Raw genomic sequence first — 112,177 nt, forward strand, 5'->3', positions numbered from 1 at the left:
CCGTACTGGTCGTAGCCGCGCACCGAAAAGCCCCACTGGTTCAGCCGGTCGGCCACGTGCATGTAGCGGCCCACGTGTTCGCCCAGGCCGTGCACCAGCAGCACCACGCCGCGCGTGGGCCAGCCGGCCGACAGCGGCCAGTCGTGCAGCGCCAGCGCATCGCCGTGCGCGCTGGCGAAGTGCGACAGCGTGGAATCGCTCGTCATCAGGGCATGCGCGCGATCACCTCGGCCACGGCCGCGGTGAGCTTCTTGGCATAGGGCACGTGCAGGAATTCGTTGGGGCCGTGCGCGTTGCTGCGCGGCCCCAGCACGCCGCAGACCATCATCTGCGAGGTCGGGAAGCCCTCGCTGAGCTGGTTCATCAGCGGGATCGTGCCGCCCTGGCCGATGTAGCCGCAGGGCGCGCCGAAGTGGGTGCTGGAAGCGGCGTTCAGCGCCTGCTCGAACCACGGCGCCGATGCCGGCGCGTTCCAGCCCGAGGCGCCACCCTGGCTCTCGAAGGTGACCCTGGCCTGGCAGGGCGCGTTGTCTTCCAGCAGGCGCTTGACCTGCTGCACCGCCTGCGCCGCGTCCACCAGCGGCGGCAGGCGCAGGCTGAGCTTGAACGCCGTGTACGGCCGCAGCACGTTGCCGGCGTCCTGCGGCGCCGGAAAGCCCTCGGCCCCGGTGACGCTGAGCGTGGGCCGCCAGGTGCGCGCCAGCAGCGCATCGACCGGGTCGCCCGTCATCGGCAGCACGCTGCGCGATTCGCCTCCGCAGTCGTAGTGCACCCAGGGGTAGCGCTTGAACAGGTCGTCGCCCAGGATGGCGGCAGTCTGCTTGGCCTGCTCGACACGCTCGGCCGGGATGTCGCAATGAAAGCTGGCCGGCAGCAGGCGGCCGGTGGCGGAATCCTCCAGCCGGTCGAGCACGTGGCGCAGGATGCGGAACGATGAAGGCACCAGGCCCGACGCATCGCCCGAATGCACGCCTTCGGTCAGCACCTCGACCTTCAAGGTGCCCGCCGCCATGCCGCGCAGGCTGGTGGTCAGCCACAGCTGGTCGTAGTTGCCGGCGCCCGAATCCAGACAGACGACCAGCCCGACGTCGCCCAGGCGCGGGCGCAGCGCGTCGACGTAGGGCAGCAGATCGGGCGAGCCGCTTTCCTCGCTGGTCTCGATCAGGCCGACGATGCGCGGGTGCGGCACGTTCTGGCTTTTCAGCGCCTGCACGGCGGCGATGGCGGCGTACACGGCGTAGCCGTCGTCGGCGCCGCCGCGGCCGTAGAGCTTGCCGTCCTCGTACTTCGGCGTCCACGGCCCGAGGTCGCTGCGCCAGCCGGTGAACTCGGGCTGCTTGTCGAGGTGGCCGTACATCAGCACCGTCTGCGCAGCGCCGGCTTTCGTCCCTTCGATCTCGAAGAAGATCACCGGCGTGCGCCCGTCGATGCGCACCACTTCCAGCTTGAGGCCCGGCACCTTCTGCGACTCGACCCATTGCGCCGCATCGCGCACCACGCGGTCGATGAAGCCGTGCGCCGCCCAGTCGGGGTCGAACGCCAGCGACTTGGCCGGGATGGCGATGTAGTCGGACAGGCGCCGCACGATGTCGCCGTCCCATTGGCGGCCGATCTGGTCCAGCGCGGCGGCGGCGTCCCAGGCCGGGGCGCCGGGCATTTCACGGTGCAGCGGAGCGTTCATGGCGGTGACCCTGTGAACATCAGAAAGAGCAGGCACTTTACGCCCTTGCGCACGTCCACGCCAGCACGAAGGCCAAGCTGCCGGGCGTATATTGGCCCGCATGACACACGCACTCCAGCACTTCGCCATCACCCGCAAATGGCCCGCGCGCCACCCCGACCGCCTGCAGCTGTATTCGCTGCCCACGCCCAACGGCGTGAAGGCCTCGATCATGCTGGAGGAGACCGGCCTGCCCTACGAGGCGCACCGCGTCGGCTTCGACACGCAGGACCAGCTGTCGCCCGAGTTCCTGAGCCTGAACCCCAACAACAAGATCCCCGCCATCATCGACCCGCACGGCCCTGGCGGCCAGCCGCTGGCGCTGTTCGAATCGGGCGCCATCCTGATCTACCTGGCCGACAAGACCGGCCAGCTGCTGCCCCCAGACCCGGCCGCGCGCTACCACGCGCTGCAGTGGCTGATGTGGCAGATGGGCGGCCTGGGCCCCATGTTCGGCCAGCTCGGCTTCTTCCACAAGTTCGCCGGCAAGGACTACGAGGACAAGCGCCCGCGCGACCGCTACGTGGCCGAAAGCGTGCGCCTGCTGCGCGTGCTGGACGGCCACCTGCAAGGGCGCGACTGGATGATGGGCGGCGACTACAGCATCGCCGACATCGCCATCTTTCCCTGGGTGCGCAACCTTGTCGGCTTTTACGAGGCGCGCGAGCTGGTGCAGTTCGACCGCTTCCCGCAGGTGCAGCGCGTGCTCGACGCCTTCGTGGCGCGGCCGGCAGTGCAGCGCGGGCTGGCGGTGCCAGCGGCGGGTTGATTTACATGAAATCAGCCCCCAGCGCCGATCCAGCAAGCGCAAGCAGCTATTTTTAAGATAGCGACCTTGGCCGCCCATACGCCCCGTATTCGCGTCGGCATCGGCGGCTGGAACTACGCCGAATGGCGCGGCGGTGTGTTCTACCCCGCCGGGCTGCCGCAGGCACAGGAACTGCATTACGCCAGCCGCGCGCTGACGGGCCTCGAAGTCAACGCCACCTTCTACAGCACACAGCAGCCCGCCACCTACGCCCGCTGGCGCGACGAGACGCCCGAGGGTTTCGTGTTCGCCGTCAAGGCGCACCGGCTGGCCACGCAGCGCAAGACGCTGGCCGAGGGCGCCGAGGCCGTGGTCCACTTTCTGGAGAGCGGCGTCACCGAACTGCGCGACAGGCTCGGTCCCATCGTCTGGCAGCTGCCGCCGTTCCGGCGCTTCGACGCCGACGACGTCGAGTGCTTCCTCGCCCTGCTGCCCGACGCCGTGGATGGCCTGCCGCTGCGCCATGTGCTGGAGCCGCGCCACGCCAGCTTTGCCTGCGCCGACTACGTGCGCCTGGCGCGCAGCTACGGCGTCGCCACCGTCTACACCGACTCGCCCGATTACCCGAACATCGCCGACCCGACGGCCGACTTCGTCTACGCTCGGCTCATGCGTTCGCAACCCGGCGAAGCCACGGGCTACCCGCCGCGTGCACTCGACCAGTGGGCAGCACGCGTGCGCCGCTGGCAACAGGGCGCCCTGCCCGCCGGCCTGCCGCTGGTCGACCCCGCCACGGCGCCCGCGCACACCGCGCCGCGCGAAGTGTTCGTGCAGTTCATCGCCGCCGCCAAGGCGCGCAACCCGGCGGCGGCAACGGGGTTGATCGAGCGGCTGGCCAGCGCATGACACGCGCTGCTATCGATCGCTGAAGAGCAGGATATTCCGGCCGATCAGCCCTTAAAAAAAACTCCAGACCGGCGGCACCCGGGTGTCGCCTTGGCTGCACGACCGGCACGTGCGCCCCGTATCATCGTTGTGCGATCGCGCAGCAGCGCGGTCGCACAAGCGTTCTCAGGGCGGGGTGAAAGTCCCCACCGGCGGTATCCGTCCTTGCGGCGGGAGCCCGCGAGCGCTTCGGCCCGCCACCCGGCAGGCCGAAGGTCAGCAGACCGGGTGCGATGCCAGGGCCGACGGTCACAGTCCGGATGAAAGAGAGCGTGCGAAGCCGCGCTGGCGCGGCGTTGCGGCAGCGTGCCGGCCCTGGCCGTCGGCATGCGCCCGCGCGCCGCCCTGCGCTGTCGCATGCGCCCTGATTCACTGAACCTTCGTCCCCTTCAGGAGACTTTCATGAATCAGCCCCTTGCACCCACCGCACCCATCGCCTTCATCGAGGCCGGCTGGCACGCCGACATCGTGGCGCGCGCCCACGATGGCTTTGCCGACGAGCTGGCGCGCCTCGGCGGCAGCGCGCCGCCGCCAGCCGTGCAGCGCTTCGCCGTGCCCGGCGCTTTTGAAATCCCGCTGCTGGCCCAGCGCCTGGCGCGCGCCAGTCGGCACGCCGCCATCGTGTGCTGCGCGCTGGTGGTCGACGGCGGCATCTACCGGCACGAGTTCGTCGCCGGCGCCGTCATCGACGGCCTGATGCGCGTGCAGCTCGACAGCGGCGTGCCGGTGTTCTCGGTCGTGCTCACGCCCAAGGACTTCCACGAACACGACACCCACCGCGACTTCTTCCGCCAGCACTTCGTCGCCAAGGGCGCCGAGGCCGCGCGCGCCTGCGTGCAGACGCTGGCGGCGCATGCGGCGCTGGGGGTCTGAACCTTGTCGCGCAGCGCCGAAGCAGGCTACGCCGGCACGCCGGCCAGGAACTTCTCGATCACCGTGGCCAGGTAGATCGGCGTCTCGTCCATCGGGTAGTGACCGGCGTTGCCGATCACGTGCAGCTCGGCGTGGGGGTAGTGCTTCATCCAGGTGTCGCGGCAGGCCTGCTCGCCCAGTGCCAGGTCGTGCTCGCCGGGCAGCACCAGCACCGGCAGCTTCTGGTCGCTGATCTTGTCGACAAAGCTGGCCTTGGCCCACGAAGGCATGTAGCCGGCCACGGCTTCGTCGTCGGAGTGTGCCTTGGTGCTGGCGACCATGGCGTCGAGCCAGGTGCCCGTGAGGCGGTTGCCGGAGGTGAAGTCGAGGATGGTGCGGCGCGCGCCGCCATCAGTGCCGGCGGCCGAGAACAGCTGCCAGCCCTGGTCGTCAAAGCCCGCGCCGGCGGCCGACACGGGCGTGATGGCGACCAGCGACCGCACGCGCTCGGGCGCGGCGACCAGCACCTGCTGGATGCCGACGCCGCCCATCGAATGGCCCATGATGGAAAAGCGCTGCCAGCCGAGCGAATCGGCCAGCGCCGGCGCGTCCTGCGCGATCTGCTCGACGGTGTAGGGCCCGCCGCTGCCCTTCATGCCGCCGTAGCCGCGCTGGTCCATGAAGGCGTAGCTGAAATCCTGGCCGTTGAGGTGCTGGGTGAAAGGCCCCCAGCCGTGGGCGTGGCCGAACCAGCCGTGCAGGCCGATGACCTTGTGCGGGCCGTTGCCGATGGCCAGATGGGTGTTGGGCATGTCGCTTGTCTCCTGTGTTGTCGTGGGGCATGGTGCCGCCGCGCGGCACGCCCCATGATACGAAGCCCGCCGCCGGCTGCGTTTGATGCAGCGCAGCCGCAGCGGCCTTGCAGGCGCCAGAAAACTATGAATTCAGGAGCTGTCAGCGCAATACTGGCAAGCGCTGACGGCCTATTTGGCCTGGAACATGGCGCGACCGCTCAGCGCAAACCCGCCGGCCCCATGTCGATGCGCAGGCCCTGCGGCAGCACGCGCAGGGCGGCGTTGCCCCAGCCCAGGTTGCGCGCCAGCGCCATCTGCTCGGCGGGCAGGCGGTACAGCACCATGTTGTGCAGCAGCTGTTCGGCAATGCCGGGCGCGTATTGCGACACCAGCAGCCGCTGCGCCGTCGGCAGCTGGTCGATCATGAGGCGGTTGACCTTCACGTCGGTCATGCGCACGGCGCCTTCCTGCATGTCGAAGCGCAGGCCGTAGTCCAGGTCCATGCCGCCGCTGTAGCGGGTGTGGGCGATGCGCTCGGACAGCACCAGGTCGAACGCCGTGGCGATGCGGTTGGCCGCTGGCAGCAGGCCCAGCCGGGGCGACTGCAGCGTCAGATCGGCCAGGCCGGCAAACGTGCGCGTGACCGGAAAGCTGGCCGCCAGCAGCTGGTTGAGCCGCTGCTGCGACACGGTGTAGCCGGCCAGGTCGCCCACGCCGCTGGCGCAGGCGCCCAGGCCGGGCAGCAGCGTGGTCAGCGCGGCGGCGGCGCCCAGCTGGTGCCAGCGGCGGCGGGTGAGCGCGGGGGTGGCGTGGTTCATGGCGTTCGGTGCCTTCAGCGATGCGGGGCACGCGCCCCGGGGTTGCGACCGCTCAGAGGATACGCCCCAGATCGGTGATGGCATCGACCACCATGCGCGTGCCGATGGCCATCAGCAGGATGTCGTTGGCCACGCGCACATAGCGGTAGCCGGCCGGCGGCAGGCCCAGTTGCACCACCACGGGCTGCGGCACCGGGTAATAGACGACGCCAGCCGGCAGGCGCTGGCCGACGCGCCACTTCTTGGCCTGGCCGGGCGGCATGCAGCCGTTGTTCTTCTTGGCCAGGCCGGGCGGGCAGTGGCCGGCGCGGTATTGCTCGCCATACCACTGGTGGGCATGGCGGCGCTGGCCGTCGTTGAAGAAGCCGCCGGGCTGGATGACCACGACGGGGCCGCGATCACGGGCCTCGCGGCGATCACGGCGGTCATCCCGGTCGGCCCGATTGCCCCGGTCACCCCGCTCGGCCCGTGGCCCCCGGCGGTCGTCGCTGCGGTCCCAGCGGCCGTCGTCGTTGTCGCGGCGGACACGGCGCTCGCCACGGTCGTCGCGGTCCTGCTTCTTCATCTGGCCGGGCGGGCCGTCGCGGTCCTTGCCGCCGCCGGCCCACTCGGGCTTCTCGGCCCAGGCACCGCTGGCGCCCAGGGCTGCGGCCAGCAGCAGGGCCAGGGTGCGGTGCGACGACCGGAAGGTGAGGTGTGAAGTCATGTCATGAATCCTTCTTCTGCATCAAGTGCGTGCTGAATGCGGGCGACCGCGCAGACCACCCGTGCCACCCTCGTTCAACGCCCCAGCCCCGGCCACCGCGCACCCGGCCTGGGTGAAGCTCTGCATCGAAATGCAACGCGCGCACGTGGGTGTAGCCTTTGGTATCAAGATGCCGGTGCGTGCACCGTGCGCCATTGGCGCAGCCAGGCCAGCCCGCGCGTGGTGCCGCCGGGCTGGGCGCCTTCGCGCGGCCGGTACTCGCAGCCGACCCAGCCCTGCCAGCCGCATTGCGCCGCCACCTCGTCGATGACGCTGAACAGGTAAGGGTAATTCAGCTCGCCCGTGTCGGGCTCGTGCCGCTCGGGCACGCCGGCGATCTGGAAGTGGCCGACGCGGCCGGTGGGCAGGTACTGGCGGATCTTCGTCGCCACGTCGCCTTCGACGATCTGGCAGTGGTACAGGTCGAACTGCACCTTGAGGCTGGGCGCGCCCACTTCCTGCACGATGGCGTGCGCCTCGTCCTGGCGCTTGAGGAAGAAGCGCGGAATGTCGCGCGGGTTGATCGGCTCGATCAGGATGTCGCGCCCTTCGCGCGCCGCCTCGGCCGCGGCCCAGCGCAGGTTGCTCACGTACACCGCACGCGCGACCTCGCGGTCGGCGCCCTCGTCCAGCAGGCCGGCCATGCAGTGGATGCGCGGGCAATCCAGCGCGGCGGCGTAGCGCAGCGCCAGTTGCACACCGGCGCGGAATTCGTCCTCCCGGCCTGGCAGGCTGGCCGTGCCGCGCAGGCCGGCGGCCCAGGCGGCGTCGATGCTGGCGGCGTCGGTGCCGGCCGGTGGCGCGTTGAACAGCACCTGCCGCAGGCCATGGGCCTTGAGCCGCGCCACCAGTTCTTCGGCGGGATAGGCGTAAGGAAACAGGTACTCCACCGCCTCGAACCCGTCCTTGGCCGCTGCTTCGAAGCGGTCGAGGAACGGCAGTTCGGGGTACAGCATGCTCAGGTTGGCGGCGAATCGGGGCATGGCGGTTTATGAGTGAAAAACGGCTCCAGCGCTTATGTAGCAAGCGATGACAGCTCTTGTTTATATAGCATCACGGCGCTGTCGACACAGCCTGCCGGCCGATCGACTGGTAGCCCAGCCCGTGCCGTGCCAGCACCGCCGGGTCGTACAGGTTGCGGCCGTCGAACACCATGCGGTCCCTCAGCAGGCGCGCCATCTGCGCGAAGTCGGGCACGCGGAAGGCCTTCCATTCGGTGACGATGGCCAGCGCATCGGCGCCTTCCAGCGCCTGCGTGGGCGTGTCGCACAGCAGCAGATCATCGCGCTCGCCGAAGATGCGGCGCGCCTCCTGCATCGCCACCGGGTCGTGCGCGCGCACCGTGGCTCCGGCGGCCCACAAGCCTTGCAGCAGGTTGCGGCTGGGCGCCTCGCGCATGTCGTCGGTCTCGGGCTTGAAGGCCAGGCCCCAGACGGCGATGGTTTTGCCTTTCAGGCTGCCACCGTAGTGCGCGACGATGCGCTCGGGCAGCACGCGGCGCTGTGACTCGTTGCGGCGCTCCACGGCCAGCAGCACCTCGGGCGTGAAGCCGATGGACTGCGCGGTGTGGATCAACGCCTTCACGTCCTTGGGAAAGCAGCTGCCGCCGTAGCCCACGCCGGGGTAGATGAAGTGGTAGCCGATGCGCGGATCGCTGCCGATGCCGCGGCGCACGGCCTCGATGTCAGCACCCAGGCGCTCGGCCAGGTTGGCCACCTCGTTGATGAAGCTGATCTTGGTGGCCAGCATGGCGTTGGCGGCGTACTTGGTCAGCTCGGCGCTGCGCACGTCCATCACCACCATGCGGTCGTGGTTGCGGTTGAAGGGGGCGTACAGCTCGCGCAGCTGGGCCTCGACCGCGGCGCTGCCGGTGCCGATGATGATGCGGTCGGGCCGCTGGCAGTCGGCCACGGCGTTGCCTTCCTTCAGGAATTCGGGGTTGCTGACGACCTCGAACGCGATGTCGGCGCCGCGCGCCTGCAGGCCCGCGCGCACGGCCTCGGCCACCTTGTCGGCGGTGCCCACGGGCACCGTGGATTTGTTGACGATGGTCTTGGGCGCGGTCATGTGCGCCGCGATGGTGCGCGCCACCGTCAGCACGTGCTGCAGGTCGGCGCTGCCGTCCTCGTCGGGGGGCGTGCCCACAGCCAGGAAGATCAGCTCGCCATGCGCCACGCCCTCGGCCGCGTCGGTGGTGAAGTGCAGCCGGCCCGCGGCGTGGTTGGCCTGCACGATGGGCTCCAGCCCTGGCTCGTGGATGGGGATGCGGCCGGCCTTGAGTGCGGCCACCTTGGCGGCGTCGACATCGACGCAGACCACGTCGTGCCCCACATCGGCCAGCACGGCCCCTTGCACCAGACCAACGTAGCCGGTGCCGAAAACGGTGACTTTCATGTCAATTCAAACTCGCAGAAATCGGGAACTGCCGGACGCAGAGGACGCAAAGGATTCGCAGAGAACGCAAAAAAAACCCAAGGATTCTGGCTGTTCTTCAGCGTCCTCTGCGTCATCTTTGCGTCCTCTGCGTATGGAGGTTGGGCTGTTGGGGCCTTGCACTGGTCACTGCCCTTCATAAAACCCCCGATACCAGTTCACGAAGCGTGCCACACCGGTTTGAACCGGTGTTGACGGTGCAAAACCCACCCACGCCGCCAGCGCCGAGGTGTCGGCCGCCGTGCTGTGCATGTCGCCGGGCTGAATGGGCAGCATGCGCTTGTGCGCGGTGATGCCCAGCGCGGATTCGAGCGCGGTGATGTAGTCCATCAGCACCGTGGGCGCGCTGTTGCCGATGTTGAAGATGCGGTAGGGCGCGTTGCTGGTGCCGGGGTTGGGCGCAGCGGGGTCGTAGGTCGGGTCGGGCGTGGCGGGTTTGTCGAGCACGCGCAGCACGCCTTCCACGATGTCGTCGATGTAGGTGAAGTCGCGCACCAATTGGCCTTCGCCGTACACGTCGATCGGCTCGCCCGCCAGCATGGCGCGGGTGAACTTGAACAGCGCCATGTCGGGCCGGCCCCAGGGGCCGTAGACGGTGAAAAAGCGCAGGCCGGTGACGGAGATGCCGTACAGATGCGCGTAGGTGTGCGCCATCACCTCGTTGGCTTTCTTGGTGGCGGCGTAGTAGCTTATGGGGTGATCGACCGCGTCGCGCTCGCTGTAAGGCAGCCTGGCGTTGCCGCCGTACACGCTGGAGCTGCTGGCGAACACCAGGTGCTCAACACTCGCCGCGCGGCAGCCCTGCAGGATGTGACCGAAGCCGAGCAGGTTGCTGTCGGTGTAGTCGTCGGGCTGGTCGATGGAGTAGCGCACGCCCGCCTGCGCGGCCAGGTGCAGCACGCGGGCGGGCTGCACGCGCGCGAACAGGTCGGCCATGGCGGCGCGGTCGGCCAGGTCGATGCGCTCGAAACGGAAACGGGGGTGGCCCGTGAGCCGCGCCAGGCGCGCTTCTTTCAGCGCCGGGTCGTAATAGGCGTTCAGGTTGTCGATGCCGACCACCTGCGCGCCGCGCGCCAGCAGCCGCTCGGCGCAGTGCATGCCGATGAAGCCGGCGCAGCCGGTGACGAGGATGGTGCTCATGGCCTGGCCCCCGCGGCGTGCCAGCGGTAGGGATACTGCGCCGGCGCCATGCCGTCGCGCACCATGTGGAAGGGCAGCTCAATGGTTTGCAGCGGCGCGGGTGCCTGCAGCGCGCTGTCGGCCTTGTCCCACCAGCCGGGTTCGATGCGGTCGGCGCGCGAGATCAGCAGCCACCCTTGGCCGGCGGCCTGGGCGCGCGCGACGTTGGTGGCCACGCAGCGCGGCACGTCCTCTTCTTCCGAGGTGCAGGCATCCACCGTGGCCTGCGGAAAGCGCGTGCGCAGCATGCCGGCCATCATGTGGTCGGACGCGATGATGGGGCTCACCCCGTCGTAGCCGGCCGCGCGCAGCGCCACGCCCAGTTCGGCCGCGGGATGGTTGAGTTCATCCGCCTCGCCGCGCAGGCCGCTGAACCACGGGCGTATCCCTGCGGCAGCGAGGATGACGATGGCCATGACGACGATGGCGCCGGTATAGCGCCCGCCGCGCGGATGTTGCTGCAACTCGGGCCGCGCCGCGAAGGCCGCCAACGGCACGGCGCACAGCAGCGGCAGCACCCAGCGGCCCTTGAAGTTGGTGACCCCGGCGAACAGCACCATGCCCAGCAGCGCCAGCAGCACCAGCACGTGGTAGCGCACGAACACGCGGTGCGCCCAGGGCATGGCCGGCGCCAGCGGCCGGCGCCACCAGGCGCCGCGAAACGCCCACACTGCCACGATGGCCCACAGCGCCAGCGTGCCGGCGATGCCGTCGGCAAAGCTCAGCAGCCCCTTGCCCAGGCGCCGCTCGGGATGGATCTGCATCTTGCCGATGGTGCCGGTGGTGGCCTCCTGCAGGTGCGCCATCAGCCAGGCCGCGTGCGGCGCCACCACGATCAGGCCCACCAGCGGCGCCCACCACCAGCCGCGCGACAGCAGCGCGCGGCGCGATTCGGGCACCGACAGCGCCGCCAGCAGCATGGCGGCGATGACCAGCGCAAAGCTGTACTTGGCCAGCAGGCCCAGCGCGCATACCAGGCCCAGCGCGGCAAAGTCCAGCGGCCGCGGCTGCCGCACGATGCGCAGCAGCAGCCACCAGGCGCCGCAGGTCATGGCGGTGACGAGGATGGTGTGGGTCTGGTCGCGGATCGAGTACCAGCCCAGCGCCGGCAGCAGCAGCATGCTGGCCGAGGCCCACCAGGCCCCGCGCGGGCCCAGCAGCTCGCGCCCGGCCAAGTACATCAGGGCGTAGGTCAGTGCCAGCAAGGCGTGCTTGAGCAGCGACAGCGCCAGCACGCTGGGGCCGAACACCAGGTTCAGCGCCCATTGCAGCCAGGTGTAGAGCGGCGGCTGCGCGCCGTAGCCCCACGCCAGCTGCTGCGACCACAGCATCTGCTCGGCCTCGTCCCATTTCAGCGCCGGCGACACCGACACGCGCACCGCCACATGCGCCAGCGCGATGGCCAGCAGCCACGCCAGCGGGTGGGCGATGGGCGAACGGGGCGAGATCGGGGCAAGGGCGCCAGGCGCCGCAGAAGCATTCATGGGAGCAAAGGAGGGCAGCGCCCGCACGCACGGCCTGCAGGCGGGGCCACGGCGCAAGGCACAATCGACGGCCATTATCCCGCCTCCCATCCGACGCCCCATGACCCAGCCCCGCACCCCGGCACCCGATGTTTCCATCGTGGTGCCGATCTACAACGAGGTGGACAACCTGCCCGACCTGGTGGCGCGCATCGGCCAGGCCATGGCCGGGCAGCCGCTGACCTGGGAGCTGCTGGCGGTGGACGATGGCTCCAGCGACGGCAGCCGCGCCAGGCTGCGCGAGCTGGCCGCCGCCACGCCCTGGCTGCGCCCGGTGATGCTGGCGCGCAACTACGGCCAGTCGAGCGCGCTGCAGGCCGGCTTCGACCGCGTGCGCGGGCGCTACGTGGTGACGTTGGATGCCGACCTGCAGAACGAGCCGGGCGACATCCCGCTGCTGCTGCAGCGGCTGGAGACCGACCCCGAAGTCGACATGGTGAGCGGCTGGCGCAAGGACCGGCAGGACGCCGAGCTGTCGCGCAAGCTGCCCTCGCGCATCGCCAACAAGCTCATCTCCAACGCCACCGGCGTGCACCTGCACGACTACGGCTGCGCGCTGAAGGCCTACCGCCGCCCCATCATCGACCGCATCCGCCTGTACGGCGAGCTGCACCGCTTCATCCCCTCGCTGGCCAAGGAGGCCGGCGCGCGCATCGCCGAGGTGCCGGTGCGCCACCACGCGCGCACGCGCGGCGTCAGCAAGTACGGCATCGACCGCACCTTCCGCGTCATCCTCGATCTGATCCTGATCGTCTTCTTCATGCGCTACCGCCAGCGCCCGCTGCACGCCTTCGGCGGGCTGGGGCTGTGGCTGGCGGCGCCGGGCGCGCTGATCCTGCTGTGGCTGCTCGTCGTCAAGCTGTTCGGGCACGACATCGGCGGCCGGCCGCTGCTGCTGGTGGGCGTGATGCTGGTGCTGATGGGCGCGCAGATGATCGCCGCCGGCCTGATCGGCGAGCTGCTCACGCGCATCTATCACGAGGCCGGCGGCGCGCCGCAGTTCCATGCCGAGGAAGTCGTGGTTGATTCAGAGCCGAATCAGCCTTCAGCGCCCGCCCCATCAGCGCAGTCAGCTCCTCAAAACATAGCGTGAAGCGCGCCCACAAGGCCTTGCTGCGCGGCCTGCTGGGCGGGGCGCTGCTGGTGGCCGTCATCGCGCTGGCCGATCCGGCGCGGGTGCTGGCGCAGCTGCGGCAGGCCCACGTCGGCTGGCTGCTGGCCGGGTTGGCGGCGGCCGTGGCGTCGAACGTCGTCTCGGCCCTGCGCTGGCGTGCGCTGGCGCGCTGGCTGGGGGCCGACGTCAGCGTGCGCGATGCCAGCCGCTGGTACTTCCAGGCCATCGGCCTGAACGCGCTGCTGCCCGGCGCCGTGCTGGGCGGCGACCTGTACCGCGCTGTGGTGCTGCGGCGCGCGGGCCAGGCCACGCTGGCCTCGAGCTGGTCGGTGGTGCTCGACCGCGTGAGCGGCCTGTGGATGCTGTGCGCCATCGGCGGCCTGGGGGCCGCGCTGTGCGCCGACGTGCTGGCGCCCTGGCTGCGCCTGCCGGCCGGCGCGTTCACCGCGCTGATGCTGGCCGGCACGGCGCTGTGGCTGGCCACGCCCTGGACGCTGCCGGCGCTGCTGCGGCGCTGGGGCGTGCGCTGGCTGGGGCCGCTGCGCGCGGCCGCGCAGCGGCCCGACTTCAATCGGCAGATGGGCTGGCAGGCGCTGGCGTCGGCCGCGGTTCAGGTGCTGTCGGCCGCTGCGCTGGCGGGTGGCGGCCTGGCGCTGGGCGTGCAGTTGCCGCTGGCGGCGTGGGCGTTCGCCATTGCGCCGGTGTTCCTGATGGCCGCGCTGCCCGTCAGCGTCGGCGGCTGGGGCACGCGCGAAGCGGCGACGGTGGCCGCGCTCGCGCCCTTCGGTGTAGCGGCGGCGGCGGCCGTGGGCGTGGGGGTGATTTACGGGCTGTATGCGCTGGTGCAGGGGGCGATGGGGGCGCTGGCGTTTGGGTTGCCGGGGCAGAGTGCGCGGGAAGGCGCTTCTGAATAAATAGCTGCTTGCGCTTGATTGGTGGGGGTTTCAGGTCAAAATGGCTTGAAATCGTTTCGGGGTAAGCGCGAGCCGCTATGTTTTTTAAGTTGGGCTGCCCTCACCCCTGCCCTCTCCCAGAGGGAGAGGGAGAAAAGCCCGTGCCGCGCGAAGCAGCGGCCTGACTCACTCAAGGCCGAGCGCAGCGATGGCCCGTGTGGGGCTCCAAACCCCCTCTGGCCGTGCCGAGAAGCGCAGGGCGTGGGGCGGGCGCGCAGCGAAGCATGCGCGCTTCGTGAACTGACTCGCTGCGGTTGTCTGAGCGAAGTGAACGCAGTGAACGAAGCGAGTTCCGCAGCGCCGCCCCGCGACCGAGCATCGCAGGCTGCCCGAAGCGAAGCGCAGGGACACGGCCAGTGGGGCGCACTTCTTTTGCCTACTTTTCTTGTGCGAGCAAGAAAAGTAGGTCGCCCGCCGGGGCGAACTCCCGGCCAGCCGCGCATCCAACCTCAAGTCGCCTTCAACACCCCCCGCCGCATCTGATCCAGCTCCATCGTCTCGAACAGCGCCTTGAAGTTGCCCTCGCCAAACCCTTCGTTCCCCTTGCGCTGAATGAACTCGAAGAAGATCGGCCCCAGCTGGTTCTCGCTGAAAATCTGCAGCAACAATTCATCGGGCGTGCCGTCCACCAGAATGTTGCGCGCCTGCAGCTCCCCAATCGGCTCCTGCAAGCCGGGGATGCGCTTCGGCAAAAGCTCGTAATACGTCTCGCTGGTGTTCAGCAGCTTCACCCCCGCCATCTGCAGCGCATCCACCGTGCCGTAGATGTCGGTCGTCGCCAGCGCGATGTGCTGCACGCCCTCGCCGTGGTAGCTGTCCAGGTACTCCTGGATCTGGCCCTTCTGGTCGTTGCCCTCCTCGTTGATCGGGATGCGGATCTTGCCGCAGGGGCTGGTCATCGCCTTCGACTTCACGCCCGTCGCCTGCCCCTCGATGTCGAAGTAGCGCACCTCGCGGAAGTTGAACAGCCGCTCGTAGAAACCCGACCATTCGGCCATGCGGCCCTTGTGCACGTTGTGCGTCAGGTGATCGATCACCGTCATGCCGTAGCCGACCGGGTTGATGCCGGCGCCCTGAACGCCCGGCAGCGGCTCGAAATCGACGTCGTAGAAGCCGATGTTGCCGATGTCGCCTGCTTGAGCGCCGTCCTTGCCGCGCCAGCGGTCGATCAGGTAGATGATCGAGTCGCCAATGCCCTTGATGGCCGGGATGTTCAGTTCGCCCGCGCCGGCCTGGCCCGCGTAGGCCCAGGCGCCCAGCGACAGGGCGCGCTCGTAGGCCGCCTTGGCGTCCTGCACGCGGAAGGCGATGGCGCAGATGCTGGGGCCGTGCAGCTTGGCAAAGCGCTGGGCAAAGCTGTCAGGCTCGGCGTTGATGATGAAGTTGATCTCGCCCTGGCGGTACAGCGTCACGTTCTTGCGCCGGTGCCGGGCCACGGCGGTGAAGCCCATGCGCTCGAACAGCGCGCCCATGGCCTGCGGGTCGGGCGCGGCGTATTCGATGAACTCGAAGCCATCGGTGCCCATGGGGTTGTCCCAGGGGGTGCCGGGGCGGGCGGTGGGGGAAGCGGTCATGTCTTGTCTCCTGCGACGTCGTTGTGGACGAAACCCAGCACTGTAGGGTGGCACGGCCTGCGTTTCTCGTCTTCCGGACGGCGCACACTGGACCTTGACGCCTTATTCTTGCTTTTTTGCCGTGTATCACGCTGAAATAATGCATTCAATCATCAAACCGCGCCCCCACTGCCGCGCCCGACCCTTTCGATGACCATGACACCGCCCCCGCTCGACCGCCTCGACCGCCTCGACCGCGCCATCCTCGCCCACCTGCAGACTGACGGCCGCGCGGCGCACGATGCAATCGGCGCTGAAATCGGCCTGTCGGCCAGCGCCGTGCTGCGGCGCATCCGCAAGCTGGAGGAGGCGGGTGTCATCGACCGCTATGTCGCCCTGCTCAAGCCCGAGGCGCTGGGCCTGGGGCTGATGGCCTACGTGAACGTGCGGCTGGAAAAGCGCGCCGAGCATGCCAAGCGCAACCCCATGGACGAGTTCCGCGCCAGCGTGCAGGCCTGGCCCGAGGTGGTGGAATGCGTGGCGCTGACCGGCGAGATGGACTTTCTGTTGCGGCTGGTGCTTCAGGACATGAGTGCGTACTCACGTTTCATGATGGACACGCTGCTGCGCCACCCCTCGGTGCAGGACTGCAAGACCAGCTTCGTGATGGACCGGGTCAAGGCGACCACGGCACTGCCGATTCAGGCATGATTTTGGCCTCCAGCCCTTGTACAGAAAGCGCTGACAGCTATTGATTTGATAGAAAACCGCTACTGAATCCCTGTGGCGGATGGCGCACCGATGCGCCCAAAAGTTCACATCTCGTCACCAACTTCTGCCCCACGGCTGTCGATTGGAGTGTGGACTCTAGGGGTGAACCCTAATATGAATGGCATGGACACGCCAACCACCCCCCGTCCGGTGAGCGATGCGCAGGCCACAAGCCCGCGCGTGGCCGCCAAGCCCCATTCGGCCATCGTGCCGATCCGCGAAATCGGCGCGCGCTACCGCGAGCAGATCGCCCGGCACCTGCTGGCGCTGGGCGAGCACGACCGCTACCTGCGCTTCGGCTACGCTGCCAACGACCGGCAGATCCGCCACTACGTCGACCAGCTCGACTTCGAGCGCGACCAGATCTTCGGCATCTTCAACCGCAAGCTCGAACTCATCGCCATGGCGCACCTGGCCTACCCGGCCGACATGGTGCAGGCCGGCTTTGCCGAGTTCGGCGTGTCGGTGGCCCACCATGCGCGCGGCCGCGGCTATGGCTCGCGCCTGTTCGAGCGCGCCGCCATCCATGCCGTGAACGACGGCGTGAAGACGCTCTACATCCACGCGCTGAGCGAGAACACCGCCATGCTGCGCATCGCCCGCCAGGCCGGCGCCACCGTGGAACGCCAGGGCAGCGAGAGCGAGGCGCACCTGACGCTGCCCGCGGCCACCTTCGCCAGCCACATGGGCGAGCTGTTCGCCGACCAGGTGGGCCAGGTCGACTACTGGCTGAAGACCGAGGCCGTGCGCGCCCGCGACGTGCTGGCCACCGTGCAGGAAGTGCGCGAGGCGGTGCGCGAAGGGCGCCACAAGTCGAACAGCTGACCGCGTGCGGCGCCGCCCCGCGGGGGGCCGCACCCCGACGCCGGCGCGCCATGCGATTGGGCTATCCTTGCCCACTTCGCAACTACCGCACGTCCTGCACCACCCACCGTGGCTGACCCCCACCCTGCTCGCCCCGGCGAGCGCCCCGAGCGCGAAGACAAGCGCAGCCTGTTCCAGAAACTGGTCGAATTCATCCGGCCGGGGCCTGATTCCACGGACGAACTGATCGGCACCCTGGCCGAGGCCGAAGACAACGAGGTCATCGACGCCGAAAGCCGCGTGATGCTGGAAGGCGTGCTGCGCATGGCCGACATGACTGCCGGCGACGCCATGGTGGCCGCGCCGCGCATGGACCTGCTGGACATCGACGCGCCCTACGAGGACATGCTGCTGGAGGTGATCCGCACGGCGCATTCGCGCTTTCCGGTGTACCAGGGCGAGCGCGAGAACATCATCGGCATCCTGATGTCGAAAGATCTGCTGAAGCTGCAGCGCGCGCCCGAGCTGAACGTGCGCACGCTGCTGCGCCCGGCGGTGTTCGTGCCCGAGAGCAAGGGCCTGAACGAGCTGCTGCGCGCCTTCCGCGTGAACCGCAACCACCTGGCCATCGTGGTGGACGAGTTCGGCCGCACGGCCGGGCTGATCACCATCGAGGACGTGCTGGAAGAGATCGTCGGCGAGATCGAGGACGAGTTCGACATCGACGGCGACGAGGGCGACATCTTCGCCCTGGCCGACAACACCTGGCGCGTGGCCGGCGACACGCCGCTGGAGCGCGTCAACGATTCCTTCGGCGTGCACCTCGGGGCCGACCCCAACGGCGACCTGGAGGTCGAGTTCGACACCATCGGCGGCCTGATCGCGCACGAGATGGGCCACGTGCCCAAGCGCGGCGAGCGCTTCAGCCTCGGCGGGCTGGACTTCCACGTGCTGCACACCAAGGGCGGCGCGGTGCGCTGGTTCAAGGTGTCGCCCACGCCCCCAGACGCCGACTGAAGATCGCCCATGCGGCTCATCCACGCGCTGGCCTCTCCCCCCATGGCGCTGCTGGCCGGCGCGGCGCAGGCGCTGTCGATGGCCGACCCGTGGACCGGCCACGCGCACTGGTGGCTGCAGTTGCTGAGCCTGTCGTGGCTGGTGTGGCAACTGGCACACCGCGCCGAGCGGCGCATGTCCTGGAGCGCCAGCACCTGGGCCAGCCCCGAAACCGGCACCGCCTGGCGCCGGGCGCTGTGGCTGGGCTGGCTGTTCGGCCTGGGCTGGCTGGCGGGCACGTTCTGGTGGCTGTTCATCTCGATGCACACCTACGGCGGGCTGAACGCGGTGCTGGCCGTGGCGGCCGTGCTGGCGCTGGCGGGGCTGCTGGCCATCTACTGCGCGCTGGCCAGCGCGGCCTTCATCGCAGTCACGGCGGCCCAGGGGCTGGTGCACCGCCCGGTGCGCTCGGCCCTGCTGTTCGCCGCGCTGTGGACGCTGGCCGAGCTGGCGCGCGGCAGCTGGTTCACCGGCTTTCCCTGGGGCGCGGGCGGCTACGCGCATGTCGACGGGCCGCTGGCCTTTCTGGCGCGCTACGTGGGCGTGTACGGCGTGGGCTTCGTGGCGGCGGCGCTTGCGGCGCTGCTGGCGCTCGGCGGCCATGTGCGCTGGCGGCGGGCGCGCACGCTGGCTGGCATGGCGCTGCTGCTGGCATTGGGCGCGGCGCTGTGGGGCTGGCGCCACCTCGACCTGCAGGCCGCGCCCGCCGCGGGCCAGAAGCCGCTGGTGACCGAAGTGGCGCTGATGCAGGGCAACATCCCGCAGGACGAGAAGTTCGTGCCCGGCACCGGCGTGCTCGACTCGCTCACCTGGTACGGCGAGCAGCTGCAGGCCAACCGCGCGCCGCTGATCGTGGGCCCCGAAACGGCGCTGCCGCTGCTGCCGCGCCAGCTGCCCGACGGCTACTGGGACGCGCTGCTGGCGCGCTACGCCGGCCCCACCCAGGCCGCGCTGCTGGGCGTGCCGCTGGGCGACATGGAGGCGGGCTACACCAACTCGGTGATCGGCCTGAAGGCCGGCCAGGCCGAGCCCTACCGCTACGACAAGCACCACCTGGTGCCGTTCGGCGAGTTCATCCCGCCGTTCTTCCGCTGGTTCGTGCGCATGATGAACATCCCGCTGGGCGACTTCGCGCGCGGGGCCGTCGGCCAGCCCTCGTTCGAATGGCAGGGCCAGCGGCTGGCGCCCAACGTCTGCTATGAAGACCTGTTCGGCGAGGAGCTGGCCGCGCGCTTTGCCGACCCCGCCCGCGCACCCACCGCCTTCGTCAACGTCAGCAACATCGCCTGGTTCGGCGACAGCGTGGCGATCGACCAGCATCTGCACATCAGCCGCATGCGCGCGCTGGAGTTCGAACGCCCCATGCTGCGCGCCACCAACACCGGCGCCACGGCCATCGTCGACCACCGCGGCCAGGTCACGCACCTGCTGCCGCGCCTCACCCGCGGGGTGCTGCACGGCAGCTTCGAGGGCCGCACGCACGTCACGCCCTTCGCCCGCTGGGCCGCGCGGGCGGGCCTGTGGCCGCTGTGGGCCGGCTGCGCGCTGATCGTGCTGCTGGCGCTGCTGCGCCGCCGCCGTGCCTGATCCGGGACAAGCCCGGCGCGGGCCGCGGCGGCCAGCCGCGTTGGCCTAAGGCACAATCGGCCGATGGCCGAATCCTTTTCCTACGACGATCTCATTGCCTCCGGAGAGGGGCGCCTTTTCGGGCCCGACGCCGGCCGCCTGCCGCTGCCGCCGATGCTGATGTTCGACCGCATCACCCACATCGACGGCGATGGCGGCGCCCACGGCCTGGGCCGCATCGAGGCCGAGCTGGACGTCAAGCCCGACCTGTGGTTCTTCGCCTGCCACTTCCAGGGCGACCCGGTGATGCCCGGCTGCCTGGGGCTGGACGCCATGTGGCAGCTGATCGGCTTCTACCTGACCTGGCTGCGCCTGCCCGGGCGCGGGCGCGCGCTGGGCGCGGGCGAGGTCAAGTTCACCGGCGAGGTCGGTCCCGATGTCAAACTGGTGAAATACGAGATTGATATCAAGCGCGTCATCAAGCGCAAGCTGAACATGGCCATTGGCGACGCCCGCCTGCTGGCCGACGGCAAGGAAATCTACGTCGCCAACGATCTTCGCGTGGGGCTGTTCCTGCGCGAGGGCGACACGCCGGGAGCGGCATCATGAGCAAGCAACGGGTGGTCATCACCGGCGCGGGCATCGTCTCGTGCATCGGCAACGACCTGGCGACGGTGGAGCAATCGCTGCGCGAAGGCAGAAGCGGCATCCGCGCCATGCCCGAATTCGCCGAGATGGGCCTGCGCAGCCAGGTGGCCGGCAAGCCGGAGATCGACCTGGAGGCGCATATCGACCGCAAGCAGCTGCGCTTCATGGGCGATGCGGCGGCCTACGCGCAGATCGCGCTGCAGAACGCCATCGCGCAGGCCGGCCTGGCGTCGGAGCAGATCAGCCACCCGCGCACCGGCCTCATCATGGGTTCGGGCGGCGGCTCGCCCGCCAACCAGATCGAGGCCGCCGACATCCTGCGCGACAAGGGCATCCGCCGCGTCGGGCCTTATCGCGTCACGCGCTGCATGAGCAGCACCGTGTCGGCCTGCCTGGCGACCAACTTCAAGGTCAAGGGCCTCAACTACTCCATCACCTCGGCCTGCTCCACCTCGGCGCACTGCATCGGCGCGGCGGCGCAGCAGATCGCCTGGGGCCAGCAGGACGTGATGTTCGCCGGCGGCGGCGAGGAACTGAGCTGGGGCATGGCGCTGCTGTTCGACGGCATGGGCGCCATCTCCAGCAAGTACAACGACACACCGGAAAAAGCCTCGCGCGCCTACGACGCCGACCGCGACGGCTTCGTCATCGCCGGCGGCGGCGGCGCGGTGGTGCTCGAATCGCTGGCCCATGCCGAGCGGCGCGGCGCCACCATCCTGGCCGAGGTGATCGGCTTCGGCGCCTCCAGCGACGGTGAGGACATGGTCGCGCCCTCGGGCGACGGCGCCATCGCGTGCATGAAGCAGGCGCTCGAAGGGCTTGACGGTGGCGTGGACTACATCAACACCCACGGCACTTCCACGCCCGTGGGCGACATGCAGGAAGTGCGCGCCATGCGGGCGCTGTTCGGCGACCAGGTGCCGCCGTTCTCGTCGACCAAGTCGCTCACCGGCCATTCGCAGGGCGCCACCGGCGTGCAGGAGGCGATCTACTGCCTCATCATGCTGAACAAGGGTTTCATCGCCGGTTCGGTCAACGTCGACACGCCCGATGAAACGCTGGGCGACATGCCGCTGGTGACCGCCACACGCGACGCCGACCTGCGCACCGTGCTGTCGAACAGCTTCGGCTTTGGCGGCACCAACGCCAGCCTGGTGCTGCGCCGCTGGGGCTGAGCTCCTGATATTGTTTTCATAGCTGTTTGCGCCCGTCATTCAAAGGTTTCAGTATCAAATCCATCTGAAATCGCTGTGTAACGGGCGCAAGCAGCTATGATTATTGAAAAGGCGCCTAGCTTCGGCCGGCGCCTTTTTTGGTGGCCGGCCGGCCCGCCAACCGCTATCGAAACGCTAGCCACCGCCGCTGATCCCAAGCGCCTCGGCGGCCGGCCTTGCCGGTCTCGGTAAAATGGCCGATTGCCTTCGTGCCGCTTCGTCCCATGCTCACCTTCCAGCAGATCATCCTCAAGCTCCAGCAGTATTGGGACGCGCAAGGCTGCGCGCTCCTGCAGCCCTACGACATGGAAGTGGGCGCCGGCACCTCGCACACCGCCACCTTTCTGCGCGCCATCGGCCCCGAGCCGTGGAAGGCCGCCTACGTGCAGCCGAGCCGCCGCCCCAAGGATGGCCGCTACGGCGAGAACCCCAACCGCCTGCAGCACTACTACCAGTACCAGGTGGTGCTCAAGCCCGCGCCAGCCAACATCCTGGAGCTGTACCTGGGCAGCCTGGAGGCACTCGGCTTCGACCTGAAGAAGAACGACATCCGCTTCGTCGAGGACGACTGGGAGAACCCCACGCTGGGCGCCTGGGGCCTGGGCTGGGAGGTGTGGCTCAACGGCATGGAGGTGACGCAGTTCACCTACTTCCAGCAGGTCGGCGGCATCGACTGCAAGCCGGCCACGGGCGAGATCACCTACGGCCTGGAGCGCCTGGCCATGTACCTGCAGGGCGTGGACAACGTGTTCAACCTGACCTGGACCGAGGGGTTGAGCTACGGCGACGTCTACCACCAGAACGAAGTCGAGCAGAGCACCTACAACTTCGAGCACAGCGACGCCGACTTCCTGTTCACCGCATTCTCGGCGCACGAGAAGAAGGCCAACGAGCTGATCGCGGTCGAACTGGCGCTGCCCGCCTACGAGCAGGTGCTGAAGGCCGCCCACACCTTCAACCTGCTGGACGCGCGCGGCGCCATCAGCGTGACCGAGCGCGCCGCCTACATCGGCCGCATCCGCAACCTGGCGCGCGCCGTGGCGCAAAGCTATTACGAAAGCCGCGAGCGCCTGGGCTTTCCGCTGGCGCCGGCCGAATGGGTGGCACAGATCGAGAAAAAGGCCGCGTGATGGCCACCACCGCCGATGCCGGCGTGCTGGAAGTCGCCACGCTGAACGTGCGCGCCGGCCAGGCGGCCGCGTTCGAGGCCGCCTTCGCGCAGGCGCAGCGCCTCATCGCCGCCGTCCCCGGCTATCGCGGGCACGAGCTGCAGCGCTGCATCGAGCACGACCAGCAATACGTGCTGCTGGTGCGCTGGGACAGCCTGGAAGCGCACACCGTCGGCTTCCGCCAGTCGCCCGACTACCAGCAGTGGCGCGCGCTGCTGCACCACTTCTACGACCCGTTTCCCACGGTGCTGCACTACCACGCCGTGGCGGGTTGCGGTACCATGTAGATACGTGTATCTACATTCGAGGATCGCCATGGGTGCCAACGATTTGAACAAGCTCGAACTGAGCGTCGGCCGCTGGGGCAACAGCCTGGCGGTGCGGCTGCCGGCCGAGCTGGCGCGCGAGCTGGGGTTGCGCGAAGGCAGCACGCTGCAGCTTGCACGCAATGCCGATCAGAGCTTCACGCTCTCGGCCCGCGGCGCGCGCAAGCCGTTCGACAAGGCCGCCTGGCTGGCGCAGGCGCGGGCGCATCTGGCGTCGATGCCCCCCTCGGAATCGGTCATCCGCGAGATGCGTGACGGGGCGCGCTACTGATGTCACCCCCTGCGTCGCGCATGACCTACGTCGACACCAGCGTCTGGTGCGCGTACTGCTACAACGAACCCGAATCACCCGGCGCCGTGCGCTGGCTGGCCGAGGCCGAACTGGACCGCACCGCCACGGCACTCTGGACGCACGCCGAGTTCGCCAGTGCTTCGGGCATCAAGCTGCGTGACAAGGGCGAGGGCCGCGACCGCGTCGCGAAAGCCTGGCACGCCTATGACGCGGCGGTCGCGATGACGAACCAACTGGATGTCATCGCGGACGACTACCTGTACGCGGCCGAACTGTGCCGCACCTCACCCGCCAAGCTGCGCGCCGGCGACGCCCTGCATCTGGCCGTGGCGCTGCGGCACAACTGCCAGGCGCTGGCCTCGCTCGACAACGACATGAACGTGGCAGCCCGGCACCTGGGCCTGCAACTGACAGCTTTCTGATCGTCCATTTCATGACCGCACAAAACCTCCTCGTCGAACTGTTCGTCGAAGAACTCCCGCCCAAGGCGCTGAAGAAGCTGGGCGAGGCCTTCGCCGGCACGCTGTTCGAGCAACTGAAAAGCCAGGGTCTCACCGCCGCCGATTCGGTGGCCACCCCCTACGCCACGCCGCGGCGGCTGGCCGTGCACATCACGCACGTGGCGGCCAAGGCGGCCGACCAGGCGGTGCAGGTCAAGCTGATGCCCGTGAGCGTGGCGCTGGACGCCGCCGGCAACCCGACGCCCGCGCTGCTCAAGAAGCTGCAGGCCGTGGGCGCCGATCCGTCGGTGGTGCCCACGCTCAAGCGCCAGATGGACGGCAAGGCCGAGGCGCTGTTCCTCGATTCGCTGGTCACCGGCGCCACGCTGGACACGGGCCTGCAGAAGGCGCTGAACGAAGCGATTGCCAAACTGCCTATCCCCAAGGTGATGACCTACCAGTTGCAGGAAGGCACACCGCTGCCCGGCTGGGACAGCGTGCAGTTCGTGCGTCCGGCGCACGGCCTGGTGGCGCTGCACGGCAGCAGCGTGGTGCCCGTCACCGCGCTGGGCCTGACCGCCGGCCGTTCCACGCACGGCCACCGCTTCGAGGCTGTGGCCGACCCCATCACCATCGTCGACGCCGACCGCTACGCCGACACGCTGCGCGACAAGGGTGCCGTTATCGCCAGCTTCGACGAGCGCCGTGCGGCCATCGCTTCACAGCTCAAATCGACTGCAACGCAGGCAGGACCAGCGCTGCAAGCTATCGAAGATGAAGCATTGCTGGACGAAGTGACGGCGCTGGTCGAGCGCCCCAACGTGCTGGTGTGCAGCTTCGAGCAGGAATTCCTCGACGTGCCGCAGGAATGCCTGATCCTGACCATGAAGGCGAACCAGAAGTACTTTCCGCTGCTGGACGCGCAGGGCAAGCTGACGAACCAGTTCCTCGTCGTCAGCAACATCTCGCCGGCCGACCCGAGCGCCGTGATCGGCGGCAACGAGCGCGTGGTGCGCCCGCGCCTGGCCGACGCCAAGTTCTTCTTCGACCAGGACCGCAGGAAGACGCTGGAAAGCCGCGTGCCGCAGCTGGCCAAGGTGGTCTATCACAACAAGCTGGGCACGCAGGGAGAGCGGGTTGAGCGCGTGCGCGCCATCGCCAAGGCCATCGGCCAGCAACTGGGCGGCGACGTGCTGGCCCAGGCGGCCGATCAGGCCGCCCAACTGGCCAAGGCCGACCTGCTGACCGACATGGTGGGCGAATTCCCCGAGCTGCAGGGCGTGATGGGCGGCTACTACGCGCGCCATGACGGCCTCTCCGAAGACATCGCCTTCGCCATCGAAGACCATTACAAGCCGCGCTTTGCCGGCGACGAACTGCCGCGCGGCCAGGTGGGCACCGTGGTGGCGCTGGCCGACAAGCTGGAGACGCTGGTCGGCCTGTTCGGCATCGGCAACCTGCCGACGGGCGACAAGGACCCGTTCGCGCTGCGGCGCCATGCGCTGGGGGTGATCCGCATGCTGGTCGAGAAAGACCTGCGGCTGGACATGCCCGCCGTGGTGGCGCAGGCCGCGCAGGCCTTCGGCGCACTGCTGCCCGATGCGACCAAGAGCAACGAACAGCTGCTGAACTTCTTCTACGAACGCGTCAACGGCTACCTGCGCGAGCGCGGTGCCAGCGCGCAGGAGGCCGATGCGGTGATCGCCGCGCGGCCGATGTGGGGCGAGTTCCCGAAGGCGCTTGACGCCGTGCGCGCCTTCGCCGCCCTGCCCGAAGCCCCCGCGCTGGCCGCCGCCAACAAGCGCATCGGCAACATCCTCAAGAAGGCCGGTGATGCCGAACAGGTGGTCGACGCCCACGTGAGCGAGCTGCTGCTGCAGGAACCCGCTGAGAAAGCACTGTACGAAGCCATGCAGCGCATCGTGCCGCAGGCCGACGCGCAGTTCGACGCCGGCGACTACACCGCCTCGCTGCAGACCCTGGCCGCGCTGCGCGAGCCGGTGGACGCCTTCTTCGACGGCGTGATGGTGAACGCCGAGCAGATCGATCTGCGCCTGAACCGCCAGGGCCTGCTCAAGACCCTGCACCAGGCCATGAACCGCGTGGCCGATCTGTCGAGGCTCGCCGCATGAGCGTGCTGCCCGCCCGCCGCCCGCCCGACGACAGCCCCGCCGACTGGCGCGTGCTGGCGCTGGCCGCCGTGCCGCCACTGGCGGTGCTGGTGCTGCGCGTGCTGATGCCGGGTCAGCCCGAGGGCGACGGCCTGTACCCGGTGACGGCGGCCTCTATGGTGTCCGATCCCGGCGAGGCCTTCTGGCTGGCGGCGCGCCCGCTGCTGTATGGCCTGCTGGTCATCGGCGCGGTGCTGGGCGGCCTGTGGCTGGCCGTGCGGCGCCTGGGCTGGCCGCGCATTCGGGCGACGGTGCTGGCGCTGTGGGTGCTGATGTGGACCGCCATGGGCGCCTGGCTGGTGGCCAGCGAAATGAACCGCAACGGCCGCCAGCCGCTGCCCGAGCAATCGGCCAGGGTGCTGCTGGCGCGCGAGATGCAGCCGACCAAGCGCCGCCCGGGCGGCACCGAGGTGTATTTCGAGCGCCAGGGCGATGCCACGCCGCAGCGGCTGTTCGTCGAGGATGCGCCGGTGACGGCGTTTGCGCCCGGCAGCATCGCGCGCCTGCATGCGCACGCCGGCCGCTGGTGGGGCCAGTGGGGCCGGCTGGAATCGCGGCTGGAGCTGCCCCGGCCGCCGGTCAGCGCCCCCGCGGGCCGCGCCCCGGGCGGATAATCGCCCGTCATGAAACTCGTCATCGTCGACCGCGACGGCACCATCTGTGTCGAGCGCGAGGGCTACATCCAGACGCCCGACGACTGGGAGCCGCTGCCCGGCGCGCTGGACGCCATCGCCCGCATCAACCAGGCGGGTTACCACGTGGTGATCGCCGCCAACCTGCCGGGGCTGGGGCGCGGGCTGTTCGACATGGCGGCGCTCAACGCCATCCAGGCCAAGATGAACAAGCAGCTGGCCGCCGTGGGCGGGCGGGTGGAGGCCATCTTCTACTGCCCGCACGCGCCCGACGAAGGCTGCACGTGCCGCAAGCCGCTGCCGGGGCTGTTCCAGCAGATCGGCGAGCGCTACAAGGTCGACCTGCGCAACATCCACGCCGTGGGCGACAGCGTGCGCGACGTGCAGGCCGCCGCGGCCGCCGGCTGCATCCCGCACCTGGTGCTGACGGGCAAGGGCGCGCCGGTGCAGACCGATCCGTTGCCGCCCGAGTTTCCGCCCGGCACGCGCGTGCACGCCGACCTGGCCGCCTTCGCCACCGCCTTCGTGGCCGAGGTGGAGGCGCAGCAGGCCGCCGCCAGGGCCGAGGCCGACGCGAAGGCCGATCGCACGGCCCCTGCACCGCTGCGCTGAAGGCCAGGATAGCTATAGAATAAGTAGCTGCCTGCGCTTGCCCCGCCTGCGCTGAAGGCCTAGTTGACTATGAACCTGATTCGCTCGATCCTGCACATGCTGTGGATGGTGCTCACGGTGATTCCGTGGGCCACGGCGGTGCTGATCGCCGCGCCCTTCATCAGCGGCGCGCGCCTGTACTGGATGTGCGTGGGCTGGCTGGACGTGGCCGTGAAGGGCGGCCACTGGATCCTCGGCATCCGCAACCGCGTCACCGGCTTCGAGAACCTGCCCCTGGGCCAGAAGGACCCGGCGGTGCTGCTGGTCAAGCACCAGTCGACCTGGGAAACCTTCTGCATGCCGCCGCTGATGCCGCACCCGCTGGCCTACGTGTTCAAGCGCGAGCTGCTGTCCGTGCCGTTCTTCGGCTGGGCCATGGCGCGGCTCGACATGATCCACATCGACCGCGGCCGCCGCATCGAATCCTTCGCCAAGGTGGTGCAGCAGGGCCGGCGCCTGCTGGGCCAGGGCGTGTGGGTCATCATGTTCCCCGAGGGCACGCGCATCCCGCGCGGCGAGAAAGGCAAGTACCGCAGCAGCGGCACACGCCTGGCCATCGAATGCGGCGCGCCGGTGATCCCCATCGCCGTGACCAGCGCCAAATGCTGGCCACGCAAGGCCTTCGTCAAGCGGCCGGGCATCGTCGACATCTCCATCGGCCCGGCCATCCCCAGCGTGGGCCGCAAGCCCGACGAGCTGATGCGCGAGGTCGAGGCCTGGATCGAGGCCGAGATGCTGCGCCTCGACTCCGAGGCCTACCCCACGGGGCAGGCGCGCCTGTCGCAGATCAAGCCCGGCGCCGACTAGAGGCACAGGCACGCGGCATGCTGCAACTGCTGCTCGATCTGTTCACCGGCCCCGACGCGGCGCCGCGCGCGCCGGCGCCTGGCGCTGTCGATTCAAAGCCCAATCCGGCGCCAGCGCCCGTCCATCCGGCGCCGACAGCTATCGATGTAGTAGCGACCGAACCCGCCATCGCCCTGCCCGACGCACTGGCCCCGGCGCATTTCGCCCACCCGCGCGCCAGCCGCGCCATCGCGCTGGGCGGCGCGCAGGTGGCGTACGAATTCAAGCGCGGGCAGCGGCGCACCATCGGTTTCTCGGTGGGGGCCGACGGCCTCACCGTCAGCGCGCCGCGCTGGACGCCGGTGCACGAAGTCGAGGCCGCGCTGCGCGAGAAAGAGCGCTGGATCGTCACCAAGCTGGGCGAGGCGCGCGCGCGCCACCAGCGGCTCGAAGCCAGCCGCATCGACTGGAAGGAAGGCGCCACGCTGCCCTTTCTGGGCGAGCCGGTGGTGCTGGTGCTCGACCCGCGCCAGCGCCACGGCCGCGGCGGCGCCGTGTTGGTACCGGGCGAAGCCGCCCTGCCCGGCGTGCCGCAGATGGCGCTGCACGTGGGCCTGCCGCACACCGCCACGCCCGAGCAGCTTCGCGACACCGTGCAGGCCTGGCTGATGCGCCAGGCGCGCCGCGTGTTCACCGCGCGGCTGGATCACTTTGCGCCGCAGCTGGGCGTTCGCTGGCAGAAGATGAGCCTATCGAGCGCCGGCACGCGCTGGGGCAGCGCCAGCGCCGACGGCTCGATCCGCCTCAACTGGCGGCTGATCCACTTCCGCGAACCCATCATCGACTACGTGGTGGTGCACGAGCTGGCCCACCTGCGCGAGATGAACCACAGCGCGCGCTTCTGGCAGCACGTGGAGGCCGTGCTGCCCGACTACGCCGAACGGCGCGGCGCGCTGAAGGACGAGGCGGTGCCGCGCTGGTAATGCCATCTACAGATCAAAACGACATGAATTTCGTCATTCCGGCGAAAGCCGGAATCCAGACGGCGCGCGCGGCGGACCTGGCTCCCGGCTTTCGCAGGGATGACGTTGGCTAACGTCTTGAAGTCGAAACGGCATAAGCCCGGACGCCGCTCACGCCGCGCCGGGAACGGCCCCGTCGAACGAAATCCGGCCCCGGCCCTGCCGCTTGGAGCGGTACAGCGCCTCGTCGGCGCTGTGCAGCCAGTCCTGCATGTCGGCGTGGTCGGGGCTGGCCATGGCCACGCCGATGCTGCTGCCCACCACCAGGTCGGGCACCTGACGCACGCGGATGGCCGCGATCCGCTCGTGCAGCCGCTGTGCCAGGCCTTCGGCTTCGGCCGGCGTGGTACCCCGGCAGAGCACGGTGAATTCGTCGCCGCCGTAGCGGCCGGCCGCGTCCTCCTGCCGCAACGACTGGCGGATGGCCAGGCTGGCCGCGGTGATGACGGAGTCGCCGACCAGGTGGCCATGGGTGTCGTTGATCTGCTTGAACCGATCCAGGTCGATCACGAACACGGCCGCGCTGGTCTTGCCGGCGCGCACGTCCGCCAGGGCTTCCTCGGCCAGCGTCATCCAGTGGGCGCGGGTGAACAGGCTGGTCTGCTGGTCCGTGCGGTGCGCGGTTTCCAGCTCGCGGTTCTGCCGCACCACGATCTGGACGTAACGGTTCATGCCTAAGCTGACCGACAGCATGTGCACCGCCAGCAGGGGCAGGCAGGCCAGCACCACGGGCAGCGGGCTTTCCAGTGCAAGGCCGGGGCGCAACAGCAGCGTTGCCACCGCGGCCGACGCCACCACGCCGATCAGGGCATCCCGCGCCAGCCGGCGAACGCCGAGGTTGACGCGGTCGAACAGGGCCACCAGCACCAGGATCACGCTCGGCAGCAGGCTGAACGACATCAGCGGCAGCGACACGCCGACCAGCACCGTGTCGACGATCAGGTTCCGCCGCTCGACGCGAAACGGGTTGGCGGCCGCGCGTGCCAGCCCGAACGCCAAATGCGGCCACGCCAGCATCGCCACGACGACGCCCCAGTGGGCAGCGGGCGCAGCGTGCTGCCACAGCACCGTGCCGACCGCCAGCGCAGCGAAGCCCAGGCCGACGATGCGGTGCGGGTACAGACGTCGATAAAGGTGCTTGTTGGAGGCCATGCGCGGAACGGGCGAAGGCCGCCCATCGCAGGCTGTGGGCACCACCCCGCAGCTCAACTGCCGGGGGCACGTGCCGCGGGGCACCTTTCGTTACAAATCATAACGTGCGCCCCTGGCGCCTGTCACCTGCGGGTTATACCGAGGCGCTTACCCGCGCGCCCAGGCCACGCCGCCGTCCACCACCAGCGTGCCGCCGACCACGTAGTCGCCGGCGCGCGAGGCCAGGAAGATGGCCGCGCCGGCCATGTCCTCGGGCTGGCCGATGCGGCCCAGGGGCACGCGCCCGGCCACCTCGCCTTCATGGTCGCGCGCGTCCTTGTTCATGTTCGACGCGAACGGGCCGGGCGCGATGGCGCTGACGACGATGCGCTGCGGCGCCAGCTCGGTCGCCATGCGCTTGGTCAGGTGAATCAGGCCGGCCTTGCTGGCGGCGTAGGAATAGGTGTCCCACGGGTTGACGGTGATGCCGTCGATCGACGCGATGTGGATCACCTTGGCCAGGTGGTCGGTGGCGGCGGCCTTCAGCATGGGCGTGAGCGCCTGCGTAAGGAAGAACGGCGCCTTCATGTTCAGGTCGACCACCTTGTCCCAGCCGCTTTCGGGGAACTCGGCATACCGCGCGCCCCAGGCGGCGCCGGCGTTGTTGACCAGGATGTCGAGCGTCTGCTCGTGCTGCCGGTAGGCGGCCACCAGCGCGTGCACGCCCTCCAGCGTGGAGACATCGCCCGGCAGCGACACGCAGTGGCCCAGTGCCGACAGCTCTTTCGCCGTGGCGTCGCAGGCCTCGGCCTTGCGCGCCGAGATGTAGACGCGCGCACCGCTGCGCACATAGCCCTCGGCGATCATGCGGCCGATGCCGCGCGAGCCGCCGGTGACGAGGGCGGTGCGGCCTTTCAGTGAAAACAGCTGCTGCGGGTCGATCATGACGAGGTCTCCTTGATATGAAATTGATAGCTGCCTGCGCTTGCTGGACGGGCGCTGCAGGCCGATTTGGCTTGAAAATCGGTTCAAGCCGGCGCAAAGCGCCAGATGCCCTCGGCATCGCGCGTGCGCCGCAGCTGGCCGCCGAACCACAGGCGGTGCAGGTGCGCCACCGCCTCGCCCAGGGCGAAGGTGGTCTGGTGCAGGTCGAGCGGGCGCTTGAACAGCACGGGCAGCACGTCGTAGGCGCACACGGGTTGCACGCGCGCGGCCTGCATCACTTCATCGAGCCGGTCGCGGTGGTGGTCGTGCAACTGCGCGATGCGCACGTGCAGGCCGGTGAAGGGCTTGCCGTGCGAGGGCAGCACCAGCACGTCGCGCGGCAGCGGCTGAAAGCGCTCGATGGAATCGAGGAACAGCGTCAGCGCATCGGCCTCGGGCTCCATCTCGTACACGCTGACGTTGGTGGAAATGCGCGGCAGCACCATGTCGCCGCTGATCAGCACGTTCAGCGCCTCGCAGTACAGCGCCATGTGCTCGGGCGCGTGGCCGTAGCCGTCGATGCAGCGCCAGGCCTGGCCGCCGATGGTCAGCGTCTGCCCGTCCATCAGCCGCGCGAACGACAGCGGCACCGCCGGCACCAGGCCGCGGTAGTAGCTCTTGCGGTTGCGGATCTGCGCCAGGTCGTCGGCGCTGGTCATGCCGTGGCTGCGGAAGTACTCGGCCAGGCGCTCGCCGCCGAAGCTGTTGACCACCTCGCAGGCGTAGCGGGCGGTCTGGTAGTCGGTGGCGCTGATCCACAGGCGGCATTCGTGCTGCGGCGTGCTCCAGCGCTCGCACAGCCAGTGCGCCAGGCCGATGTGGTCGGGGTGCATGTGCGTGACCACCACGCGCAGGATGGGCAGGCCGTCCAGCTCGTGCGCGAACACCTGCTCCCACAGCGCGCGCGACTCGGGGCGGTCGATGCAGGTGTCCACCACGGTCCAGCCGTCGCGGCCGTCCAGCCGGTCGCGCAGCAGCCACAGGTTGATGTGATCCAGCGCGAAGGGCAGCACCATGCGCAGCCACTTCACGCCGGGGGCGATCTGGATGGCGCCACCCGGCGGCGGCAGCTGGTCGGCCAGCGGGTAGTGCAGAGCGCGTTCGAGTTCGGCGGCAAGGGACATGGGCTTGTTCTTCAGCGGCGGTGCGCTACGATGGCACGCGAGCTTGACGTGCACGTCACCCCGCGATTTCATTCTATGAAGGAGCCGCGCCGCGCGCCCAGCACGTGCGCGACAGCCTTGCAGTCCACCATGGCCACCACCTACACCATCAGCGATCTGGCGCGCGAGTTCGACCTGACGCCGCGTGCCATGCGCTTCTATGAAGACATGGGCCTGCTGCAGCCCGGGCGCAGCGGCCCCGGCGGGCGCCAGCGCGTGTACAGCAACCGCGACCGCACGCGCCTGAAGCTGACCCTGCGCGCCAAGCGCCTGGGCCTGTCGCTGCACGAGGCCAAGGCGCTGATCGACATGTACGACAGCCCGCGCGACACCGGGCCGCAGCTGCGCAAGTTCCTGCAGGTGCTGAGCCAGCACCGCGCCCAGCTGGAGGCGCAGCTGGCCGAGCTGCAGGCCACGCTGAGCGAGATCAGCGAGCACGAGAAGGAAGCGCGCAGCCTGCTGGCGCGCGTCGACCGGCCGGCCGCGAAGAAGGCCAAGGCCAATTGACGTTAACGTAAACGTAAATCACAATCCGGGATTGCCATGAACACCACGCCCGACGCCCAGGCCCTGCACGACCGCGTGGCCAGCAGCTTTGCCCGCCAGGGCATGATGCAGCACCTGGGCGCGCAGCTGCGGCGCGTGGAGCCGGGCCTGGTCGAGATCTGGCTGCCCTACTCCGACAAGGTGACCCAGCAGCAGGACGGCTTTCACGGCGGCGCCATGGGCGCGGTGGCCGACATCGCGGGTGGCTATGCGGGGCTGACGATCGCGCCCGAGGGCATGGAAGTCGTCACCGCCGAATACAAGATCAACTTTCTCGGCAGCTACCAGGGCGGCGCGCTGCGTGCCATCGGCCGCGTGGTGAAGCCGGGCAAGCGCCTCATCGTCTGCACCGCCGAGGTGGTGCACGTGGACGACGATGGCAAGCAAGGGCCTTGCGCGCTGATGCAGCAGACCCTGGTGCCGGTTCCCAAAACCTACTGACCCGCTTTTCCCCAGGAGACAAACCATGAGCAACCTGCCCGGCCTGAACTTCCAGCTTGGCGAAGACATCGACGCCCTGCGCGATGCCGTGCGCGACTTTGCTTTAGGCCAGATCGCCCCGCGCGCGGCCGAGATCGACAAGAGCGACCAGTTCCCGATGGACTTGTGGCCCAAGATGGGCGAGCTGGGCGTGCTGGGCATCACCGTGCCCGAGCAGTACGGCGGCGCCGACATGGGCTATCTGGCGCACATGATCGCCATGGAAGAGATCAGCCGCGCCAGCGCCTCGGTGGGCCTGTCCTACGGCGCGCACTCCAACCTGTGCGTCAACCAGATCAAGCGCAACGGCAGCGAGGCGCAGAAGCAGAAATACCTGCCCAAGCTGATCAGCGGCGAGCACGTGGGCGCGCTGGCCATGTCCGAGCCGGGCGCCGGCAGCGACGTCATCAGCATGAAGCTGCGCGCCGAGGACAAGGGCGGCTACTACCTGCTGAACGGCACCAAGATGTGGATCACCAACGGCCCCGACGCCGACACCATGGTGGTCTACGCCAAGACCGAGCCCGAGCTGGGCGCGCGCGGCGTCACGGCCTTCATCGTCGAAAAGGGCATGAAGGGCTTTGGCACGGCGCAGAAGCTGGACAAGCTGGGCATGCGCGGCAGCCACACGGGCGAGATGGTGTTCGACAACGTCGAGGTGCCCGAGGCGAACATTCTGGGCAACCTGAACGGCGGCGCCAAGGTGCTGATGAGCGGGCTGGACTACGAGCGCGCCGTGCTGGCCGGCGGGCCCGTCGGCATCATGCAGGCGGTGATGGACAACGTGGTGCCCTACATCCACGACCGCAAGCAGTTCGGCCAGAGCATCGGTGAATTCCAGCTGGTGCAGGGCAAGGTGGCCGACATGTACACCGTGCTGCAGGCCGGCCGCGCCTTCCTCTACACCATCGGCAAGAACCTGGACGCGCTGGGCAGCGAGCACGTGCGCCAGGTGCGCAAGGACTGCGCCAGCGTCATCCTGTGGACGGCCGAGATGGCCACCAGGATGGCCGGCGACGGCATCCAGCTGTTCGGCGGCAACGGCTACATCAACGACTACCCACTGGGCCGCCTGTGGCGCGACGCCAAGCTGTACGAGATCGGCGCCGGCACCAGCGAGATTCGCCGCATGCTGATCGGGCGCGAGTTGTTCGCCGAGACGATGTGAGGCGGACGGCCCTCCGCGTTGACCTTCAAACGCCGGGGGGGGGACCTTCCAGATTTTTTCAATGGTGAAAAAAGCTTCCAGCGCCCAAATACCAAGCGCCAGCAGCTTCTTTTTTCATACCTCAAAGCCGCGCCAAATGGCAATCGCCTGTTTCTACCCTTTGAGGGCCGAAACAGGCCTGGCGCACACCACGCGCACGCACGGCAGCGCGCCGAGCACCGGCTCAGCGCCTGCGCCGGCCCGCGGCCGACACCACACGCGCCACGCGCGCCTTGGCCGGCACGGGCGCCACGGTCTTGCGGGCGGCCCCGACGGCCGGGGTGTCGGTCTGCGTGGCCCGCTCGGCGGCGTAGCCCCAGTCGGCGGCGTACTTCTTCTTCATCTGCGCGTAGTTGCGCAGATACTGCGCGCCCAGGCGCTGCTTCTGCGCCGCGGTCAGAATCTTGCCGCTGACCTGAAAGAAGCCGCGCTCCTCTTCTTCCAGGTGGTGGCGCACCTCGTGCGCCAGTTCCCTGGCCTTCTCGCCCCAGGCTTCGCCCTCGGGCGCCAGCTGGCCCAGCGCCGCCACCAGTTCGTCCAGATCGTGGTGCTCGGCCAGCGCATGGCGGGCGCTGTCGATGCCGCGGTCGTCCATCAGCATGGGCGCGTACAGAAAGCGCTCCTCGGCGGCGGCGTGGGCGGCCAGCTCCAGCTTGAGGGTGAGGAAGGCGTCGCGCCGGCCCTGCGGGTTGGTGGCGCGCGTGCGCGTCAGGCGGGTGCACCATGCGCGCTGAATCTCGTGGCTCTCGCGCAGGGCTTGGTAGATGTCGGGTGTGGTCATGGCGCGGGCGGTGCGTCGCGCACTTGTGTTGCAATCGAGGTCATGCCCGCATTGTGCGAAGCCGCGCCCCCCGCCGCTGTAGGACGCGCGCGCCCCTGCGTCGCAGACATCATGCCCGCCATTTGTGTGAAAGCATCGCCTTGACCGAACCTCAAGCCACCCACCCCCTGCAGCTGCTGCTGGACAACAACCGCGCCTGGGCCGAGCGCGTGGAGCGCGAACACCCCGGCTTCTTCAAGCGCCTGTCCGACCAGCAATCGCCCAAATACCTGTGGATCGGCTGCTCCGACAGCCGCGTGCCGGCCAACCAGGTCATCGGCCTGGCGCCGGGCGAGGTGTTCGTGCACCGCAACGTGGCCAACGTGGTCACGCACTCCGACCTGAACGCGCTGTCGGTGATCCAGTTCGCCGTCGACGTGCTCAAGGTCGAGCACATCATGGTCGTCGGCCACTACGGCTGCGGCGGCGTGCTGGCCGTGCTGCACGAAAAGCGCGTGGGCCTGGCCGACAACTGGCTGCGCCACGTGCACGACGTGAAGATGCGCCACCGCGGCCGCCTGATGCACCTGTGCAGCCACGAGCAGGAAGACGTGCTGTGCGAGATGAACGTGATCGAACAGGTGGGCAACGTGGCGCAATCCAACGTGGTGCAGGACGCCTGGGCGCGCGGCCAGCCGCTGGCAGTGCACGGCTGGTGCTACGGCCTGAAGGACGGCATGGTGAAGGACCTGGGCGTCACCATGGCGCACCCGGGCGAGGTGGTGGACGTGTTCCGCGCCGCCATCAAGCGCTACCCACGCGCGCCGGACGCCAAACCCGGCTCCAGCGATCTGCCCCTGTAGCCACCATGCCGCTGGCCGCGCTCGACTCCCCCCTGGCGCGCGCCATCGCGCAGGCCATGGTCGACGGCTTCAACCGCCACTACACGCTGTTTCGCACCGAGTCGGCGCGCGCCAAGCACCGCTTTGAAACCTGCGACTGGCACGGCCAGCAACGCGCCCAGCGCGAGCGCATCGAGTTCTACGACCTGCGCGTGCGCGAATGCCAGCGCCGGCTCGAGCGCGAGTTCAAGGCCGGCGAGCAACCCATGGCCGTGTGGCAGCAGGTCAAACTGCACTACATCGGCCTGCTGGTGCAGCACCAGCAGCCCGAGCTGGCCGAGACCTTCTTCAACTCGGTCACCACGCGCATCCTGCACCGCAGCTACTTCCACAACGACTTCATCTTCGTGCGCCCGGCCATCAGCACCGAATACCTGGAGACCGACGACCCGCGCGCCAAGACCACCTACCAGGCCTTCTACCCCGCCGGCGCGCCGCTGCAGGACACCGTGCGCGCCATGCTCGAATCCTTTGCGCTGCACTGCGACTTCGAAGACCTGGCCCGCGATGCCCGCCGCGTGGCCGACGCCATGCAGCGCGAGCTGGGCGAAGGCCGCGCGCGGCCCAACTTCCAGGTGCAGGCGCTCAGCAGCCTGTTCTACCGCAACAAGGGCGCGTACCTGGTGGGCAAGCTCATCAACGGTTTCACCGAAGTGCCGTTCGCGCTGGCGCTGCTGCACCGCACGCCCGGCACGCTGTTCGTCGACGCCGCGCTGTTCGGCGAGGACGACCTGGCGGTGCTGTTCAGCTTCTCGCGCGCCTACTTCATGGTCGACATGGCCATACCGTCCGCCTACGTGCAGTTCCTGCGCAGCCTGATGCCGCGCAAGCCGCGCGCCGAAATCTACAACGCGCTGGGCCTGGCCAAACAGGGCAAGAACCTGTTCTACCGCGACCTGCTGTGGCACCTGCGGCACAGCACCGATCAGTTCCGCATCGCCCCCGGCATCAAGGGCATGGTGATGCTGGTGTTCGACCTGCCCAGCTTCCCCTACGTGTTCAAGATCATCCGGGACCGCTTTGCGCCACCCAAGGACACCACGCGCGAGCAGGTGCGCGGCAAGTACCAGCTGGTCAAGCGGCACGACCGCGTGGGCCGCATGGCCGACACCATGGAGTTCTCGCTGCTGGCCTTCCCGCGCGAGCGATTCACCGACGAACTCATCGCCGAGATCGAACAGCACGCCGCCAGCCAGCTCGAAATCTCCGACCGCGACGGCGACGGCGCCACCGAGGTCATCATCCAGCATGCCTACATCGAGCGGCGCATGATCCCGCTGAACATGTACCTGCAGGAAGCCTTCGACGCCGGCGAGGGCGACGCCGCGGCCAGCGCGCAGCTGGAGCGCGCCGTCGTCGAATACGGCAACGCCATCAAGGACCTGGTGGCCGCCAACATCTTCCCCGGCGACATGCTGTGGAAGAACTTCGGCGTCACGCGCCACGGCAAGGTGGTGTTTTACGACTACGACGAGATCGAATACATCACCGACTGCAACTTCCGCCGCGTGCCACCGCCGCGCAACGAAGAAGACGAGATGAGCGGCGAGATCTGGTACCACGTCGGCAAGCACGACGTGTTCCCCGAAACCTTCGCCCCCTTCCTGCTCGGCAACCCGCGCGTGCGCGAGGCCTTCATGCGCCACCATGCCGATCTGCTGGAGCCCGGGTTCTGGCAGCGCAATAAGGAACGCATCCAGCGGGGCGAGGTGATCGATTTCTTTCCGTATGGGGCGCACCGGCGGTTTGGTATCAACGGTGGCATCGACGACGCCGTTGAACTCGCTGACTCCATGGCGCTGAACGCCTAAACGCCGGCTGAGCAACCCTACGCTACTGGACCGACGACAACGGAGTCATCAGATTGAAATCGCTTTCTACATCCTGACCATGAATCCAACTGATTGGCTCACACTGGCCCTCGTAGGCATTACCGGTTGGTATGCGTGGCTGACAAGGCGGATGCTTATCGCTAACGAGGCCATGCTTGATGCGGTACGTAAGCAGCAACATGCAACTATGCGCCCTTATGTGCAGATCAGCACGAGTGTGCGCACTGGTACAAATCTCATCTATCTTGAGATTCTGAACGTTGGTAAGACTGCAGCAAACGATCTGACTTTGGCGTTAGATACGGACATATATCCACTCGAACAAGTAGGTGAGCACAGCAATCTACGAAACACTTCTGCGTTTTCCCGAACCATACGCAGCTTCCCACCGGATTCAAAGCTTCGATTTCTCCTTGGCACCGGTCCTTCGATACTCACTGGGAAGCAAGGTGCCTGTCCACGGGAGTTCAACGTTAGTGCCACCTATTTAGCCGGTCATGAGCGAGTTGTTGAAGTTTCACCAATCGATCTAAACCCCTATCTGCACACGGAGGTTCCCCAGGATCCCGTGGTCGAAGAACTGAGGAAGTTGCGCGAAAAGCTAACAGGGCTTGAACGCATTCGATGAGCTCTTAACAGTCATTAGCTGCGTATCTGTATTACTTGACGAAAGGAACCAAAGTGTCCGACCCCATCTGCATCGTTTCCGCCGCCCGCACCCCCATGGGCAGTTTCCAGGGCGACTTCGCCAACCTGGCCGCGCACGACCTGGGCGGGGCGGCGATCAAGGCCGCCGTCGAACGCGCCGGGATCAAGCCCGAACTGGTCACCGAAGTGCTGTTCGGCAACTGCCTGATGGCCGGCCAGGGCCAGGCGCCGGCGCGGCAGGCGGCGTTCAAGGGCGGGCTGCCCAAGAGCGCCGGCGCCGTGACGTTGAGCAAGATGTGCGGCTCGGGCATGCGCGCGGCCATGTTCGCGCACGACATGCTGGTGGCCGGCACGCACGACGTGCTGGTGGCCGGCGGCATGGAGAGCATGACCGGCGCGCCCTACCTGCTGCTGAAGGGGCGCGGCGGCTACCGTATGGGCCACGACCGCGTGTTCGACCACATGATGCTCGACGGCCTGGAAGACGCCTACGAGCCCGGCCGCAGCATGGGCACGTTCGGCGAGGACTGCGCCGCCAAGTACGGCTTCACACGCGAGCAGCAAGACAAGTTCGCTCAAACCAGCGTGCAGCGTGCGCAGGACGCCATCAAATCCGGTGCATTCAAGGACGAGATCACGCCCGTCACCGTGAAGGACCGCAAGGGCGAGCGCGTGGTCGACACCGATGAAGGCCCGGGCAAGATCAACATCGACAAGATTCCCACGCTCAAGCCCGCCTTCAAGAAGGACGGCACGGTGACGGCGGCGGCCAGCTCCAGCATCAACGACGGCGCCGCCGCCATGGTGCTGATGCGCGAATCGACGGCGAAGAAGCTAGGCTGCAAGCCGCTGGCGAGGATCGTCGCCCACGCCACGCACGCGCAGGAGCCGGAGTGGTTCAGCACCGCCCCGATCGGCGCCAGCGAGAAGGTGCTGGCCAAGGCCGGCTGGAAGACGGACGACGTCGACCTGTGGGAAATCAACGAAGCCTTCGCCGTGGTGCCGATGGCGCTGATGCACGACATGAAGGTGCCGCACGACAAGGTCAACGTCAACGGCGGCGCCTGCGCGCTGGGCCACCCCATCGGCGCCAGCGGTGCACGCATCATGGTCACGCTGATCCATGCGCTGAAGGCGCGTGGCAAGAAGAAAGGCATCGCCACGCTGTGCATCGGCGGCGGCGAAGCGACGGCCGTGGCACTGGAGATGGTATGAAAATCATAGCTGCTCGCGCTTGATGGACGAGCGCTGGACGCCTGTTTGATTCATGAACGGCGCCGACTCGGCACCCCGATGGAAACCCCATGCCCACCACCCTCCTCCTCGGCGCCTCGCGCGGCATCGGCCTGGAACTGGCGCGCCAGGCCGTGGCCGCCGGCGAGCGTGTGATCGCCACGGCGCGCAGCGACGATGGCCTGGCCACGCTGCGTGAACTGGGTTGTCAGGTGCTGAAGCTGGACGTGGCCAACCCGGCCAGCGTCAGCGGCCTGGCCTGGCAGCTCGATGGCGAGAAGATCGACACCGGCTGGCACGTGGCCGGCGTGATGTGCAGCCGCGCCGACGCCACGCAGCCGCCCACGCAGCAAGACTTCGACCGCGTGATGCACGCCAACGTGCTGGGCGCCATGCAGGTGATTCCGCAGGTGGCGCCGTTGGTCGAGGCGGCGCAGGGGCGCTTTGCCTTTCTCTCCAGCGTGATGGGGCAGATCGGCAGCGCGGCGGGCAGCAACGCCTGGCTGTACCGCGTCAGCAAGGCGGCGCTGAACATGGCCGTGGCCTCGGCGCGGCATGCGTACCCGCAGGCCACCTTCGTGTGCCTGCACCCCGGCTGGGCGCAGACCGACATGGGCGGTGGCGCGGCGCCCGTGGCGGTGCCTGACAGCGCTGCCGGCCTGCGCCGTGTGGTTGCCGCGCTCACCCCGGCCGACAATGGCGCCTTCCTTCAATACGACGGACAACGCTTTTCTTCATGTTGAAAAAATGAAAGCCCCCCTGAGTCGGCCTGCGGCCGCCTTCCCCCCATGGGGGACAACGCCAGTGGCCGGTACAAGCCCGGCCACGGCGTTCGCTCGGATGGCCTGCTCCGCGGTCGCCGGCTTCCTTGTGCTTGATGCGCTGCGGGTGGAGCCCAGCGCGGGACGACTGACATGCTTTTGACGACCGACCAGGAGATGATCCGCGACGCCGTGCGCGCCTTCGCGCAGGAACAGCTGTGGCCGCACGCTGCGCAGTGGAGCCGCGAGCGCACCTTCCCCGAGGCCGCGCACCGCGGCCTGGCCGAGCTGGGCGCCTACGGCATCTGCGTGCCCGAGGAATACGGCGGCGCCGGCCTCGACTACCTGACGCTGGCGCTGGTACTGGAGGAGATCGCCGCTGGCGACGGCGGCACCAGCACGCCGATCAGCGTCACCAACTGCCCCTACAACGCGATCCTGATGCGCTACGGCACCGAGGCGCAAAAGCAGCAATGGCTGTCCCCCGCCGCGCGCGGCGAGATGCTGGGCGCCTTCGCGCTGACCGAGCCGCACGTGGGCAGCGACGCCTCGGCCCTGCGCGCCACGGCGGTGAAGGACGGCGACGAGTGGGTGCTGAACGGCGTCAAGCAGTTCATCACCAGCGGCAAGAACGGCCACGTGGCCATCGTGATTGCCGTCACCGACAAGGCGGCGGGCAAGCGCGGCCTGTCGGCCTTCATCGTGCCCACGCACCGGCTCGGCAACAGCGGTTGGGTGGTGGCGCGCATCGAGGACAAGCTGGGCCAGCACAGCAGCGACACGGCGCAGATCAACCTGGAAAACTGCCGCGTGCCGGCCGCCAACCTGATCGGCGAGGAGGGCGAGGGCTACAAGATCGCCCTCAGCGCGCTGGAGGGTGGGCGCATCGGCATCGGCGCCCAGGCCGTGGGCATGGCGCGCAGCGCGCTCGAAGTGGCCATCCAGTACGCCAAGGAGCGCGAGGCCTTCGGCGTGCCCATCATCGACCACCAGGCGGTGAGCTTCCGCCTGGCCGACTGCGCGACCCGGCTGGAGGCTGCGCGCCAACTGATCTGGCACGCCGCCAGCCTGCGCGATGCCGGCAAACCCTGCCTGAAGGAAGCGGCCATGGCCAAGCTGTTCGCCACCGAGACGGCCGAGGCCGTGTGCAGCGCCGCCATCCAGACGCTGGGCGGCTACGGCTACGTCAGCGACTTTCCGCTCGAACGCATCTACCGCGACGTGCGCGTGTGCCAGATCTACGAAGGTACCAGCGACGTGCAGAAGATCATCATCTCGCGGGCGCTGTAGATTCAGGCCAAACAAGGCTTCAGCGCCCATCCATCAAGCGCCAACAGCTATCGTTAGAATAGCGATCTTGATCGGCAACTGAAGGCAGCGATCGCATGAGAATCATCATCCTCGGCGCCGGCCGCGTGGGCGAGAGCGTGGCCGAGACCATGGTGTCGGAGGCCAACGACATCACCGTGGTCGACCCCGATCCCGAGCGCCTGCGCATGCTGGAGGACCGGCTGGACCTGCGCGGCGTGGCCGGCAACGGCATCCAGCCCTCGGTGCTGCGCGGCGCCGGTGCGCAGGACTGTGACCTGTTCATCGCCTGCACGCCGCAGGACGAGACCAACCTGGTGGCCTGCAAGATCGCGCACGACGTGTTCGGCATCCCGACCACCATCGCGCGCCTGCGCTCGCCCGAGTTCCGCCAGGGCGACAAGCTGCTGGAGAAGGACGGCTTCGCCGTCGACCACGTGATCTGCCCCGAGGAATCGGTCACGCGCACCATCCACCAGCTGATCGAATACCCCGAGGCGCTGCAGGTGGTGAAGTTCTCGCAGAGCCAGGCGCACCTGATCGTGGTGCGCGTGTCGGCCGGCAGCTACCTGGCCAACCACAGCATTGCCGAGTTCCGCGCCCACCGCGCCGACGTGCCGATGCGCATCGTCGGCATCTACCGGCGCGACCAGGAACTGCCGGTGGCCGCCGAGACGCGCGTGCAGGCCGGCGACGAGGTGTTCGTGCTGACGGGCCGCGAGACGGTGCGCGCCGCGCTGCACACCATCGGCAACCCGGATCGTCCGGTGCGCCGCGTGATGATCGCCGGCGGCGGCAAGGTTGGCCTGCGGCTGGCGCGCGGGCTGGTGGGAAAGTGCGAGGTGAAGATCCTCGAAAACAACCGCAAGCGCTGCGACTACCTGGCCAGCGAGCTGCCGCCCGAGATGCTGGTGCTGCAGGGCGACGGCACCGACGAGGAGCTGCTGCTCGATGAAAACGTGGCCGACATGGACCTGTTCATCGCCGTCACCAACGACGACGAGGACAACATCCTCTCGGCCATGCTGGCCAAGCGCATGGGCGCGCGCCGCGTCATCGCGCTCATCAACCGCCGCGCCTACGCCGACCTGATGCAGGGCAGCACCATCGACATCGCCATCTCGCCGGCGCACGCCGTGATCGGCGAGCTGCTGATGCACGTGCGCCGCGGCGCCGTGGCGGCCGTGCACAGCCTGCGCGGCGGCACGGCCGAGGCGCTGGAGGGCGTGGCGCATGGCGACGCCAAGACATCGCACCTGGTGGGCCGGCGCATCGAGCAGATCAAGCTGCCGGCGGGCGCGCGCATCGGCGCCATCGTGCGCGGCGAGGGCAGCAGCGCCCACACCGTGGTGCCCACGCACGACGTGGTGATCGAGCCGGACGACCACGTGATCATCTTCCTGCCCAACAAGCGCATGGTGCGCGAGGTGGAGAAGCTGTTTCAGGTGCGTGCAACGTTCCTATGACCCCCCTGAGTCGCTTCGCGCCTTCCCCCCGAAGGGGGGACAACGCTGCTGGCCGGCGCAGGTCCGGCCACGGCGTTCTGGTGTGGCCTGCTCCGCGGCCCCTGGTCGGTTGCCGCATGGCCTGCTGCGCGGCCCTGCGCCCCGATGTGGGAGCGGCCTTGGCCGCGATTCGGCGTTTCGGCGGGCGCTGTGCTGCCATCGCGGCCAAGGCCGCTCCCCCAGCATCCGATCTTCATTGACCCCATGAGCCGCTTCGCCCCCGCCTTCCTGGTGCTCTCGTGGGTCGTCATGGGCTTCTCGTTCGCCTTCTTCGTGCCGATGGCGTGGGACTGGTTTGGCGAGGGCGGCACGCACGTGCATGTGTGGGCCTGGTGCTTCGCCTTCACGCTGGCCACCGGCGCCTGGCTGTGGGTGCGCACGCGCCACGCCAACCGCGAGCTGACGGTGCGCGACGGCTTTCTGCTGGTCACGCTGGTGTGGGTGGTGCTGCCGGTCTACGCCGCGCTGCCGCTGATGTACGCGGTGCAGGGCCTGAGCTTCACCGACGCCTATTTCGAGGCCATGAGCGGCCTCACCGCCACCGGCGCCACGGCCATGGCGGGGCTCGATCTGCTGGCGCCCTCGGTCAACATCTGGCGCTGCTTTCTGCAGCTGATCGGTGGCCTGGGCATCATGCTGCTGGCGGTGGCCATCCTGCCCTTCCTGGGCCTGGGCGGCGCGCAGCTGTACAAGGCCGAGATGCCCGGCCCCATGAAGGAGCAGCGCCTAACGCCGCGCCTGGCCGAGACAGCGCGCGGCCTGTGGGGCGTGTACTTCGTGCTGTCGCTGGGCTGCCTGCTGGCCTACCGCTGGGGTGGCATGAGCTGGTCCGACGCCTTCATGCACATGTGCACCACCGTCGGGCTGGGGGGGGCTGTCGTCGCACGACGCCAGCTTCGGCCACTGGAATTCGCCGCAGCTGGAATGGACGGCGGTGCTGTTCATGTCGCTGGCGGGCATCAGCTTTGCGCGCTACTTCATGCTGTGGCGCCAGCGCTCCTTCTCACCCGTGGTGCGCGATACCGAGGTGCGCGCCTACCTGGGCGTGCTGGGCCTGGCCACGCTGCTGGTGATGTCGATGCTGCTGGTGGAGCGGGTGGTCGACGACTTCCCCAGCGCCATCCGGCAGGCGGCGTTCCAGGTGGTGTCGGTGGCCACCACCACCGGCTACGCCACCACCGACTACCTGCTGTGGCCGAGCTTCGTGCCGGTGCTGCTGCTGTTTCTGGGCTGTTTCGTGTCGTGCGCCGGCTCCACGGGCGGTGGCATCAAGATGGTGCGCGTGCTGGTGCTGGTGAAGGTGGCGCAGCGCGAGCTGGTGCGCATCATCCACCCGCGCGTGGTGTACCCGGTGGCGCTGGGCCGCACCATCGTGCCGCCCGACATCATCTGGGCCGTGATGGCCTTCATGCTGATCTACGGCGGCACCATGGTGGGCCTGACGATGCTGATGCTGGCCTCGGGGCTGGACGTGGTGACCGCCTTCACCGCCATCGTGGCCTGCCTCAACAACATCGGCCCCGGCATGGGCAAGGTGGGCCCGGCGGGCAACTACGCGGTACTCAGCGACTTCCAGATCTGGCTGTGCTCGGCCGCCATGCTGCTGGGGCGGCTGGAGATGCTGTCGGTGCTGGTGCTGTTCACGCCCCAGTTCTGGAAGCGCTGATGAAGGCGGCCACCACCCACTGCCCCTGTGGCCGCACCGATGCGCGTGGCCGGCCGATGACTTACGCCGCCTGCTGCGGCCGCTATCTGGACCACTGGGATGAGCAGCCCGCGCCCGATGCCGAAAGCTTGATGCGCTCGCGCTACAGCGCCTTCGTGCTGCAGCGCGCCGACTACCTGCTGGCCACCTGGCACGCGCCGCAGCGGCCGCCGTCCGTCGATTTCGACGCAGGCGCGCGCTGGCTGGGGCTGGAAGTTCGTTCAGCCCGTGCGACCGGCGACGACACCGCCGAGGTCGAGTTCGTCGCCCGCCACCGCATCGCCGGCCGCGCCGTGCGCCTGCACGAGCGCAGCCGCTTCGTGAGCGAGGGTGGGCGCTGGTTCTACGTCGATGGTGTTTTTGAATGATTTTGGCCTGCAACGCTTGCCTGACGAGCGCAAATAGCTATGAATTTTGAAGCGATCCTGTTCGACTGCGACGGCGTGCTGGTCGACAGCGAGCCCATCACCCACGGCGTGCTGCGCGACCAGCTGGCCGAAAGCGGCTGGGACATGCCGATCGACGAATGCATGCGCCACTTCATCGGCCGCACCGTGCGCAGCCAGGCCGCGCTGATCGAATCGCGCACCGGCAGGCCGTTGACCGACGAATGGATGGCGCGTTTCTACGCCCGGCGCGACGAGCTGCTGCGCGCCCAGCTGCAGCCCATCGACGGCGCGCTGGATGCCGTGCGCGCGGCCCATGCGCACACCGGCGGCCGCATCGCCTGTGCCTCGGGCGCCGACCGCGGCAAGCTGCTGCTGCAACTGGCGAAGGTGGGCCTGACCGAGTGGTTCGGCCCGCACGTGTTCAGCGGGCACGACCTGCCGCGCAGCAAGCCCTTCCCCGACGTCTACCTGGCCGCCGCGCAATCGGTCGGCATCGCGCCCGAGCGCTGCCTGGTGATCGAGGACACGCCCACCGGCGTGCAGGCCGGCGTGGCGGCGGGCGCCACCGTGTGGGCGCTGCGGTCGAGCACGGGCGATGCGGCGGCGCTGCGCGATGCGGGCGCCGCGCAGCTGTTCGATTCGATGCGCGAACTGGCCAGGTTGTGGCGCCAGAAGACGCCTCAGGCAGCGTTGTAGGAGCGGGCTTGCCCGCGATGAGGCGTTGGCGGTGACGAGGCGCCTCATCGCGGGCAAGCCCGCTCCTACAACACGGTCTGAAACCTCTTGATGATCAATCAAAATGATAGCTGCCATCGCCCGCTATTGAATGATTTCAGATATAAATTAAGGCAATGCTGATTAAGGTCCACCGTTGTGGGGTTTCAACCGTTATCCGCCTATGAAGCAGCAGACCCTGGCCATGGCCGCAGATCAAGACAGCGGATTCGAGCATTCGCGCAAGCCCACCCGACGCGAAGAGTTCTTGCAAACCATGGATGCCATCGTGCCATGGGCCGCCCTCTGCCAGGTGATAGAGCCACACTACCCCAAGGCAGGCAACGGCCGCCCGCCCATTGGCCTTGAGCGCATGCTGCGCATCCATTTTCTTCAGCACTGGTTCAACCTGGCCGATCTGGCGTGCGAGGAGGCTCTGTATGACAGCGCCAGTCTGCGCCGCTTTGTGGGCATTGATCTGGGCCGCGAACGCGTGCCCGATGCCACCACGCTGCTGAAGTTTCGCAAACTGCTCAATGAGCACAAACTGGGCGAAGCCCTGTTTGCCAAGGTAGGCCAGCAACTGCAGGAGCGCGGCTTCAAGGTCAACACCGGCACCATCGTGGATGCAACCATCATCGCAGCGCCCAGCTCCACCAAGAACGCCGACAAGGCACGCGACCCCGACATGCATCAGACGCGGAAGGGCCAGCAATGGTATTTCGGCATGAAGCTGCACATTGGCGTGGACAGCCAAAGCGGGCTGGCGCACAGCGCCGTGGTGACGGCGGCCAATGTGCACGACAAACACCCTCTGCCCGATCTGCTGCATGGCAACGAACAGCGCGTGTACGGCGACTCGGCCTACGCCAGCCAGAAAGCGCTGATCCGGGGCAAGGCACCCAAAGCCAAAGACTTCACCAACCAGCGCACCCGCAGGTGCGGGGTGGTTGACGAGACGCAGCGGTCCAAGAACCGCAACAAGTCACGCATCCGCGCTCGCGTAGAGCATGTGTTCGGGGTGGTCAAGCGGTTGTGGGGCTTTGGCAAGGTGCGCTATCGCGGGCTGCAAAAGAACGCGACGCGGGCGTTCACGGCCTTGGCGCTGGCCAACATCTACCTGGGCCGAGGGCAATTGCTGGGACAGGTGCGCCCGTAGGGGTTTGAAGGGGGCTGAAAGCCTCCAGAGAGCGGGCTCAGCGGGCCGAGATTCGGCAGCGTTTCACGCCATTTGGCATTCAAATGGTTCGTGCCATGGATTGACGCTACTTGATCAGCATTGCCTTAACCCGAAATAATTGAATGACAGGCGCAGGCAGCTATTGAATTGATTGCGGCCTGCAATCGCGCCAAACCGCTCCGTGCCGCCTCACCAGTGCGCCCCGAACTGCCGCCGCAGTTCGTCGATGCGCGCCTCGTCCAGCGGCGTGACGCCGGGCGACAGCATCGCCAGGCGCGCCGTTTCCTCCATTTCCTCCAGCGTGGCCATGGCGGCCGCCGGCGAGTCGTGCCACACGTTCGGCCCCAGCCGCGCCAGCATCACGGCGCGGATCGGCGTGCCGCGCGCGGCGTAGTCGGCGATGGCCTGCGCCACCGCTTCGGCCGCCGCCGCATCGCCCGGGCGGTGATACGAGATGTGCGGCACATGGCCCACCTTCATCACGAAGTACGGCGTGATCGGCGGCAGCAGCTCCGCCTGCCCTTCGCTGCGCAGGCTGAGCGCCACGCAGTGCGTGCTGTGCGTGTGGATGACGCAGCGCGTGTGCGGATCGCTCGCCGCCGCGGCGGCGTAGATGCGGCGGTGCAGCGCAATGGTCTTGCTGGCCCGGTCGCCGCTCAGCTGCTGCCCCTGCGCATCGAGCCGCGCCAGCCGCGCGGGGTCGAGTGCGCCCAGGCAGGCGTCGGTCGGTGTGATGAGAAAGCCGCCGTCGTCCAGCCGCACGCTGATGTTGCCGGCCGTGGCGTGCACGTAGCCGCGCGCGAACAGGCTGGCGCCGATGCGGCAGATGTCTTCGCGGGCCTGGGATTCGGTCATGCGAGTTGCGCGAACGCCTTGGTGAAGAAATCGTCGCTGCCGAAGTTGCCGGACTTCAGCGCCAGGTGCAGCGGCCCGTCGTTGCCGAATGCGTGGCACCACGGCACGCCGGGGTCGATCTGTGGGCCAATCTGCATCTGCCGCACGCCCAGCGCCTGCACCACGGCGCCGGAGGTCTCACCCCCCGCCACCACCAACTGGCGCACGCCCAGGCGCAGCAAGCCCTGCGCCACCTCGGCCAGCGCCTGCTCGACCAGCGCGCCGGCGCCTTCGGTGCCCAGTTGCGCCTGCACGGCCGCCACCGCCATTGGTTCGGCCGTGGAGTAGATCAGCACCGGCCCCGACGGCAGTTGCGCCTCGGCCAGTGCCAACGCCTCGGCCACCGCGCCCGCACGGTCGCGCGCCAGCCGCAGCGGATCGAGCACATGGGCCACGCCGCCGCCAGCGATGAAGTGCGCCACCTGCGCGTTCGTCGCCTGCGAGCAGCTGCCCGACACGATGGCGCGCAAGCCGCTGGCCGGCGGCAGCGCACTCGCCTGTGCCGACGGCTGCAGCCCGAAATTGCCCGGCAGCGCAATGGCGACGCCCGAGCCGGCGGTGACCAGCGGCAGGTCGGCCAGCGCCGGGCCCAGCCGCAGCAGGTCGTCGTTGCTCACCGCATCCACGATGGCGATGGCCACGCCCTGCGCCTTCAGTTCGTCGATGCGGGCGCGGATCGCACATTGGCCCGCCGCCACCGCGCGGTGATCGATCAACCCCACGCGCCGGCGGCACTGCGCCTGCAGCACGCGCACCAGGTTGGCGTCGCGCATGGGGGTCAGCGGGTGGTCCTTCATGCCGCTGTCGGAGAGCAGCACGTCGCCCACGAACAGGTGGCCCTTGAACACCGTGCGCCCGTTGTCTGGGAAGGCCGGCGTCGCGATGGTGAAGTCGCAGCCCAGCGCGTCCATCAGTGCCTCGGTCACGGGGCCGATGTTGCCCTGCGGCGTGCTGTCGAAAGTGGAGCAGTACTTGAAATATATCTGTCGGCTGCCCGCCGCCTGCAGCCAGCGCAGCGCGACCAGCGACTGCGCCACGGCATCGGCCGCAGGGATGGTGCGCGACTTCAGCGCCACCACCACGGCGTCGACATCGACATCCAATGGCCCCTCCGGCACGCCGATGGTCTGCAGCACGCGCATGCCGGCGCGCACCAGGTTGTTGGCGAGATCCGTGGCGCCGGTGAAGTCGTCGGCAATGCAGCCCAGCTGGATGGGTTTCACGTTTTCTTCTCCGGCAGCGTGATCCCCGGGAAGATCTTGATCACCGCCGCATCGTCCTCGCGCGCGAAGCCGGCCGTGCTGGCCTGCATGAACATCTGGTGCGCCGTGCTCGACAGCGGCAGCGGAAACTTGCTCGCGCGCGCCATGTCCAGCACCAGCCCCAGGTCCTTGACGAAGATGTCGACCGCCGACAGCGGCGTGTAGTCGCCCGCCAGCACGTGCGCCATGCGGTTCTCGAACATCCAGCTGTTGCCCGCGCTGTGCGTGATGACCTCGTACAGCGCGGCAGGGTCCACGCCCTCGCGCAGGCCCAGCGCCATGGCCTCGGCCGCGGCGGCAATGTGCACGCCGGCCAGCAGCTGGTTGATGATCTTCACCTTGCTGCCGGCGCCCGGCGCGTCGCCCAGGCGGTAGACCTGCGCCGCCATGGCGTCGAGCACGGCGCCGGCCTTGGCGTAGGCGGCGGCGCTGCCGGCCGTCATCATGGTGATCTGGCCCTGCGCCGCGCGCGCGGCGCCGCCCGAGATGGGCGCGTCCAGGTACAGCAGGCCGCGCTCGTCCAACCGATCTGCCAGCGCGGCCGACCAGGCCGGGTCGACGGTGGAACACATCACGAACACGCTGCCGGGGCGCAGCGTACCGGCACAGCCGTCGGCGCCGAACAGCAGCTCTTCGGTCTGCTGCGCGTTGACGACCACGCTGACCACCACGTCGCACTGCGCGCCCAGCGCGGCCGGCGAGGCGCAGGCCGTGCCGCCGGCCTGCGCAAAGGCCTGCGCTACCTCGGCACGCACGTCGTGCACGCACAGCGCGAAGCCGGCCCGCCGCAGCGACGCCGCCATGCCCGCGCCCATGGCGCCCAGGCCGATCACGCCCACGCGGGGGCGGCCGCTGTCCGCTGTGCTCAAAGAGGTCTCCTCACGCTGTCTTCCGGATGGCTCGCAGCATACGCCAGCGCTGCCCGGCGCCTTGGCCGGGCGCCCGCGCGATGGGCACCACGCCGGCAGGCAAACCTCTAAGATGCACCGCATGAGCGATGCCCCCACGCCCGCGCACCTGCGCGCCACGCCCGCGATCGACGCGGATCATCCCGATGTCCAGGCCTTCGCGCGCGAACATGCCCAAGGGGCGAACGAACGCGAACGCGCCGTGGCGCTGACACACGCCGTGCGCGACGGTTTCCGTTACGACCCGTACCGCATCGATCTGTCGCCCACCGGCATGCGCGCCAGCACCGTGCTGGCCAACGGCTACGGCTGGTGCGTGCCCAAGGCCGCGCTGCTGGCGGCGGTGGCACGCGCCGCCGGCATTCCGGCGCGGCTGGGCTTTGCCGACGTGCGCAACCACCTGAGCACCGAGCGCATGCGCGAGACCATGAAGACCGACCTGTTCATCTGGCACGGCTACACCGAACTGTGGATCGACGGCGCCTGGCGCAAGGCCACGCCGGCGTTCAACCTCAGCCTGTGCGAGAAGTTCGGCCTGCACCCGCTGGATTTCGACGGCGTGCACGACAGCATCTACCACCCGTTCGACAAGGCCGGCAACCGCCACATGGAATACGTGAACGAGCGCGGCGCCTTCGACGACCTGCCGCTGGCGCAGATCGTGGCCGACTTCCACACCACCTATCCTGGCTGGATGCCCGGCGCCGAGCTGCACAGCCGGCTGGAGCAGGCCGACTTTCTGGCCGATGTGGCGCGCGAGACCGCGCCGGGGGGCTGACCGATGGCGACCTGGCACGACAGCGCGCCCATGAACCCCCTGGATGCCGACGCCGAGCGCCTGGCCGCGCAGCGCCAGGACTACACGGGCGACGAGCCGAGCTTCTTCGGCCCGCTGCAGCCGGGCGAAACGCTGCAGGATTCGGTGGTGCTCAGCGACGGCCTGCCGCAGGGGCTGGCGGCGCGCCTGGGCGGCTGCTACCAGCTGCTGTACTTCGTGCGCGGCGATGGCCTGCTGGACGACGAGGAGCGGCGCATGCTGCACGCGCTGCTGCGCGCCCGCACGCCGGTGCTGCCGCTGCTGATCACGCGCGGCGGTTTGAAGATTCAAGGCTTCGAGTCGCTGGTCGACATGGAGGGCGAACTGGCGCGCCGTTGCGATGCGCGCGCCCGCACCAGCTACCTGCTCGACCCACAGGCGCGCGTGCTGGCGCGCTGGCGGCGGCTGAATCTGGACGAAGTGGGCAAGGCGATGGCACGCAGCGGTGCGCAGGGCGCTGGCGAGCCAGCCGGGTAGGCAGCACCACCGCGCTGCGCCCGCCGGTTTCACGCAGGGGGCCGTCAAAAGCCCGTGCGCTCCGGCACGCGCGCCACAAGAAGGCCACCACGAGAAGGCGGCCCTAAGACAAGGGGAGTATCTGCCTGTTACGCGCGCCCATCAAGCGTTGACGGATAGGTTATAGAGGAGTATCCAGACCAGTCACCCCACTCAGTGCCCGTTCCACCCCCAGCCCCAGCGCCAGCACGGCGCGGTCTCGTCCACCGGCTGCAGCCAGCGTCAGGCCCACCGGCGCGTCGCCCCGCGCATGGCAAGGCAGCGACAGCGCGCAGCCATCCAGGAAGTTGATCAGCGTCGGGTTGCGCAGGATGAGGCCGTTGGCGGCGAAATAAGCCTGATCGCTGGCCACCAGTTCTTCGATGCGGGGCGCCACGATGGGCACGGTGGGCATCAGCAGGGCGTCGAACGGTGCGATGCGTGCCTCGACCTGCGCGATCCAGCGCCGGCGCGCCGCCAGCAGGTCGATGTAATCGGCCGCGCCCATGGCCTCGCCGCCGCGCAGGCGCAGGCCGACGCGCGGGTCGTACTCGTCGCCGCGCTCGGTCAGCAACTGGCGGTGCCAAGCCCAGGCCTCGGCGCCGGCCAGCGTGCCGCGCGCATGCAGGCGGCCCAGTTCGGCGAACTCGGGCACGGCGATGCGCTGCAGGCGCGCGCCAGCTTGCTGCAGCGTGGCGCAGGCGCGCTCGAAGGCCGCGACCACGGTGTCGTCCACATCGTTCAGCACCAGCGTCTCGGGGATCGCCAGCCGCGCACCCGCGACGTCGCGCAACGCGGGCACGGTGGGCGGCTCGCCGGCCAGGATGGCATCGACGATGGCACAGCAGCGCACGCTAGCGGCCAGCGGGCCGATCGAATCGAGCGAGGTGGACAGCGGCAGCGCGCCTTCGGTGGGCACGCGCCGCTGCGTCGGCTTGAAGCCGGTGAGCCCGCACAGCGCCGACGGGATGCGCACCGAGCCGCCCGTGTCGCTGCCGATGCCGACCACCGCCATGCCATCGGTCACCGACACGGCCGCGCCGCTCGACGAGCCGCCAGGAATGCGGCCACCATCGACGCGATCCCACGGGTTCTTCGGCGTGCCGTAGTGCGGGTTCAGCCCCAGACCCGAGAAAGCGAACTCCGTCATGTTGGTGCGCCCGACGATCACCGCGCCAGCGGCGATCAGGCGGTCGATGACGGGCGCGTTGCGATCGGCCGGCGGCGCATCCTTCAACACCACCGAGCCCGAGGTGGTGACCTGGCCCGCCACGTCGAACAAGTCCTTCACCGACACCGGCAGGCCTTCGAGCGGCGAACGCACGATGCCGGCGGCGCGCAGCGTGTCGCTGGCCTGTGCCGCGGCGCGGGCGCGTTCGGCATCGATGAGGGTGAAGACGCGCGCGCCTTCACTGGCAGGGTCTTGCGCGCGGGTCAGCGCGGCTTCGGTCAGTTGCTGCGAGGTCCGGCGACCGGCGGCCAGGTCGGCGGCGAGTTGCGTGATGGTGGGAACGGCGTTCATGGCGATGGCGGCGCAAGCGGTGGAAAACGGCGAGCGTACATCGCGCCCGCACGATCGTGCGCGCAGCGGTGGGCATGGCGCGGCTTAGTTCATTATTGATAGCTGCCAGCGCTTGCTGTACAAGAACTGGCGGCCGATCTGCCATGAATCTCGCAGGGCGGCGGCGGGCGTCAGCGGCGGCGGCGCTGACGGTGGGCCGCGCTTCCCAGCATCAGCAAGGCCAGCAGCACCATCGACCATTCGTGCAGCGTGGGCACGGCGGCCACCGTGCCAGGGCCGCCGGGGCCGGGCGCCGCCAGCGGCAGGCCGACGGTGACCGGGTCGACGATGACGCCGTTGGCCGTGCGGTCGGCGTCGCCATCGGCGCCGTCGGTCAGGGTGAAGGTGACGGTGTTGCCATCGATGCGGGCCGGCAGCGTGTACCAGTGGTCGGCCGGGTTGGCGGCGGTCGGGCCCCATTTCCACAGCTGTGCGCCGGCGGGCAGCGCCTGCGGGTAGGTCAGCGTCATTGTCAGGCTGCCCTGCTGGCCGCAGTCCTGTGCCTGGAACGACAGCAGCGGGTAAGGCAGCTGCCAGCCCGCGGGCGCGGCGGCCGGGGCGCTGGCCAGCGTTGGCGTGGCGGCCAGGCGGCAGCTGGTGGCGCTCAGGGTGCCCGCGCCGCCGGCCAGGGGCAGGCTGAACTCGGTGGCGGGTGCGGCGCGCGCGGCGCCCAGGTTGAGGCCGATCAGCAAGGGGTTGTGATCGCTTGCTCGGTAGGCGTCGGCGGCATAGTAGCTGCTGACCTGATCGGCGGAGTTGTATTCGGTGTTGTAGTCCAGCACGGCCGGCTCCTCGGCGTTGATGTGCCACTTGGTCACGCCCGCGATCTGCCCGCTGGCCTGCAGTGCGTTGCTGGCGAAGATGTGGTCCAGCGAGCCCCACAGGCCGTCGAAAGAATACGAGTAGCCGCTCGACACCTTCTGGAAGCCGCCCGCCACCAGGTCCTTGATCGCTTTTTCCTGGCTGTAGGCGTTGAAGTCGCCCAGCAGCAGCACGTCGGGGTCGGGGTCGGCGTCGCCGGTGGGGTGGGTGCGCATCCAGGCCAGCAGTTGCGCGGCGGCCTTTTCGCGTGCCAGGTAGGCGTTGCCCTGGCCGTCGTCCTGGTCCATGCCCTGCTCCACGGTGGCGCTGCCCTTGGACTTGAAGTGGTTTACCACCACGGTGAACTTCTCGCCGCCGCGGTCGGGCGAGCCATCGACCCGGTTGGCCTGGAAGGTCTGCGCGATCGGCACCCGGTTGCCGTTCTGCGCCGGCGGGCCCCAGAAGGCGTCGTACTGGGCCAGGTTGGCGCGGTCCGGCACGGCGGCCGGCCCCACGGGCGTGAGCCTGTTGCGCTTGTAGAGGATGCCGCCGGTGATGGCATCGTTGCCGGCGGCGGCCACCGTGGTGCTGCCCGACTTGAACGGCCCGCTGACGAAGGCATAGACATCGGCGCCGGCCCTGGCGTTGAGCGCGTCGGTCAGCGACTGGATCGCGCTCTTGCCGTTGCTGGTGGTGCCCGTGGGCGTGGCAAAGCCGTTGTTCTGGATTTCCATCAGGCCCATCACGTCGGCGTCCAGCCCCAGCAGCTTGGCGACAAGCTTGTCCTCCTGGCGCTTGAACTCCGCGGCGTTGCTGGCGCCACGCCCGCCCATGGCGTTGCCCAGCGGCGTGTTGAAGTTGGCCGTGCCCAGCGTGGTGAAGTAGTTCAGCACGTTGACCGATGCCACCTTGATGCCCGCATCGCGTATGGCGGCAGGGATGTCATGGGCCACCGGGCGCGCATCGCCACTGAACATCGGCGGGGCGGTGGGCTGGATGCGGTAGCTGTTTTCGTGCAGGGCCAAGGTGCCCTTGCCATCGTCGAACTGATCGAGATAGCCGATGACCGCGTCGGTGCTGTCGCCCGCGCGCAGGGTGTTGCTGGCCCACAGCGGCTGGCCGTTGCGGCCCGGCAGCAAGCCGGGGTTCTGCCGGCTGCTGCCGTCGTCCAGCTGGATCTGGTTGAGCCTGGCCGCGTTCAGCCAGGCCAGGTTGCCCTGCGTGTCCGGCGCATTCAGCTCGGTGTATTGAGTCTGCAGGCCACCGCCGGCCAACGTCAGGCCGCCATAGCGGCCCAGGTTGTAGTTGTCGGTCACCACCAGCCTGCCGCTGGCCGCGACGACCTTGACCCGCATGCCCTCGTAGCGCTCCCAGACCGTGGGGTCGGGCACCGGCAGCTGGATCGTCACCGGCGCCGGCAGATTGCTGGCGCTGCCCTGATAGACGACGGTGTAGGTGTTGGGCGAGCCGAGCTGCGTCTGGCCGTTGTATTCGCCCGGGACGCCGTTGACCTGGTAGGTGGTGCCCAGCGGGCACGCGCCGCCGCTCATGAAGGCCGGCATGTTGGCGCCGTAAAAGACGAACAGACCCTCGGACGTGGCCGGGTCGTCGTCCATCTCGTCCGGCCGCGTCGCCTGCAACACGAAGCCGCTCAGGTTGGGCACGCAGGCGGTCACCATGCCCTGCACCGTCACGCGCTGGTTGGTGGGCAACGGCGTGGCGTTGCCGCTGCCCTGCACGCTGGAGATCTTGGTGAAGCCGGTGCTGGTGTCGTCGTTGCGGATGATGCCCCTGGCCGTGGCGGTGCCCAGCGTGCCGGGGGTGGGACTGCTCAGCGTGACGGTGAAGCCTTCGTCCGGTTCGGCCGTGGTGTCCCCGGCCACGGCGATGGTGAGCGTCTTGTTGGTTTCGCCAGCGGCGAAGCTCAGCGTGCCACTGGGCAGGGTACCGCCCTCGAAGTCGGCGCCATTGGCCGCGACGGTGCCGCTGCCGGTGACGGCATAGGCCACGGCGGCCGCCGCCGCGGTGTCGCCGCTGCGCGTGGCCGTGAAGGTGAGGGGCGTGCTGCCGGCGTTGCCTTCAGCCTTGTCGGCATCGAGCGCGGCGATGGAGAAGGTGGACCCGCTGGGCGCGGCCGCGGCCGCCAGCGAAAAGTCGTCGATGGCCAGGCCGTGGTCATTGCCGGTGTCGTTGCGCTCGATCCAGCGCAGCCACAGCGTCTGCTGGCTGCCCCAGTTCAGATTGCTCAGGGCGCCGCTGACCGGCACACGCCCTGCCGAGCTGCCATCCACTGCAGCGGCTGAGGGGCCAGTGACAGGCGATTCCCAGTGGAGCGCGGGCACGGCGGTCCATTGCGTCACCGTGGTAAAGCTGTCGCCCAGGCCGTATTCCAGCACCATCGTCTGCGCACTGGTGTTGCCGCCGTTGCGCCATTGCTCGCCGTTGAAGGCAAGGTCGAGCGCGTTGATGGTGCGGCCGCTGGTGTTGGTCAGGGCCAGCGCGATGTAGCCGGAGACGCTGCCTGAGCCGATGCCGCCCAGAGCACGGTCGGCATCGGTGCCAATGCCGAAACTGTAGAAGGCACCGTTGTTGGCAGAACCGCTGCCGGCACGGTAGGTGGTGACCTCGGCATTCGCCATGGTGAACAGGTACCACCCCTGCAGCGTGCTGCCGTTCGACCAGGGGTTGTTATTGCCTGACGTGGCAAGCGTGTCGAAATTCTGCGTGTACGTGCCGCCGCCGAACTGAATGGGCGCGGCCTGCGCCGATGCCGCCATGAGCAGGCCAGTCATCGCCAAGGCGCCGCCCGCGCGCCACCAACGGCGCGCAGAGATAGATGTGAACATGAGCCTCTCCTCGCCCCGCCTTCCTCAGCGGGCGAAAACACAAAAGGCTTACTTTCTTCCTGCGCCGTGAATTGGCCGTGTCAGCACCGGGTCGGTTCAATGACGATTTGCGTCGAAGTGTTCAGCCGCGCGCCAGCTTGAACACCGCCGTGCTGGCGCGCGCATTGGGCAGCCAGCGCACGGTGCGGCCGTCCTGCAGGCCGAAGGCGTCGAGCACCTTCAGGCCGTTCTTCTTCGCCAGCGCCTCGAAATCCCTGAAGGTGCCGACGCGGATGTTGGGCGTGTCGTACCACTGGTAGGGCAGGCGCCGCGTCACCGGCATGCGGCCACGCGCGATGCTCAGGCGGTTGGGCCAGTAGGCGAAGTTGGGGAAGGCTACGATGCCGATGCGGCCCACGCGCGCGGTTTCGCGCAGCATCACCTCGGCGTTGCGCAGGTGCTGCAGCGTGTCGATCTGCAGCACGACGTCGAAGCTCTGGTCCTGGAACGCCCTTAGCCCTTCATGCAGGTTGAGTTGCAGCACGTTCACGCCGCGCTGAACGCAGGCCAGCACGTTGGCGTCGTCTATCTCGATGCCGTAGCCGGTGCAGCGGCGCTGGCGCACCAGCTTCTCCAGCAGCGCGCCGTCGCCGCAGCCCAGATCGAGCACGTGCGCGCCTTCGGGCACGAGGCGGGCGATGGTGTCTTGCGTCAGGGCATCGCTCATCGCGCTTCTCCTGCAAAACTCTCGAAATAGGAGCGCACCACGCCCACGTAGCGCTCGTCTTCCAGCAGGAAGGCATCGTGCCCGTGGGGCGCGTCGATCTCGGCGTAGCTGACGTCGCGGCGGTTCTCGAGCAGCGCCTTGACGATCTCGCGCGAGCGCGCGGGCGAGAAACGCCAGTCGGTGGAGAAGCTGACCAGCAGGAACTTGCACGTGGCCCGCGCCAGCGCCTGCGTCAGGTCGCCGCCGAAGGCGCGCGCGGGGTCGAAGTAATCCAGCGCGCGGGTGATCAGCAGATAGGTGTTGGCGTCGAAGTATTCGCTGAACTTGTCGCCCTGGTAGCGCAGGTAGCTCTCTATCTGGAACTCGATGTCCTGCGTCGAATAACGATAGGCTGGCACGGGCGGCGCGTCGAGCGCCGACGGGCCGCCCCTAGGCGCGAGCGCCCCCTCCGGGGGCAGCGCACCATGCGAAGCAGGGAGCGTGGGGGGCCTTAATTCGCGGCCGAACTTGGCGTTCATCACGTCGTCGCTGAGATACGTGATGTGGCCGATCATGCGCGCGATGCGCAGGCCGCGCGCCGGCACCACGCCGTGCTGGTAGAAGTGGCCACCGTGAAAGTCCGGGTCGGTGACGATGGCGCGGCGCGCGACCTCGTTGAAGGCGATGTTCTCGGCCGACAGGTTGGGCGCGCTGGCCACCACCACGGCGTGGCGCACGCGCTCGGGGTATTGCAGCGTCCAGCTCAGCGCCTGCATGCCGCCCAGGCTGCCGCCCATCACGGCGGCCAGCTGCTGGATGCCCAGCGCATCGAGCAGGCGGGCCTGGGCGTTGACCCAGTCTTCCACGGTGACAACCGGGAAGTCGGCGCCATACACGCGCTCTGTGTCGGGGTTCACGTGCATCGGCCCGGTGGAGCCGAAGCAGCTGCCCAGGTTGTTGACACCGATGACAAAGAAGCGGTCCGTATCCACCGGCTTGCCGGGGCCGACCATGTTGTCCCACCAGCCTTCGCTGCGTGCCTGGCCTTCGTAGATGCCGGCCACGTGGTGCGAGGCGTTGAGCGCATGGCAGATCAGCACGGCGTTGCTGCGCTCGGCATTGAGCTGGCCGTAGGTTTCGTAGGTGAGGTCGTAGCCGCGGATCGACGCGCCGCTTTGCAGGGGCAGCGGCGCCTCGAAATGCAGGCTTTGCGGCGTGGCGATGAACGACATGGCAACAAAAAACCCGGTTCCGCCAAATCAGAAACCGGGTTGCACGCGTGTCTCGGATTTAGCGGTATTTGTTAAGCGCCCGCAAGCAGAGGCAAATCGGCGCTGAAAGGCCAGTATAGCGCCGCGCCTGCCTACGCCCCCACGCCCATGATGGCCAACACCCCCAGCACGGCAAAGATCAGCGCCGAGATCAGGTGCACCACACGGATGGGCACCTTCTTGACCAGCCTGTCGCCGAACCACACCACGGGTGCATTGGCGATCATCATGCCCAGCGTGGTGCCGGCCACCACCGCCGCCCACTGCTGGTATTGCGCTGCCAGCGCCACGGTGGCGATCTGGGTCTTGTCACCCATCTCGGCCAGGAAGAACGCGATCAGCGTGGTGCCGAACACGCCCCACTGGCTGGTGCCGGACGGCGTGTCGCCATCGTCGAGCTTGTCGGGAATCAGCATCCACACGGCCATGGCAATGAACGATGCACCCAGCACCCAGCGCAGCACATCGGGGCCCAGCACTGTGGTCACCCAGCTGCCGACGGCGCCGGCCAGCGCGTGATTGGCCAGCGTGGCGACGAAAATTCCCAACACTATCGGCCAGGGCTTGCGAAAGCGTGCCGCCAGCACCAGCGACAGCAATTGCGTCTTGTCACCCATTTCAGCCAAGGCGACGATGCCGGTCGAGATCAGGAAGGCTTCCATGAAGGCTGCGAATCAAGAATGATGGTCAAAATGCCCGTTTTCGCAAGCCTGTCATGCGCCAACAGCTATGGAAACAATAGTTGCCTGAAAGCCGATCGACGCCGCGCCGCACAGCCTGAAGGCCGCGGATTCTAGCCCCCACACAGAGGCCCAATCGTGCGCAAAGCCAGTATCCACGCGAATTCCGACAATATCAGTCAACTAATTTCCACATGCTTGACTTTCATGGTTCTGACGCATAATCGCGCGGGTGTGCCACAGAAAGTGGTACGCCATGTGCTTTTGCGGTGATCACAGTCAGTTGCCCCTTCTTGGCCGAGCCAAGGTTCGTGGAAGGCGTTTTGCGGACTCCATCGCTTTTTCTTTGTTATTGAGGAGTCCCGTTTAATGGGCAACAAACTTTATGTCGGCAACCTTCCGTACGGCGTACGCGATGCCGACCTGGCGCAAGCCTTCGCGCAGTTCGGTTCCGTGACCAGCGCCAAGGTGATGATGGAGCGCGACACCGGCCGCTCCAAGGGCTTCGGCTTTGTCGAAATGGGCACCGATGCCGAGGCGCAGGACGCCATCAACGGCATGAACGGCCAATCGCTTGGCGGCCGCAACGTGGTCGTCAACGAAGCCCGCCCGATGGAAGCTCGCCCCCCCCGCACCGGCGGTTTTGGTGGTGGCGGTGGTGGTTACGGCGGCGGCGGTGGCGGCGGCTACGGCGGCGGTCGCCGTGAAGGCGGCGGTGGCTACGGTGGTGGCGGCGGCGGTTACGGCGGCGGTGGCGGTGGTTACGGCGGTGGTCGTCGCGAAGGCAGCGGCGGCGGTGGCTACGGTGGCGGTCGCCGCGAAGGCGGTGGCGGCTACGAAGGCGGCGGCAACGACGGCAGCTTCCGCAGCCCTTACGGCGCCGGCCCGCGTGGCGGTGGCCGCCGTGAAGGCGGTTATGGCGGTGGTCGCCGTGAAGGCGGCTACGACGGCGGTCGCGACGACGAGTGATGTGACGACTCGGGCCGCGGCCCGGAGGACATCCACCAGAAAGGCTCCCTCGGGAGCCTTTTTTCATGGTCGCCGCCGACGCTCAGGATGAGGGGTGCTGCCGCGCCTTGCGCGGGCGGCCCGCCAGCAGCCGGTCGAACAGGGCGTTCGGCAGCACGCGCAACAGCCTGGCGACCACCGCCATCTGCCACGGAATCACGCGGTAGCTGACACCGCGCTCGATGGCCCGGTAAGCCCGGTCGGCGAACACCTCGGCCGGCATCAGGAACGGCATGGCATAGCGGTTCTGGCGTGTCAGCGGCGTGTCGATGTAGCCGGGCCCGATGATGACCACGCGCACGCCGCTGCCGCGCAGTTCGCCACGCAGGCTTTCGCAGTAGCTCACCACCCCCGCCTTGCTGGCGCAATAGGCGCCATGGCCCGGCAGCCCGCGGATGGCGGCCACGCTGGCGATGCCCACCAGCGTGCCGCTGCCGCGCCGGCGCATGGGCTCGACGAAGGGATGGAACGTCGCCGCCATGCCGGTGTTGTTGACGGCGAAGGTGCGCGCCATGACGTCGATGTCATCCCGCTCGGCCGTGTCCATGCCGACGCTGATGCCGGCGTTGGCGATCACCACGTCGGGCACGCCCTGCGCGGCGATGCAGGCCTGGCCGGCGGCCACGATGGCGTCGATGACGGCCACGTCGGCGCCGTACACCTGCCAGCGCCCGGCGGGCCAGCCCTGCGCGGTGGCCCAGGCGGTCAGCTCGGCCTGGCGCCGCGCCACCAGCGCCACGCGCCAGCCGGCCGCCACGTAACGCAGCGCCAGGGCCTGGCCGATGCCGCTGGAGGCGCCAGTGATGAAGGCCAGGGGCGCGGCAGCCATGGGCCGGCGTCAGCGCTGCGGCTGCAGCACGCCGCGCACGCGGCCCGTGAGCTCGGCCACGCCGCTGCGGTCGTCGTAGGAGAACACGTCGCCGGTGAACACGTCGGCGCCGCGGCGCAGCTCCACCGGCTGGTCCGAGCTCACGCGCTCCTCGTCGATGAAGGCGTGCAGGTACTCGCCCAGGAACTCCATGCGCGGCACCGCCGCCTGGCCGGGGCGTGCCACGGCGTCGCGCACCACGCGGGCATTGCCGTACAGCTGCACTTCCGAGCCATCGCCGTTGGAGACCGCGCGCTGCGCCGTGGCCACCGTCGGGTGGCCCTGCTCGTCGTACGAGCGGATGCGCGGCTGCTGCACCTCCAGCGTGTCGGTGGCCGGGTAATGGTGGCCTTCGGCACCGATGAGCTCGGACTTCAGGCGGCCCGAGGGATCAAAGCTGCGCACCGAGAAATCGCGCATGAAGTAATCGGGCTCCTTCGACACCACCTGCTCGGCATCCGCCGCCGCGAACTTGGGCGCGTTGCGCACCAGCCACCAGGTGCCGAGCGCGAACACCAGCATCAGCAAGGCCGGCAGCCAGGCCGACAACTGGTTCATGCCGTAGCGCCACAGGCGGGCCGGGTTCATGCCAGCACCTCGTCCAGCAGGCGCCGGTAATGCCCGCCCGCCACCAGCAGCAGGTCGCAGAATTCGCGGCCCGCGCCGGCGCCGGCCGCCGCTTGGGTGACGTGGTGCGCCACCGCCAGCACCTCGGGGTGGGCCTGCGGCGGCGCACAGGCGAAGGCGGCGCGCTGCATCACCGGCAGGTCGGGCCAGTCGTCGCCCATGGCGGCGGCCTGCGACCAGTCGAGGCCCAGCTCGGCCAGCAGGGCCTCGGCGGCGGGGCGCTTGTCCTCGGTGCCCAGGCGCAGGTGCTGCACGCCCAGCGCCTGCAGCCGCAGACGCAGCGGCGCCGAGTCGCGGCCCGAGATCACGCAGGGCACGATGCCGGCGCGCGCCAGCAGCTTGAGGCCGTGGCCGTCCAGCGTGTGAAAGCGCTTCAGCGTCTCGCCCTCGGCGCTGATGTACAGCCCGCCGTCGGTCAGCACGCCGTCGACGTCGAAAAAGGCCACGCGAATGCCCTGTGCGCGCAGCAGCAACTCGGGCGGATAGTGCAGTGCGGGCGACGCCATCAGATCACCTTGGCCCGCATCAGGTCGTTGCTGTTCAGCGCACCGGTCAGGCGCTCCTGGGCATCCAGCACCAGCAGCACGTTCACGCGGTGCTTTTCCATCGCCTCGGCGGCCTCGGCGGCCAGGGCATCGTCGCGGATGGCGCGCGGGTTGGCGTGCATCACGTCGCGGGCGGTCAGCGCGCGCAGGTCGCGCCCGGTCTCGACCAGGCGGCGCAGGTCGCCGTCGGTGAAGATGCCCAGCAGCGTGCCCTCCGCGTCTGCAATGGCCGAGGCGCCCAGGCCCTTGCGCGTCATCTCGCGCATCAGGTGGCTGAAGTCGGCCTCGGGCGGCACGCGCGGCACGTCGCCCCCGCTGCGCATGATGTCAGCCACGCGCGTGAGCAGGCGCCGGCCCAGCGCGCCGCCGGGGTGCGAGCGGGCGAAGTCCTCGGCCTTGAAGCCGCGCGCATCGAGCAGCGCCACGGCCAGCGCGTCGCCCAGCGCCAGTTGCGCGGTGGTGCTGGCGGTGGGCGCCAGGTTGAGCGGGCAGGCCTCCTTCTCGACGCCGCTGTCCAGCACCACGTCGGCGTGGCGCGCCAGGGTGGAGTCGGTGTGGCCGGTCATGGCCACCAGCGGCACGCCCAGGCGCTTGAACAGCGGCACGATGGCGATCAGCTCGTCGCTCTCGCCGCTGTTGGAAATCGCCAGCACCACGTCGGCGGCCTTGATCATGCCCAGGTCGCCATGGCTGGCCTCGGCCGGGTGCACGAACATGGCCGGCGTGCCGGTGGAAGCCAGCGTGGCGGCGATCTTGCGGCCCACGTGGCCGCTCTTGCCCATGCCCATGACGACCACGCGGCCGGTCACCTGAAGCATCAGCTCCACCGCCACCGCGAAGCCGTCGCCCAGCCGGCGCTTGAGACCCAGCACTGCGGCGGCTTCAATGTCCAGCGTGTCGTGGGCCAAGCGCAGCACCTGGGCGGGGTCGAAAGGCATGCGGGGCATTTTATCGGCAGGCATCGCAGAAAGACATTCAAGCAAAAAATGCCTGTAGCGCCCACCCATCAAGCGCCAACAGCTATGTTTTCAGGAGTATCATGGCAACCCGCCCGTTTTGCACACCACCCCATGACCGCCCTGGAGCTGACGCTGCTGTATCTGCTGGCCGCCGTCCTGGGCGTGGCCACGTGCCGCTGGCTCAAGCTGCCGGCCATCCTGGGCTATCTGGTGGCCGGCGTGCTGATGGAGCCGCACACGCTGGGCCTGGCCTTCGGGCAGGACGCCGAAAGCATCAAGTACCTGGCCGAGTTCGGCGTGGTGTTCCTGATGTTCGTGATCGGGCTGGAGTTCAACCTGCCCAAGCTGCGCGCCATGCGCCGGCACGTGTTCGGCCTGCGGCTGGCGCAGGTGGTGCTGACGATGGCGCTGGTCAGCGCCGGCGCCATCGCCATCAACTGGCTGATGGCCGACCGCTGGCACATCGGCTGGCAGACGGCGCTGGCGCTGTCGGGCGCCATGGCCATGAGCAGCACCGCCATCGTGGTGAAGATGATGGTGGACCGGCTGGAGCTGGATTCGGAACACGGCCAGCGCGTGATGGGCGTGCTGCTGCTGCAGGACCTGGCGGTGGTGCCGCTGCTGGTGCTGATTCCGGCGCTGGGTGCCGAGCCTGAGCGCCTGTTCACCGCGCTGCTGCTGGCGGGCCTGAAGGCGGCCGCCCTCATTTCGCTGCTGCTGTGGGGTGGCCAGCGCGTGATGCGCTGGTGGCTGACGGTGGTGGCGCGGCGCAAGAGCGAGGAGCTGTTCATGCTCAACCTGCTGCTGATGACGCTGGGCCTGGCCTGGCTGACCGAGCACGCGGGGCTGAGCCTAGCGCTGGGCGCCTTCATCTGCGGCGTGCTGATCTCGGAGACCGAATACCGGATTCAGGTGGAGGCGCAGATACGCCCCTTCCACGACGTGCTGCTGGGCCTGTTCTTCATCACCATCGGCATGCTGCTGGACTGGCGCCTGATCTGGCTGCAGTGGCCGCTGGTGCTGGCGCTGGTGACGGTGCCGGTGCTGTTCAAGCTGGGCCTGGTGGCGCTGCTGGCCCGGCTGCTGGGCGCCAGCAGCGGCGTGGCGCTGCGCACCGGGCTGTACCTGGCGCAGGCGGGCGAATTCGGCTTCGTGCTGCTCACGCTGAGCCGGCGCGAAGGCCTGCTGGCGCCCGAGCTGTTCAACCCCATCCTGGCGGCGATGGTGCTGTCGATGCTGGCCACGCCCTTCATCATCATGGGCAGCAACCGGCTGGTGATGCGGCTGGTGGCCAGCGAATGGCTGCAGCAGTCGCTGCAGATGACGCGCATCGCCAGCCAGTCGATCAACGCGCAGGGCCATGTGCTGATCTGCGGCTACGGGCGCAGCGGCCAGGCCATGGCGCGTGTGCTGGAGCAGGAAGGCATTCCTTACATGGCGCTCGACCTGGACCCCGACCGCGTGCGCCAGGCGCGCGCCGCCGGGCACGCCGTGGCGTTTGGCGACGCGGCCAAGCCGCAGGCGCTGATCGCCGCCGGCCTGAACCGCGCCAGCGCCGTGGTCATCACCACGCTGGACCTGCACGGCGTGATGCAGGTGCTGGGCAGCATCCGCGCGCAGGCGCCGCAGCTGCCGGTGATCGTGCGCACGCAGACCGACCGCGATCTCGACAAGCTGCGCGCCGCCGGCGCCACCGAGGTGGTGCCCGAATCGCACGAAGGCTCGCTGATGCTGGCCGGCCATGCGCTGGCCCTGGTGGGCGTGCCCATGCGGCGCGTGGTGCGCATCATGCGCGACCAGCGCGACCAGCGCTACCGGCTGCTGCGCGGCTGGTTCCACGGCGCCGACGACGCCAGCGTCGACGAATTGGCCGAGGAACGCCTGCAGGCCTTCACCCTGCCCGACGCCGTGGAAGGCCGCCGCCTGGCCGACGTGCTGGCGCCGCTGGAGGCGCTGCGCCCCATCAGCATGCGCAGCCACACCGGCGCGCCGCTGCCGATCGACCCCGACACCGTGCTGCAGGGCGGCGAGACGCTGGTGCTGTCGGGCACGGCCGAGCCGCTGGCGCGCGCGGCCAACGTGCTGGCGGCGTGAAGCGGCCCGGGCACGCCGCAACTGAAGGCACAATGGGCGCGCCATGACCGCTGTCTTCTCCGTCTCCGACTACCTGCGTGACCACATCCGCACCGTGCCCGACTGGCCGGCGCCCGGCGTGCAGTTCCGCGACATCACGCCGCTCTTGCAGAACCCGCGCGTGTTCCGCGTGCTGATCGACGCCTTCGTGCACCGCTACATGGCGCCCGAGCTGCGCCCCGACGTGGTGGCCGGGCTGGACGCGCGCGGCTTCATCCTAGGCAGCGTGGTGGCGTATGAGCTGAACGTGGGCTTCGTGCCGATCCGCAAGAAGGGCAAGCTGCCCTTCGACACCGTGGCCGAAACCTACGAGCTGGAATACGGCAGCGCCACGGTGGAACTGCACACCGACGCCGTGCAGGCCGGCCAGCGCGTGCTGCTGATCGACGACCTGATCGCCACCGGCGGCACCATGATGGCCGGCAAGAAGCTGCTGGAAAAGCTGGGCGCCACCGTGACCGAAGGCGCTGCCATCGTCGACCTGCCCGAGCTGGGCGGCTCGGCGCGCCTGCGCGAGGGCGGGCTGAAGCTGTTCACGCTGGTCGAGTTCGACGGGCATTGAGCGCGGTGCGTGCCGCGGTCTGGTGGCGCAGCGCCGGGCACCCCATCAGGCGATATCGATTTGACGACATTTTGAAATATCAATTCAATAGCTGCTGGCGCCTGCTGCTCGGGCGCTAAAGCCATTATTAATAGATCAAAAAATTCGGGAAGTCCCCCCCTGCCCCGGCAGCGTCGAACCCGCAGCCGCTCAGGTCACCGCCACCCGCAGCGTCGTGCTGGCCAGCCGGCGCACCACCACGGCGGCGCAGGCCATGGCCAGCTCCAGCGCAATCGCCGACTGGCGTGCCGACAGCTCCTGAAAGCGCGCGTACTTCAGCGCCCACAGCTGGCTGTCGCGCGTGGCCACCACCGTGGCGCTGCGCGGCTGGCCGCTGAAGAAGGCACCTTCGCCCACCACCGTGCCGGGCGCCAGCACGGCCAGTTTCATGCGGCCGCTCACGTCTTCCAGGTGCACGGTCAGCGTACCGGATTCGATGAAGAACAGCGTGCGGTCCTTGTCGCCCTGGCGGATCGGCACCTGCCCGGTGCGCACCGGGTAGGGCTGCAGGTAAGGCGCCAGGCAGGCCCACTGATCGCCATCGAGCCCGCAGGCCAGCGCGTCGTAGGCGCCGCCCTGGCGCGTGGCGTCGATCAGGCCGCGCAAGGCCGCGGCCGAGCCCAGTTCATACATGTCCATCACCACCCCCTGAAAACGCACCGTTTGTTGTGCGGCCAGTGTAGGCGCCGCCCCCGCCCGTGCGCCATACCCCGAACGCGGTAACCGGCGCTGGCGGCGCGGCGCCAGCGCCGCGGCATGGACGGCGCACCGGCCACGCCACACGGGGTGCGGCCGGCGCGCAAGCGCTCACTTGCCGATGCAGAAGCGGGCGAAGATCACGCCCAGCAGATCGTCGGCAGTGAATTCGCCGGTGATCTCGGCCAGCGCGTTCTGCGCCAGGCGCAGTTCCTCGGCCAGCAGGTCGAGCATCGGCGCCGGGCCTTCCAGGTGCGCACCAGCCGCCTGCAGATGGCCGGCGGCGCGGGCCAGCGCCTGCAGGTGGCGCTCGCGCGCGATGAACAGGCCATCGCCCGCGCCGGCCTGCCAGCCCACCACCTGCAGCAGGCGCGCGCGCAGCGCATCCAGCCCTTCGCCGGTGCGCGCCGACAGCGCGATGCCGCCGTCGGGCACGGCCGCGCAGGGCGCAGCGTCGCGCTTGTTCCAGAGGTGGATCACCGGTACCGAGGCGGGCAGCTTCTCGGCCATGGTGGCAGCGATGGCGGCGTCTTCCGTCGCGTACTCTGGTGTCTGCATGCGCGTCAGATCGTGCAGCAGCAGCACCGCGTCGGCGTCGGCGATGTGCGCCCAGGCGCGGGCGATGCCGATGCGCTCGACCTCGTCCTCGCTCTCGCGCAGGCCGGCGGTGTCGAGCACGCGCAGCGGCACGCCCTCGATCTGGATGGTCTGCTGCACCACGTCGCGCGTGGTGCCGGCAATGGGGGTGACGATGGCCAGCTCAGCCCCCGCCAGCGCGTTCAGCAGGCTGCTCTTGCCGGCGTTGGGCTGCCCGGCGATGACGACCTGGATGCCCTCGCGCAGCAGCGCGCCCTGGCGCGCGCGGGCCTGCACGCCCGCCAGCATTTGCTTCAGATTCGATAGCTGCCCGCGCACGTCGTGCGTGCTCAGCACGTCGATTTCCTCTTCAGGAAAATCCAGCGTCGCCTCGATCAGCATGCGCAGTTGGATCAGGCCATCGACCAGCGCATGGATCTGCTGCGAGAACGCGCCCGCCAGCGAGCGGCTGGCCGAGCGCGCGGCGCTTTCGGTGCTGGCGTCGATCAAGTCCATCACTGCCTCGGCCTGCGCCAGGTCGAGCTTGCCGTTGAGGAAGGCGCGTTCGGTGAACTCACCCGGCCGCGCCAGGCGCAGGTGCGGCAGGCGTTCGGCGCCGGTCGTGGGGTCAGTCTCCGCCGCCGCCTGCAGGCAGCGCTGCAGCAGCAACTGCAGCACCACCGGGCCACCGTGCGCCTGCAGCTCCAGCACGTCTTCGCCGGTGTACGAATGCGGCGCCGGAAAGTGGATGGCCAGGCCGTGGTCGATGGGGCTGCCGTCGGCCTCCCTGAACGGGCCGAAGGTGGCCACGCGCGGGGCCAGCGCGCGCCCGGTGAGCGCACGCGCCAGCGGCGCCACGTCGCGCCCCGACACGCGCACGATGCCCACGGCGCCGCGGCCGGGCGCTGTGGCGATGGCGACGATGGGGTCGGCGGTGGGGCTCAGCATGGCATGATTGTCCGCGACCCCACGCCGCGCCGCCGCCATGAGCCTGACCCTGTTCAAGAACGTCCATGTGCTCGACGTGCGCGCCGGGCGCTTGCTGGAAGACCACCAGGTGCTGGTGGAAGGCGACACGATCCGCGAGCTGTCCGACCGGCCGATCACCACGCAGAGCGCGCACGTCATCGACGGCGGTGGCCGCACGCTGATGCCGGGGCTGATCGACTGCCATGTGCACGTCACCTTCTCGGCCACCAACCTCGCCCTGCTGGCACAGACGCCCAACACCACGCTGGCGCTGCGCGCGCTGCCGATCCTGCGCGGCATGCTGCGGCGCGGCTTCACCACCGTGCGCGACGCGGGCGGCGCCGACTGGGCACTTAAGCAGGCCATCGAGGACGGCATGGACGGCACCGTGGTCGGCCCGCGCCTGTTCGTCAGCGGCCCGGCGCTCAGCCCGACGGGCGGACACGGCGACTTCCGCCCGCGCTCGGATCGGCTGCAGCCCATCGGCTGTGGTTGCCTGCGCCTGGCCAGCACGCGCGTGGTCGATGGCGTGGACGAAGTGCGCCGCACGGTGCGCGAGCTGCTGCAGATGGGCGCCGACCAGATCAAGATCATGTCGAGCGGCGGCGTGGCCTCGCCCACCGATCCGGTGAATGCGCTCGGCTATTCGCTGGACGAGACGCGCGCCATCGTCGACGAGGCTGCGGCGCGGCACACCATCGTGCTGGCGCACGCGTACACGCCCGAAGCGATCCGCCGCGCGGTGGAATGCGGCGTGCGCAGCATCGAGCACGGCAACCTGATCGACGCGCCCACCGCCGCGCTGATGGCCGAGCGCGGCGCGGTCGCCGTGCCCACGCTCATCACCTACGAGGCGCTGGCGCGCGACGGCGTGCGGCTGGGCCTGGGTGCCGAGAGCGTGGCCAAGGTCGAGCAGGTGCGCGCGGCGGGATTGCGATCACTGGAAATTTTCAAGATCGCCGGTGTGAAGCTGGCCTTCGGCACCGACCTGCTGGGTGGCTCGCACGATTTGCAGAGCGAGGAGTTCCTGATCCGCGCGCAGGTGCAGTCCAACCTGGACGTGCTGCAAAGCGCCACGCTCATCGGCGCCGAGCTACTGGGCCAGAGCGGCCGGCTGGGCGAGATCGTGCCGGGTGCGCTGGCCGACCTGCTGCTGGTCGACGGCAATCCGCTGGACGACCTGACCTGCCTGACCGGCCAGGGCGAGCGCATCGCGCTGGTGATGCAGGGCGGGCTGGTGCGGTTCAACGAGCTGCCCACATAAGAAAACCCCGGCGCCCATGCGACCGGGGTTTCACACAAATAAATGGCTCTAGCGCCCGCCTGTAAAGCGCTGGCAGCTATCAACTACCAAGCAAATCAACACTCGAATGGCCGCGGAGCAGGCCACGCCAGCGAACGCCGCGGACGGACCTGCGCCGGCCGCTGGCGTTGTCCCCCTTCCCGCGAAGCGCAGCGAAGCGAGAGAAGGGGGAAGCGGGGTCAGCCGCTCAGGGGGATGTCACTTGACAGTCGTCCAGATCACCATCGGTCGGTCGTCGGGCCGGTGCACCGTGGTCACGTTCTTGCGCATGGCCCAGGGGCGGATCTGGTCGTGCAGGGGCAGGTAGTTGTAGTCGTCCTTCACGATCTGCAGCGCCTCGTGGATCATCGGGTTGCGCTTGGCCGGGTCCATCTCGGTCTTGATCTGCTGGATCAGGTTGTCGACGATCGGGTTGCTCATGCGGCCGCAGTTGAAGTTGCCGGCGGCGCCGCCCTTGGGGTCGACCGTGCTGATGAGCGAATCCAGCGAGTACAGCGCGTCGAAAGTGGCCACGCCCCAGCCCAGCATGTAGGCGCTGACGTCGAACTTCTGGATCTTGGCCGAGTGGATCGACATCGGGTTGGTCTGCAGCCGGGTCTTGACGCCGATGCGCGTCCACATCGCCGTGACGGCCTGGCAGATGGCCTCGTCGTTGACGTAGCGGTCGTTCGGGCAGTCCAGCGTCAGCTCGAAGCCGTTGGGGTAGCCGGCATCGGCCAGCAGTTTCTTGGCGGCGTTGACGTCGAACTTGGCGGCGCGCGCGCCCAGCTCTTTCGTCCAGCCGTTGACCATGGGCGCGATCATGGTGCCCGTGGGCTTGCCCAGGCCGCGCATCACGTTCTTCTCGATCGCCGCGATGTCGACCGCCTGGTACAGCGCCTGGCGCACGCGCTTGTCCTTCAGCGGGTTCTTGCCCTTGACGTTGGAGCCCATCAGCTCGTCGCGGTGCTGGTCGAAGCCGAGGAAGATGGTGCGGTTTTCCGGCCCTTCGATGACCTTGATGTTGGCGTCGCGCTTGATGCGCTCCAGGTCCTGCACCGGTGGGTCGACCACCATGTCGACCTGGCCGGAGATGAGCGCGGCCGACCGCGTGGCCGCCGCCTTGATGGGGGTGAAGACGATGTTGTCGACGTTGCCGCGCGGCTTGTCCCACCAGTCGGCGTTCTTCTTCAGCGTGGTGCGGGTGTCGGGCTGCCAGGCTTCGAGGATGAAGGGGCCGGTGCCGTTGGCGTTGCGGGCGGCGAAGTTCTCCTCCTTGGCCTTGTAGTCCTGCGCCTTGGCGGCGTTGTTCTTCTCGGCCCAGGCCTTGTTCATGATGCGCGCGTCGGTCAGCTCGCGCAGCACCACGGGGCTCGGGCCTTTCAGGATCACGTCGACCGTGTGGTCGTCGACCTTCTTGACTTCCTTCACGCTCTGCACGTAGGCCGTCATGTTGGAGGGCGGCGTCATCGCGCGGTTGAGCGAGAACACCACGTCGTCGGCCGTGAAGGGCGCGCCGTCGTGGAATTTGACGCCCTTGCGCAGCTCGAAGCGGATCTGCGTGGGCGAGACCATCGTCCACTTGGCGGCCAGCGAGGGTTCGACCTCGTACTTCTCGTTGTAGCGCACCAGCGATTCGTAGACCATCTGCTGGTAGGCCAGCGTGGTCTGGTGGTTCTGCGCGTGCGGGTCGAAGGTGAGGATGTCGTTGGCCCCGGCGATGCGCAGCGTGGCCGCGTGCGACACCCCGGCCGCCGCCAGCACCGCCAGCGCCAGCGCGCTGCGAACAAAGGAAGAACGTGCCATCGGGTGGTCCTTTATCAACAGGGTTGTAAAGCACCGATGCTACAGAAAGTCGGCTCGCCGGCCTGGCCGCGCTCCCCACGGCGTGAAGGGCCATCGGAAGAAGCTATTTAAAACATAGCTGCCAGCGCCGGTTTTAAGCCGGTTTCAGATCGTTTTCACCTGAAAATGGCGCGCTGCCTGCGCAAGGCACTATCAAAAGGAAAGCCCGCCATTGGCGGGCTTTCCTGATCGCGTGCCTGAAGCACCTATCGGAACTTCGGCAGGTTGAGCTTCGGCGGCACGCCCATGCGGGTGTTGATGACCCACTGCTGCGCGATGGTCAGGACGTTGTTGGTGATCCAGTACAGCACCAGGCCGGCCGGGAAGAAGAAGAACATCACGCTGAACATCAGCGGCATCATCCACATCAGCTTGGCCTGCATCGGGTCGGGCGGCAGCGGGTTCAGCGCCGTCTGCAGCAGCGTGGTCAGCGTCATCACGACGGGCAGGATGAAGTACGGGTCCTTGATGGACAGGTCCTTGATCCACAGGATCCACGGCGCGCCGCGCATCTCGACGCTGGACAGCAGCACCCAGTACAGCGCGATGAACACCGGGATCTGGATCAGGATGGGCAGGCAGCCGCCCATGGGGTTGACCTTCTCCTCGCGGTAGACGCGCATCATCTCCATCTGCATCTGCTGCGGGTTGTCCTTGTAGCGCTCGCGCAGGTCCATCACCTTGGGGTTGATGGCCTTCATCTTGGCCATGCTGGCGTAGGCCTTGGCGTTGAGCGGGTAGAACAGAATCTTCAGCAGGAACACCAGCGCCACGATGGCCCAGCCCCAGTTGCCGATGACACCGTGCAGCTTGTCGAGCAGCCAGTACAGCGGCTTGGACAGGATGGTGAAGAAGCCGTAGTCCTTCACCAGCTCCAGGCCGGGGGCGATGCTCTCGAGCAGCTTCTCGTCCTGCGGGCCGACGAACAGGCGCGTGTCGGCCGTGCGGGTGGCGCCGGGCTCGACCGCGCCCACGGGGGCGATCATGCCCGCCGCATACAGGTTGTTGTCGACCTTGCGGGCGAAGTTGTCGTGCTGCACGTTCTGCGGCCACAGCCAGGCGCTGGCGAAGTAGTGCTGCACCATGGCCACCCAGCCGTCGGGCGAGGAGGTGACGAACTCGGCCTTGCCCTTCTCGATGTCGGTGAAGGCCACCTTCTGGAACTTCTTGGCGTCGGTGTAGAAGGCCGGGCCGGTGAAGGTGGAATAGAACGGCGTGGCGTTCTCGGCCTGGTTGCCGTCGCGCACCAGCTGCACGTAAAGCTGCGGGTTCACGGCCTGGCCGCTGGCGTTGACCACCTCGTGCCGCACATCGACCAGGTACGAGCCGCGCTGGAGCGTGTAGATCTTGTTCAGCCGCACGCCACCCTGCTCGGCCGACTCGAAGCGCAGCACCAGCTCGTTGGCGCCATCGGCCAGCGCGCGCTCGCCGACGAACTTCATAGGTGTCTTGTGCGTGGGGAACGGCCCGCCGATCAGACCCGACTGCGCCTGGTACACGCGGTTGGCGCTGCTGTCGAACAGCACGAAGGGCTGGTCGGGGTGCTCGGCCGAGGGGTGCTTGAGGAATTCGCTGCGGATGACCGAGCCGCCCTCGGTGTCGAACACCAGCTTGAGCACGTCGGTCGTGACCTCGATGCGCTCGCGCGCCATGGCCTCGGCCGCCGGTGCCGGGGCTGCGGTGCCGGGCGGCATGGCCGTGGCGCCGGGCGTGGCTGCAGGCACGGCGCTGGCGGCCGGCGGCACCGCCGAAGCCGGTGCACTGGCCGTGACAGCGGGCTGCGACGCACCGGGGAAGAAGGTCGGCCGGTTGCCGTTGTGCACCTGCCACTGGTCCCACAGCATGACCAGCGAGAAGGCGAAGATCACCCAGAGGATGGTGCGGCGGATGTCGTTCATTGCGGGTGGTTTGGCGGGTGCGCGCCCGGTCGCTTGGACGCGATCAGGCCGGTGAAGAGGCGGGGAGGATGCGCGGGGACCGGGTCGCAGCCCCCTTCGCACCATGGATGGCAGCGCGCGATGCGCCGCAGCGTGAGGTAGCTGCCGGCCAGCGCGCCATGCTGCTCCAGCGCGCCCAGCGCGTACAGCGAACAGGTGGGCGCAAAGCGGCAGGACGAGCCGAGCCAGGGCGACAGCAGCAGCCGATAGCCCTTGACCAGGCCGATGAGCAGCGCGCGGATCATCGGCGCTCCCGGCTGGCGAACAGCAGCAGCAGTTCGGCGCGCACAGCCGCCTTCAGCGCCGTCGAACTGGCACTGGGAAACTGCGACCGCGCAAAACCTGCGCGCAGGCGCACCAGGTGCGCATCGGCGGCAAGCGGCGGCTGAAGGCTTTCACCCACGGCGTGGATCTGGCGGCGGATGGCGTTGCGCGTCACGGCGCGGCGCGCCCAGCGCTTGGGCACCATGGCGCCCAGCCACGCGCCATCGGCGGGCTGGAACAGGGTCGGCCCCGCGCCATCGCCCGCACCCGGCGCCTGCAAAGGCAGGCGGTGCAGGGCGAAATGCGCCGTGCGCGACACCGGTCGGTGCGCCAGCAAGGCCTGGAACTGATCGCGGGTCCGCAAGCGGCGCATGAGGCTCGGGCGTGCTGCCTTCGACATCAGGCAGGCCGGCGCCGGCACAGCAGGCCGGTTCGAACTCAGACAGCCAGACGCTTGCGGCCCTTGGCGCGGCGCGCCTTGATGACGGCGCGGCCACCGCGGGTCTTCATGCGGACCAGGAAGCCGTGGGTACGCGCGCGGCGCGTCTTGGAGGGCTGGTAAGTGCGTTTCATGACGGATCGTCCTTGGAATGAATCGGGAGCTTCCCAGGCTGCGGCGGCACATCCACCGGCAGTGGCGCGCCGGCTGGCGCAGCCCGGCGCCACCAGCCCATGGCTGAAACGGCGCCGCAAGATCAAGGGAAACCCGGCATTATCGCAAATCTTGGCGACAAGGCCAAGGCAGGCATGGCATCATCGCCCGCCCCGGCCTTGGCCGTGCCCCCTGATCGCCTCTTGCGGCCGCCGCGCGCTTGTGGATAATCTGCGTTCGGGCATCGCCTCCGGCGCCCGGTCGGCACCGCTTATCCACAGACCAGGGCCCCTCGTTTCCCCATGCACACCCCAGTTTCCGCCGGCGCGGCGTTATGGCCGGCCTGCCTTGAAGTTCTGGCCCAGGAATTGCCCGAGCAGCAGTTCAACACCTGGATCAAGCCGCTGAACGCCCAGTTGGCCACCGACCAGTCGAAGCTCACGCTGTTCGTCGCCAACCGCTTCAAACTCGACTGGGTGCGCGCCCAATACGCCACGCGCATCGCCGGCATCCTGGAATCGCTCCATGGGCAGCCGGTGAGCGTGGAGTTAGCGCTTGCTCCTCGCGCAGCGCTCGTCAAATATACCCCTCAAGAGATCGCCTCGTCCGCAGGCAGCCCGCCGCCAGCGGTTCATGAGGCCACCCCGGCACCGATACCCAGCGAAGAGGAAAGCGCCGGCGGCAGCGGTTTCCGCCATCGGCTGAACAGTGCCCTGACCTTCGACACCCTGGTCGAAGGCTCGGCCAACCGCATGGCGCGGGCGGCGGCGCTGCACGTGGCGGGCGCGCCGGGGCAGCTGTACAACCCGCTGTTCATCTACGGCGGCGTGGGCCTGGGCAAGACCCACCTGATGCACGCGGTGGGCAACCGGCTGCTGCAGGCTCGCCCGGATGCCAAGGTTCTCTACATCCATGCCGAGCAGTTCGTGTCGGATGTGGTCAAGGCCTACCAGCGCAAGACCTTCGACCAGTTCAAGGACCGCTACCACTCGCTCGACCTGCTGCTGATCGACGACGTGCAGTTCTTCGCCAACAAGGACCGCACGCAGGAGGAGTTCTTCAACGCCTTCGAGGCCTTGCTGGCCAAGAAGAGCCACATCGTGATGACCAGCGACACCTACCCCAAGGGCCTGGCCGACATCCACGAGCGGCTGGTGTCGCGCTTCGATGCCGGCCTGACCGTGGCGCTGGAGCCGCCCGAGCTGGAGATGCGCGTGGCCATCCTGATCAGCAAGGCCGCCGCCGAGGGCACCGAGATGCCCGAGGAAGTGGCGTTCTTCGTCGCCAAGAACGTGCGCTCGAACGTGCGCGAACTGGAAGGCGCGCTGCGCAAGATCCTGGCCTATTCGCGCTTCAACCAGAAGGAAATCTCCATCCCGCTGGCGCGCGAGGCGCTGCGCGACCTGCTGTCGATCCAGAACCGCCAGATCAGCGTCGAGAACATCCAGAAGACCGTGGCCGACTACTACAAGATCAAGGTCTCGGACATGTACAGCAAGAAGCGCCCCGCCAGCATCGCCCGGCCGCGCCAGATTGCCATGTACCTGGCCAAGGAACTGACGCAGAAAAGCCTGCCCGAGATCGGCGAGCTGTTCGGCGGGCGCGACCACACCACCGTGCTGCACGCGGTGCGCAAGATCGCCGGCGAGCGCCAGCAGCTGACCGAGCTGAACCAGCAGCTGCACGTGCTGGAGCAGACGCTGAAAGGATGAGGCCGGCAGGCGTGGCGCTGAGGCAGAAAGGCCCCAAAAACGGCGACAATGCGGGGTTGGCCGACGCTGACCCTTCAGGGGCGGCGTGGGCGCCACACGGCCCGGCCTGGGCGCCCATCATGACGAGGATATTGAGGAAGACATGATCGTTCTGAAGACCACCCAAAACCAGTTGCTCGGCGCGCTGCAATCGGTCGCCGGCATCGTCGAGCGCCGCCACACGCTGCCGGTGCTGGCCAACGTGCTGCTGCGCAAGAACGGCGAAACCGTGCAGCTCACCACCAGCGACCTCGAGATCCAGATCCGCACCGCGGCCACGCTGGGCGGCGACAGCGGCAACTTCGCCACCACCGTGGGCGCGCGCAAGCTGATCGACATCCTGCGCACCATGCCGGCCGACCAGACGGTGAGCCTGGAGTCGCAGCAGAACAAGCTGATCCTGAAAGGCGGCAAGTCGCGCTTCACGCTGCAGACCCTGCCGGCCGAGGACTTCCCGCTGGTGCAGGAGGCGCCCAACTTCGGCCCCGCCTTCAAGGTGCCGCAGAAGACGCTGAAGAACCTGCTCGACCAGGTGGCCTTCGCCATGGCGGTGCACGACATTCGCTACTACCTCAACGGCATCCTGTTCGTGGCCGAGGGCACGCAGCTCAGCCTGGTGGCCACCGACGGCCACCGCCTGGCCTTTGCCAGCGCCACGCTGGACGTGGAAGTGCCCAAGCAGGAGGTGATCCTGCCGCGCAAGACCGTGATCGAGCTGCAGCGCCTGTTGTCCGACGCCAGCGTGCCCGAGGGGCAGGAAGCGCCGATGATCGAGATGCAGTTCGCCGCCAACCAGGCGCGCTTTTCGTTCGGCGCCATGGAGTTCGTCACCAAGCTGGTCGAGGGCAAGTTCCCCGACTACAACCGCGTGATCCCCAAGAACCACAGCAACAGCGTCACCCTGGGCCGCGCGCCGCTGCTGGCCAGCCTGCAACGCACCGCCATCCTGACCAGCGAGAAGTTCAAGGGCGTGCGCCTGAACTTCGAGCCCGGCACGCTGCGCGTGGCCTCCAACAACGCCGAGCAGGAAGAGGCGGTGGACGAACTCGACATCGACTATGGTGGCGATTCGATCGAGATCGGCTTCAACGTCACCTACCTGATCGACGCGCTGGCCAACATGAGCCAGCAGGAGATGGTGAAGATCGACCTGCAGGACGCCAACAGCTCGGCCCTCATCACCCTGCCCGACAACGCCCACTTCAAGTACGTGGTGATGCCCATGCGCATCTGATGCGCCAACGCCCCGTTTACTCTGTTTTTTATAGCTGCTCGCGCTTATCCCGTAAGCGATGAAAGCCAATTTCATTCATAAGCAGCTACGCGGAAGATTTCATGACCGACGCATCCAAGCCCGATTCCCAGACCCCTGCTGCCGCCGGCAGCGGCTACGGCGAAGGCGCCATCCAGATCCTGGAAGGCCTGGAGGCGGTGCGCAAACGCCCGGGCATGTACATCGGCGACACCAGCGACGGCACCGGCCTGCACCACCTGGTGTTCGAGGTGGTCGACAACTCGATCGACGAGGCGCTGGCCGGCTACTGCGACGACATCGTCGTCACCATCCACTCCGACAACTCCATCAGCGTCACCGACAACGGCCGCGGCATCCCCACCGGCGTGAAGATGGACGACAAGCACGAGCCCAAGCGCTCGGCCGCCGAGATCGCGCTGACCGAGCTGCACGCCGGGGGCAAGTTCAACCAGAACAGCTACAAGGTCTCGGGCGGCCTGCACGGCGTGGGCGTGAGCTGCGTGAACGCGCTGTCGAGCAAGCTGCGCCTGACGGTGCGGCGCGACGGCAAGAAGCACGAGCTGGAGTTCAGCCGCGGCTTCGTGCAAGACAGAATAACGACGGAACTACAAGGCCCGGAGGGCCTTGTCCTTGTGTCACCCATGAAGATCACGGGCGACACCGACAAGCGCGGCACCGAGGTGCGCTTTCTGCCCGACACCGAGATCTTCAAGGAAAACAGCGACTTCCACTATGAAGTCCTGGCCAAGCGCCTGCGCGAACTCAGCTTCCTGAACAACGGCGTGCGCATCCGCCTGATCGACGAGCGCAGCGGCAAGGAAGACGACTTCTCCGGCGCCGGCGGCGTGAAGGGCTTCGTCGACTTCATCAACGGCGCCAAGAAGGTGCTGCACCCCAACGCCTTCCACGCCACCGGCACGCGCCCGTCCGAGACCTACGGCGGCATCCCCGGCACCGAGATCGGTGTGGAAGTGGCCATGCAGTGGAACGATGGCTACAACGAGCAGGTGCTCTGCTTCACCAACAACATCCCGCAGCGCGACGGCGGCACGCACCTCACCGGCCTGCGCGCGGCGATGACGCGCGTCATCAGCAAGTACATCGAGCAGAACGAACTGGCCAAGAAAGCCAAGGTGGACGTCACCGGCGACGACATGCGCGAGGGCCTGGTCTGCGTGCTGAGCGTGAAGGTGCCCGAACCCAAGTTCAGCAGCCAGACCAAGGACAAGCTCGTCAGCAGCGAAGTGCGCGCGCCGGTCGAGGACATCGTCGCCAAGTCCCTGGCCGAGTACCTGGAAGAGCGTCCGAACGACGCCAAGATCATCTGCGGCAAGATCGTCGAGGCCGCCCGCGCGCGCGAGGCCGCCCGCAAGGCGCGCGAAATGACGCGCCGCAAGGGCGTGCTCGACGGCTTCGGCCTGCCCGGCAAGCTGGCCGACTGCCAGGAAAAAGACCCGGCGATGAGCGAGATCTACATCGTCGAGGGCGACTCGGCCGGCGGCAGCGCCAAGCAGGGGCGTGACCGCAAGTTCCAGGCCATCCTGCCGCTGCGCGGCAAGATCCTGAACGTCGAGCGCGCGCGCTACGAGAAGCTGCTGACCAGCAACGAAATCGTCACCCTCATCACCGCTTTGGGCACCGGCATCGGCAAGACCGCCGCCGACTCGGGCAAGAGCGGCGCCGACGATTTCAACATCGACAAGCTGCGCTACCACCGCATCATCATCATGACCGACGCCGACGTGGACGGCGCGCACATCCGCACCCTGCTGCTCACTTTCTTCTACCGCCAGATGCCCGAGCTGGTCGAGCGTGGCCACATCTACATCGCCCAGCCGCCGCTGTACAAGGTCAAGGCCGGCAAGGAAGAGCTGTACCTGAAGGACAACGCCGCGCTGGAGGCCTTCCTGCTGCGCGTGGCGCTGAAGGACGCCGTGGTGCACACCGGCGGCGATGCCGCGCAGCAGATCAGCGGCGACACCCTGGCCGAACTGGCGCGCAAGCACCAGTTGGCCGAGGCCGTGATCGAGCGCCTGTCGGCCTTCATGGACGCCGAGGCCCTGCGCGCCATCGCCGCCGGCGTGGCGCTGAACCTGGACAGCACCGAGGCCGCCGCAGCCAGCGCGCTGGCGCTACAGCAATACCTGCACGAGCAGCAATCCGGCGGCAGCGCGCCCGAAGTCGCCAGCGAATTCGACGCTCGCACCGACAAGCCCGTGCTGCGCATCAGCCGCCGGCACCACGGCAACATCAAGAGCAGCGTCCTCACCCAGGACTTCGTGCACGGCGCCGACTACGCCGCGCTGGCCGAAGCCGCGCAGACGTTCAAGGGCCTGCTGACCGAAGGCGCCAAAGTCAGTCGCGGCGAGGGCGAGCGCCAGCGCGAGGAGCGCGTGAGCGATTTCCGCCAGGCCATGCAATGGCTGCTGGCCGAGGCCGAGCGCACCACCGCGCGCCAGCGCTACAAGGGCCTGGGCGAGATGAACCCCGAGCAGCTGTGGGAAACCACCATGGACCCCACCGTGCGCCGCCTGCTGCGCGTGCAGATCGAGGACGCCATCGAAGCCGACCGAGTGTTCACCACCCTGATGGGCGACGAAGTCGAGCCGCGCCGCGCCTTCATCGAGACCAACGCGCTGCGGGCGGCGAATATCGACGCTTGAAGGACCGCGCGCCCTTCACGATGTCGGCTAGCTGCCACAAACACCGTCAGTTTGACCCGACGCCGTGTAAATTTTGTTACATGACGAATAAAATTACCTTTTGCGTCGCATGGTTTTCACCGCAAGAGGGGGTTGTGATGGGGCTTGTTCGGATTCTTCTGCTTTCGCTCGGCGTGCTGCTGGGCTGGGGTTCGGCGTCGGCGCAAACGGCCGTCAACCACCCGTACAACACGGGGCACGCCACCTACACGCTCAATTCGGGGCCCGGCACTGCCTGGTTCAACTACTACGACAGCGGCGGGCCGGGGGGCAACTACGCCAACTACACCAACCTGTCCACCAGCGTCGTCACTTTCATGTCGGCGCCGGGCACCACCATCGATGTGGCGTTCGCGGCGTTCCAGGTCGAGGGTGGTTGGGATGGACTGTTCATCTACGACGGCGCCAGCACGGCCGCGCCGCAGATCGGCTCCGGCAATGCCTCGCCGCCGGTGTGCGGGGGCACCGCGGGCGCGTGGTGGGGCGGCGGGCTGCCCGGCAACGCCGGCCCGGGCCTGGTGCGCTCCACGGGCAATGCGATCACCTTCGCGTTCTGCTCCGACTTCTCCGTTACTTATCCCGGCTGGACGGCCCAGGTCCGCACCACCGAGGCGATCGTGCTGACCAAGACCGTGGGCACCACCCCCGGCGTGTGCGCGGCCACCAGCAGCCTCTCGGTCAACACCGGCACCACGGTGTATTACTGCTACACCGCCACCAACACCGGCACCACGACACTGAGCACCCACGACCTGGTGGACGACCAGCTGGGCACGATCTTCAGCGGCCTGAACCACAGCCTGGCGCCCGGCGCGAGCATCAACACAGTCGCGCTGGGCATCAACGCGGCGGCCGTGATCAACAACACCACCACCAACACCGCCACCTGGACCTCGGGCAGCCTGTCGGGCAGCGCCAGTGCCACGGTGACGGTGCCCACTTACCACATCGCCGCCAGCGTCAATGATCCGGCCGCGGGCAGCGTGGCTTGCGTGCCGCCCTCCGTGCTGTCGGGTGCCAGCAGCACCTGCACGGCCACGGCCAACGCAGGCTATGTGTTCACCGGCTGGTCGGGCGATTGCGCGGGCAGCAACCCGGTCTGCACGCTGAGCGGGGTGACGGCCGACCGGGCGGTGACGGCCAACTTCGCGCCGGCCTACAACGTCACGGCCAGCGTCAACAACCCGGCCGGCGGCAGCGCGGTGTGCGTGCCCGCCGTGGTGGCGGCCGGCGGCAGCAGCACCTGCACGGCCACGGCCAACCCGGGCTATGTGTTCACCGGCTGGTCGGGCGCCTGCTCGGGCACCAACCCGGTGTGCACGCTGAGCGGCATCGCGGCCCACCAGGCGGTCACGGCCAGCTTCGCCCCGGCGGCGGTCCAGCCGGTTCCGACGCTGGAAGCCTGGGGCCTGATGCTGCTGTCCGGCCTGCTCGGCTGGCTGGCCTATCCGCGCCGCCGGCGCGGCGGCTGAGGCGGCGCGCCCGGCGAGGGCTGAGCGCGGTTGCCGATGGGCCCGCGCTCAGCGCCCGTCCTGCCCGCCCATCACCTCCAGCGCCAGGCACAGGTCCTGCCAGGCCTTGGCCTTGTCGGGCAGGGCGCGCAGCAGGTAGGCGGGGTGGTAGGTGACGATGACGGGCACGCCTTCGTAGGTGTGTACGCGGCCGCGCAGGCGGCCGATGGGCTCGGTGGTCTGCAGCAAGGACTGCACGGCGAAGCGGCCCATGGCGAGGATGATCTTCGGCTGCACCAGCGCGACCTGGCGGCGCAGGTAGGGCTCGCACTGGGCGATTTCGTCGGGTTGCGGGTTGCGGTTGCCGGGCGGGCGGCACTTCAGCACGTTGGCGATGTAGACACCGCGTTTCAAGCCTTTTTGGCCTTCAGCGCCTGCCTGGTCTGCGCGAGCAGCTATCGATTCAGAAGCGCTCTCCACCTGCCGCGACAGGCCGATGGCGGCCAGCATGGCATCCAGCAGCTTGCCGGCCTGGCCGACGAAGGGCTGGCCCTGGCGGTCTTCGTTCTCGCCGGGGGCTTCGCCGATGACCATCCAGTCGGCGCTGCGGGCGCCGACGCCGAACACGGTCTGCGTGCGGCCGGCGCACAGGCCGCAGGCGCGGCAGGCGGCCACCGTGGCCTCCAGCTGCAGCCAGTCCATGTCGGCCACGCCTTCGGGGCGCGGGCCGAGAGCCATTGCGGACCTGGACTCGGGTGCGGGGGTGGCGCCTTCCGACGGCGCGACGGGGCGGGGGCGCGGTGAGGAAGGCGCGGCGGCAGCGCGGGCAATCGAGGGCGCGGCGGCGGCCGGCTGCACCGGTTCAGAATCAAATCGGGCTCCAGCGCCCGCCTGGTCAGCGCTGGCAGCTACGGTTTCAGGAGTTGCCGGTGCCGCCTTGGGCAACCACAGCTTGATGCCCATCTCGGCCAGCATGGCGCGCTGGCGCTCATCCAGTTGCAGAGTCATGCGCCGTCTCCCAGCCGCAGGTTCATCACCACGGCGTCTTCGCGCAGGCCGTGGCCGGCGGGGTAGTAGGCCTTGCGCAGGCCCACGCGGGCAAAACCGCGCTTCAGGTAGATCTGCTGCGCGCGCGTGTTGCTGGCGCGCACTTCCAGCCACAGCCAGTGCGCCCCGCGCGCGCGCGACCACAGCGCCAACGCGTCGAGCATGACCAGCGCCCAGCCCTGGCGCTGGTGCCCGGCCGCGACGGTGATGTTGAGCAGGTGCACTTCCTCATGACCCTGCATGGCGACGAAGTAGCCGATCAGGTCCTCGCTCCCATCCGGCAGCGGCCCGACCAGGCATTGCGCCTGGTGTCCGGCCGCCAGGGTGTCGGCAAAGTTGCGGCGCGACCAGGGGTGGCTGTAGACGTTCTGCTCGATGGCCAGCACGGCATCCAGCCGCTCGGCCGCCATGGGCTCGAAGCGTGCTTCCAGCGCGGGCGCGACGGGCGGCCAAGCGGATGGGGTGGTGGCGGAGAGGACGGCGCTCATGGTGCAGGCGGGCGGTGGCCGCGCTCAGCGTGTCAGGCCAGCGGCGGCACGTTCGGCGGTAGTCTGCGCCACTTTATCGCGGATGTAGAGCGGCAGCGCCTGTTCGGCCGGCACGGCCCGACCGGCGGCCAGCAGCGCGGGCGCCAGGCTGAGCAGAGCGTCGGCCGTGGGCAGCACGTCGGCGCGCGGCAGGGCCAGCACGGCGGCGGGCAGGCGCTCCGCATACACGGCGGCGGCGTTGCCGGCCAGCAAGGTGCCGGCGGGCGGCACGGCCACGGCGTCGGGTGACAGCACGGCGGCCTCGGCCAGCACCTGCCAGCCGTCGGCGGGCGACCAGGCGTACTCGGCCGCATAGACCTCGCCCATGCGCGCATCCAGCAGGGCCAGCACGCGCAGGCTGTCGGGCGCGGTGCTCAGCGACTGGCGCGCCGCCTCGGCCACGGCCAGCAGGGTATCGACCGGCAGCACCGGCACGCCCGCGCCCCAGGCCAGCCCCTGCGCCACCGAGCAGGCCGTGCGCAGCCCGGTGAACGAACCCGGCCCGCGACCGAACACGATGGCCTGCAGATCGCCCAGGGCCAGCCCGGCCTGCGCCAGCAGCGCCTGCACGGTGGGGATCAGCGTGGTTGACGACTGCGCGCCGCCGGGGCCGCTGCGCGCGAAGCGCTGGCCGTCGCGGCTGCGTTGCACGGCGACCGACAGGTGCTCGGTGCTGGTATCGAAGGCCAGCAGGTTGAGTGCCGCGGTATTCATGAGTTCTTTTGGCCTCCAGCGCCTGCTGGACAAGCGCGAACAGCTATGGAATCAGGAGTTTGCTGCCGCACCGCACGCACCCCGAACAGAATGCCGGCCGTGACCAGCGCCAGCCCCGCCAGCAGGTTCCAGCCCAGCGGCTCGCCCAGCAGGGCGACCGCGCCCAGCGCCGACAGCCCCGGCACCAGCGCCGTGATCATGGTCGACTTGACCGGCCCGAAGGCGCGCACCATCTGCACGAAGGTGATGCCCGAGATGACCACCGAACCCACGCCCTGGAACAGCGCCTGGAAGGCGATTTCGCCCCACGGCGCCGTGCCCAGCCGCGTGGGCAGCACGCCGGTGCCGGTCAGCAACGCGAACAGCGGCACATAGGTGAAGCAGGCGAACACCGTGATGGCGATGGTGGCGCGCACCGCGTCCAGTCCGAATTTGCGCGCCAGCACGCTGTACACCGACCAGCAGAACGCCGCGCTCATGAAGATCAGGTCGCCCTTCCACACCTCGCCGCCGCGGAAGGCCGACAGCAGCCCCTCGCCGCCCACCAGCACGTCGCCGCCCACGATGCAGGCCAGCCCCAGCGCCCGCGCCGGGGTAATGCGGTCGCGCAGCAGCACGGCCGCCAACAGCGCCGTCCACAGCGGCAGGCTGCCCGGCATCAGCACCGAGGCGTGCGCCGCCGGCGCAAAGAAGAAACCCGCATAGCACAGGATGGCGTAGACCAGCCCGCCGAAGACGCCGGCGGTGACCGTGGGCCGCAGCGGCAGCGGCGAAAAGCCCCCCAGCGACGACGAGCCGCCCTGCCGCCGCGCCAGCCACCAGCCCCAGGGCAGCAGCACCACGCTGGCACCGGCGATGCGCAGCAGCGCCAGGTCGAACGGCAGCAGCGTCATGCCCGCCGAGGCACGACCGATGACGATGAAGCCGGTCCAGATCGCCACCGTGACCACGGCCGCCGCGATGCCGACCGCACGGGGCGAGGAGAGCATGCGGGCGATTATCGGCTGCCCGCCAGCGGCCCGCCGCGGCGGCGCCGCACCCGGTCAGCGCGCGCCGCGACGCCGCTGCCGCAGGCCCAGGGCGCCCAGCATGGCGGCCAGCGCCATCAGCGCCCAATGCGACAGCGTGGGCACCGCCGTCACCGCGCCGACCGGCGCGGTGAGCGTGATGGTGGCCACGTTCGACCGGTCACCCGCCGCGTTGGCGAACGAATAGCCGACAGGGGTCGGCACGCCGCCAAAGCCGGGCGCCGGGCTGAACACCACCTCGTCGCCGTTCACCGTCCAGACGCCCTGGCCCGGCACGGTCATCTGCTGGCCGTCGGGCGTCAGCGTGGCGCCAGCGGGCGGGTTGGCCAGCAGGATGCTGCCGGGGGCCGCCTGCGCCTGGCCTGGATCGTTGGCCAGCACACTGAGGGTGGTCGGGCCGCTCGCGGCCAGGGCCGCGCTGTCGTCGCGGGCCTGGGGTCCGGTGCCGGCGCTCACCGTGAGCACGGCGATATCGCACACGGCCTGGTTGGGCGCCGGGGCGCACACCTGGTAAGCCACGGTGCAACTGCCGCTGGCGGGCACATCGAACGTGGCCAGGCCCGTCGGGCCGAGCGCCGGGTTGGCGCAGGTGCTGCCGGCGCCCAAGGCGAAGACGCTGCCCGCGGGCACCTGGTCGTTGCCGGACACGTCGTGGGTCGCGGCCGTGGCGCCGGCGGGCTGGTTGACTGCCGTGTCGTCCACCGCGTCGATGATCGACGCCGCGCCGGTGTCGCTGTTGTTGGCCGGGTTGTTGTCGTTGCTGGCACCGGTGGTGGCGGTCACTGTGACCCCCGTGGGCCCCGTGTCCGTACCGCCCGCCACGCCCGGCGCGGTGAAGCTGATGGGGCAGGTGATGCTGCTGCCCGCCGCCAGCGCGGCCACCGGCAGCGTGGGCGTACAGGCGCCCACCGTGACCGGAATCGCCGCGCCATCGCTGTCCTGCGCGGTGGCGCTGCAGGTGGGCGCCAGCGCCGTGCCGGCGACCGCGGCGCACCGGATCTCGCCGCTCACGGTGCTGCCGGGGCTGACCACGCTGGGCAGGCCCGACATCACCACGCCCATGTCCGCCGGCGGTGCCCTCACCGTGGTGGGCACCGAGCACCCCGCCGGCGCCGGCGCACAGCTGTTGCCCGCGGGCGGGGTGATGGTGTTTGTGATGACCGTTCCGGGGGCCACGCCGGCATCCACCGCCACGCGCAGCGCCAGCGTCACGCTGTCGCCGGCGGGCACCGCAAACGGCGCGGCGTTCAGGCACTGCCCGCCCGTGCAGACGAAGTCGCCATCGACGTAGCTGGTGCCGGCGGGCAGCGTGTCGCTCAGGCTGCCGGCCGGATACAGCACCGGCGCCGCACCGCCGTTGCGCACGGTGATGCCATAGGCCACCGTGCCGCCCGGCAAGGGGTTGGCGCCGCTGGTGATGGTCTTCTCGAACGTGATGGGGCCGATGGCCGCCAGCGTGACGGGCGTGGGGGCCGGCGCATCGCTGTTGGGAGAAGCTGGCAGTGCCGCCGCGTCGGTGGATGCGTCCTGCGCCAGCAGGTTGGCGGGTGGCGCCGGCAAGCCGCCGGGCCAGCTGTGGCCCGCGTTGGCGCTACTGGCCGAACTGGCCAGGGCGGTGTTCGACTGCGCCGTGGTGGGCACGGCGGCGGCACTGGCGTAGGCCACGCGCACGGTGAACTGCACAGTGCAGCTGGCGCCGGGAGGCAAGTTGTCGGTACCGCTCAGCAGGGCGAAACTGCTGGTGCCGCCAAAGTCGCCGCTGAGGGTGCAGCTGCCCGCCGTCACGCTCGGTCCGGCGCTGATGCCCAGCGTGGGCGTGCCGGCCGCAAAGGCGTTGCGCAGGTTGTCGCTGATCTGCACGTTGGGCGTGGGCACGGCCCCGGTGTTGCCCACCGTCAGGGTGTAGGGCACGTCGAAGGTGTGGCCGTTGAGCACCGCCACGGGTGCACCCGCCTGCTTCACCACGTCGACCAGCGGCACGGCGATGCAGGTGGTGCCGTCGGTGTTCGTGTTTGCATCGCCGTTGGCCGCCGTCAGCACGGTGTGGCTGCCGTTGGTCACGTTGACGCGATAGAACGCGTTGTTGTTGGCGGAGACGATCAGACCCCCGTCGGCACCCAGGTAGGCCGAGCCGTAGGTGATCAGCCTGGGCAATGTGGTGGCAATCCGCGAGGCCCTGGCCGTCGGGGTGGGCGCCGTCAGGTCCACCACGATGCGGTACAGGTAGACACCCCGTGGCGTGTCGTCCGACGCTTGCACGTTGCGCGTGCCGTAGAGCACGGCGGTCGTGGCGCTGCTTTCCGCGGGACTGTAGGCCAGGTCGCCGACGTTGATGCCACCCGTGGTGCCGTCGAGCGCAACGCCCGTATACCCACCTGGCGGGTTGGTGTCCGTCTCGATCGTGATGCGCCGGGTTTGCGGCTGCATGGTCGCCGCGCCGGTGACGAGGAACAGGCCCTGGTGGGGGGGAATCCAGCCATCGGCCATGAACAGGTTGCCGTGGGCATCGAAGGTGCCGCTGTTTCTGCGGTCGCTGATCAACGCCACGTCTCCACCCGTGCTGTTGGTGATCTTCGCGCTCCTCACAACACCCGCCGCATTCAGGCGATAAAGGCGCAGGCCGGCGGCGTTGGTGTAGTCGTTGACGGCGTACAGGAGCCGGTCCTGCGGGTTGAACGCCAGGCCGTTGACCGATACGCCCGGCACCGTGAACAGCGGCAACGTGCCGTGCCGGTAATCGCTGCCCATCAGCCAGACCTGCGTATCGGAGCCAGCGGTGCTACCCGCAGTCATCTGGTAGAGCTGCCCGGTGCAGATCAGCGGCGCCGGCGACGCCTGGGCCTGGGCCTGGGCCAGCCCCGACACGGTCAAGGCCAGTGAAGCCAGGACGGCCGCCAGGCCGTGACGTGGTTGCATCCAACGCATGAAGTGAGTTGCCAGCGCCCTCCCCACCACACGCCCGCACCTGCCATAACCATGACGGCAGTGTGCAATACGCCCAGGGTGATGCAGGCAGCACGCCACGAGAACGCGCCCGAAGCAGCGGCGCCCCCGGCCTCGGGCGGGGTGCTGGCGCCCAGCGCGCCGGCGCACCGCTGGCCCGCCAGGGCGTCACCCGTCTGCCGCGCCACCCGCGGCCCGCGTCATGCGCGGGCCACGCGCCTCCCCTAGACTTCAGCCCGTGACCTTGCGCCGACCCAGTCTTCTGCTTGCCGCCCTGCTGGCGGTGCCCGCCTTTGCCCAGGCCCCGCTGCCGCCCGAGATCGTCCAGGCCCTGTCCCGCGCGGGCGTGCCGGTCACGGCGGTGTCCATGGTGGTGGCGTCCCTGCCACCGCCGCCCGGCACGGTAACGCGCGTGCCCGAACCCGTGAACCCCGGCGGCGAGCGCAACCCCGCCCCCGCGCCCGCGCCCGCGAGCATGGCCCTGCCGCCACCGCGCCTGGCCTGGCAGGCCGATGTGCCGATGAACCCGGCCTCGGTGATGAAGTTGGTGACCACTTACGCGGGGGTCGATCTGCTGGGCCCCAACCACCTGTGGCGCACGCGCGTGTACACGCAGGGGCGCATCGCCAACGGGGTGCTGCACGGCGACCTGCTGATCCAGGGCAGCGGCGATCCCAAGCTGGTGCTGGAGCGCCTGCAGGAGCTGATGCGCGCCATCCAGGACAAGGGCATCCGCGTCATCCGCGGCAACATCCTGCTGGACAACAGCGTGTTCCGCCTGCCCGCGCACGACGCCGCCGCCTTCGACGACGACCCGCTGCGGCCCTACAACGCCGGGCCCGACGGGCTGCTGGTCAACTTCAAGGCGCTGATCTTCAAGTTCATCCCCGACCCGGCCAGCCAGCGCGCGCTGGTGGTCAGCGAGCCGCCCATCGCCGGCGTCGACATCCCCGCCGAGGTGCCCGCCGCCGCCGGCGCCTGCGGTGCCTGGCGCACGCGCCTGGCGGCCGATTTCACCGACCCCAACCGCGTCAGCTTCTCCGGCCGCTACCCGATGAGCTGCGGCGAGCAGAACTGGGGCATCGCCTACGTCGAGCCGCGCAGCTACGCCCCGCGCGTGATCGAGGCCATGTGGCGCGCCAGCGGCGGCGCGCTGACCGGGCAGGTGCAGTGGCTCGACCGGCCCGCCACCGGCCAGCCGCTGGTCACCGGCTTCTCGCTGCCGCTGTCGGACATCATTGCCGACATCAACAAGTTCTCGAACAACGTGATGGCGCAGCAGTTGTTCCTTACGCTGTCGGCGGCCGACGGGCGCGGCAGCTTTGCCGAATCGCAGAACCGCCTGAAGCGCTGGTGGCGCGAGCGCTTCGGCCTGCGCACCACGCCGGTGGTCGAGAACGGCTCGGGCCTGTCGCGCAACGAGCGCGCCACCGCGGCCTCGCTGGCCGCGCTGCTGCAGCACGCCGCCGGCCACCCCAATGGCGCGGCGTTCGAGCACTCGCTGTCGATCGCCGGTGTGGACGGCACCACGCGCCGCATGGCCGCGCGCAGCCCCAACTCGGCCGCCATCGGCAACGCACGCCTGAAGACCGGCACCCTGCGCGACGTGGTGGCCATCGCCGGCTACGCCTACGGCCTGTCGGGCCGCAATTACGCGGTGGTGGGCATCATCAACCACCCCAACGCCAGCGCCGCGCGGCCGGCGCTGGACCGGCTGGTGGAGTGGGCGGTGCGGGACCAGTGAGGGCGCCGCGAGCGCCTACTGGGAGCGGGCTTGCCCGCGGTGGGGCGTGTTGCGGGATGATGCGCTTCATCGCGGCCAAGGCCGCTCCCACAGGGTGGCCGGGTGCTCAGCACATACTCCCGATCAGCACAGCTGGTAGCGCCCGTCAAACAAGCGCTGAAGGCATATACCCCCCAGATTCAAGCCGAGATCAATGCCGAGATCACCTCGCCCATCTCGGATCGGAAAGCGACGCCGAGCAGGTTCGGCCATCCATCCTGCAACCAAAGCAGCGCGCGTATTTCGATGACGCGTGGCGCAACCTGGCGACCATGCGCCAGCACTGCCCCTGAGCGCCGGTGCCGCCCTCGGCGACCGATGTTCTGACGGATGTTGTGGGAGCGGGCTTGCCCGCGATGGGGGTGTCGCGGGGTGATGCGCTTCATCGCGGCCAATGCCGCTCCCACAGGGCGGCCGGGCAGTCAGAACATACTCCCCACCACGCCATCCGCCAGCGCCCTCCAGTCAAACCCTGAAGGCATATACCCCCCTGTTTCAAGCAGCGATCAACGCCGCAATCGCCTCACCCATCTCGGTCGTCGAGGCCTTCCCGCCCAGGTCCGGCGTGCGCGGGCCCTGCGCCAGGACCTGCTCGATGGCTTTCAGGATGGCGTCGTGCGCGGCCTGTTCGCCCAGGAACTGCAGCATCAGCGCGGCCGACCAGATCATGGCCACTGGGTTGGCGATGTTGCGGCCAAAGATGTCGGGCGCGCTGCCGTGCACCGGCTCGAACAGGCTGGGGAATTGGCGCTCCGGGTTCAGGTTGGCTGAAGGCGCGAGCCCGATGGTGCCGGTGCAGGCCGGGCCCAGGTCGCTCAGGATGTCGCCGAACAGGTTGCTGGCCACCACCACGTCGAAGCGCTGCGGCTGCAGCACGAAGCGCGCGGTGAGGATGTCGATGTGGTGCTTCTCGACGGCGATCTGCGGGTAGTTCTTGGCCATGCGGTCGGCGCGGCCGTCCCACCAGGGCATGCTGATCGCAATGCCGTTGCTCTTGGTCGCCACATCCAGCTTCTGGCGCGGGCGCGCGGCAGCCTGCTCGAAGGCGAACTTCAGCACGCGGTCGGCACCGAAGGCGCTCATCACCGTCTCCTGCACCACGATCTCGCGCTCGGTTCCGGCGTACATCACGCCGCCCAGGTTGGTGTATTCGCCCTCGGTGTTCTCGCGCACGACGAGGAAGTCGATCTCGCCCGGCTTTCGGCCGGCCAGGGGGCAGGGCACGCCCTCGAACAGGCGCACCGGGCGCAGGTTGATGTACTGGTCGAATTCGCGCCGGAACTTGAGCAGGCTGCCCCACAGCGAGATGTGGTCGGGCACTGTGGCCGGCCAGCCGACGGCGCCGAACAGGATGGCGTGCTGCGGCTCGAGCTGCGCCTTCCAGTCGGGCGGCATCATGTCGCCCGTCCTGGCGTAATAGTCGCAGCTGGCCCAGTCGATGGGCGTGAGGTCGAGCGCGAAGCCGAACTTCTGCTGCGCGGCATCGAGCACGCGCAGCGCCTCGGGCATCACTTCCTGGCCGATGCCGTCGCCCGGGATGACGGCGATGCGGTGCGTGCGGGGGGCGGGGGCGTTCATGGTGGTCTCTCCTTCGAGCCGCGAGCATAGCGCCGCTTGGGTTTGCCCTAGGCGCGCTCGGCGCGTGCGGTGTTTACGATGACCGATTGATGACCAAGAGGAGACACCCGTGCGCTTCAAACCCCTGCTGAACTGGAAGCTGACCGCCCTGGCGGTGGCCGTGGCCCTGTCCGCCTGCGGCGGCGGCGATGACGACGACGACAACCCGCTGGGCATCAACGCCGTGAAGGTGGTGGGCGATTCGCTCAGCGACAGCGGCACCTTCGCCGGCGTGCCGGGCGGCCCGCGCATCGCCAGCGTGCAGGGCTCGGCCGACGAGCCCCACGTGCTGTGGGTGGAGCGCATCGCCAAGGCCTACGACGTGAAGCCGCTGTGCCCGGTGTACAAGTTCAACGGCCAGACCTTCACGCCCAACACCCAGCCCGGCTGCACCAACTACGCCATCGGCGGCGCCCGCATCAACAACCCGGCCAGCGCGGGCGGGGCGGCGGCGCCGTTGTCCATCGTCAAGCAGCTGCAGGACGCGGGCGCCGCGGGCTGGAGCGCCAAGGACCTGGTGCTGGTGGACGGCGGCGGCAACGATGCGGCGGATCTGGTGGGGGCGTACCTCGCCGGTGGCGATCCGTTGGATGCCACTTCCCCCTTTGGCGGACTCGTCAGCCCGCTGCTCGATACGTTCACACTCGGTCAGCAGTGGGCGCTGGGTGGAGACACGCCGGAACAGCGACGGGCTCAAGGCGGGACCTACTACATGCAGGCATTGGCCGACCATTTCGTCGGCGTCATCAAGGCGCAGGCACTCGACAAGGGCGCGAAGCAGGTGGTGGTGGCCAACATCCCCACCATCACCTACACGCCGCGCTTCCAGGCGGTGCTGGCGCAGATCGAAGGCGCCGCCGGCGCCCAGGTGCGCGCGCAGTCCGAGGCGCTGTTCAAGGGCTGGATCAGCACCTTCAACCAGCGGCTGGCGGCCAACTTCGGCGGCGAGCCGCGCGTGCAGGTGATCGACCTGGCCAGCCGCTTTGCCGACCAGGTGACCAACCCGGCGCGGTACGGCCTGAGCAACGCCACGCTGCCGGTGTGCGGCGCCGAGTGGATCACCGTGGTGCCGCACCGCCCGCTGGGCGAATGCACGGCGGCCGCGCTGTCGGCCACCACGCCGCCGCCCGGCGCGCCCACCGGCGCCAGCTGGTGGCAGCGCTTCATGTTCTCCGACGGCTTCCACCCCACGCCCTACGGCCACCAGCTGTTTGCCGAGCAGGTGATGGACGTGCTGGACGAGGTGGACTGGTACTGATGCAGCAGCCGCCCGTCAGGGCATGAAGAACCGGCCCGTGGGCCGGTTTTTTTGTGGCCCCAACGCCGGTTCCGGGCCCGGGGGGATGGGAGTTCTTCCATTCCCACATCGAAACTTCAACCATCGTCATCCCGGCGAAAGCCGGGATCCCTGTCTGCTTTCACACGCTGTCTGGATTCCGGCTTTCGCCGGAACGACGAACCTGTTGTCGTGTTGATCTGGAAATGGAAGTCGATGTGGGAGCGGCGGCAGCCGCGAACGGACCCCATCCGCCCACCGCCGGCGGCCTTTCGGCTGCCGCCGCGCCTGCGAAGGCCGGCAACCGCCCACGCCCCCGTCCTGCTCCGAACCAAAAAAAACGGCCCGAGGGCCGTTTTGTCGAGGCGCTTACCAGCGGTTCTTGAAGCGCTGGTAGGCGTTCTCGCCGTAACGGTCGGAGCCGAAGTGCTGCAGCGCCCGGGGCGTGAAGTGCACGCCGTCGGCGAACAGCCAGCGGTTGTAGTCGGGCGACACCACGGTGGCCGGCGTGCAGGTGCTGGCGTCGGGCGTGGTGCAGACGGGCTCCTTGCCGTTGTCGAACTGGTAGTTCTGCGGCTTGTCGTACATCAGGTCGAAGAAGAAGGCCGAGTCGAGGTACAGCACGTTGGTGCCCAGGTCGACGATGTTGGTGAGCAGCGCGGTGTTGAAGTCGATCGACAGGGTGTTGACGGCGTCCTCATGCCCGGTGCCGCGGCCCCAGGGCGAATTGCCCAGCAGCGGCACGCCGGCCACGGCCACGTGCTTGCCGCCGGCGTTGACCAGGCGGCGCACCTGCTCGGCCAGCGCCTTGCCGGCATCACGCACGGTCTTGGTGGTGGCCTCGGAGATGCCGGTGGCGTTGTAGGCCGCCACGATGTCGTGCATGCCGCCGTTGACGATGACCACGTCGTCGGTGGCGTTCAGCGTGGTGCTGGCCAGCAGGGTGTCGATCTGCGCCGTCACGCTGGGGGCGCCGGCCGGGTCGGCCGCGGCCACGCGGGCGTGGCCCTGCGCATAGGCAAAGCCGCCGGCGCTGGCGGCCGTCACCGGCTGGCTGTAGTGGCTGGCCAGCTCCTGCACCCAGTTGTTCGTGCCGTCGTTGACGGTGTAGCGGGTGCCGCCGGCCTGCCCCACGTCCATGAAGCTGTCGCCCACGGTGATGAAGCGCTTCGGCTCGAGGTCCGACACCACCGAGCCGGAGCCGCAGGCGGCCAGCAGGGTCAGGGCGCCGGCGCAGGCCACGGCCTGGGTGGCGCGGCGAAACCAGGATGCTTTCATGAAAGACTTCTCCAAATCAGGGTGGTCTAGTTTAACGAGGCGGGCGTGATCTGGCCCGCCGTGCTCAGGCCGAGGCGGCGGCGCGCTGCAGGCGGTCGCGCACGCCGTCCCAGGCGGCGTCATCGGGCGGGGTTTCGACCCAGATCAGCGCAACGCCAGCGTCGTCGAAGCCGCGCAGCACGGCGAACAGCTGCTGCGCGGCGGCGGCCGCGTCGTCGGGCATGCGGCGCAGCACCAGCGCGCGGCTGGCCGAGCGCAGCGGCGCGCGCGCCCAGACGGCGATGTTCTTCGCGTCGGCGCCCAGCAGTTCCAGCGCGGCGCGCAGCTCCTTGTCGTTCATGAGCCGCAGCCTGGCGCGCGGGGCGTAATGGGCCAAAAGTGTGCCGGGCGCTTGCGGGTCGGGTGCGGACAGCTCTTCTTTGGATAGCAAATGCTGGCCCGCCACGCGCTCGATGTCGGCCCGGGCGATCTGGCCCGGCCGCAGCAGCACCGGCGCGCCGCGCGTGCAGTCGACGATGGTCGATTCGATGCCCACGCTGCACGCGCCGCCGTCCAGCACCAGCAGGCCGTCGCCGAACTCCTGCGCCACGTGCTGTGCCGTGGTGGGGCTGATGCGGCCGAAGCGGTTGGCGCTGGGCGCGGCCAGCCCGCGCACGCCGCGCGCGGCTGCCGCCGCCAGCAGCGCATGCGCCACCGGGTGCGCCGGGCAGCGCAGGCCGATGGTGGCGTGCCCGCCCGCCGCCGCCTCGGCCACGCCGGGGCGGCGCGGCAGGATCAGGGTCAGCGGGCCGGGCCAGAAGGTGTCGATCAGCTTCTGCGCGAACGCCGGCACGCTGGCGGCGAACTCGGCCACCTGCGCCGCGCCGGCCACGTGCACGATCAGCGGGTGGTCGGCCGGGCGGCCCTTGGCGGCGAAGATGCCGCGCACCGCCGCGTCGCTGCCGGCGTCGGCGGCCAGGCCGTACACGGTTTCGGTCGGCAGGCCGACCAGTTGCCCGGCGGCCAGGGCGTCGGCCGCGGCGGCGATGGCGGCGGGGAGCTGGCCGTCAAGCACCATGGCCGGGCGCTTTCATCGGTGTGGACGGGCTGCGAATGCAGGGAGTATGTGGTCGCAGCGCTTGTCTATCAAGCGCTGGCGGACAGATTATTGGGGAGTATCCAGAATCCATGGCTCAGAAGGCTTCCATGCCCAACAGCGCCGCCGCCTGCAGCGCGCGCTGGCGTACCGCGCCGGCGTCCGGCCCGGTGAAGGTCAGGTGCCCCATCTTGCGGCCGCGCCGCGCCTCGGTCTTGCCGTACAGGTGCAGGTGCGCGCCGGGCAGGGCCAGCAGGTCACGCCAGGGCGGGGTGCGGGGCTGGCCGTCGGCGCTGAACCACAGGTCGCCCAGCAGGTTGAGCATGATGGCCGCGCTGTGCTGGCGCGGCGCGGCCAGTGGCAGGCCGGCCAGGGTGCGCACCTGCAGGTCGAACTGCGAGGCGTCGCACGCGTCCACCGTGTAGTGGCCGCTGTTGTGCGGGCGCGGAGCCATCTCGTTGACGACCAGCGAGCCGTTTTGCAGCACGAAGAATTCGACGCACAGCACGCCCACGTAGTTCAGCTCGTTTGCTATCGCCACGGTAGCGCTCTGCGCTTGCTTGACGGCGATTTCGGGCAGGTTGCCTTCATAAACCTCGGTCACGGCCAGGATGCCGTCGCGGTGCAGGTTGCGCTGCACCGGCAGGCTGACGACCTGCCCGTCGCGCCCGCGCGCCACGATGACCGAACACTCGTGCGCCAGCGGCAGCATCTGCTCCAGCACGCAGGCCACGCCGCCCATGCGCTGCCAGGCGGCGGCCAGTTCGTCGCGGTTGGCCACGCGCGCCTGGCCCTTGCCGTCGTAGCCCAGGCGCGCGGTTTTCAGGATGCCGGGCAGCAGCACGGCGGGCACTTGGCCCAAGTCGGCCTCGTTCTCGATCACCGCATAGGGCGCGGGCGCCACGCCGCTGCCGGTGGCGCAGCTGGCGAAGTGCGCCTTCTCGCGGATGCGGTCCTGCGCGATGGCGACGCACTCGGCCGCGGGCGACACCGGACGCGTGGCGGCCAGCGCGGCCAGCGACTCGGCGGGCACGTTCTCGAATTCGGTGGTGATGGCGTGGCAGCGCGCGGCCAGTTCGCGCAGCGCGTTCTCGTCGCGGTAATCGGCCTGGATGAAGTGGTGGCTCACGCGCCCCGCCGGGCTGCCGGCGTCGGGGTCGAGCACCACCGTCTCGTAGCCCAGCGCCTGCGCCGCGTGCACGAACATGCGGCCCAATTGGCCACCGCCCAGCACGCCCAGCGTGGCGGGGCGGCCGTCGATCAGGCTGCCGGGCAGCAGGGGCAAGGTGGTGGGCATCTCGGAACCGTCAAGAAAATTTGAATAAAATCGGGCCTTGGCGCCCGTCCAGACTGCGCAAGCAGCTATATGACTAATAGCAAACTACCCTGCGGGTGGCAGCGTCATGGCGCGCGCGGCGGCGGTCTGCTCGGCGCGGAAGGCTTCCAGCTTGCCGCGCAGCGCCGCGTCCTCATTGGCCAGCAACGCCACCGCGAACAGCGCCGCGTTGGCCGCACCGGCCTGGCCGATGGCGAAGGTAGCCACCGGAATGCCCTTGGGCATCTGCACGATGCTGTGCAGCGAATCGACGCCCTGCAGGTGGCGGCTGGCCACCGGCACGCCCAGCACCGGCACCACCGTCTTGGCCGCCAGCATGCCCGGCAGGTGCGCCGCGCCGCCGGCCCCGGCGATGATGGCCTTCAGCCCGCGGCCGGCAGCGGCCTCGGCGTAGGCGAACATGTCGTCGGGCATGCGGTGCGCCGAGACGACGCGCGCCTCATGCGGCACGCCGAACTGCTCAAGGATCTGGACGGCGTGCTGCATGGTGTCCCAGTCGCTGCTGGAACCCATCACCACGCCCACGCGGGGACTCGTCATGGGGCTTGTTGGCACAATGGCTGTTAGATATGTTCAATTTTGCCCCCAGATACGCCCCATGATCGACATCACCCTGCAAAACTTCGAAGCCGAGGTCATCAAGGCCTCCCTGCAAACGCCCGTGCTGCTGGATGTGTGGGCCGAATGGTGCGGCCCCTGCAAGCAACTGGGCCCGGTGCTGGAGCAGCTGGAGACCGAATACGCCGGCCGCTTTGTCCTGGCCAAGCTGGACGCCGACAAGGTGCCCGAGATCGCCGGCCAGCTGTCGCAGATGCTGGGCACGCGCAGCATTCCGCTGTGCGTGATGTTCGTCGGCGGCCAGCCGGTGGACGGTTTCGTGGGCGCGCAGCCGGCCGGCACCATCCGCCAGTTCCTCGACAAGCACGTGCCCAGCGAGGGCGCGCTGGCCGCCGAGGAAGAGGTGAACGAGGCCGAGGCCCTGCTGGAAGCCGGCGACACCGACGCCGCCCTGGCCAAGCTGGCCGACGCGCTGGCGCAGGACCCGGCCAACGACGACGCCCGCGCCGACTACGCCCGCGTGCTGATCGCCACCGGCGCCTTCGCCGAAGCCGCCGCCACGCTGGAAGAACCGCTGGGGCGCGAGCCGCGCCCGCTGCGCTTCGACGCACTGCGCCGCTGGCTGGACGCGATGGAGTTCGTGCAGAACGACGAGCGCGGCAACTGGCCGGTGGAGCAGTTCGACGCCAGGATCGCCGAGAACAAGCGCGACTTCGACACCCGCTTTGCCAAGGCGCAGGCGCTGATGGCCGAAGGCCAGTGGACGGCCAGCATGGACGAGCTGCTGGAAATCATCATGCGCGACAAGAAGTGGAACGACGAGGCCGCCCGCAAGACCTACGTCGCCATCCTGGAGCTGCTGACGCCCCCGCCGCCCAAGCACGGCGCCGGCGCCGACGGCAAGAGCGCCGGCGGCATCGAGCTGACCGGCAAGGCCGCCAAGCAGGAAGACCCGCAGGCCGAGCTGCTGTCGGGCTACCGGCGCAAGCTGAGCATGGCGTTGAACTGAGGCGCTGCGCGCTTCAGGCGAGCACGGTCTGACCTCATGGCCGTGCCCAGCGGCCAGCCATGGGGCGGGGCGGCCTTGGCGGCGATGGGTGCCCTGCCGAGGCCATGAACGCTGCTTCGCGGGCAAGCCCGCTCCCACAAGCCGTGACCAGGGGAAAGATAAGGGGAGTATGCGTCTGCAACGCCCGCCAGTCAGGCGCTGGCGGGCATCGACCCTACCAGTATAGGGACGGGCAACGCTGCCGGAACGCTCAGCCCAGGGCGTCGGCCAGCGCCAGGTACTCCGCCACCGGCACTTCCTCGGCGCGGCGCTGCACGTCGAACGGGCCGCCGAAGCCGCGCGCCTCCAGCCACTTGCCCAGCGTGTGGCGCAGCAGCTTGCGGCGCTGGCTGAAGGCGACCTGCACCAGCTCGGACAGCAGCGCCGGGTCGATGGGCGCGAAGTCGGGGCGCGGCACCATGCGCACCACGGCCGAGTCGACGCGCGGCGGCGGCTCGAACGCGGCGGGCGGCACGAACAGCACGTTCTCCATCGCGTAGCGCCACTGCAGCATCACCGACAGACGGCCGTAGTCCCCGGTGGACGGCGCGGCGACCATGCGGTCGATCACTTCCTTCTGCAGCATGAAGTGCTGGTCTTCGATGTGCGCGGCAAACGGCAGCAGGTGGAACAGGATTGGGCTGGAGATGTTGTAGGGCAGGTTGCCGCACACTCTCAATTTGGTAGCTGCCTGCGCTTGCTGCAGCTGCGCAAAATCCACTTTCAGCACATCGGATTCGATGACCTCGAGCTGCGGGTGCGCGCGCAGGCGGGCGGCCAGGTCGCGGTCGATTTCGATCACCGTCAGGCGCCCCAGGCGCTCGACCAGCGGCTGCGTCAGCGCGGCCAGGCCGGGGCCGATCTCGACCATCGGCTGGCCGGGGCGCGGGTCGATGGCGCGCACGATGGCGTCGATGATGGCCGGGTCGCTGAGGAAGTGCTGGCCGAAGCGCTTGCGGGGGATGTGTTTCATCAGGACTGCGCGGCGCCCGTCAGTCGAACGGCCGTGGAGCGGGCTTGGCCCGGCCACTGGCGGCGTCCCCCTGGGGGGAAGGCGCGCAGCGCCTCAGGGGGGTGCGTCATTTCGGTGGGTCGCGGTATTCGACGTAGGCGCGGCCACGCACCTCGCGCGCCCAGGTCTCGAATGCCTCCTGCGCCTTCTTCTCGCGCAGCATGTTGCGCGCCAGCTGGCGCTGCTCGGCGGCGGTAAGCACCTGCTCGCGCCGGCCGTCGACGCGGATCAGGTGCACGCCGAAGCGGGTGATCACCGGCTCGCTCACCTGGCCGGCGTCGAGGTTGTTCATGGCCTGCTCGAACTCGGGCACGAACTGGCCGGGCGGCGCCCAGCCCAGTTCGCCGCCGTCGGCGGCGCTGTCGTCCTGCGAGAACTGGCGCGCCAGCTCCTCGAAGCTGGCCTGGCCCGCCGCGATGCGGCGCCTGAAGTCGGCCGCGCGCTCGCGCGCCACCTGCTCGCTCTGCGTGGGGCCGGTGCGCAGCAAGATGTGGCGCACGTGGGTCTGCGGGATCTTGACCTCGGGCAGCTCGTTGTTGGCCTTGCGCTCCAGCACCTTGAGGATGTGGAAACCGGCGCCGGAGCGCACCGGGCCGGCGATGTCGCCCACGCGCGCGCGCTGCGTGCTTTGCAGGAACAGGTCGGGGTACTTGTCGGACGGGCGCAGGCCCAGCACTCCGCCGTCGCGGCCGCGGTTGTTGGCGTCGGAGAACTCCACCGCCAGCGCCGCGAAGTCCTCGCCGCCGCGCGCGCGGCGCGCCACCTCGTCGGCGCGGGCCTGCAGGCGCGCCAGTTCGGCGGCGTTGGCGCCTTCGGGCACGGCCACCAGGATCATGGCCAGGTTCAGGTCCACCGCGCCGGGCCGCACGCCGGTCTGCTCGCGGATGAAGGTGTCGACCTCGGCGTCGGTCACGCGCAGCTTGGGTTCGATCTCGCGCTCGCGCAGGCGCGCCAGCAGCACCTGGTTGCGCACGTCGTCGCGGAAGTCCTGCACGGCAATGCCTTCCTGCTGGATGCGCTGGTACAGCTGCTCCACGGTGGCCAGCTGGTTCTGGCGCGCGATGGACAGCTCGGCCTGGGCCAGCGCGCCGTCGTCCACCTTCAGGCCGGTTTCGCGCGCGTACTGCAGCTGCGCGCGCTCGGCGATCAGGCGTTCCAGCATTTCCTTGCGCAGCACGTCGGCCGGCGGCTGCGGGCCGCCGCGCTCGGCCAGCTGGCGCTGGGCGCGGGCGATGCGGGCGCGCACCTCGTTGTTGGTGACGGGCTCGGTGTTGACCACGGCGACGATGAAGTCGGCCTCGCGCAGCGCGGCGCTGGCGGGTGCTGGCGCGGGAGTCGCCACGGGTGCTGCCGGGACGGCAGCAGGCGCGGCCGCCGGTGCCGGCGCGGGTGTGCGCCGGGGTACCGGTTTGGCGGCGGGCTTGCGAGCCGGCGCCTTCTTGGCCGCGGGTTTCTTGGCGGCCGGCTTGGTGGGCGCGGGCTTGCGCTGCGTGCCGCTGGTCTGCGCCTGCGCGGGCAGGGACAGTGCGATGCAAGCCGCAGGCAACAGCAGCCAGCGGGAAAGAACACGAGACATCTTGTTTCTCCTAAACGCACCGAGGCCATCGTGGGATGCCGACGCGGTTCCACCGAAGGCCGCGGAGCGGGCCATGCCAGCGACCGCCGTGGCCGGACCTGTGCCGGCCACCAGCGGTGTCCCCCCTTCAGGGGGGAAGGCGCGCAGCGACTCAGGGGGGTTACTCATACTCTGTGAACCGGCTCGGTGAGGTGGTTTCTTCGCGCAGGTATTGATAACGCGGAATGTTGTTGCGCAGCGTACGCAGCGGGTTGCTGCCCAGGCGCGACAGGCCGACGAGTTCCAGCTGGAACATGATGCGCTTGGTGGACGAGGTGGTGGAGCTGGTGAGTTTTTCCAGCACCACGCGGCCGATCCAGCAGCCGGCATCGTATTCGACGCCCAGGATGGCGTCGACCAGCCGGCTTTCGCGCAGGCTGTAGTTGAGCCGGCCGACGCTGTACCAGCGCCCGTTGCAGCTGCTGCCGCCGGTGCGCGCGGCGGTGGTGCCCAGCTCGCCGCGGCGGCCGGCCAGGTCGCTCAGCGGCCATTGCCAGCCCACGTCGAGGTGCTCGCTCTGCAGGTCGCGCTGGTGGCGGTAGGCCGCGCTGACGGTGCGGTACGGCCCCGGCGAATAGCGCCCCTGGAGGGTGGTGCGGGTGCTGCGCCGGGTGTCGGGGTTGTACTGCACCACGCTGTCGAACGACCAGCGCGGGTCCCAGTTGATGCCGGCGCCCAGCATGATGTCGGACAGGCCGCGTTCGGTGGGCGTGCCGCCCGGCAGCACCACCTGCTGGCCCGAGAAGCGGTAGCGCTGCGCCAGCCCCAAGCGCACCACCTCGGCGCCGCTTTCGGGGTCGAGCAGGCGCGTGGTCAGGCCGCCTGTGACCAGGTTGTTGTCGACGATGCGGTCGTTGCCGGCAAAGGCGTTCTCGGCCCAGATGGTGGCGAAGTTGAAGTCGTAGGCGCCCGAGTCGTAGTTGGGCAGCAGGCTCTGGTTGCGGTACGGCGTGTAGACGTACATCAGGCGCGGCTCCAGCGTCTGGCGAAAGCCGCGGCCGAAGTACTGCGCGTCGCGCTCGAACACCAGGCCGCTGTCGAGGCTGAAGGTGGGCAGCACGCGGCTGGCCGAGGTGCGGCCGTCGGCCAGCGGGCGGTCGAACTGGTAGCTGGTGGCGTGCAGCTGCACCTTGGGCACCAGAAAACCCCACGAACGCGTGATGGGCCGCGCCAGCTGCGCGTGCAGGAAGCTGCGGTCGGCGTTGGGCTGCTGCGTCCAGAAGCTGTCGGCCCGAAAGCGCGTGAAGTCGCCATCGACTGCGTAGTCGAAGCCGCGGTCGTTCACGCGGCCCCAGCGCGCGGCCAGCTGCGGCAGACGGTCGTAGGGCGGGATGATGGGCGCGTTCACGTCCTGCAGCGTCTGCCACTTCAGTGCCCGCGCGCTGGCCGAGAAATCGCCGCGCGACCAGGTCAGCGCGCCGTCGTTGGCCAGCAGGCGCGTGGTCAGCGACAGGCCGCCGCGCGAGAAGTCGCGCCAGTAGTCGTTGTCGCTCACGCGGTTCAGGTTCAGCCCCAGGCCCACGGCGCCGATGCCGTCGATGCCGGTGTCGTAGGTGCCGTTGTGGCGCGCGAAGTAGCCCCAGCGGTTGCGGCCGTCGCGCAGCTTGTCATTGGGCAGCAGGTTGGCGTTCAGGCGGCCCTGGTAGTTGTTCTCGAGGTAGCGGAACTCGCCGCCCATCTCGACGCCGCGGCGCAGCATGATGGCCGGCGTGAAGGTGGCGTCGCGGTTGGGCGCGATGTTCCAGTAGTACGGCACCGACAGGTCCAGCCCGCTCTTGTTGTCGAGCCCGATGGTGGGCGGCAGCCAGCCGGACTTGCGCCGCTCGCTGAGCGGAAAGCTCATGGCCGGCACCGGCAGGATGGGCACGCCCTTGAACTCCAGCACCGCGCCTTCGGCCCGGCCCTCGTCGTCCTCGCGGTCCAGCTCCAGCTTGTCGGCGCGCAGGATCCAGTCGGGCATCCAGTCCGGCCCGCCGCGCTGGCAGGTGGTGTAGGTGCCCTGCGTCACGCGGGCGCGGTCGCGGTCCAGCAGGTCCAGCCGCTCGGCCGTGCCGTGCGCGCCGCTGGCCAGGAAGCGGTACGTCGGCTGCAGCAGAAAACCGGCCATCGCGTCGATCTGGATCTGCCCCGAGGTGGCGGTGTAGCGGTCGCCCTCGGCGTTCATGCGCACGTCGCCGGTGACGGTGGCGATGTCGGTGGTCTGGTCGTACACCAGCTTGTCGGCGCGCGCCACGCGGCCGGGCTGGCGCAGCTCGGCCTGGCCTTCGATGACGGTTTCAAGATCGGTGCGGCCACTGATGCGGTCGCCGTAGACGATGGTGGGCGGGTGGGCGTTGTCGGGCAGCTTCTCGGCCAGCAGCGGCGTGGCCTGCAGCTGCAGCGGCTCGGACGGCTGCGCCAGCACCGCGCCCGCCAGCAGGGCCAGCACCGCGGCAGCCACCGGCCGCACCACGGCGGCCCGTGCGGGATGCGAAGCGTGGCGAGAAAGGGGAAAAACCGGCGAAGCCTGCACTGCGTGTGGGTCCAGAAAGCGCAAGCACTGGCCCGGTGCGGGAGACGGCTCGCTCTAGAATCGATTATCCATGAGCGACGCGACACCGGCCCCCCTGTCACCATCCGTTTCCCCCGCTGCCGCGCCCCTCGCGCCCACCTGGGCCGATCCGGCGCGGGCGCAGGCCTTCGCCGCCTGGCTGGCACGCATCGCGCCGGCGCAGCGCCTGCAGCCGGGCAGCGTGCGCGTGGCGTCGGCCGACGCCAGTTTTCGCCGCTACTTCCGCCTGGACACCACCGATGGCGCCACGCGCATCGTGATGGACGCCCCGCCCGCGCAGGAGAACAGCGCCCCTTTCGTGCACGTCGCCGGCCTGATGCAGGCCGCCGGCCTGCCCGCGCCGCAGGTGCTGGACTGGGACGAGCCGCAGGGCTTCATGCTGCTGACCGACTTGGGTCATCGCACCATGATGGAGGAAATCGACCGCGCCCACCCCGAGGCCAACCGCCCGCGCTACCTGCAGGCGGTGGAGTTGTTATTGAAATGGCAACAGGCCTCGAAACCCGGCGTGCTGCCGCCCTACGACGAGGCGCTGCTGCGGCGCGAGCTGGCGCTGTTCCCCGACTGGTATCTGGCCAAACACCGCGGCATCGCCGTGGAAGGCGCGCTGCGCGACACGTTGAGCAAGACCTTCGACCTGATCGTCGCCCGCAACCTGGCCGCGCCCATGGTCTACGTGCACCGCGACTTCATGCCGCGCAACCTGATGGTGTCGCCGCAAGGTGCGCTCGGCGTGCTCGACTTCCAGGACGCCGTGTACGGCCCCATCACCTACGACATCGCCAGCCTGATGCGCGACGCCTTCCTCACCTGGGACGAGGAGTTCGTGCTCGACATCACCGTGCGCTACTGGGAACGCGCGCGCAAGCTCGGGCTGCTGAACTTCGAGGACTGGCACAGCGACTTCGGAAGCTTCTGGCGCGCCGTCGAATGGATGGGCCTGCAGCGGCACCTGAAGGTGGCCGGCATCTTCGCGCGGCTGACCTTGCGCGACGGCAAGCCCAAGTATTTGGCCGACGCGCCGCGCTTCATCGCCTACATCCGCCACACCGCCGCGCGCTACCGCGAGCTGGCGCCGCTGCTCAAGGCCATCGACGAGATCGAAGGCACCGAAGCGGCCAGCGGCTGGGCGTTCGGTCGGATGTGACGGCGCTTACAAGTCAAATTGGCCGCCAGCGCTTATCCAGTCAGCGCAGGCAGCTATACATAGCGCAGCACTTAAACCCCTCACCGACTGACGGCAGCCATCGGAGAAACACACCATGACACGCTCTCGCGGCGCCACACGCGCGCGCCGGTCTGCCACTGCCGTGCGCCACACGGTTGCCACGGCGGCGGGCCTGCTGGCGCTCGCCACCCTCAGCGCCTGCGGCCAGCGGCCCGAGCCGTTCGACCCCGGCCAGATCGTCGCCACCGAAGTGATCCCGCCCGGCCGGCCCATGGCTGAGTTCAACCGCCCCACCATCGTGCGCGAAGGCACTGGCGAGCCGGTGCAGGTGGGCGACTTCGTGACCCTGCACAAGTTCCGGCTGGACAAGCAGACCGGCAAGATCATCAGGGACCGCGGCGTCGGCTGGGCGTGGCTGGGATTCCTCAATGCGAGGCAGACGCCGTTCTACACCTGCCACACCGAAAATTTCACCTGCGAAGTCGATTCCGCGATCGTGGGCATGAAGGTCGGCACGGTCTTCAAGTACGACCGTGCCGATTGGCTAAGCCCATACCTCCCTCAGGATACAACGAAGGTAAGGGACGATGTGCCGGGGGGGGAGGAGCGATTCCGATCGGCCACATAGACAACTATCGGCGTAGGGTGATCAGTCAGACCTTGGCGCTGCGCAAATCGGTTCACACGTTGCCAAACTATCTGCAGTCGCAACTGATGGATATTGAGCCGAGCATCTTTAGAGGTCCCGATAACGATACAGAGCTTCCGAAGAAATCAGTCTGGTGGCTGCAGGGGGGCAGCGGGACCTACATGGTCGTTGGCAACAGTCTCTTCAAGATCGTCCAGCGCTGCCCCGCCCAATTGCTGCGCCACACCCGAGAAGTGGTGCGCACCGGGCCGATGCTGTACGGGGAAGGCTGGATTCCGACGCAGATCACGCGTGAACCGCGCCGCCTGTGGGTGAGCGAGGTCGAATTGCTGGGCCAATGCCCCGATGGCAGCACGATGTCGTTCAAGCTTGGGCCGATGGACGGCCGCCGCCCGCCCGACCGGCCCGAGAGCGGGCCCACCTACCAAGGCTACTGGGACGACTGGTTCAAGCAGGCCGGCGACCACCTGCCGCTGGCCATCCACATCACACCGGCGCCAGACATCCCGATTCCGCACGATTGCCCGCCCGAGGGGTGCGTAGTGCCGTGAGCGGTGCGGCGCCAGGGCGCAGGTGCAGCCAGGCAGGGCGGGCACTTCGCGCCCGTGCATGGGCTACCCAGTGCCTCTTTGGAAACAACGCGCCTGATCTCGCCAGCACGACGGCCGGCCCTGCATCGACATCGGCGGATTTGACGCTGGGAAAGCAGGGATCCTGAACATTGAAAGGGAGTATCAAGCGCCAGCGCTTGATGGACGGGCGCTGACGGCCGCCCTATTGGGGAGTATCCACACATCCCTGTGGGAGCGGGCTTGCCCGCGATCGGGCATCGGGTGCAGGCGCGGCGGCGCCATCGCGGGCAAGCCCGCTCCCACAAGGCTCGGCCATCACGCGACGAGCAGGGGCCGCAGCGGTGGGCTTAGCCCGCCCGCAGCGCCGCCAGCCGCGCCATCAAGTCCTGCGGCACTTCGCGCACCGTGCGCACCGCGCCGCGCCAGATGGCGCCGCTGCCGCCGTCCAGCGTCAGCACCTCGCCCTCGGCCAGCTCCTCGCCGCCCAGGCGCACGCGGCGGTGCGGGGTGTCGATCACCAGTTGCTCGCAGCCGACCAGGCACACCTTACCGAGCTGGCGCGCCACCACGGCGGCGTGTGACGTGCGGGCGCCGCGCGCCGTCAGCAGGCCGGCGGCGATGTCGAGCGCGGCCAGGTCGCGCGTTTCGGCGTCCTGGCGCAGCAGCAGCACGGTGGCGCCGGCCGCCTGGCGGGCGCGGGCAGCGGCTTCGTCGAGCACGATCTCGCCGATGGCCACGCCGTGCGCGGCGCTCACGGCCTGCGCCAGCGGCTGGGCCGCGCCGTCTTCGGTGACCACGCGCGGCACGGCCAGCTGGTCTTCACCCAGGCCCTCGGTGCGGCGGCGCGCCTCGTCAAGGCTGATGACGCCCTCGTCGGCCAGGTCGAGCGCGATGCGCGCGGTGGCCTGCGCCGTGCGCTTGCCGGCGCGGGTCTGCAGCAACCACAGGCGGCCGTTCTCGACCGTGAATTCGAAGTCCTGCATGTCGCCGAAGGCCTGCTCGAGCTGCTGCGTGGCGGCCAGCAGCTCGTGCCACACGGGCGGTGCGGCGGCGGCCAGCTGGTCGTGGCCCTGCGCGCTGCGCCGGCCCGACACCACGTCCTCGCCCTGGGCGTTGAACAGAAAGTCGACCCAGGGCGCCGGCTCGCCGGTCGAGGGGTGGCGCGTGAAGCCCACGCCCGCGCCCGAGGTGCCGCCGGCGTTGCCGAACACCATGCGCTGCACGGTGACGGCCGTGCCGATGCTGTCGGCAATGCCGTTCAGGCGCCGGTAGTCGCGCGCCTTGGGCGCCTGCCAGCTGGCGAACACGGCGGCGATGGCCTGCGTGAGCTGATCGCGCGGCGACTGCGGGAAGGGCTGGCCGGCCACGCGCTGCACGCTGGCCAGGTGGGCGCGCGTGAGGGCGCGCAGCTCGGCAAAGTCCAGCTCGCGCTCGTCGCGGCCGGCGGCGATCTGGGCCAGGTCGGCCTCGAACACCGCGGCGTCGATGCCCAGCACCACCTCGCCGAAGCCGGCCACCAGGCGGCGGTAGGCGTCCCACACCAGGCGCGGGTTGCCGGTGGCGCGCAGAAAGCCGGGCAGCGTGGCATCGCACAGGCCGATGTTGAGCAGCGTTTCCATCATGCCCGGCATCGACACCGGCGCGCCCGAGCGCACCGACAGCAGCAGCGGCTGGCGCGCATCGCCGAAGCGGGCATCGCTGGCGTGCTCCAGCGCGGCCAGCGCTGGTTGCCACACCTCGGGCCTGAGCGCGGCCGGGTCGGCGCACCAGCCGGTGCCCAGCACGAAGGCTGGCGGCACCGGCAGGGCCATGGCGGCCATGCGCGCCAGGTTGTGCGCCTTGAAGCCGATGGCCTCGGGCGGCGGCACGTCCGGCGTGCGGGGCTTGGGGCCGCAGCCGATCAGCGCCACGGCGTGGGCTGCGGAGGGGAAGTGGGTGGTGTCGCGGGCGTTCATGGTGGGGTATCAGGGGGCGAGGGTGACGCCTACCTGCGGGCGCTCGCGCAGGCGCGGAAGCTCCCTCTCCCGCGGGCGGGAGAGGGCGGGGGTGAGGGTCGGCGGTGGTGTGGGGCAGCGGGCGGCCCCCACCCCAGCCCTCCCCCAGCGGGGGAGGGAGCGACGCGGGCGGCGGCGGCGGCGGGGAGAGGAACGGGCGGGGTGGTGGTGGCGTTCGCCCTCACCCCTGCCCTCTCCCGCCAGCGGGAGAGGGAGTGTCCGGGGGGCGGTGGCCGGCATGGGGAATGGGCGACGGGCGCGCGTCTGCCGCTCACGCCGCCGCCACGCCCATGCGCTGCATGGTGCGCTCGCGCAGGCCCCAGCCCAGGGTCAGCAGGGCGTCGCTGGCCTGCTCGATGGCGGCGGCCAGTTCGTTGCCCAGGGTCAGCGCCACGGCGTCGGGCTGTTCGCGGCATTGCGTGGCCAGTTCGCGGCGGGCGCGGCGCAGCAGCTCGTCGCAGTGGCGCTCGGCCTGCTGCACGCGCCAGGCGGCCGACAGGTATTCGGACTGGTCGTCGCCGGCGCTGGCCTCGCCCAGCGTGCGCGCCACGGCCAGGGCCTTGACGTGGTCCTGCACGGCGTTCAGCACGGCGTCGGCCAGCTCGGTCAGCACCTGGCGCACGGGGGCAGTCCAGCCGTCGATGGCGGGGGTGGCGTCGACATGCTCGGCCAGCAGGCTGAGCACGAAGCAGGCTTCCTCCAGCGCGTCGGCCACGTCGTCGCTGTGGTGCAGCAGCTGCATCAGCGGGCGCCATTGCGGCTGGTGCTCGGCCAGCTCGCGCGCGTGCACCACCAGCTGGTCGGCGTGGCGCTCCCAGTCCTTGGCGCGCGCGGCCAGACGCTCGGCGGCGGGGGCGTCGCGCTCCAGCCCGTGCGCCAGCGCGTCGCGCAGGCCTTGCGCCAGGGCGTGGCAGTAGGCGGCGTGTTCTTCCAGCAGGTCGTCGTCGCCGCGGCGGCCGCGCAGGCGGCGCGCCAGCTGGGCCTGGGTCTGGTCGAGCAGCAGCGCCGGCGCGTTGGGGTGGTGGGCGGCGTTGATGAGCACGCCGGCCAGAAAGTCGCGCGCCTCGGCCTCGCCCAGCACCTGGTCCAGCCGGTCACCCAGGCGGAACTGGCTGGGGCCTTGCGCGGCCATGGCGTCCCAGATCAGGCGCTCGGCGCCGGCGTTCAGCCACGCCATGTGGCCGGCGCGGGCACGCGTGCTGGCCTCCAGCACCGCCACCGCGCCTTCGCGGCTGACGAAGTGCAGCAAGCGCTTGCGCGCGCGGTTCCAGTCGATCAGGAACACGATGCGCTCGCCGATGCCTTCGAGCTGCTGCGCCAGTTCGGCTTCATCGTGCGCCTCGAAGCGCGCGGTGCCCACGTGATAGGCGTCGCCCTGGTTCAGGCCCTGGGTGGTGCGCTGCTCGGCCTGGCCCCAGTGCGCGCCCACCTCGGCCAGCAGGCGCTGGAAGAAGCCGAAGCGCTGGCGGTGCAGGTCGGAATAGGTCAGCGTGATGACCTGCGGCGCGGCGGCGGTGTCGACCTGGATCACCAGCACGTGCGCGTCGTTGGTGCCGATGTCGTTCTGGATCAGCAGCTTGTCGCCGTCGCGCGTGGCGGCCGTGTCGAGGCCGGGGTGGTCGAACTTGAGCGGCGCGGTGCGGTTCAGCCCGCGCATGAAGGCGGCGATGCGCGGGCGGTCGCTGTCGTCGCCCGCCAGCTGCCAGCAGTGCGCGCCGTCGATGCGGTCGGTGGACAGCCCGGCCGCCAGGCGATTGAGCGCCTTGTGCAGGTCCATCACCATGATGTGCAGGCTGTCGCCGCGCGCGCGCTGGCCATGGGTCAGCGCCTCGATCTGCGCGGCGGCCAGCACCGGGCCGGACAGTGCATTCAGCTCGGCATGCCAGTGCGTCACGCGCTCGGCGAATGCAGCGTCGGCACCGTCGCCTTCGACCAGCGGGCGCGCCATCACACCCAGGTCGTCGGCCAGGCGCAGCGCCAGGCGCGGCAGATCGGGCACGCGCAGGGCGCCATCGGCTTCGCTGGCGGCGGTAGCGGGCAGGTCGTGCAGCCAGTCGGCCTCGGCGCGCACGGTGATGTCGGCGGCGGCGATCTCGCGCGACAGGTCCAGCGCGGCCTCGCGCGGGTGGTGGGCATGGGCGTGCGCGGCCTGCAGCACGCTCAGGTAGAGCTTCAGGCGGTCGTTGGCCTTGAGCGCGGCGCGCACCTGCGCCGGCCGCAGCAGCGAGGCCAGCGCCGGCGCCTGCTCGCCCAGCGTGGCGACGGCATCGCTTTTTTCCATGGATGAAAAGCCGTGAAATTCAGAGTCCGCCAGTCTGTGTCACGGCCGTGACCAAGGCGTGACAGCGGCGGTTGGCTCGTGCCGCTGCCACGCAATTCACTTCTCTATTGATAGCTGTTTACGCCCATCCAGTATCAAATTCAAGACAAAACAATCTGAAAACATTGTGTGAAGAGCGCAAGCAGCTCTCTTTTTTGAACTACGCCCGCCCGCCCCGCAGCATGCGCAGCCCATTGGCCACCACGATCAGGCTGGCGCCCATGTCGGCGAACACCGCCATCCACATCGTCGCCAGCCCTGCCAGCGCCAGCCCCAGGAAGGCCGCCTTGATGCCCAGCGCCAGCACGATGTTCTGCCACAGCACGCCGTGCGTGCGGCGCGACAGGCGGATCAGGCCGGGCAGGCGGCGCAGGTCGTCGTTCATCACCACCACGTCGGCGGCTTCCATGGCGATGTCGGTGCCGGCCGAACCCATGGCGATGCCGATGTCGGCCGCCGCCAGCGCCGGCGCGTCGTTGATGCCGTCGCCCACCATGGCCGTGGGACCCAGGCGCGCCTGCAGCTCGGCGATGCGGGCCAGCTTGTCGCCCGGCAGCAGCTGACCGTGCGCCTCGGCCACGCCGGCGGCGCCAGCCACGGCCTGCGCGGCGGCGGGGTGGTCGCCCGACAGCATCACCGTCTGCACGCCCAGCGCGTGCAGTTCGCGCACCGCTTCGGGCGCGTGGTCCTTCACCGTGTCGGCCACGGCGAACAGCGCCAGCACCGCCGTGTCGGAGGCCAGCAGCGACACGCTGCGGCCCTGCGCCTGGTGCGCCGCCAGCCGCTCGGTGAGCAACGCGCTGCCCAGGCCCAGCGCCTCGGCGGCGCGCTGGCTGATGAGGCGCAGCCGCTGCCCGCCCACCACGCCTTCGACGCCGTGCCCCGGCTGGTCGACGAAGTGCTCGACGTTGCCGGCCGCCACGCCCTGCGCCGCCAGCCCCTGCGCGATGGCCTGCGACACCGGGTGCGCACTGTGAGCAGAAAGTGCCGCTGCCGCAGACAGGACGGTCTCTTTAAGCTCTTGATTCGATAGCAATTCATGCGCCACCAGCACCGGCTTGCCCAGCGTCAGCGTGCCGGTCTTGTCCAGCGCCACGGCCTTCAGGCGGCGCGCTTCTTCCAGGTACACGCCGCCCTTGACCAGCACGCCGCGCCGCGCCGCGTTGGCCAGCGCGCTGACGATGGTCACCGGCGTGGCGATCACCAGCGCGCACGGGCAGGCAATGACCAGCAGCACCAGCGCCTTGTAGATCGCCGTCAGCCACGTCCAGCCCGCCAGCCACGGCCCCAGCAGCGCCACGGCCAGTGCCAGCACGAACACGGCCGGCGTGTAGACCGCGGCAAAGCGGTCGATGAAGGCCTGCGTGGGCGCGCGCTCGCTCTGCGCCTGCTCCACGGCGTGGATGATGCGTGCCAGCTGCGTGTCGCGCGCGCCGGCCGTCACGCGCACTTCCAGCACGCCGGTCTGGTTCAGCGTGCCGGCGTACACCGCGTCGCCCTCGGCCTTGTCCACCGGCAGGCTCTCGCCGGTGACGGGCGCCTGGTCGATGGCGCTGCGGCCGGCCGTCACCACGCCGTCCAACGCCAGCCGCGTGCCGGGCTTGACGCGGATCACGGCGCCCAGCGGCACGTCGGCGGCCTTGGCGGCGTGCCAGTGGCCGTGGGCATCGCGCTGCTCCACGGTGTCGGGCGCCATCTCCAGCAGGCCTCCGATGGCGCCGCGCGCGCGGTCCACGGCGCGCGCCTCCAGCCATTCGGCCAGCGCGTACAGCGCCATCACCATCGCGGCTTCAGGCCACTCGCCGATCAGGAAGGCGCCGGTGACAGCCACGGTCATCAGCGCGCTGATGTTCAGCCGCCCGCGCCGCAGCGCGTTGAAGCCCTTGATGTAGGTCGACAGCCCGGCCAGCGCCACCGCCGCCACGGCCAGCGCCATGCCCAGCCACTGCACGGATTCGGGGCCGAAGGCGCTGAGCAGCTCGGCACCCAGGGCCAGCACCAGCGCCGCCACGGTGCGGCTCAGGCCGGGCGCCAGGGTCAGAGCCTGCCAGGGTGACGGCTTCGCGTCGACCGGCGCGGCGACGGCGGCGGCGCTGCCGCAGCCCGATCCGCAACAGGCGCCGCAGCTCGACGCCGCGACGCTCGGCGCGGGCGCCGCGCCCACCGTGCCCGTGGGCGCAAAGCCCGCGCCCTTCAGCGCCGCCTCGATGCCCGGCAGCGCGCCCGGCAGCGCGTCCACCGCCAGCTCGCGCGCGCCCAGGCGGAAGGCCAGCCGCTGCACACCGGCCACGTCGCGCAGGGCGTGGCGGATCTCGCTTTCCTCGGCCGCGCAGTCCATGTTGGGGATGCGCCAGGTGACGCTGTCGAATGTCCTCGTGGTGCTCATGGCTCGATTGGAAACCCTGGAGCAAC

General features: G+C 69.2%; 99 protein-coding genes, 1 pseudogene and 1 riboswitch (1 of these 101 only partly in view). Of the genes and pseudogenes, 50 read left to right on the forward strand and 50 right to left on the reverse strand.

From position 1 onward, the window contains the following. A protein-coding gene (locus ACFSCU_RS00520) for an alpha/beta hydrolase (RefSeq protein WP_180550453.1) crosses the window boundary here: on the reverse strand, positions 1-206 show its 5' end (the start). The gene continues 697 nt to the left of window position 1, outside the view; the window shows 206 of its 903 coding nt (coding positions 1-206); its start codon is at positions 204-206; the stop codon falls past the left edge of the window. Beyond that, complete coding sequence (locus ACFSCU_RS00525) at positions 206-1,681, reverse strand: M20/M25/M40 family metallo-hydrolase (RefSeq protein ID WP_180550452.1); 1,476 nt, start codon at positions 1,679-1,681, stop codon at positions 206-208. The genes ACFSCU_RS00520 and ACFSCU_RS00525 overlap by 1 nt, the downstream gene beginning before the upstream one ends. A 100-nt stretch (positions 1,682-1,781) precedes the next feature. On the opposite strand from ACFSCU_RS00525, the gene ACFSCU_RS00530 reads away from it, so the two are divergent. The 3 genes from ACFSCU_RS00530 to ACFSCU_RS00540 all read left to right on the forward strand — a co-directional run bounded on the left by ACFSCU_RS00530 (position 1,782) and on the right by ACFSCU_RS00540 (position 4,286). After that, positions 1,782-2,489: a glutathione S-transferase N-terminal domain-containing protein gene (locus tag ACFSCU_RS00530; RefSeq protein ID WP_180550451.1), complete on the forward strand. Its 708-nt coding sequence runs from the start codon at positions 1,782-1,784 to the stop codon at positions 2,487-2,489. Between the two features lie 66 nt (positions 2,490-2,555). Further along, complete coding sequence (locus tag ACFSCU_RS00535; RefSeq protein WP_257645752.1) at positions 2,556-3,374, forward strand: DUF72 domain-containing protein; 819 nt, start codon at positions 2,556-2,558, stop codon at positions 3,372-3,374. A gap of 157 nt (positions 3,375-3,531) precedes the next feature. Next, positions 3,532-3,689, forward strand: a riboswitch (FMN riboswitch). A gap of 126 nt (positions 3,690-3,815) precedes the next feature. After that, positions 3,816-4,286, forward strand: a complete 471-nt coding sequence (locus tag ACFSCU_RS00540) for a 6,7-dimethyl-8-ribityllumazine synthase (RefSeq protein ID WP_180550450.1) — start codon at positions 3,816-3,818, stop codon at positions 4,284-4,286. A 26-nt stretch (positions 4,287-4,312) separates the two neighbouring features. On the opposite strand, the gene ACFSCU_RS00545 is transcribed toward ACFSCU_RS00540, so the two are convergent. The 7 genes from ACFSCU_RS00545 to ACFSCU_RS00575 all read right to left on the reverse strand — a co-directional run bounded on the left by ACFSCU_RS00545 (position 4,313) and on the right by ACFSCU_RS00575 (position 11,718). Next, complete coding sequence (locus tag ACFSCU_RS00545; protein WP_180550449.1) at positions 4,313-5,077, reverse strand: alpha/beta fold hydrolase; 765 nt, start codon at positions 5,075-5,077, stop codon at positions 4,313-4,315. A 200-nt stretch (positions 5,078-5,277) separates the two neighbouring features. Then, a complete protein-coding gene (locus tag ACFSCU_RS00550) occupies positions 5,278-5,877 on the reverse strand; it encodes a YceB family lipoprotein (RefSeq protein ID WP_180550448.1) in 600 nt (199 codons plus the stop codon). Positions 5,878-5,929: 52 nt separating this feature from the next. Then, the gene (locus ACFSCU_RS00555; protein ID WP_377559492.1) at positions 5,930-6,583 is read right to left on the reverse strand and encodes a hypothetical protein; all 654 of its coding nucleotides are present in this window, start codon (positions 6,581-6,583) and stop codon (positions 5,930-5,932) included. 164 nt (positions 6,584-6,747) lie between these two features. Continuing rightward, positions 6,748-7,605, reverse strand: a complete 858-nt coding sequence (gene otnI, locus ACFSCU_RS00560) for a 2-oxo-tetronate isomerase (RefSeq protein WP_180550445.1) — start codon at positions 7,603-7,605, stop codon at positions 6,748-6,750. 70 nt (positions 7,606-7,675) lie between these two features. Next, a complete protein-coding gene (locus ACFSCU_RS00565) occupies positions 7,676-9,016 on the reverse strand; it encodes a UDP-glucose dehydrogenase family protein (RefSeq protein WP_377559493.1) in 1,341 nt (446 codons plus the stop codon). A gap of 165 nt (positions 9,017-9,181) precedes the next feature. Continuing rightward, positions 9,182-10,195 (reverse strand): NAD-dependent epimerase, encoded by a 1,014-nt coding sequence (locus ACFSCU_RS00570; RefSeq protein ID WP_377559496.1) that lies wholly within the window; start codon positions 10,193-10,195, stop codon positions 9,182-9,184. Continuing rightward, positions 10,192-11,718, reverse strand: a complete 1,527-nt coding sequence (locus ACFSCU_RS00575) for an ArnT family glycosyltransferase (RefSeq protein ID WP_180550444.1) — start codon at positions 11,716-11,718, stop codon at positions 10,192-10,194. The genes ACFSCU_RS00570 and ACFSCU_RS00575 overlap by 4 nt, the downstream gene beginning before the upstream one ends. A gap of 100 nt (positions 11,719-11,818) precedes the next feature. Here ACFSCU_RS00575 and ACFSCU_RS00580 point away from each other — a divergent pair, with 100 nt between their 5' ends. Beyond that, positions 11,819-12,850, forward strand: coding sequence for a glycosyltransferase family 2 protein (locus tag ACFSCU_RS00580; protein ID WP_377559497.1), 1,032 nt, complete (start codon positions 11,819-11,821; stop codon positions 12,848-12,850). Beyond that, entirely contained in the window at positions 12,847-13,785 is a 939-nt protein-coding gene (locus tag ACFSCU_RS00585; protein WP_180550443.1) for a lysylphosphatidylglycerol synthase transmembrane domain-containing protein, read from the forward strand. Before ACFSCU_RS00580 ends, ACFSCU_RS00585 begins: the two co-directional genes overlap by 4 nt. Positions 13,786-14,273: 488 nt before the next feature. Here the strand turns inward: ACFSCU_RS00585 and hppD are convergent, their stop codons facing one another. Beyond that, positions 14,274-15,398 carry a 4-hydroxyphenylpyruvate dioxygenase gene (hppD, locus tag ACFSCU_RS00590; protein ID WP_377559499.1) on the reverse strand — a complete coding sequence of 375 codons (1,125 nt, stop codon included), beginning with the start codon at positions 15,396-15,398 and terminating at the stop codon, positions 14,274-14,276. A 195-nt stretch (positions 15,399-15,593) separates the two neighbouring features. On the opposite strand from hppD, the gene ACFSCU_RS00595 reads away from it, so the two are divergent. The 15 genes from ACFSCU_RS00595 (at position 15,594) to ACFSCU_RS00665 (ending at position 28,886) form a co-directional block, all read left to right on the forward strand. Continuing rightward, positions 15,594-16,088 (forward strand): Lrp/AsnC family transcriptional regulator, encoded by a 495-nt coding sequence (locus tag ACFSCU_RS00595; protein WP_333707308.1) that lies wholly within the window; start codon positions 15,594-15,596, stop codon positions 16,086-16,088. Between the two features lie 183 nt (positions 16,089-16,271). Further along, the gene (locus ACFSCU_RS00600; RefSeq protein ID WP_377559501.1) at positions 16,272-16,973 is read left to right on the forward strand and encodes a GNAT family N-acetyltransferase; all 702 of its coding nucleotides are present in this window, start codon (positions 16,272-16,274) and stop codon (positions 16,971-16,973) included. A gap of 108 nt (positions 16,974-17,081) precedes the next feature. Beyond that, a complete protein-coding gene (locus ACFSCU_RS00605) occupies positions 17,082-17,969 on the forward strand; it encodes an HlyC/CorC family transporter (protein WP_377559503.1) in 888 nt (295 codons plus the stop codon). 9 nt (positions 17,970-17,978) lie between these two features. Further along, entirely contained in the window at positions 17,979-19,595 is a 1,617-nt protein-coding gene (gene lnt, locus ACFSCU_RS00610) for an apolipoprotein N-acyltransferase (RefSeq protein WP_377559504.1), read from the forward strand. Between the two features lie 63 nt (positions 19,596-19,658). Then, complete coding sequence (gene fabA / locus ACFSCU_RS00615) at positions 19,659-20,183, forward strand: bifunctional 3-hydroxydecanoyl-ACP dehydratase/trans-2-decenoyl-ACP isomerase (RefSeq protein WP_377559506.1); 525 nt, start codon at positions 19,659-19,661, stop codon at positions 20,181-20,183. Beyond that, complete coding sequence (gene fabB / locus ACFSCU_RS00620; protein ID WP_377559508.1) at positions 20,180-21,397, forward strand: beta-ketoacyl-ACP synthase I; 1,218 nt, start codon at positions 20,180-20,182, stop codon at positions 21,395-21,397. The genes fabA and fabB overlap by 4 nt, the downstream gene beginning before the upstream one ends. A 263-nt stretch (positions 21,398-21,660) precedes the next feature. Next, entirely contained in the window at positions 21,661-22,566 is a 906-nt protein-coding gene (glyQ, locus tag ACFSCU_RS00625; protein ID WP_180550438.1) for a glycine--tRNA ligase subunit alpha, read from the forward strand. Then, the gene (locus ACFSCU_RS00630; protein ID WP_180550437.1) at positions 22,566-22,892 is read left to right on the forward strand and encodes an antibiotic biosynthesis monooxygenase family protein; all 327 of its coding nucleotides are present in this window, start codon (positions 22,566-22,568) and stop codon (positions 22,890-22,892) included. Before glyQ ends, ACFSCU_RS00630 begins: the two co-directional genes overlap by 1 nt. Before the next feature lie 28 nt (positions 22,893-22,920). Next, positions 22,921-23,202 carry an AbrB/MazE/SpoVT family DNA-binding domain-containing protein gene (locus tag ACFSCU_RS00635; RefSeq protein ID WP_333707300.1) on the forward strand — a complete coding sequence of 94 codons (282 nt, stop codon included), beginning with the start codon at positions 22,921-22,923 and terminating at the stop codon, positions 23,200-23,202. Between the two features lie 20 nt (positions 23,203-23,222). Further along, positions 23,223-23,645, forward strand: a complete 423-nt coding sequence (locus tag ACFSCU_RS00640; protein ID WP_180550436.1) for a type II toxin-antitoxin system VapC family toxin — start codon at positions 23,223-23,225, stop codon at positions 23,643-23,645. 11 nt (positions 23,646-23,656) lie between these two features. After that, complete coding sequence (glyS, locus tag ACFSCU_RS00645) at positions 23,657-25,795, forward strand: glycine--tRNA ligase subunit beta (RefSeq protein ID WP_377559510.1); 2,139 nt, start codon at positions 23,657-23,659, stop codon at positions 25,793-25,795. Further along, positions 25,792-26,448, forward strand: a complete 657-nt coding sequence (locus ACFSCU_RS00650; RefSeq protein WP_180550435.1) for a hypothetical protein — start codon at positions 25,792-25,794, stop codon at positions 26,446-26,448. The genes glyS and ACFSCU_RS00650 overlap by 4 nt, the downstream gene beginning before the upstream one ends. A gap of 9 nt (positions 26,449-26,457) precedes the next feature. Continuing rightward, complete coding sequence (gmhB, locus tag ACFSCU_RS00655) at positions 26,458-27,078, forward strand: D-glycero-beta-D-manno-heptose 1,7-bisphosphate 7-phosphatase (RefSeq protein ID WP_180550434.1); 621 nt, start codon at positions 26,458-26,460, stop codon at positions 27,076-27,078. Between the two features lie 69 nt (positions 27,079-27,147). Next, positions 27,148-27,924 carry a lysophospholipid acyltransferase family protein gene (locus ACFSCU_RS00660; protein ID WP_180550433.1) on the forward strand — a complete coding sequence of 259 codons (777 nt, stop codon included), beginning with the start codon at positions 27,148-27,150 and terminating at the stop codon, positions 27,922-27,924. Positions 27,925-27,941: 17 nt separating this feature from the next. Beyond that, complete coding sequence (locus ACFSCU_RS00665; RefSeq protein ID WP_377559512.1) at positions 27,942-28,886, forward strand: M48 family metallopeptidase; 945 nt, start codon at positions 27,942-27,944, stop codon at positions 28,884-28,886. Between the two features lie 150 nt (positions 28,887-29,036). Here ACFSCU_RS00665 and ACFSCU_RS00670 read toward each other — a convergent pair whose 3' ends face one another. From ACFSCU_RS00670 to ACFSCU_RS00680, 3 genes are all read right to left on the reverse strand, one after another. Continuing rightward, positions 29,037-30,077 carry a diguanylate cyclase gene (locus tag ACFSCU_RS00670; protein ID WP_377559514.1) on the reverse strand — a complete coding sequence of 347 codons (1,041 nt, stop codon included), beginning with the start codon at positions 30,075-30,077 and terminating at the stop codon, positions 29,037-29,039. Between the two features lie 147 nt (positions 30,078-30,224). Then, positions 30,225-30,998, reverse strand: a complete 774-nt coding sequence (locus ACFSCU_RS00675; RefSeq protein ID WP_180551777.1) for an SDR family oxidoreductase — start codon at positions 30,996-30,998, stop codon at positions 30,225-30,227. A gap of 86 nt (positions 30,999-31,084) precedes the next feature. Then, complete coding sequence (locus ACFSCU_RS00680) at positions 31,085-32,164, reverse strand: MBL fold metallo-hydrolase (RefSeq protein WP_180550431.1); 1,080 nt, start codon at positions 32,162-32,164, stop codon at positions 31,085-31,087. Between the two features lie 129 nt (positions 32,165-32,293). Here ACFSCU_RS00680 and ACFSCU_RS00685 point away from each other — a divergent pair, with 129 nt between their 5' ends. The 3 genes from ACFSCU_RS00685 to ACFSCU_RS00695 are packed head-to-tail and all read left to right on the forward strand — an operon-like array spanning position 32,294 to position 34,397. Beyond that, positions 32,294-32,710, forward strand: coding sequence for a MerR family transcriptional regulator (locus ACFSCU_RS00685; RefSeq protein ID WP_180550430.1), 417 nt, complete (start codon positions 32,294-32,296; stop codon positions 32,708-32,710). 36 nt (positions 32,711-32,746) lie between these two features. Next, positions 32,747-33,190, forward strand: coding sequence for a PaaI family thioesterase (locus tag ACFSCU_RS00690; protein ID WP_257645749.1), 444 nt, complete (start codon positions 32,747-32,749; stop codon positions 33,188-33,190). A 25-nt stretch (positions 33,191-33,215) separates the two neighbouring features. Further along, on the forward strand, positions 33,216-34,397 hold the full coding sequence (locus ACFSCU_RS00695) for an isovaleryl-CoA dehydrogenase (RefSeq protein ID WP_377559518.1): 1,182 nt from the start codon (positions 33,216-33,218) through the stop codon (positions 34,395-34,397). 223 nt (positions 34,398-34,620) lie between these two features. Here the strand turns inward: ACFSCU_RS00695 and ACFSCU_RS00700 are convergent, their stop codons facing one another. After that, on the reverse strand, positions 34,621-35,217 hold the full coding sequence (locus ACFSCU_RS00700; RefSeq protein ID WP_377559521.1) for a hemerythrin domain-containing protein: 597 nt from the start codon (positions 35,215-35,217) through the stop codon (positions 34,621-34,623). A gap of 140 nt (positions 35,218-35,357) precedes the next feature. Here ACFSCU_RS00700 and can point away from each other — a divergent pair, with 140 nt between their 5' ends. The 11 genes and pseudogenes from can to ACFSCU_RS00755 all read left to right on the forward strand — a co-directional run bounded on the left by can (position 35,358) and on the right by ACFSCU_RS00755 (position 47,352). After that, positions 35,358-36,059: a carbonate dehydratase gene (gene can / locus ACFSCU_RS00705; RefSeq protein ID WP_333706606.1), complete on the forward strand. Its 702-nt coding sequence runs from the start codon at positions 35,358-35,360 to the stop codon at positions 36,057-36,059. Positions 36,060-36,064: 5 nt separating this feature from the next. Further along, positions 36,065-37,909 (forward strand): bifunctional isocitrate dehydrogenase kinase/phosphatase, encoded by a 1,845-nt coding sequence (gene aceK, locus ACFSCU_RS00710; RefSeq protein WP_377559523.1) that lies wholly within the window; start codon positions 36,065-36,067, stop codon positions 37,907-37,909. Between the two features lie 79 nt (positions 37,910-37,988). Beyond that, positions 37,989-38,558, forward strand: coding sequence for a hypothetical protein (locus tag ACFSCU_RS00715; RefSeq protein WP_180550429.1), 570 nt, complete (start codon positions 37,989-37,991; stop codon positions 38,556-38,558). A gap of 53 nt (positions 38,559-38,611) precedes the next feature. Next, positions 38,612-39,793: an acetyl-CoA C-acyltransferase gene (locus tag ACFSCU_RS00720; protein ID WP_377559526.1), complete on the forward strand. Its 1,182-nt coding sequence runs from the start codon at positions 38,612-38,614 to the stop codon at positions 39,791-39,793. Positions 39,794-39,882: 89 nt separating this feature from the next. Continuing rightward, positions 39,883-40,554, forward strand: a complete 672-nt coding sequence (locus ACFSCU_RS00725; protein WP_180550428.1) for an SDR family oxidoreductase — start codon at positions 39,883-39,885, stop codon at positions 40,552-40,554. A 171-nt stretch (positions 40,555-40,725) separates the two neighbouring features. Next, a complete protein-coding gene (locus ACFSCU_RS00730) occupies positions 40,726-41,862 on the forward strand; it encodes an acyl-CoA dehydrogenase family protein (protein WP_377559528.1) in 1,137 nt (378 codons plus the stop codon). Positions 41,863-41,957: 95 nt separating this feature from the next. Beyond that, a complete protein-coding gene (gene trkA, locus ACFSCU_RS00735) occupies positions 41,958-43,346 on the forward strand; it encodes a Trk system potassium transporter TrkA (protein ID WP_180550427.1) in 1,389 nt (462 codons plus the stop codon). Positions 43,347-43,589: 243 nt separating this feature from the next. Further along, positions 43,590-45,051 (forward strand): annotated as a pseudogene (locus tag ACFSCU_RS00740) (TrkH family potassium uptake protein). Beyond that, on the forward strand, positions 45,051-45,458 hold the full coding sequence (locus tag ACFSCU_RS00745; protein WP_180550426.1) for a YchJ family protein: 408 nt from the start codon (positions 45,051-45,053) through the stop codon (positions 45,456-45,458). The pseudogene ACFSCU_RS00740 and the gene ACFSCU_RS00745 overlap by 1 nt, the downstream one beginning before the upstream one ends. A gap of 39 nt (positions 45,459-45,497) precedes the next feature. Continuing rightward, complete coding sequence (locus ACFSCU_RS00750; protein ID WP_180550425.1) at positions 45,498-46,175, forward strand: HAD family hydrolase; 678 nt, start codon at positions 45,498-45,500, stop codon at positions 46,173-46,175. A gap of 202 nt (positions 46,176-46,377) precedes the next feature. Then, positions 46,378-47,352, forward strand: a complete 975-nt coding sequence (locus ACFSCU_RS00755) for an IS5 family transposase (protein ID WP_024815148.1) — start codon at positions 46,378-46,380, stop codon at positions 47,350-47,352. Between the two features lie 210 nt (positions 47,353-47,562). On the opposite strand, the gene ACFSCU_RS00760 is transcribed toward ACFSCU_RS00755, so the two are convergent. The 3 genes from ACFSCU_RS00760 to ltnD are packed head-to-tail and all read right to left on the reverse strand — an operon-like array spanning position 47,563 to position 50,398. Continuing rightward, positions 47,563-48,228 (reverse strand): class II aldolase/adducin family protein, encoded by a 666-nt coding sequence (locus ACFSCU_RS00760; protein ID WP_180550424.1) that lies wholly within the window; start codon positions 48,226-48,228, stop codon positions 47,563-47,565. After that, entirely contained in the window at positions 48,225-49,490 is a 1,266-nt protein-coding gene (otnK, locus tag ACFSCU_RS00765) for a 3-oxo-tetronate kinase (RefSeq protein ID WP_377559531.1), read from the reverse strand. The genes ACFSCU_RS00760 and otnK overlap by 4 nt, the downstream gene beginning before the upstream one ends. Then, entirely contained in the window at positions 49,487-50,398 is a 912-nt protein-coding gene (gene ltnD, locus ACFSCU_RS00770; RefSeq protein WP_377559532.1) for an L-threonate dehydrogenase, read from the reverse strand. The genes otnK and ltnD overlap by 4 nt, the downstream gene beginning before the upstream one ends. 121 nt (positions 50,399-50,519) lie before the next feature. Here ltnD and ACFSCU_RS00775 point away from each other — a divergent pair, with 121 nt between their 5' ends. Together ACFSCU_RS00775 and ACFSCU_RS00780 are read left to right on the forward strand one after the other, a co-directional pair. Further along, positions 50,520-51,215, forward strand: coding sequence for a transglutaminase-like domain-containing protein (locus ACFSCU_RS00775; protein WP_377559533.1), 696 nt, complete (start codon positions 50,520-50,522; stop codon positions 51,213-51,215). Positions 51,216-51,245: 30 nt separating this feature from the next. Next, positions 51,246-51,731, forward strand: coding sequence for an FAD-dependent oxidoreductase (locus ACFSCU_RS00780; protein WP_377559534.1), 486 nt, complete (start codon positions 51,246-51,248; stop codon positions 51,729-51,731). Positions 51,732-51,891: 160 nt separating this feature from the next. Here the strand turns inward: ACFSCU_RS00780 and ACFSCU_RS00785 are convergent, their stop codons facing one another. The 5 genes from ACFSCU_RS00785 to ACFSCU_RS00805 form a co-directional block, all read right to left on the reverse strand. Next, the gene (locus tag ACFSCU_RS00785) at positions 51,892-53,271 is read right to left on the reverse strand and encodes an amidase (RefSeq protein WP_180550421.1); all 1,380 of its coding nucleotides are present in this window, start codon (positions 53,269-53,271) and stop codon (positions 51,892-51,894) included. 170 nt (positions 53,272-53,441) lie between these two features. Beyond that, the gene (locus ACFSCU_RS00790; protein ID WP_377559535.1) at positions 53,442-56,957 is read right to left on the reverse strand and encodes an ExeM/NucH family extracellular endonuclease; all 3,516 of its coding nucleotides are present in this window, start codon (positions 56,955-56,957) and stop codon (positions 53,442-53,444) included. A 121-nt stretch (positions 56,958-57,078) separates the two neighbouring features. Next, a complete protein-coding gene (gene metW / locus ACFSCU_RS00795) occupies positions 57,079-57,663 on the reverse strand; it encodes a methionine biosynthesis protein MetW (RefSeq protein ID WP_180550419.1) in 585 nt (194 codons plus the stop codon). Continuing rightward, positions 57,660-58,874 carry a homoserine O-acetyltransferase MetX gene (metX, locus tag ACFSCU_RS00800; protein ID WP_377559537.1) on the reverse strand — a complete coding sequence of 405 codons (1,215 nt, stop codon included), beginning with the start codon at positions 58,872-58,874 and terminating at the stop codon, positions 57,660-57,662. The genes metW and metX overlap by 4 nt, the downstream gene beginning before the upstream one ends. A 131-nt stretch (positions 58,875-59,005) precedes the next feature. Continuing rightward, entirely contained in the window at positions 59,006-59,575 is a 570-nt protein-coding gene (locus ACFSCU_RS00805; RefSeq protein WP_180550418.1) for a TMEM165/GDT1 family protein, read from the reverse strand. Positions 59,576-59,962: 387 nt separating this feature from the next. On the opposite strand from ACFSCU_RS00805, the gene ACFSCU_RS00810 reads away from it, so the two are divergent. Continuing rightward, the gene (locus ACFSCU_RS00810; protein WP_377559538.1) at positions 59,963-60,562 is read left to right on the forward strand and encodes an RNA recognition motif domain-containing protein; all 600 of its coding nucleotides are present in this window, start codon (positions 59,963-59,965) and stop codon (positions 60,560-60,562) included. 82 nt (positions 60,563-60,644) lie between these two features. On the opposite strand, the gene ACFSCU_RS00815 is transcribed toward ACFSCU_RS00810, so the two are convergent. Genes ACFSCU_RS00815 through ACFSCU_RS00830 form a run of 4 tightly spaced genes read right to left on the reverse strand, consistent with a single transcriptional unit; the run spans position 60,645 to position 63,579 of the window. Further along, the gene (locus ACFSCU_RS00815; protein ID WP_377559539.1) at positions 60,645-61,430 is read right to left on the reverse strand and encodes an SDR family oxidoreductase; all 786 of its coding nucleotides are present in this window, start codon (positions 61,428-61,430) and stop codon (positions 60,645-60,647) included. Between the two features lie 9 nt (positions 61,431-61,439). Continuing rightward, positions 61,440-62,057, reverse strand: coding sequence for an LPS export ABC transporter periplasmic protein LptC (lptC, locus tag ACFSCU_RS00820; RefSeq protein ID WP_180550416.1), 618 nt, complete (start codon positions 62,055-62,057; stop codon positions 61,440-61,442). Then, complete coding sequence (locus ACFSCU_RS00825; protein ID WP_180550415.1) at positions 62,054-62,602, reverse strand: KdsC family phosphatase; 549 nt, start codon at positions 62,600-62,602, stop codon at positions 62,054-62,056. Before ACFSCU_RS00825 ends, lptC begins: the two co-directional genes overlap by 4 nt. Beyond that, on the reverse strand, positions 62,602-63,579 hold the full coding sequence (locus tag ACFSCU_RS00830) for a KpsF/GutQ family sugar-phosphate isomerase (RefSeq protein ID WP_180550414.1): 978 nt from the start codon (positions 63,577-63,579) through the stop codon (positions 62,602-62,604). Before ACFSCU_RS00830 ends, ACFSCU_RS00825 begins: the two co-directional genes overlap by 1 nt. A 132-nt stretch (positions 63,580-63,711) precedes the next feature. Here ACFSCU_RS00830 and ACFSCU_RS00835 point away from each other — a divergent pair, with 132 nt between their 5' ends. Both ACFSCU_RS00835 and ACFSCU_RS00840 read left to right on the forward strand, forming a co-directional pair. After that, positions 63,712-65,694, forward strand: a complete 1,983-nt coding sequence (locus ACFSCU_RS00835) for a cation:proton antiporter (RefSeq protein ID WP_377559541.1) — start codon at positions 63,712-63,714, stop codon at positions 65,692-65,694. A gap of 43 nt (positions 65,695-65,737) precedes the next feature. Next, positions 65,738-66,295: an adenine phosphoribosyltransferase gene (locus tag ACFSCU_RS00840; protein WP_180550413.1), complete on the forward strand. Its 558-nt coding sequence runs from the start codon at positions 65,738-65,740 to the stop codon at positions 66,293-66,295. Between the two features lie 189 nt (positions 66,296-66,484). On the opposite strand, the gene ACFSCU_RS00845 is transcribed toward ACFSCU_RS00840, so the two are convergent. Both ACFSCU_RS00845 and mnmE read right to left on the reverse strand, forming a co-directional pair. Next, on the reverse strand, positions 66,485-66,973 hold the full coding sequence (locus ACFSCU_RS00845) for a cyclic nucleotide-binding domain-containing protein (protein WP_180550412.1): 489 nt from the start codon (positions 66,971-66,973) through the stop codon (positions 66,485-66,487). Between the two features lie 168 nt (positions 66,974-67,141). Beyond that, on the reverse strand, positions 67,142-68,554 hold the full coding sequence (mnmE, locus tag ACFSCU_RS00850; RefSeq protein ID WP_377559543.1) for a tRNA uridine-5-carboxymethylaminomethyl(34) synthesis GTPase MnmE: 1,413 nt from the start codon (positions 68,552-68,554) through the stop codon (positions 67,142-67,144). A 37-nt stretch (positions 68,555-68,591) separates the two neighbouring features. Between mnmE and ACFSCU_RS00855 the strand changes: the two genes are divergently transcribed. Further along, positions 68,592-69,839 (forward strand): metal-dependent hydrolase family protein, encoded by a 1,248-nt coding sequence (locus ACFSCU_RS00855; RefSeq protein ID WP_180550411.1) that lies wholly within the window; start codon positions 68,592-68,594, stop codon positions 69,837-69,839. Between the two features lie 237 nt (positions 69,840-70,076). Here ACFSCU_RS00855 and ACFSCU_RS00860 read toward each other — a convergent pair whose 3' ends face one another. The 5 genes from ACFSCU_RS00860 to rpmH form a co-directional block, all read right to left on the reverse strand. Then, positions 70,077-71,663 carry an ABC transporter substrate-binding protein gene (locus ACFSCU_RS00860; protein WP_180550410.1) on the reverse strand — a complete coding sequence of 529 codons (1,587 nt, stop codon included), beginning with the start codon at positions 71,661-71,663 and terminating at the stop codon, positions 70,077-70,079. Positions 71,664-71,908: 245 nt separating this feature from the next. Further along, entirely contained in the window at positions 71,909-73,600 is a 1,692-nt protein-coding gene (gene yidC, locus ACFSCU_RS00865) for a membrane protein insertase YidC (RefSeq protein ID WP_180550409.1), read from the reverse strand. Further along, positions 73,597-73,884, reverse strand: coding sequence for a membrane protein insertion efficiency factor YidD (yidD, locus tag ACFSCU_RS00870; protein WP_333707801.1), 288 nt, complete (start codon positions 73,882-73,884; stop codon positions 73,597-73,599). The genes yidC and yidD overlap by 4 nt, the downstream gene beginning before the upstream one ends. Next, positions 73,881-74,276 (reverse strand): ribonuclease P protein component, encoded by a 396-nt coding sequence (locus ACFSCU_RS00875; protein ID WP_333707800.1) that lies wholly within the window; start codon positions 74,274-74,276, stop codon positions 73,881-73,883. The genes yidD and ACFSCU_RS00875 overlap by 4 nt, the downstream gene beginning before the upstream one ends. A 65-nt stretch (positions 74,277-74,341) precedes the next feature. Continuing rightward, the gene (gene rpmH / locus ACFSCU_RS00880) at positions 74,342-74,476 is read right to left on the reverse strand and encodes a 50S ribosomal protein L34 (RefSeq protein ID WP_124223019.1); all 135 of its coding nucleotides are present in this window, start codon (positions 74,474-74,476) and stop codon (positions 74,342-74,344) included. A 321-nt stretch (positions 74,477-74,797) separates the two neighbouring features. On the opposite strand from rpmH, the gene dnaA reads away from it, so the two are divergent. The 4 genes from dnaA to ACFSCU_RS00900 all read left to right on the forward strand — a co-directional run bounded on the left by dnaA (position 74,798) and on the right by ACFSCU_RS00900 (position 81,675). Further along, on the forward strand, positions 74,798-76,207 hold the full coding sequence (gene dnaA / locus ACFSCU_RS00885; protein ID WP_180550407.1) for a chromosomal replication initiator protein DnaA: 1,410 nt from the start codon (positions 74,798-74,800) through the stop codon (positions 76,205-76,207). Positions 76,208-76,349: 142 nt separating this feature from the next. Beyond that, positions 76,350-77,480 (forward strand): DNA polymerase III subunit beta, encoded by a 1,131-nt coding sequence (dnaN, locus tag ACFSCU_RS00890; protein ID WP_180550406.1) that lies wholly within the window; start codon positions 76,350-76,352, stop codon positions 77,478-77,480. Between the two features lie 101 nt (positions 77,481-77,581). Next, positions 77,582-80,164 (forward strand): DNA topoisomerase (ATP-hydrolyzing) subunit B, encoded by a 2,583-nt coding sequence (gyrB, locus tag ACFSCU_RS00895; RefSeq protein WP_377559545.1) that lies wholly within the window; start codon positions 77,582-77,584, stop codon positions 80,162-80,164. Between the two features lie 137 nt (positions 80,165-80,301). Beyond that, positions 80,302-81,675: an IPTL-CTERM sorting domain-containing protein gene (locus ACFSCU_RS00900; RefSeq protein ID WP_377559546.1), complete on the forward strand. Its 1,374-nt coding sequence runs from the start codon at positions 80,302-80,304 to the stop codon at positions 81,673-81,675. A 48-nt stretch (positions 81,676-81,723) separates the two neighbouring features. Here ACFSCU_RS00900 and ACFSCU_RS00905 read toward each other — a convergent pair whose 3' ends face one another. From ACFSCU_RS00905 to ACFSCU_RS00925, 5 genes are read right to left on the reverse strand one after another with little or no spacing between them, the layout of a single operon-like run. After that, complete coding sequence (locus ACFSCU_RS00905; protein ID WP_377559547.1) at positions 81,724-82,662, reverse strand: uracil-DNA glycosylase; 939 nt, start codon at positions 82,660-82,662, stop codon at positions 81,724-81,726. Beyond that, positions 82,659-83,189 (reverse strand): ribosomal protein S18-alanine N-acetyltransferase, encoded by a 531-nt coding sequence (gene rimI / locus ACFSCU_RS00910; protein ID WP_180550404.1) that lies wholly within the window; start codon positions 83,187-83,189, stop codon positions 82,659-82,661. Before rimI ends, ACFSCU_RS00905 begins: the two co-directional genes overlap by 4 nt. A gap of 24 nt (positions 83,190-83,213) precedes the next feature. Next, complete coding sequence (gene tsaB, locus ACFSCU_RS00915; protein ID WP_180550403.1) at positions 83,214-83,942, reverse strand: tRNA (adenosine(37)-N6)-threonylcarbamoyltransferase complex dimerization subunit type 1 TsaB; 729 nt, start codon at positions 83,940-83,942, stop codon at positions 83,214-83,216. Continuing rightward, positions 83,939-84,931, reverse strand: coding sequence for a DMT family transporter (locus tag ACFSCU_RS00920; protein WP_377559548.1), 993 nt, complete (start codon positions 84,929-84,931; stop codon positions 83,939-83,941). The genes tsaB and ACFSCU_RS00920 overlap by 4 nt, the downstream gene beginning before the upstream one ends. 54 nt (positions 84,932-84,985) lie before the next feature. Then, positions 84,986-87,886: an IPTL-CTERM sorting domain-containing protein gene (locus ACFSCU_RS00925; protein WP_377559549.1), complete on the reverse strand. Its 2,901-nt coding sequence runs from the start codon at positions 87,884-87,886 to the stop codon at positions 84,986-84,988. A gap of 265 nt (positions 87,887-88,151) precedes the next feature. Here ACFSCU_RS00925 and dacB point away from each other — a divergent pair, with 265 nt between their 5' ends. After that, on the forward strand, positions 88,152-89,657 hold the full coding sequence (gene dacB, locus ACFSCU_RS00930) for a D-alanyl-D-alanine carboxypeptidase/D-alanyl-D-alanine endopeptidase (RefSeq protein WP_377559550.1): 1,506 nt from the start codon (positions 88,152-88,154) through the stop codon (positions 89,655-89,657). 179 nt (positions 89,658-89,836) lie between these two features. Here the strand turns inward: dacB and ACFSCU_RS00935 are convergent, their stop codons facing one another. Together ACFSCU_RS00935 and ACFSCU_RS00940 are read right to left on the reverse strand one after the other, a co-directional pair. Further along, positions 89,837-90,082 (reverse strand): hypothetical protein, encoded by a 246-nt coding sequence (locus tag ACFSCU_RS00935; RefSeq protein WP_180550400.1) that lies wholly within the window; start codon positions 90,080-90,082, stop codon positions 89,837-89,839. A 109-nt stretch (positions 90,083-90,191) separates the two neighbouring features. Next, the gene (locus ACFSCU_RS00940) at positions 90,192-91,274 is read right to left on the reverse strand and encodes a tartrate dehydrogenase (RefSeq protein WP_377559551.1); all 1,083 of its coding nucleotides are present in this window, start codon (positions 91,272-91,274) and stop codon (positions 90,192-90,194) included. Between the two features lie 109 nt (positions 91,275-91,383). On the opposite strand from ACFSCU_RS00940, the gene ACFSCU_RS00945 reads away from it, so the two are divergent. Then, a complete protein-coding gene (locus ACFSCU_RS00945; RefSeq protein ID WP_377559552.1) occupies positions 91,384-92,571 on the forward strand; it encodes an SGNH/GDSL hydrolase family protein in 1,188 nt (395 codons plus the stop codon). A gap of 387 nt (positions 92,572-92,958) precedes the next feature. Here ACFSCU_RS00945 and ACFSCU_RS00950 read toward each other — a convergent pair whose 3' ends face one another. The 4 genes from ACFSCU_RS00950 to purE all read right to left on the reverse strand — a co-directional run bounded on the left by ACFSCU_RS00950 (position 92,959) and on the right by purE (position 96,818). Beyond that, positions 92,959-93,867 carry an SGNH/GDSL hydrolase family protein gene (locus ACFSCU_RS00950; protein WP_180550399.1) on the reverse strand — a complete coding sequence of 303 codons (909 nt, stop codon included), beginning with the start codon at positions 93,865-93,867 and terminating at the stop codon, positions 92,959-92,961. Positions 93,868-93,931: 64 nt separating this feature from the next. Beyond that, positions 93,932-94,924 carry an L-threonylcarbamoyladenylate synthase gene (locus ACFSCU_RS00955; protein WP_180550398.1) on the reverse strand — a complete coding sequence of 331 codons (993 nt, stop codon included), beginning with the start codon at positions 94,922-94,924 and terminating at the stop codon, positions 93,932-93,934. Between the two features lie 115 nt (positions 94,925-95,039). Further along, positions 95,040-96,239 carry a 5-(carboxyamino)imidazole ribonucleotide synthase gene (locus tag ACFSCU_RS00960; protein ID WP_180550397.1) on the reverse strand — a complete coding sequence of 400 codons (1,200 nt, stop codon included), beginning with the start codon at positions 96,237-96,239 and terminating at the stop codon, positions 95,040-95,042. A gap of 84 nt (positions 96,240-96,323) precedes the next feature. Further along, the gene (gene purE, locus ACFSCU_RS00965; RefSeq protein ID WP_180550396.1) at positions 96,324-96,818 is read right to left on the reverse strand and encodes a 5-(carboxyamino)imidazole ribonucleotide mutase; all 495 of its coding nucleotides are present in this window, start codon (positions 96,816-96,818) and stop codon (positions 96,324-96,326) included. Between the two features lie 58 nt (positions 96,819-96,876). Here purE and ACFSCU_RS00970 point away from each other — a divergent pair, with 58 nt between their 5' ends. Next, the gene (locus ACFSCU_RS00970; protein WP_377559553.1) at positions 96,877-97,845 is read left to right on the forward strand and encodes a tetratricopeptide repeat protein; all 969 of its coding nucleotides are present in this window, start codon (positions 96,877-96,879) and stop codon (positions 97,843-97,845) included. A 250-nt stretch (positions 97,846-98,095) separates the two neighbouring features. Here the strand turns inward: ACFSCU_RS00970 and rsmA are convergent, their stop codons facing one another. The 3 genes from rsmA to ACFSCU_RS00985 form a co-directional block, all read right to left on the reverse strand. Further along, on the reverse strand, positions 98,096-98,857 hold the full coding sequence (gene rsmA / locus ACFSCU_RS00975) for a 16S rRNA (adenine(1518)-N(6)/adenine(1519)-N(6))-dimethyltransferase RsmA (RefSeq protein WP_377559555.1): 762 nt from the start codon (positions 98,855-98,857) through the stop codon (positions 98,096-98,098). A gap of 106 nt (positions 98,858-98,963) precedes the next feature. Next, positions 98,964-100,472 (reverse strand): peptidylprolyl isomerase, encoded by a 1,509-nt coding sequence (locus ACFSCU_RS00980; RefSeq protein WP_377559556.1) that lies wholly within the window; start codon positions 100,470-100,472, stop codon positions 98,964-98,966. 160 nt (positions 100,473-100,632) lie between these two features. Next, positions 100,633-102,963, reverse strand: a complete 2,331-nt coding sequence (locus tag ACFSCU_RS00985) for an LPS-assembly protein LptD (protein ID WP_377559558.1) — start codon at positions 102,961-102,963, stop codon at positions 100,633-100,635. Positions 102,964-103,093: 130 nt separating this feature from the next. On the opposite strand from ACFSCU_RS00985, the gene ACFSCU_RS00990 reads away from it, so the two are divergent. The 3 genes from ACFSCU_RS00990 (at position 103,094) to ACFSCU_RS01000 (ending at position 105,430) form a co-directional block, all read left to right on the forward strand. After that, positions 103,094-104,209: an aminoglycoside phosphotransferase family protein gene (locus tag ACFSCU_RS00990; protein ID WP_377559560.1), complete on the forward strand. Its 1,116-nt coding sequence runs from the start codon at positions 103,094-103,096 to the stop codon at positions 104,207-104,209. A 115-nt stretch (positions 104,210-104,324) separates the two neighbouring features. Further along, complete coding sequence (locus ACFSCU_RS00995; protein WP_377559561.1) at positions 104,325-104,858, forward strand: hypothetical protein; 534 nt, start codon at positions 104,325-104,327, stop codon at positions 104,856-104,858. Positions 104,859-105,040: 182 nt separating this feature from the next. Then, entirely contained in the window at positions 105,041-105,430 is a 390-nt protein-coding gene (locus tag ACFSCU_RS01000) for a hypothetical protein (RefSeq protein WP_180550393.1), read from the forward strand. Positions 105,431-105,798: 368 nt separating this feature from the next. Here the strand turns inward: ACFSCU_RS01000 and ACFSCU_RS01005 are convergent, their stop codons facing one another. The 3 genes from ACFSCU_RS01005 to ACFSCU_RS01015 form a co-directional block, all read right to left on the reverse strand. Beyond that, positions 105,799-107,406 (reverse strand): PEP/pyruvate-binding domain-containing protein, encoded by a 1,608-nt coding sequence (locus ACFSCU_RS01005; RefSeq protein ID WP_377559563.1) that lies wholly within the window; start codon positions 107,404-107,406, stop codon positions 105,799-105,801. Between the two features lie 310 nt (positions 107,407-107,716). Next, entirely contained in the window at positions 107,717-109,726 is a 2,010-nt protein-coding gene (locus ACFSCU_RS01010) for a phosphate transport regulator (protein WP_377559564.1), read from the reverse strand. A gap of 199 nt (positions 109,727-109,925) precedes the next feature. After that, positions 109,926-112,151 carry a heavy metal translocating P-type ATPase gene (locus ACFSCU_RS01015; RefSeq protein ID WP_180550392.1) on the reverse strand — a complete coding sequence of 742 codons (2,226 nt, stop codon included), beginning with the start codon at positions 112,149-112,151 and terminating at the stop codon, positions 109,926-109,928. Between the last annotated feature and the right edge of the window lie 26 nt (positions 112,152-112,177).

Source organism: Ottowia beijingensis, from assembly GCF_042680925.1.
In the GTDB taxonomy this organism is placed as follows: domain Bacteria; phylum Pseudomonadota; class Gammaproteobacteria; order Burkholderiales; family Burkholderiaceae_C; genus Ottowia; species Ottowia beijingensis.

Excerpts from the sequence above, each read along its gene's own strand:
- ACFSCU_RS00525 (WP_180550452.1), bottom strand. The coding sequence starts at position 1,681 with ATGAACGCTCCGCTGCACCGTGAAATGCCCGGCGCCCCGGCCTGGGAC.
- ACFSCU_RS00530 (WP_180550451.1), top strand. The coding sequence starts at position 1,782 with ATGACACACGCACTCCAGCACTTCGCCATCACCCGCAAATGGCCCGCG.
- ACFSCU_RS00540 (WP_180550450.1), top strand. The coding sequence starts at position 3,816 with ATGAATCAGCCCCTTGCACCCACCGCACCCATCGCCTTCATCGAGGCC.
- ACFSCU_RS00545 (WP_180550449.1), bottom strand. The coding sequence starts at position 5,077 with ATGCCCAACACCCATCTGGCCATCGGCAACGGCCCGCACAAGGTCATC.
- ACFSCU_RS00550 (WP_180550448.1), bottom strand. The coding sequence starts at position 5,877 with ATGAACCACGCCACCCCCGCGCTCACCCGCCGCCGCTGGCACCAGCTG.
- ACFSCU_RS00555 (WP_377559492.1), bottom strand. The coding sequence starts at position 6,583 with ATGACTTCACACCTCACCTTCCGGTCGTCGCACCGCACCCTGGCCCTG.
- otnI (WP_180550445.1), bottom strand. The coding sequence starts at position 7,605 with ATGCCCCGATTCGCCGCCAACCTGAGCATGCTGTACCCCGAACTGCCG.
- ACFSCU_RS00565 (WP_377559493.1), bottom strand. The coding sequence starts at position 9,016 with ATGAAAGTCACCGTTTTCGGCACCGGCTACGTTGGTCTGGTGCAAGGG.
- ACFSCU_RS00570 (WP_377559496.1), bottom strand. The coding sequence starts at position 10,195 with ATGAGCACCATCCTCGTCACCGGCTGCGCCGGCTTCATCGGCATGCAC.
- ACFSCU_RS00575 (WP_180550444.1), bottom strand. The coding sequence starts at position 11,718 with ATGAATGCTTCTGCGGCGCCTGGCGCCCTTGCCCCGATCTCGCCCCGT.
- ACFSCU_RS00580 (WP_377559497.1), top strand. The coding sequence starts at position 11,819 with ATGACCCAGCCCCGCACCCCGGCACCCGATGTTTCCATCGTGGTGCCG.
- hppD (WP_377559499.1), bottom strand. The coding sequence starts at position 15,398 with ATGACCGCTTCCCCCACCGCCCGCCCCGGCACCCCCTGGGACAACCCC.
- ACFSCU_RS00595 (WP_333707308.1), top strand. The coding sequence starts at position 15,594 with ATGACACCGCCCCCGCTCGACCGCCTCGACCGCCTCGACCGCGCCATC.
- ACFSCU_RS00600 (WP_377559501.1), top strand. The coding sequence starts at position 16,272 with ATGGACACGCCAACCACCCCCCGTCCGGTGAGCGATGCGCAGGCCACA.
- lnt (WP_377559504.1), top strand. The coding sequence starts at position 17,979 with ATGCGGCTCATCCACGCGCTGGCCTCTCCCCCCATGGCGCTGCTGGCC.
- fabA (WP_377559506.1), top strand. The coding sequence starts at position 19,659 with ATGGCCGAATCCTTTTCCTACGACGATCTCATTGCCTCCGGAGAGGGG.
- fabB (WP_377559508.1), top strand. The coding sequence starts at position 20,180 with ATGAGCAAGCAACGGGTGGTCATCACCGGCGCGGGCATCGTCTCGTGC.
- glyQ (WP_180550438.1), top strand. The coding sequence starts at position 21,661 with ATGCTCACCTTCCAGCAGATCATCCTCAAGCTCCAGCAGTATTGGGAC.
- ACFSCU_RS00630 (WP_180550437.1), top strand. The coding sequence starts at position 22,566 with ATGGCCACCACCGCCGATGCCGGCGTGCTGGAAGTCGCCACGCTGAAC.
- ACFSCU_RS00635 (WP_333707300.1), top strand. The coding sequence starts at position 22,921 with ATGGGTGCCAACGATTTGAACAAGCTCGAACTGAGCGTCGGCCGCTGG.
- ACFSCU_RS00640 (WP_180550436.1), top strand. The coding sequence starts at position 23,223 with ATGACCTACGTCGACACCAGCGTCTGGTGCGCGTACTGCTACAACGAA.
- glyS (WP_377559510.1), top strand. The coding sequence starts at position 23,657 with ATGACCGCACAAAACCTCCTCGTCGAACTGTTCGTCGAAGAACTCCCG.
- ACFSCU_RS00650 (WP_180550435.1), top strand. The coding sequence starts at position 25,792 with ATGAGCGTGCTGCCCGCCCGCCGCCCGCCCGACGACAGCCCCGCCGAC.
- gmhB (WP_180550434.1), top strand. The coding sequence starts at position 26,458 with ATGAAACTCGTCATCGTCGACCGCGACGGCACCATCTGTGTCGAGCGC.
- ACFSCU_RS00660 (WP_180550433.1), top strand. The coding sequence starts at position 27,148 with ATGAACCTGATTCGCTCGATCCTGCACATGCTGTGGATGGTGCTCACG.
- ACFSCU_RS00665 (WP_377559512.1), top strand. The coding sequence starts at position 27,942 with ATGCTGCAACTGCTGCTCGATCTGTTCACCGGCCCCGACGCGGCGCCG.
- ACFSCU_RS00670 (WP_377559514.1), bottom strand. The coding sequence starts at position 30,077 with ATGGCCTCCAACAAGCACCTTTATCGACGTCTGTACCCGCACCGCATC.
- ACFSCU_RS00680 (WP_180550431.1), bottom strand. The coding sequence starts at position 32,164 with ATGTCCCTTGCCGCCGAACTCGAACGCGCTCTGCACTACCCGCTGGCC.
- ACFSCU_RS00685 (WP_180550430.1), top strand. The coding sequence starts at position 32,294 with ATGGCCACCACCTACACCATCAGCGATCTGGCGCGCGAGTTCGACCTG.
- ACFSCU_RS00690 (WP_257645749.1), top strand. The coding sequence starts at position 32,747 with ATGAACACCACGCCCGACGCCCAGGCCCTGCACGACCGCGTGGCCAGC.
- ACFSCU_RS00695 (WP_377559518.1), top strand. The coding sequence starts at position 33,216 with ATGAGCAACCTGCCCGGCCTGAACTTCCAGCTTGGCGAAGACATCGAC.
- ACFSCU_RS00700 (WP_377559521.1), bottom strand. The coding sequence starts at position 35,217 with ATGACCACACCCGACATCTACCAAGCCCTGCGCGAGAGCCACGAGATT.
- aceK (WP_377559523.1), top strand. The coding sequence starts at position 36,065 with ATGCCGCTGGCCGCGCTCGACTCCCCCCTGGCGCGCGCCATCGCGCAG.
- ACFSCU_RS00715 (WP_180550429.1), top strand. The coding sequence starts at position 37,989 with ATGAATCCAACTGATTGGCTCACACTGGCCCTCGTAGGCATTACCGGT.
- ACFSCU_RS00725 (WP_180550428.1), top strand. The coding sequence starts at position 39,883 with ATGCCCACCACCCTCCTCCTCGGCGCCTCGCGCGGCATCGGCCTGGAA.
- ACFSCU_RS00730 (WP_377559528.1), top strand. The coding sequence starts at position 40,726 with ATGCTTTTGACGACCGACCAGGAGATGATCCGCGACGCCGTGCGCGCC.
- trkA (WP_180550427.1), top strand. The coding sequence starts at position 41,958 with ATGAGAATCATCATCCTCGGCGCCGGCCGCGTGGGCGAGAGCGTGGCC.
- ACFSCU_RS00745 (WP_180550426.1), top strand. The coding sequence starts at position 45,051 with ATGAAGGCGGCCACCACCCACTGCCCCTGTGGCCGCACCGATGCGCGT.
- ACFSCU_RS00750 (WP_180550425.1), top strand. The coding sequence starts at position 45,498 with ATGAATTTTGAAGCGATCCTGTTCGACTGCGACGGCGTGCTGGTCGAC.
- ACFSCU_RS00755 (WP_024815148.1), top strand. The coding sequence starts at position 46,378 with ATGAAGCAGCAGACCCTGGCCATGGCCGCAGATCAAGACAGCGGATTC.
- ACFSCU_RS00760 (WP_180550424.1), bottom strand. The coding sequence starts at position 48,228 with ATGACCGAATCCCAGGCCCGCGAAGACATCTGCCGCATCGGCGCCAGC.
- ACFSCU_RS00775 (WP_377559533.1), top strand. The coding sequence starts at position 50,520 with ATGAGCGATGCCCCCACGCCCGCGCACCTGCGCGCCACGCCCGCGATC.
- ACFSCU_RS00780 (WP_377559534.1), top strand. The coding sequence starts at position 51,246 with ATGAACCCCCTGGATGCCGACGCCGAGCGCCTGGCCGCGCAGCGCCAG.
- ACFSCU_RS00785 (WP_180550421.1), bottom strand. The coding sequence starts at position 53,271 with ATGAACGCCGTTCCCACCATCACGCAACTCGCCGCCGACCTGGCCGCC.
- ACFSCU_RS00790 (WP_377559535.1), bottom strand. The coding sequence starts at position 56,957 with ATGTTCACATCTATCTCTGCGCGCCGTTGGTGGCGCGCGGGCGGCGCC.
- metW (WP_180550419.1), bottom strand. The coding sequence starts at position 57,663 with ATGAGCGATGCCCTGACGCAAGACACCATCGCCCGCCTCGTGCCCGAA.
- metX (WP_377559537.1), bottom strand. The coding sequence starts at position 58,874 with ATGTCGTTCATCGCCACGCCGCAAAGCCTGCATTTCGAGGCGCCGCTG.
- ACFSCU_RS00805 (WP_180550418.1), bottom strand. The coding sequence starts at position 59,575 with ATGGAAGCCTTCCTGATCTCGACCGGCATCGTCGCCTTGGCTGAAATG.
- ACFSCU_RS00810 (WP_377559538.1), top strand. The coding sequence starts at position 59,963 with ATGGGCAACAAACTTTATGTCGGCAACCTTCCGTACGGCGTACGCGAT.
- ACFSCU_RS00815 (WP_377559539.1), bottom strand. The coding sequence starts at position 61,430 with ATGGCTGCCGCGCCCCTGGCCTTCATCACTGGCGCCTCCAGCGGCATC.
- lptC (WP_180550416.1), bottom strand. The coding sequence starts at position 62,057 with ATGAACCCGGCCCGCCTGTGGCGCTACGGCATGAACCAGTTGTCGGCC.
- ACFSCU_RS00825 (WP_180550415.1), bottom strand. The coding sequence starts at position 62,602 with ATGGCGTCGCCCGCACTGCACTATCCGCCCGAGTTGCTGCTGCGCGCA.
- ACFSCU_RS00830 (WP_180550414.1), bottom strand. The coding sequence starts at position 63,579 with ATGCCTTTCGACCCCGCCCAGGTGCTGCGCTTGGCCCACGACACGCTG.
- ACFSCU_RS00835 (WP_377559541.1), top strand. The coding sequence starts at position 63,712 with ATGACCGCCCTGGAGCTGACGCTGCTGTATCTGCTGGCCGCCGTCCTG.
- ACFSCU_RS00840 (WP_180550413.1), top strand. The coding sequence starts at position 65,738 with ATGACCGCTGTCTTCTCCGTCTCCGACTACCTGCGTGACCACATCCGC.
- ACFSCU_RS00845 (WP_180550412.1), bottom strand. The coding sequence starts at position 66,973 with ATGGACATGTATGAACTGGGCTCGGCCGCGGCCTTGCGCGGCCTGATC.
- mnmE (WP_377559543.1), bottom strand. The coding sequence starts at position 68,554 with ATGCTGAGCCCCACCGCCGACCCCATCGTCGCCATCGCCACAGCGCCC.
- ACFSCU_RS00855 (WP_180550411.1), top strand. The coding sequence starts at position 68,592 with ATGAGCCTGACCCTGTTCAAGAACGTCCATGTGCTCGACGTGCGCGCC.
- ACFSCU_RS00860 (WP_180550410.1), bottom strand. The coding sequence starts at position 71,663 with ATGGCACGTTCTTCCTTTGTTCGCAGCGCGCTGGCGCTGGCGGTGCTG.
- yidC (WP_180550409.1), bottom strand. The coding sequence starts at position 73,600 with ATGAACGACATCCGCCGCACCATCCTCTGGGTGATCTTCGCCTTCTCG.
- yidD (WP_333707801.1), bottom strand. The coding sequence starts at position 73,884 with ATGATCCGCGCGCTGCTCATCGGCCTGGTCAAGGGCTATCGGCTGCTG.
- ACFSCU_RS00875 (WP_333707800.1), bottom strand. The coding sequence starts at position 74,276 with ATGCGCCGCTTGCGGACCCGCGATCAGTTCCAGGCCTTGCTGGCGCAC.
- rpmH (WP_124223019.1), bottom strand. The coding sequence starts at position 74,476 with ATGAAACGCACTTACCAGCCCTCCAAGACGCGCCGCGCGCGTACCCAC.
- dnaA (WP_180550407.1), top strand. The coding sequence starts at position 74,798 with ATGCACACCCCAGTTTCCGCCGGCGCGGCGTTATGGCCGGCCTGCCTT.
- dnaN (WP_180550406.1), top strand. The coding sequence starts at position 76,350 with ATGATCGTTCTGAAGACCACCCAAAACCAGTTGCTCGGCGCGCTGCAA.
- gyrB (WP_377559545.1), top strand. The coding sequence starts at position 77,582 with ATGACCGACGCATCCAAGCCCGATTCCCAGACCCCTGCTGCCGCCGGC.
- ACFSCU_RS00900 (WP_377559546.1), top strand. The coding sequence starts at position 80,302 with ATGGGGCTTGTTCGGATTCTTCTGCTTTCGCTCGGCGTGCTGCTGGGC.
- ACFSCU_RS00905 (WP_377559547.1), bottom strand. The coding sequence starts at position 82,662 with ATGACTCTGCAACTGGATGAGCGCCAGCGCGCCATGCTGGCCGAGATG.
- rimI (WP_180550404.1), bottom strand. The coding sequence starts at position 83,189 with ATGAGCGCCGTCCTCTCCGCCACCACCCCATCCGCTTGGCCGCCCGTC.
- tsaB (WP_180550403.1), bottom strand. The coding sequence starts at position 83,942 with ATGAATACCGCGGCACTCAACCTGCTGGCCTTCGATACCAGCACCGAG.
- ACFSCU_RS00920 (WP_377559548.1), bottom strand. The coding sequence starts at position 84,931 with ATGCTCTCCTCGCCCCGTGCGGTCGGCATCGCGGCGGCCGTGGTCACG.
- ACFSCU_RS00925 (WP_377559549.1), bottom strand. The coding sequence starts at position 87,886 with ATGCAACCACGTCACGGCCTGGCGGCCGTCCTGGCTTCACTGGCCTTG.
- ACFSCU_RS00935 (WP_180550400.1), bottom strand. The coding sequence starts at position 90,082 with ATGAAGCGCATCACCCCGCGACACCCCCATCGCGGGCAAGCCCGCTCC.
- ACFSCU_RS00940 (WP_377559551.1), bottom strand. The coding sequence starts at position 91,274 with ATGAACGCCCCCGCCCCCCGCACGCACCGCATCGCCGTCATCCCGGGC.
- ACFSCU_RS00950 (WP_180550399.1), bottom strand. The coding sequence starts at position 93,867 with ATGAAAGCATCCTGGTTTCGCCGCGCCACCCAGGCCGTGGCCTGCGCC.
- ACFSCU_RS00955 (WP_180550398.1), bottom strand. The coding sequence starts at position 94,924 with ATGGTGCTTGACGGCCAGCTCCCCGCCGCCATCGCCGCCGCGGCCGAC.
- ACFSCU_RS00960 (WP_180550397.1), bottom strand. The coding sequence starts at position 96,239 with ATGCCCACCACCTTGCCCCTGCTGCCCGGCAGCCTGATCGACGGCCGC.
- purE (WP_180550396.1), bottom strand. The coding sequence starts at position 96,818 with ATGACGAGTCCCCGCGTGGGCGTGGTGATGGGTTCCAGCAGCGACTGG.
- ACFSCU_RS00970 (WP_377559553.1), top strand. The coding sequence starts at position 96,877 with ATGATCGACATCACCCTGCAAAACTTCGAAGCCGAGGTCATCAAGGCC.
- rsmA (WP_377559555.1), bottom strand. The coding sequence starts at position 98,857 with ATGAAACACATCCCCCGCAAGCGCTTCGGCCAGCACTTCCTCAGCGAC.
- ACFSCU_RS00980 (WP_377559556.1), bottom strand. The coding sequence starts at position 100,472 with ATGTCTCGTGTTCTTTCCCGCTGGCTGCTGTTGCCTGCGGCTTGCATC.
- ACFSCU_RS00990 (WP_377559560.1), top strand. The coding sequence starts at position 103,094 with ATGAGCGACGCGACACCGGCCCCCCTGTCACCATCCGTTTCCCCCGCT.
- ACFSCU_RS00995 (WP_377559561.1), top strand. The coding sequence starts at position 104,325 with ATGACACGCTCTCGCGGCGCCACACGCGCGCGCCGGTCTGCCACTGCC.
- ACFSCU_RS01000 (WP_180550393.1), top strand. The coding sequence starts at position 105,041 with ATGGTCGTTGGCAACAGTCTCTTCAAGATCGTCCAGCGCTGCCCCGCC.
- ACFSCU_RS01005 (WP_377559563.1), bottom strand. The coding sequence starts at position 107,406 with ATGAACGCCCGCGACACCACCCACTTCCCCTCCGCAGCCCACGCCGTG.
- ACFSCU_RS01010 (WP_377559564.1), bottom strand. The coding sequence starts at position 109,726 with ATGGAAAAAAGCGATGCCGTCGCCACGCTGGGCGAGCAGGCGCCGGCG.
- ACFSCU_RS01015 (WP_180550392.1), bottom strand. The coding sequence starts at position 112,151 with ATGAGCACCACGAGGACATTCGACAGCGTCACCTGGCGCATCCCCAAC.